Here is a 115,343-nt window from a genome sequence, read left to right as displayed (position 1 = left end):
GAATTGGAAAGAGAGGTGGATATCGCTTTTAAAGATTCAGATCAAATAGAAGAAGATCTTAAAGTACTCTACAAACATATACAGTATTATTTCCCTGAAACGTCAGTTCCTAAAGTCATCACGATCATTACAGAAGTGAGAGAAAAAGTGGTACTAACAGACACATTGTTGCTTATAGGTTTAGATAATTATTTAGGAAAAGATCATTATTTCTACCAAGACATTCAGCGGTATAAAGCAAAAAATTTCAGAAAAGAACAAATTGATGTTGATGTGGCGTCCGCTTTCGCGAAAGCAAAAGTAACCCGACCACAAACCAATACCTTTTTAGCTCAAATGATTTACGAGGGAAAACAATTGTATCTCATGGAAAAATTACTGAGTCAAAAGCCTATCCATGAAGTCTTTTCATACACCCCCGAAGAGTACAGATTTGCGCAAGAAAATGAAGTCAACATATGGGAGTATTTTGTATCCAATAAAAACGTGTATAGTACAGACAGAAAGTTACTCTCACGATTTATAGACCCAGCTCCTTTTTCTAAATTTCAGCTGTCTTTTGACAATGATACCCCTGGACGCATAGGAAGATATATTGGTTATAAGATTGTAGCTTCTTACATGAATGAAAATGATATCGCTCTTAAGACCATGCTACTTCAGGATGCAGAGACGATTTTTAATAACGCAAAATACAAACCTTAATTATGGCAACTACCCATAGAACAGATATTAAAATAGCCGTAGAGCTTGATGAAAATAGAGTGCCAGAAAAAATGGCATGGACCGCGAGAGATGGCGGCGTAGCAAATGAACCGGCAAAATCAATGTTGCTCTCCTTATGGGATCACCAAAATCAAGAAGCAGTCAGCATTGATTTATGGACAAAGGATATGCCCGTTGATGAGATGCAGGTGTTTTTTCATCAGACGCTTGTTGGAATGACCAATACGTTTAGAAGGGCAACGGGTAATGATAAAATGAGTGATACCATGAAAGATTTTTGTGATTACTTTGCAGAACATCTGAATCTTAAAAAGGAGTAAATTTCCCAGTAACAAAGGTGTATAGCCTTACTTTTCTAACTATGAGAAAACTCATCTTTGTATATAATGCAAAAGCAGGTGTTGTTAATAACTGGCTAGACATCGCTCATAAAATTGTAAGTCCTACAACCTATGAGTGTGATTTGTGTACCCTAACTCATGGAAATTTCTCAGAAAAACAGATTTGGAAAAAGTTTAGAAATACAGATCTTATTGACATGGAGTTTCATCACAAAGATGAGTTTTTAAAAAAATACAAATCAAAGTGGTTACCTAAATATACATTTCCTGTGGTTCTCATTTCTGACAAGCAAGGGTTGCAGCCTTTTATAATGTCTCAGGATTTTAAGGAAATAGATTCGGTGGAGGGGTTGATAGAAAGGATAGAGCATTTTGTCAAGCAACTAGATGCTAATGTTCAAGATTAGCATTGATGTTCTCTATATAATTGAGAATTTCTTCCTGCCCCATGTTATTAGAGGCGCTACTTATAAAGTAATTTGGGAATTCAAACCATATACCATCTAGCAATGTTTTTTTATAGGCTTCAATGTTTCGCTCTAGTGCTTTAGGTTTTAGCTTATCGGCTTTGGTAAATATAATTGAAAATGGAATCTCTCGCTCACCAAGGTATTCCATAAATTCAGTATCAATTGGTTGGGGTTCGTGACGGCAATCAACTAGCACAAATGCAGAAATTAATTGTCTGCGTCTTTCAAAATAATCGGTGATGAATTTCTGGAAGTATTTCTTTTCTTTCTTAGAAACACGGGCATATCCATACCCAGGTAAATCAACAAGATGCCAGTTTTTATTAATCAAAAAATGATTTATAAGCTGCGTTTTTCCGGGGCGTCCAGATGTTTTTGCAAGACTTTTTTTATTGGTAAGCATGTTGATCAACGAAGACTTTCCGACATTAGACCTCCCAATAAAAGCATATTCAGGGATCATGGTGTTAGGGCATTTGGAAGCATCAGAGTTGCTTACTACAAATTCTGCCGATTTAACTTGCATACGAATAAAGTATTAAAAATTGCGATCTTTTAGCCAGTCTAGAAGGATCTTATTAAATGCATCAGGCTGTTCCATCATGGCGGCATGGCCACATTTGTCTATCCAAAATAAATCAGAATCAGGCAATAATTTATTAAAATCAACCGCAACTTCGGGTGGCGTGACACTGTCTTGTTTTCCCCAAATAATACACGTCGGTGTGTGCATTTCAGGGAGATCCTGCGCCATATTATGTCTAATGGCACTTTTAGCAATGGCTAATGTTTTTAATAATTTATTTCGATCATTTACGGTGTCATACACATCATCTACAATCTCTTTGGTAGCAATCTCCGGATTGTAAAAAACACCTTGAGCTTTCTTTTTAATATACTCATAATCACCACGCTTAGGGTAGCTCTCGCCCATTGCACTTTCGTATAAGCCAGAACTTCCAGTAATCACAAGCGCTTTTACTTTTTCTGGATATACTTTTGTGTGGTATAAACCTACATGACCTCCCATGGAGTTACCTAATAAAACAACCTCTTTGTAGTCTTTATGGTCTATAAACTCTTTCAGGTATTTTGCAAAGCTTTTCACTCCTGTTTTTAAGAGTGGCATAGAATATACAGGTAGTTCAGGAATAACTACTTTATAACCATTTTTAGAAAAGAAGTCAGTAACATTATCAAAGTTGCTTAAGCCCCCCATCAGTCCGTGTAGGATAATGATCGGAGTCCCTTCGCCTTCCTCCAAATAAGTAAACTTGCCTTCAGTTTTTAGTTCGTGCTTCATAGTTGTAATTAAGCCTAAGCCCAATCGCAAATATAAGTATTTCCGTTGTATTGTAATCTTTATTTTATAAATGCTTTTAAAGAGTGAATTTACACTGTTTTTTATAGGAATATACCCTTTTCAAATGAACTGATTTTTGTTTTTGCTTCCGCGAAATATCATTTCGCAGGAGTTTATACTGAGCCCTGTTTAAGTACGAAAGCATCCTTGTTGAATATTCAAATTAGTTATAAACAGAGTGTTTATAAAGCCCCTTTAGTGGTAAAACTTATCAACAAAGTGCAATAAAGTGGTAAAATGTGCAGTTTTTTCTTATATATTTGATTGATAATTCTCATTCTCTAGAAAATACAGTGCTTAATTTAATTGGAACATACGAATGTAAAGTAGATGCTAAAGGCAGGCTCATGCTGCCACAGGCGTTTAAAAAGCAGCTGGCTACTGTCCTTCAGGACGGCTTTGTGCTCAAGCGTGCGGTGTTTCAAAAATGTCTGGAATTGTATCCGATGGCAGAATGGAATGCACTTTCACAAAAAGTAAATAAACTCAATCGATTCAATAAAAAGAATGATGAGTTTATCCGTCGTTTTAATGCGGGCGTCAAATTGGTGGAGATGGATAGTTCAGGACGGATTCTTATTTCAAAAGACCTGCATGCATTTGCGCAAACCAAAAAAGAGATTGTTGTCAATGCGGCGATTAATGTGTTAGAGATATGGGATAAGGAGTTGTATGAAAAAGCAATCGACGATGCTGCATTGGATTTTGCAGATTTAGCAGAAGAAGTAATGGGAGACCAAAATGAAGAGCCAGATGGAATATCATAATCCTGTATTACTTCACGAAACCGTAGACGGTCTCAATATCAAGTCAGATGGCGTGTATGTAGATGTGACTTTTGGAGGTGGAGGACATTCGAGAGAGATTTTAAATAGACTTGGAGATCAAGGGAAATTATATGGTTTTGATCAGGACCAAGACGCTCAGCAAAATAGTATAGAAGACGATAGGTTTACGCTTATTCCTGAAAATTTTAGATATATCAAACGGTTTTTACGCTTTCATGGGGTGAAAAAAGTAGACGGAATTTTAGGGGATTTTGGGGTTTCTTCTCATCAATTTGATGTCGCAGAAAGAGGGTTTTCTACGCGATTTGAAAGTGATCTCGATATGCGAATGAATCAGCATGATGCACTTTCTGCATATCACGTAGTGAATGAATATGATGAGGAATCGCTGCGACAGGTTTTTTGGCAGTACGGCGAATTGCGTAACGCACCTAGAATTGCAAGAACCATTATAGAGGCGCGTAAAGAAGCGCCAATTAAAACCAGTGAGCAGCTTAAAAGTGTATTGCAGCCTTTTTTGCCTAAACACAGAGAGCATAAAATACTCGCTCAAATCTATCAAGCGATACGTATAGAGGTGAATCAAGAGATAGAGGTGTTAAAGGAGTTTTTGTTGCAAACAGAGCAATTACTAGATGTAGGAGGTAGGTTGAGTTTGATTTCATATCACTCGCTAGAAGATAGATTGGTCAAGCGCTATATCCGAAATGGATTATTTGAAGGAGAACCAGAAAAAGATATGTACGGCAATTTTGAAGTCCCTTTTAAAAAAGTAGGGAAACTCATTGTTCCCGATCATAAAGAGATAAAGCAAAATAATAGAGCGCGAAGTGCAAAACTGCGTATCGCAGAACGCATATAAGATGAAAAGTAAAATAAATAACATACTCAAGGGGAAGTTTCTCGTCGATGAAGAGGCTTTTAAGAATTGGCGTATGATTATTTTTCTTTCGGTACTGGCCTTAATTATGATTGCGAGTTCGCATCGAGCCGATCAGAAAGTGCATGAGATTGCAAGACTCAAAGAAAAAGTGCAAGAGTTGCGTAGTGAATCAGTAGATGCGCGATTAAAGCTCTGGAAATTAAAAATAGAAAGTAATGTGGCGCGTAAAATGGAGCCGCGAGGGGTGCAACCATCAACCACACCGCCTCAAAAAATAAAAGTAAAAGCAAAGCAAGAGTAGGTATACAATGGCAATCAACGAGAAGAACATATTAAACCGTTTGTATTTTGTGGCAGGATGTATGTTCATCTTCGCACTTCTTGTAACGTATAAACTCATTGCTATCCAGTTTTTTCAGGGAGCTAAGTATAGAGAGATGGCAACCACTGCTACAGAAAAGATGGTGACCATTCCAGCTACACGAGGTAATTTGTACGCAGGTGATGGGAGTTTGCTCGCAACATCGGTTATAAAATATGATGTACGATGGGACGCAGTTTCTCCGTCAGATAATCATTTTAATGAACATGTCGTAGGGCTTAGTAAAGGCTTGTCAGATCTTTTAGGAAAATCTCCAAATTACTATCAAGAACGCCTTCGTAAAGCACGTGCTACCAAAAATAGATACTTATTTGTTGCGCGTGATCTTAGTTACAGTGAGTATATCCAAATAAAATCATTGCCACTCTTTAATAAAGGACAGTTTAAAGGCGGGATTATCATAGAGGAGCATACCGAAAGAGAGCATCCTTTAGATAAAATGGCAGAGCGTACCGTGGGTTATGAGCGTAAAGATGATAGTGGCTATTACACACGTGTAGGACTTGAAGGCGCTTATGGTCATTACCTAAGAGGAAAAGAAGGACGTCGTTTAAAACAAAAAATTGCCAAAGGCGAATGGAAACCTATCGGTGTTGGAAACATCATAGAGCCTCGTGATGGGTATGATGTAATTTCGACCATTGATGTCAATATACAAGATATCGCTCACAACGCATTGTTGGCAAGTCTAGAAAAGTTTAAAGCAGATCATGGGTGTGTGGTGGTGATGGAAACTTCCACAGGAGAAATCAAGGCAATTTCTAATTTGGGTCGTACCTCGGAGGGGAAATATTATGAGCGTCTTAATTATGCAGTAGGTGAGGCGCATGAGCCCGGAAGTACATTTAAGCTTATGGCGATGGTGGCGGCACTAGAAGACAAGGTGATTGACACCAGTCAAGTCATTGATACCGAAAACGGACGTGTTAAATTTTATGACCGTACAGCTATTGATTCTAAACGAGGGGGGTATGGGAAGATAAGCGTTGCCAAAGCGTTTGAGCTGAGTAGTAATACCGCTTTCGCGAAAATGATTAATGAACCCTATGCAAAAAATCCAAAGAAATTTGTCGACCGACTCTTTAATATGGGGCTTAACGAAAAGCTAGGTCTTGAAATAAAGGGCGAAGGGGTGCCAGATTTCCCCTATCCAGGAGATAAAGATTGGTATGGAACTACTTTGCCATGGATGGCTTTTGGCTATGGAGTCGAGCTTACCCCATTACAAACACTTACATTTTATAATGCCATTGCCAATGATGGAGAAATGGTCAAGCCGCGCTTTATCAAACAAGTAAAGGAATGGGATGTTACCGTAGAGACTTTTGAAAAAGAAGTGATTAATCCCCGAATTGCCTCGCAATCGACTATAAATGCTGTGAAAGCAATGATGGAGAATACTGTGCGTCGTGGGACGGCAAAAAATATTTATAGTCCAGATTTTTCTATGGCTGGAAAAACAGGAACCTGTCAAGTGGAATATTGGATAGAATCTGGTAGATATATCTCATCATTTGCTGGGTATTTTCCAGCAGACAAGCCTAAATACTCCTGTATTGTAGTCATACATAAACCAGAAAAATCAATAGGGTATTACGGAAATATTGTAGCGGCACCTGTGTTTCAGCAGATTGCTCAGAAGATTTATAAAGATACTCCAATTGTAGATGAGGTAATTCTCGCAAAAGAAAATTCTAAGACTATTGAGAATGATTATGAGGCGTATTACAAAAAGGTAAATAGTAACCCTAAAACCATTCCTAATGTGAAAGGAATGAGCGGAATGGATGCCATTGCACTGTTAGAAAATGTAGGGTTGAATGTTCGCTTTCGCGGAAGCGGAAAAGTGAGCGCGCAATCCATACAACCCGGAGAAAAATTAGTAAAAAACCAAACGATTACCCTAGAATTACTGTGATAGTACTCAAAGATATATTATATAAAGTTCCCATCGATAGTGTCGTGGGTAACACTAGTGTCGCTATTACAAATGTGCATTTCGATTCTCGGCAAGTCGCATTAAATGATGTGTTTGTTGCTGTAAGGGGAACGCAGAGTGATGGTCATAGATACATTATAAAAGCAGTAGAACAAGGTGCTATTGCAGTTATCTGTGAAGAATTACCTGCGCAAATCATACATGGGGTTACCTATGTAAAAGTGATCGATAGTGCTTCGGCGCTTGCCGTGATAGCAGCTAATTATTATGAAAATCCGTCTCGTAATCTAAAACTAGTAGGTGTTACAGGAACCAATGGGAAAACAACCATAGCCTCCTTGTTATATCAACTTTTTGAAAAGGCTGGGTATAAGGTAGGGTTACTTTCTACGGTGAAAATAATGGTTGCGGGAGAAGAATTTAAAGCTACGCATACCACGCCAGATTCATTAACGATTAATAAATACCTGGCGGCCATGAATGCTGCAGGTGTAGAGTACTGTTTTATGGAGGTGAGTTCTCACGGAATTCATCAAAAACGTACCGAAGGATTACATTTTGCAGGAGGGATATTTACCAATCTTAGCCACGATCATTTAGATTATCACAAGACTTTTGCTGAGTACAGAGATGTGAAGAAGAAGTTTTTTGATGAGTTACCAAAAGAGGCCTTTGCGCTTGTCAATATTGATGATAAGAATGGCTCTATCATGGTGCAAAACACCAAAGCTAAAATTGTCACTTATGCCTTAAAAACCGTTGCCGATTTTAAAGCTCAAATTTTAGAAAATCAGCTGTCAGGATTGCTACTTAAAATAAACAGTCAAGAGGTGTGGGTGCGATTAATAGGTTCTTTTAATGCATACAATGTATTAGCGATCTATGCCACAGGCGAATTACTCGGTTTAGAACCGATTGAAAACTTACAGTTATTGAGTCAGCTAGAGAGTGTCAGTGGGCGTTTTCAGTATTTGATTTCAAAAGGAAATATTACGGCAATTGTAGATTATGCCCATACGCCCGATGCCTTAAAAAATGTGTTGGAAACTATTAATGATATCAGGACTAAAAATGAGCAATTGATTACAGTTGTTGGCGCAGGTGGAGACAGGGATACTTCAAAGCGTCCTAAAATGGGACATATTGCTTCGGCATTAAGTACCAAAACTATTTTTACTAGTGATAATCCGCGGAGTGAAGATCCCAATGCGATCATCGCAGAAATCGAAGCTGGGGTTGAGCCTTTGCACTATAAAAAAACACTATCCATATCCGATAGAAAACAAGCGATAAAAACAGCCTGCCAACTCGCAAATCCTCATGATATCATTTTGATTGCGGGCAAAGGGCATGAGACGTATCAAGAAATCAAAGGTGAACGCTTTGATTTTGATGACTATAAAATTGTAGAAGAAACCCTAAAACAACTAGAAAAATAATGCTGTACTATCTATTTAAATACTTGGATGAAGCCTATAATTTACCTGGTGCAGGATTGTTTCAGTTTAGTACGTTTAGAGCAGCGATGGCTATTTTATTGTCATTGGCTATTTCTACCATTTATGGAAAACGCATTATTCGATTTTTACAACGAAAGCAAATGGGAGAAACTATACGGGATTTAGGTCTTGCTGGTCAATCTGAAAAGGCTGGTACGCCAACTATGGGTGGACTTATTATTATTCTAGCCACCATAGTTCCTGTACTTTTATTTGCAAAGTTGGACAATATCTACATTATTCTATTGATGATAACAACGCTTTGGATGGGAATCATCGGTTTTATAGATGATTACAAGAAGAAAATGGAGAAGAATAAAGATGGTCTTGCAGGGAGGTACAAAGTCATAGGGCAAGTAGGTTTAGGAATTATTGTGGGGGCAACCATGTTTTTTCATTCGGATATCACGATTAAGGAGGAGCGTAAAATTACACAAGGAACAGAACAAGTAGAGGTAACAGAAGGTCCTGAAATCACACAATTTGAAAAAGAAGAAAAAAGCCTTAAAACAACCATTCCTTTTGTAAAAGATAATGAGTTGGATTATGCAAAGCTACTTACTTGGATCAATCCAAACTGGACAAAATATGCCTGGATTATTTTTATTCCGATTGTCATTCTTATTGTCACAGCAGTATCGAATGCTGCCAACTTAACCGATGGTATCGACGGACTCGCGGCAGGAACATCTGCTATAGCTGTTCTTACATTGGGGCTGTTTGCTTTTGTTTCTGGTAATATCATTTTTAGTGATTACCTCAATGTGATGTATATCCCTCGTAGTGGTGAGATGGTGGTTTTTATCACTGCTTTTGTAGGAGCTCTTATTGGATTCCTATGGTATAATGCCTATCCCGCACAAGTGTTTATGGGAGATACAGGAAGCCTTACGATCGGTGGGATCATTGCCGTAATAGCCATTGCTACTCGTAAAGAATGGCTAATCCCTATACTCGGAGGTATTTTCGTAATGGAAAACCTATCGGTGATCATGCAAGTGAGCTATTTTAAGTATACAAAAAAGAAGTTTGGGGAAGGAAAACGCATTTTTTTGATGTCACCATTACATCATCATTATCAGAAAAAAGGAATTCATGAAAGTAAAATTGTTACTCGATTTTGGATTGTAGGCATCTTACTCGCGATTCTGACAATTGTAACATTAAAAATTAGATAAGTACGCTCCTGCCTGCCGGCATGCAGGAGCGCGAAAGCGTGTAAAGAAAGAATATAAATAGAGTTGAATATAACTAAAGTAAATAAAGAGCGTGAGATTTCCGCCTTCGCGAAAATGAAAAAGAAAATGGTCGTATTAGGAGGAGGAGAAAGTGGCGTGGGCACAGCAATTCTTGCGCAACAAAAAGGATATGAAGTCTTGGTTTCTGACTTCGGTAAAATAAAAGAAACCTATAAAAAAGTTCTGACAGATTTTGATATTATCTGGGAAGAAGGAGGGCACTCGGAAGCAAGCATATTGGAAGCTGAGGTAGTGATGAAAAGCCCTGGAATTCCTGATAAAGCGCCTATTGTAAAAAGTATTATGGCTCATGGTATTCCTGTGATTTCTGAGATAGAATTTGCAGCACGCTATACAGATGCCATGCTCATTGGGATTACTGGGAGTAACGGAAAAACAACCACGACCTCATTGCTAGGGTATTTATTACAGCAAGCCAATAGTAATGTGGGTATTGCAGGGAATATAGGAGACAGTTTTGCAAAAATGGTGGCACAACAGACTATGGATACCTATGTGTTAGAGATCAGTAGTTTTCAACTAGATGGGGTGGTCGATTTTGCACCGCATATTGCAATTATTACCAATATCACACCTGATCATTTAGATCGGTATGAGTATGAGTTTGAAAAGTATATCGCGGCCAAGTTTAAAATCGCGATCAATCAAACCCCCGATGATTATTTAATCTATGATGCCGATGATCCTGTGATCACAGACTGGTTAGAAAAACATCCAGTAAAATCAAAATTACTGCCATTTTCAATTCATCAAAAATTGGAAGTTGGCGCTTACTTAGAAGACAATATTATATATATAAATACAGATAATAACCAATTTACTATGACAGCCCAAAAATTAGCATTAAAAGGACAACACAATACAAAAAATGCCATGGCAGCAGCTACTGTAGCCAACCTTTTAAACATCAGAAAAGCAACGATACGTGAGAGCTTAGAAGGTTTTCAAGGGGTTGAACATAGACTAGAACAGGTCCTTAAAATAGGAAATGTAAAGTATATAAATGATAGTAAAGCAACCAATGTAAACGCTACATTTTATGCGCTAGATAGCATGAATTCGCCCACGGTATGGATTGTTGGAGGTATAGACAAAGGAAACGATTATCGTGATTTATATCCTTTGGTAAATGAGAAAGTAAAAGCGATTATTTGCCTTGGTGTTGATAATACAAAACTGATGAGTCATTTCGGGAATATGGTTGATATCATTATCGAAACACAATCCATGACAGAGGCAGTGAAGATTGCTTATAAGGTTGCAGAAAAAGGTGATAACGTATTATTATCTCCAGCATGTGCCAGCTTTGATTTATTTGAAAACTATGAAGATAGAGGGCGCCAGTTTAAAAATGCAGTACGTAATCTGTAATGGGTGTATAGGCTTTCGCGAAAGCAAAAATAAACAGTGTCAGACTAAGTTTATCAACGTGTTTTGACGTTTGTCAATACAATAGAAAATAATATAAAAAGTGATTAAGTAATAAATAATGAGATTTCTGCCGGAGTTTACACTGAGTGTAATCGAAGTGCGGAAATGAATATATGTCTAACGCAAAAAACATATTCGCAGGTTTAAAAGGAGATAAAGCCATTTGGGCTATTGTCGCCCTTTTGGCATTGTTTTCTTTTTTGCCTGTATACAGTGCCGCAAGTAACCTCGCTTACATACGGGGTGATGGAAATACGTTGCGTTTTTTGATCAAACATGGGATGCACCTTGTGTTAGGTTTTGCGATGCTTTACGGCGTTCATAAAATACCCTATCATTATTTTAAAGGGCTCTCTGTTATATTCTTGCCATTGGTTATTTTGTTACTCATCATTACACTCGCTCAAGGAACCACAGTCTCTGGGGCTAATGCAGCCCGTTGGATTAAGATTCCGTTTATGGGAGTTGGTTTTCAAACATCTACCCTTGCTGCAGTGGTACTAATGGTGTATGTGGCACGTTACCTCTCTAGAATCAAAGATAAAACGATCACCTTTAAAGAAACACTGGTTCCGTTGTGGCTTCCAGTGGGTGTTGTACTCGCATTGATTTTACCAGCCAACTTTTCGACGACAGCCATTATGTTTTTAATGATTATTACGCTGGTATTTTTAGGAGGATATCCTTTAAAGTATTTAGGAATCATAATCGCTACAGGTATTGTAGCATTGCTCTTTTTTGTGCTCATAGCCAAAGCATTTCCAGGAGTATTCCCAAACAGGGTAGATACATGGATTAGTAGGGTAGAGAATTTTGCAAGTGATGAAGTCGACGCTGATGCTGATTATCAAATTGAAAAAGCAAAAATAGCCATAGCTTCCGGTCAGATCATCGGACTTGGACCTGGAAAAAGTGTACAGAAAAACTTTTTGCCACAATCCTCTTCAGATTTTATTTATGCGATTATTGTAGAAGAATTTGGTCTTGTGGGGGCATTGTTTTTAATGTTATTGTATTTGTTGTTGTTATTCCGAATAACAGTTATTGCTCATAAAGCCGAAACCATATTTGCGAAATTATTAGTGATAGGGGTGGGAATGCCTATTGTATTTCAGGCGCTTATTAATATGGCAGTAGCCGTGGAGTTGTTTCCCGTGACAGGACAAACGCTTCCACTCGTGAGTAGTGGAGGAACCTCGATATGGATGACCTGCCTTGCGATAGGGATTGTATTAAGTGTAAGTGCAAAACGGGATCAGGCGGTGGATAAAAGCACAGAAAAAGAAGAAGATTTAAACCCATTAGATATACTCAGTGAGACCTTATAAAGTCATATTATCAGGCGGCGGAACCGGAGGGCATATTTACCCTGCGATTGCCATTGCGCGCGAAATTCAAAAAAGATATCCAGATACGGAGTTTCTTTTTGTGGGTGCCAATGATCGTATGGAAATGGAAAAGGTGCCACAAGCTGGCTTTAAAATCGAAGGACTTTGGATTTCAGGAATCCAGCGATCACTATCTCTTGAGAATCTAAAATTTCCTTTTAAATTATTAAGTAGTCTGAGGAAATCAAATCAAATTCTCAAACGTTTCCAACCAGATGTGGTTATTGGAACAGGAGGATTTGCAAGTGGACCATTATTAAAAAAAGCCACCAGTAAAAAAATTCCAGCGCTGATTCAAGAACAGAATTCATATGCAGGAATTACCAATAAATTATTATCAAAAAGCGTACAGAAAATATGTGTTGCTTATGATAGGATGGATCGTTTCTTTCCAGAAGATAAAATCATAAAAACAGGCAATCCCGTTCGTGATGACTTGTTGACCATTGCTAGTAAACGAGAAGAAGCACTATCAAAATATGGGTTGTCCTCAGACAAGAAAACAGTCTTGGTGATAGGTGGAAGTTTGGGGGCTAGAGCCATCAACGAATTAGTAGGTAAGCAACTTGATTTTTTTGCAAAACATGACGTTCAGCTGTTGTGGCAAACGGGTAAGTTTTATTACGAGCAATACAAACACCTTGCTTCTAACAGTGTGCAAGTCATGGCGTTTATCGATCAAATGGATTTGGCGTATGCAGCCGCAGATATTATCATCTCAAGAGCTGGAGCAGGATCGGTATCTGAATTGTGTATTGTGGGAAAAGCGACTGTTTTTATTCCGTCGCCGAATGTTGCTGAGGATCATCAAACTAAAAATGCACTTGCGATCACCGCAGAAAATGCAGCGGTATTGATTCGTGAAAATGAGTTAGATGAAAAATTTGAAACCGAATTGGAACTTTTGCTCCAAGATAAAGAGCAAAGAGAAGCATTAGGTACTGCAATAAAAGCATTAGCCTTACCAGATGCCACCAAACATATTGTAGATGAGGTAGAGAAGTTGTTGCCTAGTAGGGAATAAAGAATAACGTAAAAATTAGAATATAGCAAATAGAATGAGGTTATTACATTACATAGTAGTTTTTATAGGTCTTGGGATGCTAACAAGTTGTACGCCTAGCCTTGCTGATATGTATGGGAAGGAAATTTCAAACTTAAGAACACAAGAAGAAATTGATGCGTATTGGAAAGAGTTAGAAAGAATCGATCAGAAGGTATTATTGGATGAGAGAGATATAGCCACTTATGATTCTATTTCCATAAGTAATATGATACGTGTAGCACTCCTTTTTGAAGTACCAGGTAAAGAATCGTACTTACAGAAAGGTGCTGTGCCTGTAGTGGCCTTATCGCATAACTTTAATAAGGATGCACATCTTGCTTACTGGCCCGTAATTGTAAAATGTGCAGAGATGAAGGGAGTCATACATGATATAGGGTATCCTTCCTATCCATTGGAAAGTTTTGCATATGTGTTTTATGATTATTCCGTATTTGGGCAAGAAGAGAGATATCCCTATTTAGTAGAGAAGCTCAATAAATCAACAGGAGGGTTTGTGATTTCTCAGTTAGAGGTGGCCTTTAAGCAAGCGAAAAAGCTACGTCAACTTACAGAAGAAAATATCATAGGCAGTTGGTTTATAGAATCTATCAAAGGAGAAAAGGGTAAACGCACTTTTGAATTTATAAAAATGTCTGATGCTGCTGTGTATAAGAAATCAAGAGGTAGACTCCAAAAACTTATACAATCGGGGACAGATTCAAAAATATATACCATAGAGAAAGATCCTTTTGGTTGGTATTATGAGTTGAGTGATTCAGGAGACTTACGTCTTTTTGATCAAAATGATATGGAATTAATAACGTATACGAAGGTTATAAAATAGTATAACAGTAAAGTAGTATAAGATTTCCGTCTTCACGGAAATGTAAAACACATATATGAACGGATTAAAAGACATACAGCATTTTTATTTCATCGGGATCGGAGGGATCGGGATGAGTGCGTTGGCGTTTTATTTCCACGAACGTGGGAAAACCGTTTCAGGATATGATAAAACACCTAGTGATGTCACTCGCTCTTTAGAAAAAGTGGGGATCGCGGTTCATTTTAAAGATCAAGGAGATCGTGTAGATGCCCATTTTGAGCCTGCACATACGCTCGTGATATACACGCCTGCGGTGGCTAAAGATTTTGGTGAATTGGTACGCTTTCGCGAAAGCGGTTACACCATTAAAAAAAGAGCTGAAGTCCTTGGAATGATTGCAAATGCTCATTATAGTCTAGCTGTAGCGGGTACGCATGGGAAAACAACGACCTCTAGTATACTAGGGCATTTACTAGCCGAAACAGGTGCGCCAGTGACGGCGTTTGTGGGTGGGATTACCAACAATTATAACAGCAACTTGATCCAGAAGGGTAATGGGGTGATTGTGGTGGAGGCTGATGAATTTGATCGATCCTTTTTACAATTGAGACCCAATATTGCGTGTATTACTTCTATGGATGCAGATCATTTGGATATTTATGGGGATGCAAAGACCTTAGAAAACACCTTCAAAGAATTTGGAAATCTCGTGTCGAAAGAAAAGCTGTTTATCCAAAATGGATTACCGCTCGAAGGGCTGACAGTTGGCATAGAAGATGACGCATTGTATAGTGCACAAAATATAACCGTAAAAAATGGTGCCTACCATTTTGACTTTAAACACCCAGATGGGGTGATTTCTCAAATGCAATTTAACCTGCCTGGCAGACATAATCTGTCTAATGCAATAACAGCTTTGGGTATGGCAATGCTATATGGTTCCCCGACCGGCTTGCTTCCCAAGGCTTTATTTAGTTATTCTGGAGTTAATAGACGTTTTACGTATCGTATAAAAACTGAAGACCGCGTACTGATAGATGACTATGCACACCATCCTACAGAAATCGCCGCAGTACATCAAAGTGTTACAGAAATGTACCCAGATACGCCAGTGCTGGCTGTTTTTCAGCCGCATCTATTTAGTAGAACACAAGATTTTATGGATGATTTTGCCATGCAACTTTCAAAATTTGATGAAGTCTTTTTACTGGATATCTACCCTGCCAGAGAATTACCGATTCAGGGTGTCACAAGTGAGGTGTTGTTAGGGAAAATAAAAAAAACTAAAAAACGATTAATAACTAAAGAAGATTTAATAGAACAAATAGCAAAGGCACCACAAAAAGTAGTTGTGATGATGGGTGCTGGAGATATAGGAGTAGAAATCATAAAAGTAACGCAATTTTTTGAACATGCGCATTAACTGGAATTACATACGGTTTTCTGGATTACTTTTAGTGACAGTGCTATTATACGCATTTGCATCACAACGAAACAGTGCGCGATTGGTGGATAAAGTGGCTATAAAATTTGATGATGAAAGTACTCCTTTTGTTACTAGAGAAACCGTTGATAAATTGTTAATACAAAGTAAAGGCAAGGTTACGGGTATGCCTAAAGAAAAATTAGCTTTGAATGAGATGGAGAAGCGAGTGACTTCGCATCCAACCATCAAAAGTGCAGATGTTTATGTAACCATGGCAGGAACAGTGGGAGTCGCTATTGAGCAGCGAAAGCCCATCGCTCGTGTGTATGGTGCTACGTCATTTTATCTAGATCAAGATGGAGAAGAAATGCCGCTCTCTAAGAATTTTTCGGCGAGAGTACCCATTGTCAATGGAATTGAAAAAAAAGATATTCCTACAGTAACATCCTTAATCTTGTATATAAAAAATGATGCATTTTTAAATAAACATATAATTGGGGTTCGTAAACAAAAAGGCAATCAGTATACACTTATTCCTAGAAAATTGGACTATGAGATTTTACTAGGAGACGTAGCAAGCTTAGAACATAAGCTTACAAATTATAAAGCTTTCTACCAGAAAGCACAAAAAGATAAAACACTTGATATGTACCAACTTATTAATCTTAAGTATACAAATCAGGTAGTTTGTAAAAAGAGATAAGGGGGTCATGGGTTTACATTTAAAAACATGTAAATGAGAACTCAAAACGATAGCAATATGGAACAGCAAAATATCGCAGTAGGATTAGATATAGGGACCACGAAGATTGTGGCTATGATAGGTCGTTACAACGAGTACAATAAAGTTGAGATCTTAGGGATTGGAAAATCTAAAAGTTTAGGAGTACATCGTGGTGTTGTCAATAATATTACCCAAACGATACAATCTGTGCAACAAGCTGTTCAAGAGGCAGAGAATGTTTCAGGAATTAAAATTAAAGATGTAGTTGTTGGGATTGCAGGACAACACATACGTAGTTTACAACATAGTGATTACATCACACGATCTAATGCAGATGCTGTTATTGATAGTACAGATATCGATGCTTTATGTAATCAGGTGCATAAATTGGTAATGCTTCCAGGAGAAGAGATTATTCATGTTTTACCGCAGGAATATAAGGTAGATGGGCAGAGTGAGATCAAGGAGCCTATCGGGATGTATGGAGGAAGAGTAGAGGCTAATTTTCACGTAGTGGTGGGGCAAGTGGCGTCTATCAGGAACATAGGTCGTTGTGTGAAAAGCGCAGGATTAAATTTAGATAGAATCACCTTAGAGCCTTTAGCATCTGCAGATGCGGTGTTAAGTCAGGAAGAAAAAGAAGCTGGAGTTGCACTTATTGATATAGGAGGCGGAACTACGGATTTGGCTATTTTTAAAGATGGAATTATACGCCATACGGCCGTGATTCCTTTTGGAGGAAATGTGATTACAGAAGATATTAAAGAAGGATGCTCTATTATAGAAAAACAAGCAGAACTTCTTAAAATAAAGTTTGGATCTGCTTGGCCAGGAGAAAATAAAGACAATGAGATCGTCTCTATACCAGGTCTTAGAGGTCGTGATCCTAAGGAAATTACATTAAAAAACTTATCTAAAATTATACATGCAAGAGTCGTAGAGATTATTGAGCAGGTATATTTAGAAATAAAAAATTACGGGCACGAAGAGCAAAAGAAAAAACTGATTGCAGGAATTGTTTTAACAGGAGGAGGTTCTCAGTTAAAACACCTTAAACAATTGGTAGAGTACATTACAGGAATGGATACGCGTATTGGATATCCAAACGAGCATCTAGCAGGTGATAGTGATGCTGAGACCACAAGTCCGATGTTTGCAACAGCTGTCGGATTGGTTATGAATAGCCTTGAACAAGGGTTGTTTAATACCCACGTAGAAGAGGTAGAAGATACGCTGAAGGATACAGAAGGAGAAGAAGCTACAGAGCCTATTGTTAAAGAGATGAAGCAAACACCTAGTGCACCAAAGAAGAGCATTTTTGATCGTTGGGCAGAGAAGTTTAAAGATTTTTTAGATAATGCAGAGTAGAAAATAGCTAGACACGATACTAGTTGTATAAAATAAATTAAAGAGATATACGCTTTCGCGAAAGCGGACACAGAAATAAAAAGTAATAAAGGGGCTAAAATCAAAAATATGAGTACGACAGAATTTGATGGAATTACATTTGATCTACCAAAAAACCAAAGTAACGTGATTAAGGTTATTGGTGTAGGTGGGGGAGGTAGTAATGCAATTAATCACATGTTTCAGCAAGGAATAAAAGGAGTAGATTTTGTGATATGCAATACAGACGCACAAGCGTTAGAAAATAGTACAGTACCAATTAAAATCCAATTAGGTGTTGGCCTGACTGAAGGCCTAGGGGCAGGAGCAAATCCTGATGTAGGAGAGCAAGCAGCGATTGAAAGTGGGCAGGATATTAAAGAAATGCTCGGCACCAATACCAAAATGATTTTTATCACTGCAGGTATGGGTGGAGGAACAGGTACTGGAGCAGCACCTGTCATTGCAAAAATGGCAAGAGAAATGGACGTCCTGGTCGTAGGGATTGTGACCATTCCTTTTCAGTTTGAAGGTAAAATGCGTAATGAGCAAGCTCAAAAAGGAGTCGATCGTTTGCGAGCGCAAGTAGATTCCCTTATTGTTATCAATAATAACAAACTAAGAGAAGTGTATGGAAATCTTGGTTTTAAAGCAGGATTTAGTAAAGCCGATGAAGTACTCGCGACAGCCTCTCGTGGGATCGCTGAGGTAATAACACATCACTACACGCAGAATATTGACCTTAGAGATGCAAAAACAGTATTAAGTAATAGCGGAACTGCTATTATGGGAAGTTCAACGGCAAGTGGAACAAACCGTGCTTTTGAAGCCATTACAAAAGCATTAGATTCTCCGTTATTGAACGATAATAAAATTACGGGCGCAAAGAATGTATTACTTCTTATTGTTTCTGGAAGTGACGAGATTACGATTGATGAAATAGGAGAGATTAATGATCATATTCAAGCAGAGGCAGGAAATAGCGCAAACATTATTATGGGTGTTGGTGAAGATGAATCCTTGGGAGAGGCTATTTCTGTAACGATCATCGCTACGGGTTTTAATGTAGAGCAACAAGATGATATTGTAAATGTAGAGTCTAAGAAAATTATTCATACGTTAGAAGAAGAGCAAAAAGCACAACATGATTTGATGCCGAATGCGACAATTCAAGAAACGCCTTCTATTCCAGAAGTTGAAAAAGTAGTCGTGCCAGAAAAAATAGTGCATACCTTAGATTTAGATGATATTGATGATAAGCCTTCTATACCTGTTAGAAAAGAAGATACAGATCTCAAAATGATTCCGACTACAGATATTATAAGAGATATTGATGTTGTATATGAAGAGGTGCTTGCTATTTCTGAAGATGATTTTGAAATTATAGATACGACTATTCGTGATGAGGTGACTCCTACAGAAGTAGCTAAACCAGTTCAAGAAGAAACAACAGGAATGTTATCTTTTGACATGCCAATTAACGAAGAGGAAGCTGCTCCTGTTAAAGAAGAAGTTGTAGAGGCACCTGTCCTTTTTGAATTGAACGAAGAGCTTGCAGAAATAGAAGTTAAAGATCCTATAGAGATTATACCTGTAACAGAGCTTTCTACAGAAGGAGAAAAACGATATAGCTTAGAAGATTATATGGAAGTAGAAGAGAGTCTCTCTTCGGCAAAGGCAATTAGTGACGTTGATGGTTTACAGGTAGAAGAAGAAACGATTGTTTTTGAGAAAAAAACAGTAGCACCAGACGAGACAGTAACAGAAGATAAGAATGATGATGAAGTAGATCCTATGAATAGTCCTATTTCAAAAATTCTGGTAGATCGTGCTGCAGAGCGTAAGCGTAAGATGAAGGAATTCAATTATAAATTTCATCATAACCAATCGCGTATTGAGGATATAGAAAAACAACCTGCATACAAGCGTATGGGAATTGACCTTGATGAAAAAGCACCAGGAAAAGAAGGGAATCTATCTCGTACCACATTATCTACAGATGATAATGAAGACATACAATTACGTAGCAATAATTCTTTTTTACACGATAATGTAGACTAATAAAAAAATCAACTTAATCTTACAACCTGATAGTTATCTGATAGCTGTCAGGTTTTTTATGATCTGTCTTTTTTAGTTTATTGACGCTTTGTTATTTCTTTAAAGTTATAGAAAAAGCGATCTAGCAATTTCAGGTCCTCTGTAATAATACTGGCTTCTCCAGGCATTTCTTGTGTGAACGTTAGTTTTTTATCATAAGAAGTAATCAAGTCTTTATGTACGCTAGCATCGATAAGATAGTTTCCTTCTTGGTCAGGGACTTGGGATATTTTAAGAATAGTACCTTCTAATACGCCATATTCGACGTCTGGATAATTAAATAGTTTGATGTTTATTTTTTGACCAACCCTAATTTTACCCGCATTTTGAGGGGGTGTGCTTAATTTTGCTATGTATGGTATGTTTTCTGTGGGGATGATGGTAAAAACCAAATCATTCTGTGTGATATTTTGATTTGCTTTCCAATATTTCATAAGAGTCACTTTTCCCGAGATATCAGAGGTTAATGCATATTGTAATTCCCATGATCTGATGCTTTTTTGTAGGTAATTATAGGCTTGAACTACATTTTTATACATGAGCATCTCTTCTTTTTCTTTATTTATTTTTGTACCAATAGATGTTTTTCTACCGTTACTTATAGATGTTTTTATTTGGGAAATGGTATTGGTAAACGTTTGCATTTCTCTTTCTACGCTGTAGTATTCTAATTGATCATTGTCATATTCTTGAGAAGAAATAACGCCTTTTTCATATAGAACTTTCTTTCGCGAAAGCTCATTTTTCTTAAGAATAAGTTCTAGCTGTTTTAGTTTTTGCTGCTCTTGTAGGTTTTGTAATTGTGACCTTGATTCAGATAAGGAAGTTTCATTAGCGATGACTTCATAGGAGTAGGGATGTAATTTCTTGTTTAAATGATACAGGATGTATTGATTCTCAAAAGCCGTATATGCTTCTTCTACGTCACCTAAAAATAAAATAGGTAATTCGTCTATTGGGAAGTGTACGGTGTTATTTTCAAAACGGATGGTATCAAGTATGGTTTTGAGCGTATAGATATCTTGATAATTAGCGGTGTTTTCAATAACACCTAATAGTTGTCCTTCAAAAACAGTATCATTATCTTTAACTAATAACGCTTCTAGCTTACCACTTTTTTGTGCATAGATTTTTTGGGGAGGAATTTCTGTCGTAAGCATTACTTCGGCATTTACAATATCGGGATAGGATATAAACCAACTTAGTATTAAAAGGAGTATAATGATGCATACAAAAATACCGCTTCCCCAACGAATCATCCAATGAGGTACTTTGGTGAGAATCGCTTGAACCTCTTCACTTCTGAGTTTGATGTTTTTGATAGGGTCATTCATTACTTTCCGAGTTCTAATTGATTTTTTACGAGGTGGTAATAATCACCCTTTTTTTCTATAAGGGATTCGTGATCTCCTATTTCTGTAATGTGGCCTTTGTCTAAAACAATAATCTGATCGGCTCTTTTTACGGTGCTTAGTCTATGTGCTACAATAAGTACGGTTCTGTCCTTAAAAAAGGACTCTAGATTTTTGATAATAACTCTTTCATTGTTTGCATCTAGTGCACTAGTGGCTTCATCAAAAAAAATAAACTCTGGGTCTTTATACACAGCTCTAGCAATAAGCAGGCGTTGTTTCTGGCCTGTACTAATGCCTACTCCTTCGTTGCCTATTTTGGTGTTGTAGGATAAAGGTAGATTTTCTATAAAGTCTCTTATGCTAGCCACATCAACAGCTTTAATCAGTTTATCTTTATCAATAAAGTCTTCTCCCACTGCGATATTATTGGCGATCGTATCATTAAAAATATACCCTTCTTGCATGACAACTCCACAACGGCTTCTCCAAGTGCTAGGAGTAATGTTTTTAAGATCAACATTTCCTGTTTTTATAATCCCTTCTTGCTGCTCGTAAAATTTCAGGAGTAATTTAATGAGCGTAGTTTTTCCACTACCGCTTGTTCCAACAATGGCAGTTACTTTTTTTTCAGGGATATAAATATTTAAATTTTCCAATACATTTTCAGAAGTACCTACGTATCTAAAAGAAACATTTTTTAAGTTGAAGTTGGTGGGGTAAGTAATTGTATTAATTTGTTCTTTTGTGACAGTATCTTCCTCTTCCTTACTATGAATTTCTGAGAGACGATCTAAAGCAATCTTTGCATCCTGAATTTCTCTTACAAATGAGATAAGTTGACTAATAGGGGAATTGAGTTGCCCTACGATATAGGAAATAGCAAGCATGACTCCAATTGTAATCTCACCATCAATCACCAAAGTAGCAGATAAGACGGTAATCAAAATGTTTTTAAGTTCGTTGATAAAACCAGAACCTACATTTTGATATTGCTCTAATATCAAACCTTCAATGGATAATTTGAATAGACGTGCTTGCATAAATTCCCATCCCCAACGCTTTTGTTTTTCTGCATTGTGTAGCTTAATCTCCTGCATACCATTAATGAGTTCTATGACTTTACTTTGTTCTTGACTCACCTGTGAAAACTGTTTGTAATCTAGATCGGCGCGTCTTTTTAGAAATAATGTGATCCATACAAAATATAAGATACTTCCTGAGATAAAAACAGCAAATATTTTTAGGTTGTAGTATGCTAATACAATGCTAAATACAAAAAGGTTAAGCACAGAAAACAGTACGTTGAGTGAAGAAGTAGTTAAGATACGTTCTATCCGGCTATGATCACTGATACGCTGCATGATGTCTCCTGTCATTCTCACATCAAAAAAAGCAATGGGAAGGTTCATGAGCTTGATAAAGAAATCGGAAATTAAGGAGATGTTGATTCGTGTGCTTAGATGTAATAATATCCAACTTCGGACAACCTCAATAGCTGTTCTCCCAAGAAAGAGTGCCAATTGTGCAAATAGGATTAAATAAATGAAATGAATATCAGAATTTTTAATCCCTATATCTACGATGCTTTGTGTCAGAAAAGGAAAAATAAACTGTAGGATACTTGCTCCTACAAGCCCTAAGACAAGTTGCCAAAGAAAAGATTTGTAACGCGTTAAGTACTGTAAGATAAATGAAACACCTATTTTGTTTTGTTTTTCATCATATTCGTTTTCATGGAGCCTAGGTGTAAGCTCTATGAGTAATGCAATTCCTTCTTCTGCATCTTCAGGAACATTGGGTCCAAGCCAAGCTTTTAAAAAGTCCTGTTTGTTATATTTTAATAATCCATGAGCAGGATCTGAAATATAAAAGGTGTCTTTTTTAATTTTGTATAGTACAACATAATGATTTTTATTCCAGTGAAGAATACAAGGCAAGGGGGCATCTCTTAGGTCTTCTAATGTTATTTTTACCCCAAGAGTTCTAAAACCTATCTTTTCTGCAGCCTCACTTATTCCTATAAGGTGACTCCCAGCTCTGGTTGTTTCACTTAAGGTTCTTAACTTTTGGATAGGTATGACCTTATCATAATGCTTTGCTATGATTTTTAAACAGGTGGGACCGCAATCCTTAAAATCTGCTTGCTTGTAAAAAGGAAATTGCTTCAAGTTGTTTTTATGATTTTACGAGTTGGTGTAATCCATAGTGAGTAATCGCTTTTTGTTTAAGCGGATTAGTACTCCATTCTTCCCATTCGTTGGTTATAGGGTTGTATCCACATTTTAGAGGTTTTGAATACATATCAGACGGGTCTTCTGTGTACGCCCTACAATCTGTACATACATGCCTAAATTCGCACGTTTTACAGATGCTTATTTGATCTTTTGTGATGTTTCCTAGTGCTTTAAACTTTTCAGTGAGAACTACTTCTTGCAAGGTATGTTGCGAACAATGACCATAATGGCTTCTCATAGAAGGACAATTCTTTATAAACCCATCTTTATCTACAGAAATCTTACGATTTAGACAGGTATTATGAAATTGAGATTCCATAAACATATCCTTACTTGGGTTAAAATATTTTTTAGAAACAATGCCACAACATTGTTCACTAGCAAGCGTCTCTTCTGTAAAATGTATAGTGGATAATCCTTTGACGATTTCTATATCATTTGTGTAAGGAGCGCTATGTAAAATAATAGTGGCCATCTTTGTATGCTCATAAAACAAATTATTAAGTGTCTGTGGAGTTAAAGGCTCAGCATAGGGAGTGTACAATTCTATAGATTCAATACATGTGTCTGTTATAGATGTGACAAGGTGTGTTATTTGATCTATGGTTAATACCGTGTAAGACCTAATTTGTAGGGCTTGACAACGTAATGTATCCAGTTGTTTTATAACAGTGTCATAGTATGTTGCAGTGTCACTGTATGAAGAAATATCGATGATTGCATTTGATATGATATGCGGTGATTTCCACTGTTTTTTTAATGGAGTAAAGTGTTCTCGGGTTTCTTCATCAGTTAGAAAAATATATTCATCTCGTAGCAAAAAGTCTATATAAGATTCTAAAATGTCTTTATTACTCTCACCATACATTGTAAAAATATTTCCTATGCTATGGTGTTGTGTATGTTCAAGAAAGTTTACCATATCATTAGGAATAAGCTCAAAAGTTCCTCTTTGAGTATCAGAAAGCAATGCTCGGTTTTCTCCTTTGGTAAGTAAGCAAGAAGCAAAAAGGCATACGTATTTTGATTGGTTATGTTGGTTTATTTGAAACATCTCGAAATTGATTTTGGATATTTAGAATCTACAGGGAAATTTTCGGTATCATATTTTTTTAATGGGATCATTTTAAGATGCCCCATTTCTTCAAGAAGTGCCTTCTTAATGCTAAATTCTGATAAGAAGAATATGGCTTCAAAAAGTTCTGGATCTTCTTTCATTTTTGCTTTAAACGCATCTATAATTTTATCTTCCTCTTCCATCGTTATAAGTTTTTTGCTATTTCAAGGTCTAAATAATAATTACAAGGAACAGACACCATGTCGTATTGTCCTATAGGGTTAATCTCTAGAAAGATATACTCTCCCTCTTCCGAGTAAATAAGATCTAATGAGGCACTTTTCAAGGTGTACTCAGCTAGTAATTTTCTTAATTTACTCTCTACCTTCATAGGAAGATTATAGGGCACGACACGATTTGGTTTTTTGAAATTATAATTTCTAAAATCTACTTTTGTTTGATCGTCACTTTGAGAAAAAATAGCCATAGAGTAAAACCGATCTATTAAAAAGAAAGTGCGTATCTCAAATTGCTTTTTTACAAGTTTTTGGAAAACACTTATGTGAAATTTTTCAGGTAGTTGATCAACAGTGTCTAGGGTAATTAGTTTTGTGGTCACATCAACAAAACATTCCCCTTTTATATTAGGATCTATATTATTGACTGCTTTTGTGATCACATCTCCATGGGTTTGTATAAAGGCAGTCACCTCTGCTCTTGTATTTGTGACAATAGTTTCAGGTACAGCAATACCTAGTGCTCTACAACTCTTTAGAACTTTTGTTTTATTGATGTTTGATGAATTTAAGAACGTATTGAGAGCATTGCTTCCTAACTCACTTTCTATAAGCCCTACAATATCTTTTTCTGCTTCTTTTGTAAAGTACTTAAGATAGCGATACAGCCATCGTTCTTTTATACTCCCTAAAGCACCTGGCTGAGTAGAAGCCCACGCACCTCGCCTATACCAATAGCGTTTGATATCTTTTGTGTTAAATGAAGCCGTAGGCGTAGTGATAGAAATATCATCCCTATGAGTAGTGATGTTATTTATAGGCGTTGTATCATTAATACGTAGATAGGGTTTTTCTAAATACTGTAACCATTTTATGACTTGCGTTGTAGAGTAATCCTGTTCGTTTGATTTAATTAAGATCATCATTTAATGTTTTAAAAAGGAAGGAGCAACATATGTGTACTCCTTCCTGAAATGAATATTACATTTCTACTACATCGACACCTCATCATGAGGTACCTGATCATAATCATACCTCTTGTCTGTCCACTGGTCCGTCATTGGAGCATGAGGAGGACAATGAGTTAGAGTAGATCTGTAGGTAGTATAAGCAGATGTAGATCCATCAGCTTGACTAGTCGCTCCTACAAAATGTCCAGGATTCTTAAGCTCCTTAGACTTGAATTTGCTGTTTTCTAAACTTTCAAGTTTTTTCATAATTCTTGATTTTTAAAGTGATTGCATACTCTTTTAAAGGCTTTTCTGCAAACGCCTATCTGTGTGTTACATGTTAGTATGACGTCTTTTACCAACATATCGGTTTAATGCATCTAACCAATCCTTAGTATCTATTTTAAATTTTCATTACCCATATTATTTATCATAAAATGGTTACGCTTTCGCGAAAGCGTACTATGAATCCTTGCAAAAAGAGGTTAGAGATAATTTTGTTAAGGAAACCTGTTGTTTATATCGTAGCCTTTAGGTTTCTTTTTTTATCTTCGCAGTCCTAAATAAGAAGGCGTATGTATATGCTTTCGCGAAAGCAAAAAAAACATGAGTTTACAAACCGCTATAATGACAGCTTTGAAAGAAGCGATGAAGGCAAAAGATCAAAATGCGTTAACCTCTTTGCGCGCTGTAAAATCAGCTATATTATTAGCGCAAACGGAAAGTGGTGCCAAAGCAGCATTAACAGAAGATCAAGAACTCAAATTATTACAGAAGCTTGTGAAACAACGTAAAGACAGCGCTAGAATCTTTACAGAACAAAATCGTTTGGATCTTGCAGAGCCTGAACTCGCACAAGCAGAAGTCATTGCGCAATTTCTTCCAGAGCAAATGAGTGAAGATGCCATAGGAGCTATTGTAGATGCCGTAATTGCATCTACTGGAGCAGTAGGAATGAAAGATATGGGAAAAGTCATGGGGCAAGTAAACGGAAAAGTCGCTGGAAAAGCAGATGGAAGTACGGTTGCAAAGATTGTAAAAAGTAAATTAAGTTAGATTTAGATATTAGATGATAGATTCCCGTCCCTGGCTGCTGGCCAGGCAGGTTCGCGGGGATAAAATGGCCTCGTGGCGCAACTGGATAGCGCATCAGATTTCGGCTCTGAGGGTTGGGGGTTCGAATCCCTTCGAGGTCACTAAACGGGATTTTTCAAAATTATTTTGAAAAGTCCCGTTTTTATTTCCTTCTAAGTTATCTGAAATAGAGGCGATTGCGCTGAATATCGAGTTTACTCTAAAAGTTCGAAGTCGGTCGTTTTTGAAGTCATACCCTATTCCTTCTGGAAAGAGCATAAATTGCAAAGAACGCTTGACTTCGATATTACCAGATTGCCACAATGACGGGAGGTTCAAGGCTAAATTTAATGCTTTGTCTATCGATTTTTTAAGGTTCGAACTATTAAATCCTGAGTTTGAAACTAACTCGGTTATTTTGTTCTTTTCTGACTCTAGTTTGGACTTGAACTTATCGTATTGCACTTTTGTTATTTCTTCAAATACGTAACGCTCTTCTAATCTATCCAGTTTAACATCCAGTTCTGTAGCTTGCGTGTTTAGCACCTTTGCTTCGTCAATTTGTTCCTTGTTTAAATCGATAAAGGTTTGCTCGATGATCTCTTTGAGAGGTTCGATGTATTTTGGATCAGCCAGTGTGTAGTTTTCTAAGAGTGCCATAAACGAGCTGTGTAGCTTTTTCGCACTTCTGTTTTCTCTACTACCTGATCTTCTATTTTTATAATAGTACAGTCCTTTCTTCTTAACTACATATCCAGTATAGGGTGTTCCACATTCTGTTGATTTGATAAACATTTTTAGTGGTAGGTTTTCATCATCTAGGTTGTACTTTCTTCCTTCTTCGCGAGAGTTGAGAAGATTGTGGATTTTTAAGAACATCTCACGACTAATCATAGGTTCGTGATTGCCTTGTATCACTTCTCCAGGTATCAATTTATTTACCATCAATCCGCAGTAAAAGGGATTTCTAAAATAGTCGCTAAGCTTTTTGGCAGATAGCTCTAATCCTTTTCTTTTGAGTTTTTTAGATATCTCAACGTGTGAGGTGTTTGACATTGCTTTCCACTCAAAAGCTTTTTTGAGAAGTTTCCCTTTGTCGTTGATTACAAAATTGGGTTTTTTACCCTTGCCCGGATTGGTATTTGTGTAGCCGTATGGCCAAGCGCCTGTCCAATCTCCTCTACGTAATTTTTCTTGCATTCCAGAAACGGACTTATCCCTTCTCAACTCATTATCAAATTGAGAGAACATATAATAAAGGTTCTGCTGAAAAGATCCTGCACTCGTAGAAGTATCTACCTCTTGTGTCGCAGAAATTGTGACGATTCCCTGCCTCTTGAGTTGATCACTTATATACGCTCCATTGGCTCCAGTTCTCGAAAAGCGATCATAAGAATAGACGATGATATAGCCTATGTCTTTCCTGCGTTTAACAAAGTTGAGCATCTTCTGGAAGTGCTTGCGTTCATCACTTTTTGCCGACTCATACGTCCCACCAAAATACTCAACCACATCAAGTCCTTTCTTCTGAGCTAGTTGCTCGCAGTATTTTAATTGTGTGTCTAAACTAGCATTGTTATCTGCCTGTTCTTTTGTAGAAACTCTGGTGTATATGACGGCGTTTCCTGCTTGTCTTAGAGACTTGCTGTCGTCTGTTCTGGCAAATTGATTAAAGATGGATAGGTCTTTCATTAGGATACGTTTTGTTGAACTTGCTTGCACAATATTTCTGCAAATTGTTCAAGATTCTTAATTATTTTATCTGCCTCATCTTCGCTCACATTCTCAAAGCCTTTAAATGACTTGAGCCTTTCTACAGACATTTTACTTTTAGATACTTCCTTATTGTCTTCTTTTTTTACATTTATCGATTGCATTGTTCATTCCGTGAATGCTATTCTATCTTATAGTCATAGCATTGGTGGGATTTGAGATGGCTCTCTGAGCTCATTGCATTTAGTTCAATCGATGCTTATCACGTTTTCATATTAATTTGTTCAAACTAGCTTCCGTTATGGGATTACAAGTACATTTGAATGGCAAATAGGGTATCTATTTTGCTTTTTGTTTCACGGTACGGCTTATCAAAACCACTTTTCCGTTTGCTTGTTTTATTTCGATATTCTGGTACTCGTGCTGTTTCAAAATATCAATAATTCTGTCTTTCTCACTAATGCGCTCCGTACCTTCAATCATATCTATCTCGCCATTCTTTTTGGTCACTTGGACAGATTGGTACGACTCACTTCTCAAGATGAGCATCACTTGAATTTCGTCTTTATTAAGACCAGCAAAGGCATTAAAATTTGGTTCAGAAAAGAGTACAGATATATTTTCTTTGACGACTTGATTAAGGTTTAATACGATATGATTGGTTACTTTACCTTGTTGCAAAAGCTTAACATATTCATAATCATCTGCCAGATAAATGTTACCTGCTATATCGGTTATGAGATATAACGCTTTCGCGAAAGCGAGTACCTGAATAGTCGCATATTCCAGCTTACTGACTTTCAAATTATCAATCTTAGTTTCTTCAAACAGAAATTGCCTAACAGGTTTGATCTTTTCGTTGGGAAAGCCCAGATTGCGATACTCGATGATGATGCCCATCCAAAGGATATCGATGAGGCTAAACTTGTTCCATCCTGCCGAAGTATTGCGTTTGTCCTGAAAAAGTCCAATATCCTGCCAGTGTGTAATCATACGCCTCTCAGCATTTACGATGTACTTATTTGCATATTCCTTCTCATTGAGAAGTCGCAATAAATTTGAATAATCTGTGTGTTCTTTTTTCAAGATTTAATTTTTACAATACAAACATAAACTTATAAACGTTACGAAACAAGGACGTTTTATTTCTTTTCAAGAACTGATATGTATTTCTCCATAGTCGCTTTTTCATTTTCTTGTGCTTTAATCAACCTTTCATTGGTTTCTACAAGCTTCAGATTGACAGCCTTGAGTTCTTTGTGGTGGCGCTTGTTTAGCTTGTCAAGCCTTTTGGATTTCTTCTTCAGATGAAACTTTAGTTCTTCTATTGTACTTCCCGTTTCATCACGTATGGCATTGAGTATTCTATAAAAATCCGGAATGCAGGCTTCATCTATTTGCTGTATGAAGTTATTGATAACAGTTTCGGCCGATGGGTTTAAGCTCGTGTTGTTATTTGTTACAATTTCCTTTGCCACGTTTTTAATGTCGCCTATTGTGCCATTTCCAGCGTGCGCAACAAATGAGCCCTTACCAGTTTTCTTGATGGAATAATCTTGATTGTTGTTTACAGTAGTCACTCGTGGAATGTAACTCAAGGATCTATCAGAATAGAAATAGTTCATATCTACGTCAAAGAGCTTTGCAAAATTGATCAACGCAAGATGCGGAATATGTTTTGCCCTACTTCTTACTGAAGAGATGATGCTTCGGTTAGAAGGATAAATCAGTTTCCCGAGGCTACTATCATTGCTTGGTTTTAATCCGAGCTCATCATTCTTTTCCAATACCTCGTCTATGGCCTCGATAAATTTTAAATCTATAGTATCGTAATCTGGATTCTGCTTCATATTATGTCTTTCATTATCAATTACTTCTTGTCGTTTGCGCTCTTTTTTCTCATTCATTCAATTCAGGGGTGATAAAATTATTATCTCTTTTTGTAGTTTATTAAGCAACGTTTATACATATATTTGGCGATATAAATGTAAAAATGACGTTAAATTGTTGCCAAATTTACAAAACTTTTACACTGAATTGTCAAACGAATCACATAAACTTTATAAGAATGTATCAACCCGATGAAATTAAGGCCATTACGAAAAAAATGCACAAGTACTTTGATAACCCCATTGCGCTTGTAGCTCAAGAATCTGGAAAATCCAGACCTACGGTATCTAAATTTTTTAATAGGAAAGAGATCAGGCCGTCCAGCGAAGAGCTCATTTATGAAGCCTGTCTCACACTTTTAGAATCTAAGCACGAGAAAACATTGCGCAATAGTAAAAAGGGAAAAGTCCTCACAGAGAACCTGCCTTTAAAGTCGCAAACATCGATGAAGTTATAATGCAGATCTCATCTTATGAAATTTGCCGAAAATAGCCCAGATGAAGGTTTCCTGAACCTTATAAAAAAAATCAAGGAAGAAATAGAGATGCTAAAAAAGCACCACAATCCGACTAGTGAGATAGACAAAGCACACACTTTGCTGTTTCATAACAGTCCTAAAAATGAGCATAGTTAATTATTCCATCGCCTTTAAAGCATTGGATTATCACATTAAAGAACACAACCAGAATACAGATCAACTTTCTAACCGCATACGACAGGCAATAGCCTCAACTGCAAAGGACATCATTAAGATTTACGGACTTTCTTTACTGAAAGCGAGCAATGTCACAACACTTGATCTTAAAAATTTACCACCCTTAAAAACCAACAATCTACAGTTGGCTAAAATGGGCAACGCCAGTCCCAGAACCATCCAGCGTCACTTAAAACGACTCATAGATGCAGGCATCATTATCAATAAAAAATGGCACGGTACCAACTCAGGATATGACCTTTGGGTCGAGCCAAAAATCCTGTTAGCAACTGGTTTAAAACCTGTGGATAAGCCTAAAATCCAGCAGGATTCACAGAAATTACAATCTACACACAATCAATCGGTTAAAAATATTCCTACGACAACTTGTCGTCATACAGACTCTAGTAACAATGGTTACATAAATAATTTAATAATAGGCGTTGATAACTCAAGTCGAGCCAAGCTATTCGGGAATAAAAGGAATTCGCTACCGCTCACAAAAGAAACAACGTCACGCAACGCTTCTAGCAACACTTTTACAGGATACACAGGGAAAAAATGCCCCAAAAATTCCAATGATGCAGGGGAAAATGCGCGGATGCGAGCCACAAATCAAACTGGCGCCGAAAATTTGCCACGAGATTCGGCTCGTTCCGCTTCCCTTTCTGTGTATGTGAATGCGCTTTGGACGCTTTCGCGAAATGTGCTCTACCAAGACACCTATCTCACTGAATCCCAGGTCAAAATCGGAAAAGAACTGCTCTGGAAATGGTACGATCCAGTACCTGACAAACATCTGGCAAACGTTCATCAATGCTATGTAGATCGCATCGAACTCGTGCGGAAATATCTTGCCAAAGATCCTCAAAACAGATTTGTACAATTGCCACATCAATATTTTGATTCCAAAAACAAAACAGGGTTTGCTGGCACCAAAAAATGGTGGCAGGATCACAAGAAGAGACAGCTTGAAGTGCAGTTAAAACTCATTGTCGCTTCACAGATCCGCAGGTTTTTGAACAATGAGAAAAAGGATACTGCAAAGCAAAAACCTAGATTGGCACTTTTCAGGCAATGTGAGACGAGAATAGGCAAACTCGGTCAACCTGAACTCTTGCAACACTTTCACGCAAGTGTACTCAACCCATCTACACAACGATTTTTATACACCAATACTTAACGAATGAAACGTATTTTCAAAAAGAAAAACGTTGCCTTGACCAATAAACTCAAGGGAGCGATTGCCGAGATATCTATCGATGTCTTTGGTTATGAGAAGAAAATTTCTCTAAACATCATAAGCTACACCGAGCATATTGCAACCTGGCAACAGATCCCTGTCGAGCGCTTGTACCTGCGTATTTATCAAGAACAGCACAAAGTACTTTCTTATCTGTATGATCAAGATGTGCTGATGAAAGAAATACCAACAGACGAACTCGCTTATTTCTTCTTAGAAGACAGCATTGCAGCGTTGCCCAATGTGCGTAACAAAATTGCCTTCAGTATCAAAAAGTATCTCAAGGAATTTGCTACGGCAAATCATATCTGTGACCAAGATGTACAGATTTGGCTCAACGTCAAGCAAGGTGTCGTCACGGTCAAGGCTTTTCATAAAGAAAACTATATCAAGGAAATATCACTCTTATCACTCATTAAATATTTCAAATAATGCAACAAAAGAAAAAAGGCTGGAAACTAGGCCAGGACTCAGAAACCAAGATGATCGTCTGGTTTAAAGACGGTAACGTACGCACAATGTACTCTATAGATTGGAGACATAAACTGTCTAAAACGAAAAGCCGGGAAACAGGTTTAATTCGCTTTCGCAAAAAGATAAAAGAATACGGTCCCTTAGCCGGTACTATTGAGATTTACGATAAAGCGACAGGACAACGCATTGCCAAATTTTACGAAGGAAACGAGATGAATATTAATGCCGAAATCAACTGATATGAGAACCATTTTAGAACTTCAGAAACGATTAAAGACCGAAACTTCTTTCCGTCGGAAATATCCAAATTGTAAAGAAAATGATGATACCATTCATTTACTTTATGTTTCACCCTGCTTGGATGCCACAGGATATTATCGAGCAATAACACCAGCATTAGAGTTGAACAAAACTGCGTCACATACCGCCATAATCACTAAGATTGAGACTTTTGACTTTAATAAACGTTTTGAAGATTATGAAAACTTGATTGATGAACAACTTTTATATTGGGCAGATTACATCATCTTTCCAGTTATATTCTCAGATGTGGATTTTTTTATCAAAGCTATACGCGTCTTGCGTCCAGATGTGCAATTGGTAATGGATGTGGATAAGAATTACACCGCTATTCCACAAAGTCACACAATGTCACGCAAGATTGGTACTCGAGATAAAGAGCAGTTGTTATCTAATATGATTTCAATGGATATTGTAACAACTGCAACAAAACCACTATCCAACTTTTACAAAAAATTGTTGTTACAAAACTTTCCCAATCACACCACACACGTAGTGCAATTGCCATCTTTAGTGTCACGACTGGGTTATGAAGAGATACCACCGTTGAAAAGGAATGACTCTCAAATCATTCGGATTGGTGTTTTAGGTAGTAAAAGTCAGTTGTCAGATTTGCTAGTCCTTAAGGAACTAGTTGCAAAAACGAAAGAAGTCCTTAAGGAAGGAGTTCAATTTGTATGCTACGGTTGGAACGGACAAGACATTCAAGGCGAGCTGGTTCTTAAAGGATTAGCCGTAGAATATCATAAGCCCGTCGCTTTTGAAAATCACTTTAAAACATTGAATGATTTGGCACTAGATATAGTTCTATTACCAAGTGAAAAGAACCGCTTTTCTCAATGCGAACCTTACACTACGCTATTAGAGTGCGCAGTTTATGGTATTCCGGCAATAGCCTCTGTTTATCATCCGGCTAAGCAAGTTCTTAAGGAAGGAGAAACAGGACTGCTTGCCGAAACTTCTGACGATTGGGTAAAGTCCATCTTACGATTAGTAAAGGATAAAGCTCTTCGTGAGCAGATGGGCAAAAACGCGCTCAAGTCCATCTGGATGGAACAGCACTTTACCAGTAGGCAGTTACAGTTGTTTCAGGATTTGTTTATTTAGGCAAGTTTATTTTGGAAGAATTTAATCTCCTTTCTTATGCTTATGCGGTTTTAATGACGGTGTGTTCCCACCGGTCTTTTTATTATCTCGCTGACGTCTATCTGGTTTGCCAGTTGACTTTGCAATTCTTTTTGGACCTGTCTTGATTCCCATAATATTGTATTTAAAATGTTGTACTAATTTAATCATTTACAAGCTGTTTGAAGATTTAAGTTTTCAACATCATCTTGATTTTATTAAGATGATGTTGCGTACCGAACAAGCCAATATTAATTTATACAACCTATAAATTCAAAACCCTAGCTCTCGCTAGGGTTTAATGTCTATTGACCTATAAGCATCACGCTTCGACGTACCGCAATCCCTTTGCGTGACGCCACTTTCGCGAAAGCGAAATCTATATTTATCCCAAGTCACACCACAAACTAGTCCCTAAGCGACTAGCAAATTTTGGGATCGCAAATGCAGTTAACCAGTACACTCAACAAACAGAAAAAAGGCATTGAGCTTCATTTTAGCGAAGTGCTTCCTAAAGAACTAGCATTTCATTTGAAGGAGCTTGGTTTTAAGGAAACGCTGTCAGATCCTACCAAATGGTATGTGGACAATCATCCTGCCTACTGTCGCTATACGGAAGAGCTGGAAAAGGAATTTGGCAGAGATGGCGATTGGAAACAGGTGTTAATCCATCCATCTTTTGAGTCGTCCTTAGAAAACATCGACTCTGGTCAGTTTTCCTATGTAACGATCTTCCTTAAGGGACAGCAAAAAGCTGAGCAGGAACATTTCGTTGTATTTGATTCCTACAAGAAAGTAGCCTATGAGATTGCAAGTCGCTTTGCGATGCGTAAATATGGCGATGCACTCAAGCATATAGAAGTACATCCTCGCAACTATAAGAGAAAGTCGCGCGTCCTGTTTAGAGATGGGAACGTGATAGATGGTATGGTCGCTTTAGAAAGTGAACGTACAGAATTGGAAGTCGCTAAGGAAGTACCTTCAAAAGATGAGCTAGTTGCTAAGAAAGGAGAAATAGAAAATAAGGAAGTTCCTAAAGAAATAGCACCAAAAGAAGAAGATGATTCTGGTTATCAAACGGATGCAGAACGTAACCTTTCTACACGGTCGATTTTAAAAGAAGTTATTGAAAAACTCAACGAGCAGACCGAAGAAGTGAACGACGAACCAGAAACGATTATCTCTACAACTATAAGCGACCTCGAAGATGCCTCAGAGCAGTGGAGCGAGATTCATTTTAGAAACCATCTCTTAAAAGCCTTGCAAAACTTTAAGGATTGGGTGTACGACCTGGAAATTGGCGACCGAGCGATGGCGTTGATGCAAGTCAATCGGTTATATCAGTCACTGAAGTTGGAACTCATTCCCTTAAAAAAAATCAAGATCGAAGCGCTGGCGGTATCAAAAGATATTTTTAGTCGGGATCATATAGTTCCTAATGTGCTTGTGCCCGTGCACGCTGGTGAACCTTTTCAATCTGGAAGTTTGACCATAGGCGATGGCAATTTCTTAAAATTTAAGTTTCCCCAACTTTATAAAATCACAGACGAGAATCTCAATCAAGTTTCTGGTCTGGAGCTTTTTCAGCTTTCGCAAATGCCACATCCTAAAGATTATGGCGTAAAAGTGAATCGTTCAGCACTGTTACAGGAGTGGGAAAATCGTGGTCCGGAAGCTTTCTCAGCCATCGGTTACCCAACAGACTTGGATTATCCCTATGTAAATATCCATACGGGATATAGAAGTGTCTCGCCTTTGGGCGCAGAAATCGACATTGAAAACGACAGTCATAAATGGTGGTCTGTGGTGGAGCATTCTCGTCCCGTGGCAGATCCTCAAAAAGGCATTGAAATCATAAATGATATGCTTTTGCAGTTGGTAGAAGATCATTTGGACTACGTAAATCCCAAAACGGGCAAACCCAAAACGGACAAAAATTCGAAGGAAGCTTTCAGCGAAATGCAATGGCAGATGAACCGTTTAGAACGTTCAAAAGCTACTCTTCAGGCTTATTTAGATGATCAGAACAAACCTAATCCTGCGCCTAAATCACTTCCTAAAAAACAAAGTTCTACAAAATCGAAGTCCAAAAACGATTACATAGATCGTGTTGTGGCTGTGATGCATATCGCTTTCGCGAAAGCGGAACGTCTATCAAAAAAGAAAGTCGAAGCCTTAAAGGATGAAACAGGTGCGCCAAACATCGGTGCGCTCTGGGAAGCAGTAGAATTGAGTTGGCTCTTGTGGTACAAAATGCTCTATAAAGAACCGATTCCATTTGAAAGCCGATTGCGAAAAATGGACTTTTTTTGGAGTCAGATACAACCTACGTATGCGTATTCAGACAGTAGTAAGGAACTCTACAAGCAATACTCAACGCCTTGTCCCATAGGTGCAATCGTGGCAGAATACACACAGATGAAAGATGCCGAGTTCATTTTTGAACCAAGCGCAGGTAATGGCTTATTGCTGGTAGGTGCAAATCCGCGAATTACGCACGTCAACGAGATTGACAACAGCCGAAAGAAATCGCTGGAATATCAAGGTTTTGGGCGCATTACCAATAACAACGCCGCCGAGCCTTTTCCAGAAGTAATGACCAAGGTTCACGACGTGATTGTAACCAATCCACCTTTTGCAAAATGGGAAGCATCAAAGTTTGATAAAGAACGTATTGCCAATAAATACTTTAATAAACATCGTGGGATTGCCAACCATATTCGTCTGGAACATTTGATGGCAGGACTCGCTTTGCACACGATGAAAGATGATGGCAAAGCAGCTATTATCATAATGGGTCACGTCTATTTTGGCGAAGATGGGCTCTTTGCAAAGTACCGACCTTTCTTTAACTGGTTGTACCGTCATTATCAGGTGGATGATATCATCAATATGAACAGCTACAAGCTCTACAACAAGCAAGGCGCTGTGACCAAAACAATGCTCATACTCATAGGTGGTCGAAAGTCTAAACCATCTGGAGTAGCGCCAGACCGTACCAAAGCTCCAGAGCTGGACACGATGGTAGAAAGTTTCTTCGATCTCTGGAAACGTGTAAGCCAACACATCAAACCCAATCTAAATACTCTCATATCCCAACTCAAAAAAGCAAGAACCCAATGATGTTTTATAATAACCAATTGATGTCTGGTGATGTCAAGGCACGCCTATTTATGGTTTCCAATCCATCAAAATTTGAGCGTTTTGAAGATCACGAAGCTGGCATTTTTATTCAGTTGCACGAACTCATCGAGCAAGCACGAGGAATGGGCGAAAATCCCATTGCACTCATAGAAGAATATCTGGAAGTGGTTTACAATGAAGGCAACACCACCGATGAAATCGCCAGTTTTCTATTGGAAACCGATAAGATGCAGACCGCACTCTGGACGCTCAAAGAAAGTTGGGACAAGATGGATGACAGTCTGCCCACCAGTTCTATTATGTACGGTGGTATGGATAAGGAAGAAGCCGTGCAATTGTATTCAGAAACCACGCTTCGCAGCTATTTGGAAGCATTAGCCCTTTTCAAAAATGAATAACGAAGAACTCGATATCAAAGAAGCAGAATTCAGCCAGAACGCTGATGAAGTTGCAAAACTTGCTACGCAGGAAGCGGCATTAGTTCCCTACGTGTCTAAGTCACAGGCACCATATAAAATGAACACGCTCATACCACGCAATATGGCTTTTGAAGTTCAGAAGTCTTTAAATCGCATTGTTAAGGATAAAGGTAATATTGATAATTACGTGCGCAATCAGCTCAAGTATGAATCTACTAATGCTATGTGGAAAGGCTTGGGTGCAGAACAGGTAGATGCCGTAGGTCTTTATCTCAAGCAATTTGAGAATGAGCAAGGTATTATTATAGCAGATCAAACGGGAATTGGGAAAGGCAGGCAAGCTGCTGCGGTGATACGACACGCAGTTATGCAGGGCTTTCTTCCCGTTTTCTTTACAAAAAAGCCCGATCTGTTTACAGATATGTATCGGGATCTCAAAGCCATCGGTTTTGACAATATCCGACCTTTTATTGTCAACACAGATACCGATGCCAAAGTGAAGGATGCAGACGGAAAAGTGGTTTTTAGCCCAATGAACAGCAAGGCGCAATACGAACTTATCACTACCGAAAAAGAGTTTCCCACAGAAAGTCCAGAGTCTATTGAGTGGCACAAAAAGATAGGCAAGAATCTACCAGATCCAGATAAAGTACCGTTTATAACAATCACAGAAACACTCGACCATTTACCAGTAGGCTACGATATGATTTTCTGTACCTATTCACAGGTTCAGTCGGCGCATCCTTACAAACGATTGTGGCTTGAAAGTATGGTCAACAACGGTCTGGAAGGCAGCAAGAAATACAGGAAAGTCATTTTCATTCTTGACGAGTCGCATATGGCCGGTGGCTTTGATTCCATCATTGGTACCTGGATGCGCGAAGTACTTCCGCAGACAAAGGCGTGCTGTTTTTTGAGCGCCACCTTTGCCAAATATCCAGAAGTAATGCCGTTTTACGCAAAGAAAACTGCCATAACTGAGACTGGTCTTACCGATGCAAGTTTTGTACGCTCGATGACAAGTGGCGGTTTGGCGCTTCAGGAAATCGTAGCGTCTAATCTTTCAGAAAGTGGGCAACTCATCAGGAGACAGCGGTCTAATGAAGGCATCAACGTAGATTACATCACGCTGGATGCAGAGCCACAACGCAGTAAAAGCCGTGCGAGTGTGAACAGTATCATATCGTTGATGAATGAAGTGGTACAATTTGAACAGGAATTTGTGGCACCATTGCTGGCAGATATTCACGCTTCCGCGAAAGCGCAGGGCGAGCATATGTCATCTAAACCCAGAAGTCTTGGCGTAAAGCAATCGCCTTACTTCTCAAGAGTCTTCAATATCGTTGATCAGATGTTATTTGCCTTGAAAGTAAAGGATGTGGTAAATCACACCGTCAAATTACTGAAGGAAGACAAGAAAGTGGTCATCGCATTCAAATCCACGATGGGTGCTTTTTTAAAGGAAATGAATCTGGTTAGTGGTGATGTAATCCCTAACGAGCAAATGGATTTTGTACGTACGCTAGTACGTGGTCTCGACGGTATTTTCAACTACAATTATACCGCAATCGATGGCTCAAAAACCAGAGAACGTATAGAACTCGAAGAATTACCACAGAAAGGTATTGAGCGATATAAAGATATCAAGAGCCGAATGGTTCTTGAGAGTTCTGGATTATCCATTTCGCCCATTGATGAATTAATACACTTGATTGAAACCCAGAAAAAACCAAAACATTTAGGCGGTCACACCGATATGTACTTTAAAGTTGCCGAAGTTACAGGCCGTAATCAGCGTATTGCGATGGATGGTGATGAAGCGGTTGTACAGGCTTTTCGTAGTAATACCGAACGTTCTTTCAGAATGTTCAATAGTGGCGATTATGATGTGCTGCTCATTAACCAAAGTGGTAGTACAGGATCTTCTGCTCACGCCAGTAAAGATTTTAAGGATCAACGCCAGCGAGCGATGATTGTGCATCAGTTTGAATTGGATATCAATACCGAAGTTCAGAAACGTGGTCGTATCAATCGTACTGGTCAAGTGGTGTTGCCCGAATACTATTACATCACAAGTGACATTCCTACGGAAAAACGACTGATGACTATGCTCAAGGCAAAATTGAAATCGCTGGATGCTAATACCACAGGCTCACAGAAAACCAATGATGAAACTCTAAAGAGCGCAGATTTTCTAAATAAATATGGCGATATCGCAGCGTGGAATTGGGTAGATGAGAATCAGGAAATGATGGAGCAGCTCGGTTATCCTACTTATCAAAAGAAAACTGATAAAACCGGAAACATACGATATGAGCGCAATGGGTTTAAAGATGGTGCGGTGCGACAACTGACTGGACGTGCGGGCTTACTCAAGGTAGAAGAGCAAGATGCCTTGTATGATGATTTGTTAGAACGATATGACCATCAGATAAAACTGGAAAAACAGCAAGGTACCTATGATCTTGAAACCGAATTCTTGCCACTCGATGCAGAAACTAAAAAGCGTTTTTTGTTCCAGAAAGGTCAAGGTGGCGCTACACCTTTCGGGAAAGATACCGTGCGTGATATTACCATCGTCAATAATCTGAAACGACCATTTACCAAACAAGATATTGACAAGCGCATCACAGATGCACTGGATGGTCAAAAACCTGTTCAGGTGCGTATGAAAATGGTAGATGCCATCAATGAAAAATATCCATTGCTTATTGAAGAACGCAAAGCGAAAAAGCTGGATGTCATCAATAGACTGAAAGAAGATCGGGACAATTTACCGCAACGTGGTAGTGGCAAGACCGAAAAAGAAAACGAGCGCATACAGTCCGACTGGACGAAGCTAGAAGAGATCGTCCACGCAAAAACATCACAGCTTGCGACCTATGTTGCTGGTTTGGAAAATACTAAGCGCTCTATCATCAGATACATCACGATGTGGAATATAGGCGATGTGGTACGAGTTCCTTTTATCGGAACTACTATCACACCATCTTGGGGCATCTTTTTAGGTGTGAGCATCGGTAAATCTGGAAAGAACCCATACACCTTAAGTAACATCAGTCTCAAGTTTGGAGTGACAGATTCAAGAAAGATTTTGACCTACAGCTTACAACCAGCAGAACAGAGTTTTATCTCACAGATTTTTACAGAAAGTCGAGATATCTCTGAAGCTGATGTGCAAATGGTTAATCTGGAATGGAATGAACTCATCAAAAAAGCATCTTCAAAACGAGAACGTCGTCATATCCTTACGGAGAATATTGTAGGTGCTTCTAATCAGATAGGTACTCAAAACAAGCTCATTAAGTACAATACAAAAGAAGGAACCATCAAGAACGGCATCTTGTTGCATCGAGATTTTGGTAAGGATGGCGAAGCAAATTCGGCAGTATTACCTATTTCTGAAGCGTTCAACATTATTAGAAAACTGGACATAGATGACTTTTTTGCAGATCACAAGCTCAACTTTCGCGTAAAGCGTATTAGTGAAAACTATTTTCAATTGTACCTGGATAAAAGAGATCTCTATCCTGCGATTATTGATGAGAAACTACGGTCGTTCTTGAAACGAGCAGATGGTCAATCACAGGATGAGTTGCCAGATTTTGTGCAAAATGCTGGAGATATGACCGCAGCCCTGCATCTGGAAAAGCTGCAATTGTTTTTGAATCGGCTGGATGCATTTGGCGTGCAGTTTCTAGGTCACGCACGTGAACTGGAAGATTGGGAAATTGAAAATGAAGCCGAGTGGAAATCAAAGACCAAATCTACTTCTGGCAGTTATAAATATCGATTAGGACGTGCTTATGGCCAGGGCAGTAATCCTACGACTGGATTTGTGAGCTATGAAGAACCGAGTTCGCAATATGAATACGGACTGGTCATTTACAACCGCCCATTATCAGATAAAGAGAAATTCAATTACTCGCTTATTCCCGTGTTTAAGAATGTGGAAGAGCCGTACCAAATCTGGAAAACGGAAACGCTTGCCTCTGGATTAAAAGATGACTTCAACAACATTGTAAGCGATGCTCGCAGACTGCCATTGCACGATGCTATTGAAAGCTTGGGTTACTTTATTCTCAATCATCCACACGAAGATGGAAATGCCGAGTTTGTGTTTGGAGATTATACGTATCAAGACTTGGGACGTATGTTTTTTGAAGATACGATTGCCCAGATTTCAGCTATTGATGAAATGATTAACCAATTACAAATCGCACAGGCATAGATGAAAATAAATCCCAACAAGATGTACATCGTCTATAGCCCGTATTACAATTCCCGTAAAGGAATTTTTAGTGGAAAGCCCACGACGATGCAAGAGCTTAAGAACAAATTCAGGCGTGGCTTGGATGCGACAGTTATCATAGCGATTTATTCTACCAAAAAGGAAGCTAACGCCGCCGCAGATCAACTTTTTAAAAAGAGCAAAAACAAATGACCCAAAGAAAATTAGATATACCAGAAGTACAGCAGATCCCGCAGTTTATGAAAATTATGGACGATTTGAGTGTAGGCAATAATCCTTACTTGGTAGGTAGTGCAGGAACAGGAAAAACAACATTGGGCGAAAAAGTAGCTTATGCTATTAATGGCAGATCAGAAAATGATGGGAAGGAACTGCCTTTTACCATTGTGAATTGTAATCAATGGACTTCGCCAATTGACATTAAAGGTGGACAGACAATTTCTGGTTACAAAGAAGGAGCACTCATTGAAGCCTGGCGTGATGGAAAGATTTTGATTCTGGATGAAATGCCCAAGCTCGATGCCAATACCGCAGGATTGCTTAATGATGCGTTAGCCAAAAGTGCCCGTGAAGATGCCATTATTTTTAATGGACAGAATGAGCCCATCGTGAAGCATAGAGGTTTTGGTTGTATTGCCACAGGAAATGTTATAGGAAAAGGTGCAAGCGGAAACTATGTAGGGAATAACAAACAAGATGCGTCTTTGCTAGACCGTTTTAGTGGATCGATTTACCGCATCGGTTTTAACGAGACCTTAGAGCGACAACTGGTGTATGCGCCAGTCGTAAATATGTGTATCGATATTCGTAAAGCAATACTGCGCTATGAAGGAAAAGAAGCCGGCGATGATGATACTGAAGACATAATGACTTTGCGTACAATGCTCAATTTAGAACGTGCTTACGAACTCGAAATGAAGCGAGAAACAGGGATGAAGGACGAATTTGGCAAAACCTACCGCAAGATGCCAAATGGAAAAACTTTAAAAGATGCCCTAGAAAGCTACTTTATCGCAATGAACCGTGAGAAAGCTGAGCATATCAAAACTGAGGTCAATCTGGAAGGATTTCTGAATTCGTATAAAGGCAGCGTGATGAAGGCGGAGTTTATTAAGGAGTTTAAGAGGCGTATTGGGTAAGTTTAGCAACAACTTTTATTTTCCTGTATCGGTGGACAAGGTACAGACCCATAAGAGCAATAAACGCAACAATCCCCTTTATTTGGTTTTAGAACCTCTTTACAGTTCTCGCATTCGTAAAAGAATTGACAGGCGTTTGTTGGCATATCTTCTACTTTTTTATGTCCGCAGTTCGGGCAGGTAATTTCAGATTTTAATATAGTTTCCATTCAATTTTTGATTAAAGCATATGTGGTATGTCAGAAGCTAATGTTGGATATGAGAAAATCATTGTTCTAATCTCATTGACTTTCATCTTTGTTTTTATGGCCATTGCAAAAAGATTGATTGTTTCTTCTGTATGTGGTCCGATTAGATGCGCACCCAAAATTGTTTGAGTTTCTTCGTCAATGATAGTTTTGAATGCATATTCTTTTACATTCAACCTTTTGGCATTAAACCAACTGCCAACTTCCTTAAAATTTACGCGAATATTGTAATTTAGCTCTTTCGCTTTCGATTCAGTATAGCCAACAGATGCCATAGTAGGCAAAGTAAAAACTACCGTTGGCATAGGTGGATAACGTACTTCTTTAGAATTGCCTTTAATTATATTTGAAGCAACCGTATGACCTTCCAGGACTGCAACCGGCGTTAATGGCAAACCTTCCGAATCTGCCGCATCGCCCGATGCATAAATATGAGGGTTTGAAGTACTTTGAAGATATTCGTTAACGGTAACACCTTTTTTAGTATAAGTTATATTGGCTTTGTCCAAATCCAGATCAAATATTGCAGGTGGTCGTCCGGCTGAATTAAAAACAGCTTCAGCTTCATAATATTCTGTTTTCTCTGCGTATTTACCCTCTACGCGATACTGGTCATCAATTTTCTCAATAGCGGTAACATCTGTATTAAGAATAAGTTTTATGCCCAACTCTTCTGTGGCTGAAACAAGATATTTTACAATATCCTGTTCAAAATTTTCCAAGGGATTTTCTCCACGATGAACAATAGTAACTTCTGCTCCACATCGAGCTGCTATATGTGCGAACTCAAAAGCGATATAGCCACCACCGATAAACAATAAAGATTTTGGCAATTTTTCTAAATTCAAGAAATCGGTACTGGATTTGGCATAATGACCACCTTCAAAATCTAAAACTCGTGGCTTGGAACCCGATGCGATTACAATTTTGTTAGCCTTTACTTTGTAGCTTCCAACTTCTAATGTGTTTTCTGACAGAAACTTTGCTGAATTATGAAAGGTATCTATTCCGTTCTTTTTATATCCTTTTTCAATTTTTGGTGGCATTTCATCCACAAAGGTTTGTTTAAAGGCCATTATGTCCTTCCAATTTATTTTAGGTATGGTATCGATGCCATTACCTTTGAGTCTTTTGGCAAAATCTCGTACTTCCGTAGCGCCAATAATTACTTTTTTTGGGTCACAACCTCTCAAAGCACAAGTGCCACCATACGGTAGATCATCTGTGATTCCGACTTTCAGGCCTTTTAAGGCGCACTTATTGGCGATGGTCATTCCTGCCATTCCCGAACCAATGATGAATACATCGTATTCTTTCATACTAATTGATTTGTTTTTTGTCGGTTACCTTATAGCCTGTGGAGTTAATTGCCTTCTCAATTTCCGTATCATTTGTTTTGGTTTGGTCAAATTCAATGATGGCATTCCCATTTTCGTAGGATGCTTTTGAGTTTATAATTCCGTTGAGCTTGTTTACTTCGTGGTTGACGTGCTCTTCGCAACTTGCACAGGTCATCCCTTTTATATCAAAATTTACCGTATGGATATTGGATTGATTGACTACAACCACTTCTTTTTTATTATCCGGATAAAAGATGTGAGCGTAATATGGAAAACTTATTGATATAGCCGCAAAAAGCGTAATACCTATTAAAAAACCTTTAGTTTGAAACCACTTTGGCTTCGCATCCACTTCACAACAATCCTCTGCTTTTTTCGGTTTTAGATAATCATACCACGCATAACCAATTGCTACGACAGCGATACCAATTAAATAGGGTCTAAAGGGTTCCATCCAAGATAAAGCGGATGCACTTCCCCCAACGCCGGCAATTAATGCAATCACTGGTGGTATGCAACAAGATGATGCGGCTACAGCAGCAAACAAACCTGTATAAGCTGCATTTTTTGATGTTTTTACGGTACTCATTATTAAAAATTTATGCTGTTTTTCTTTTTAATTTAATTGACTTAAAAATACTATCCAGAATATCCGTCTCATCTTCGTTCAATGAATAGTACAAGGTTTGCCCTTCTCGCCTTGAGCTTATAATATCTGCATCTTTCATTTTTCGTATATGCTGTGAAACCGCGGGAACACTCATACCTAAAATGTCGGATAAATCACAAGGGCACAGTTCTTTTTCCATGTTTAAGAGGAATAGAATTTTCAAACGAACCTCATTACCGGAAATGGACAGTAGTTTTGTTATTTTATCAAAATCATTAGCCATACCATCAATAGTAGTTCTACAGTTTTGCAGCTGCTTGTGGTCAGCTTCAGCTCGTGTGCAAGATATTTTTAGTTTCATATTATTGCTTTAGACGGGCAAATATATAATTAATTACGTATTTAAGCAAATACTTAAATATATAGACAATTGTCCCAAACTACAATCCCATCCCCAAACAACTCACACCACTAATTCTATTTTTAAAAGAATTAAGTGAGTCGACCGCAGAAACATACCGCCCAGAGTAGCAGTGGCAAATACAATTATCTCTTGTTTGATAGTGTGTTTGCCTTTAATGCGTTTGTAGATCACGAGATACAGCAACTTAGCAAGACAAACGCCTCACGGTGGAATAATGTGGTGCAAAGCACTATCCAAAACTTAAATTCTGGTACCGACTGGTATGGCAATCCCACGCCCAAGAATATTGAAGAACTCAATGAGCACCGCACATTTTCAGGAATGGAACTCGTGCGAAAGATTCAGCCACAAATAAAAGATAAGCTTGCAAAGTATTTGGAATATTTAGAAGATGCTGTATTGCCCAAACCTAAAATGGCTTATAATGATCGAGGTCTGGGCGTGTTTTCATTTGAGCGTGCCGCAATGGCGATGTTTAAAAACTTTCCCGTAGATACCAGAACACCTGTGAATACCGCCGTGAGCCAGATGAATATTGAGCTCGACAACCACAGTATCAACACATCGGTAAAAACGGTCTATGCCTATTTTCAGGATAAACAGATGTCCTATCCTGCAATGCAACTTTATATTATGGCTGGCGCAAATGCAAATGTGCAGGGCGATCAGCTGCTTTATGTAGGCCTTGCCTGTGCAGAACTTGTGGAGTTTCTGGAACTGCGTGGCATTTCGGTAGAGGTTAACGTGATGTTGGGCACGTCATTTAGCAATCAGGTGGCGATGGCTTGCGTGCGCGTCAAGCGATTTCAGGATAAACTGGATAAGAATCAGCTATTATTGATCAGTAGTGATCCGCGTTATTTTCGGTTTCGTGGGTTCAAGAGTTTGGTGGCGTTGAGCAACTATTTTGGCTTGACCATTCCATCTGGTCTCGGCAGTATTACTGCGCAAATGGGTACCGCTTTCGCGAAAGCGATCAACTCAAAAGGCTTCGTTTTTGAACAAAGTTACGCGATGGAAACCGCCGTTAAAGAAGTGACCCAAATCATAGAAAATTATAAAACCCAATTCGCTGTCTAATGGATAAAAATGTACTCAAACAGACCGTGATTGATTCGATAATGGATAGAGCCATTGCCATTAATAAAGCCTGTGCTGAGCAATGTAGAGATTTTGAAATTATGCTTTCGCGAAAGCGTAAAAACGCATTAATACTGCGATGGACGAGTATTGATATTTCTAATGAAGATAATCCAATACAGCAGTACCGTTACGAATGTTTTCAGACCGATGGGACACCGCAACTATGTTCTGTGCATTATGCAGATCAAGAAGAAGCAAACGAATTTGTCTGGTCGCTAGAACCGCTTTACCATCAATTATATGCCATAGATCATAAATTATAGATATGTATAAAACCAAAGATATTTCCAAAGCCGAACTGAAGGCGCTGTCCATAAAGAATCAGGATGAAATCGTGGCACTCACGGGCAGCGAATTAGATCCCGTAAAAGCCTGGGAAGTCATAAAACAGGCGTCAGATAACTTTACAAAAAGTGATCTGAAAGCGCAGGAAGCAGACGAGCTTTTATTTGAAATGCTACATCCCGATGAAAAATCAAACACTGGAGAAATCTACACGATGAGTGATGGTTTTCAATGGAAATTGTTATCAAAAACTGAAGCAAAAAAACGCTTTAAAGCCGATAAAGAAGTGTACGGTATAGACCGAAACTCTGAAACCGAAGCGCTGATTGAGAGCAAAGAAGATTTGGGGCGTTTTGAAGAATTTGGCGTGGAGCATAAAAACAACGATGTAAAACGAAAGCCAAAGAAAGCCGCCAACAAAAAGACCGCATCTTCTAAAGAAACCATACGCATACAGGAAAAAGAACGTGCCAGAGCCTTATCGCTACTGGAACTCGAATTATTAATTGCCGCCTAAAACCACACTATGACCATAGAAAAATTACAAAAGCTCAAGCTGAGCGCCGTACAACCAGATGCCTTGCAAACCGCAGTTAAAGAGCTACTTGCCGATTATGAAGAGACTTCAGACAAAAAAGCCTTTGAAGAAATCGCCAAGGAGAATATAGAAAAGGTATTCTCAATGGTAGAGCGCCTTGCGCCAGATGCCATTGTAAAAGAACAAAAGCCTGCCAAAAAGAAAGCACCGTCTAAAACGGTCAAAAAGGAGCTGGATAAAATGACGAGTGACATTAAGCTGTGTCGGGCAAAAATCCGCAAGTTTAATGAGGAGAAACGCAAGAACGAGCCTAAGAAACCCAAACCGATGCGTCACACCAAAATCAAAGGTCATTTTATTTCTATAGCTAATTTGATTCCAGTAAAACTTAAAGAAAATGTTTCGGTACAAAAGGAAGCAGAACGTGTGTTACTGCGTGCACATCGTGGTATTATGAATGCCTACAAAATGAATACGGTCACTACCGAAAAAGGTCTCGACGCCATCAAAGAGAAGTTTGACAAGATGGAAGAAAATGCTAAAAACTAACTATGAATAAAAAAGTACTGATTATCACAGGCGCAGGTCTTGCCATAGGTTTTGCCGAGGCACTCATTTACTATAATCTGGGAAAGAACTCAGAAAATGAGAAGTTTAAGCTACAAGTTCCCAAAGGAGCAGAGTTGCTCAAAACTACCGGCATCATCATCGCCACATCGCTCGCCACCGCAGCGCTCTCTAATATCATAGAAGGTGCCCTAACCGAAAAACAAGAACTCATCTCAATACCTGCCTAATTATGAAAAAGATAGAACACCAAATTTTCCTAAAACGCAACGGACTTGCTACAAAGCTATTGCTACAGCCAATTCAAGAGAAAATAGAAATCTTTGACCGTATGCACGCCTTGCTTGACAAGGTATCTGTTTGTGATAAAGATGCGCTCATCGATGAGCTAGAAGCTCTGGATCTGGAAATCCTAGAAGACATCGATGAAGAATATGCAGATCAGCTGGAACACAATGAGATTACTGAAGAGCTCAAAGAAAAGCAAGTTGCATTTGAAAAAGTGATGGAAGACACGCCAGTACCAAAACTCAAGAAAAAACCCACCGATGAGGATATCATTAATGAACTGGTAAAAATGGGTCGCACGGAAAATATTGGAAGATCTACCTTTCGTGATCTGGGCGTGAAAGTGGCGCTCGGTTGGGAAACGATTATTGGTAAGTATCGTGTGACCAGGACGAGTGTGTTTAGGTATCGGTATGAGATTGAAAGGATATAGGTTTGCGAGGATCTTTTGGTATTGAGATGGACTGTTTGGTTTGTTTTAAAAACTGATGAACCATTAGTATTCCAAACATCCATATAAGACCAGTTTGAAGCTCTTGATAGCCGATAAGATCTTCAATCTGGTTTTCTTCAGTTAGGTCTATATGTTTTATGAGTTTCTTAATCTTTTTAGGACTAATCAAGTTGGGCTGATAACCTTCCTTTCCCAGAGCCATTTTAAATTCTTCACCGGTTCGTTCATAATTTTTGTTGTGAAGTACTTCAGCGAGCATTTCTTTTTTTGCCGCTTGCATTCGGCCCCATTTTCCTTCTCCTTGCCAATACTCTAAAATTTTATAGGTTTCTAATAGTGTGAAACTTCTACGGCCTACTAAATCGTTCTCATTGAAGTATATCGCAAAGCGTTCATTGAAGGTAGTGCGTGAGTGAAGTCCGGTAATCTGGTAGAGCATTTTTTTGGGAATACGCTCAGGAAATAATGGTTGGAAACCAGCAATAATTTGCTCGTTTTTAATTTTTTCGGAAGGAGTTTCCCATAAGTCAATAATAGAACTATAATGAGAAATGTAGATCATAAAACGCCTGAACGATTTAAAATTATAGCTGATTAAACAAGCTGCAATAAACCACCAAGGTACGCTACCGTTGTACCTTTCGTGAAATCTATCTATTTTAAAATCTTCTTCTGTCATAACTTAAGAATGGTCACAATGTTTAAGTCATTGCGACCATTTTATTTACATTACTTTTTCCCTTTAGAACCTGAATTCCCAGAGTTACCTGAACTTGTTCGAGGTGGATTGTTTCCTCTACCTTTTCCGGATGCGTTTCCTGTTTTACTTGGTCCATTTACTGGTGTGTTTGACTTTGCCATAATTTTGGGTTTTTATATTAATAATGGGTCAAATATATACGGGATGTTTTTAGTGGATTGTAAACTTTGGACGATAGGGTATTAAAATTATAAAACCTCGATTTCCGTTTCATTAAACCAGCCATTAGCTATGGCATTTCTTTTAATAAGACTTGGATTGTCGGTGTAAGCTATTACAGCTAGGCCTTCTTCTGCACGACTGCACGCTACATAAAATAGTCTTCTGGTTCTATCTATTCCAGTATCATTGCCTTCAGCTTCATTTTTTAAATCAGAGGCACTAGGCCCTTTAGTTCCAAATAATTTATCATAACTAAACATAAAACCTCTTGCTTCCTCATCGTCTATTATTACAACAACTCTTGGGAACTCTAAACCTTTAACTCCTTGATGTGTAGCAAACTTAGATTCTTCTTTGAGGTATTCATCATATTTAGACACTTCTGAGAATTTTGCATTTAACGCTACGTCCCAAGCATCAATAGCATCATCATTTAGTTCCTCTTCATCTTCAGAACTTTCAAAAGCGGATTCTTCCTTTTTAGTTCTTGAACTAATAACCTTGAAAATATTTGGTAATGGAAATAACTTAGTTTCAAAAATAACTTGAAGTATATCTTTTAAATATGGATCGCTGTTATCTGCCCATAATGCTAACAACTTGGATACGTTATCATTAATTTCGGATAAGTGTTTTAATTGGTCTTGGGAATTAACTATTACATTTTTATCGAATAAAAAGGAATTAGCTTTGACTATCCTCATCACGGAGAATTTGTCGCCACTTTTATGCGCTTCTATCAAAGGCAAGATTGTATTCTTAAAAAGATTTAAGGTAGATAACGATCCATCTATCAAACTGGTCTTTAATCTATCCACTTTATACAATGGCTCGAAAAGACCAATAAATCCCATCCTTATAGCAGCCATATGATGTTCAAGTATTAAAGTCTTGACTTCATCAGGTTCCGTCCAAGATTTATCTGTTGTAAGCGTAAACATTTTTTTTGCAACAATATTTTCTGTAACAATCTTATCACTAGCTCTGTCGGCAATAAATAATCGAACTATCCCTTCTGGTTTTTCTTTTCTAGGTTGTTGTTTTTGGTCATCAACTTCTTGTCGGATATCATTTATTAATTTAATGATCCGTTTGTTAGAGCGATGATTCATTTTTTTAGTAGGAAAAACCCAGTCTGATGGTAATGATTCTCCTAGGTTCGGTTTGCCGTCAGCATAAATTCGTTGCATTGTGTCTCCAAATAGACCGAGTGAAAAAACTCCTTTTTTGGCTTTTTGTAAAGTAAACAAGGCGTCAATTAGTTCCTTTTTTGTGTCCTGGCTCTCATCTACTAAAATTATCGGAAATCTAGCAGCAACAATGTCCTGCATCAAACTTTCATTTGCTATAAAGTCCGCTGTAATTCCAATGACTTCAGAGTGATTCAATGAGTCCTTTTTAAAATTATCCCCATTAGGGTTGTAAGTGAATCGAGTAACGTTGGGAAGATTTTCTAACCGCTTGGTTTTTGATTTTATTTTTCGTGCACGATCAATTGAGGACTTATTTTGTAAACTTCTAGCTTTTGATTGGGCTAATTCAAGGTCTTCTATATCCTTCAATAACCTAGCTTTTACATAAGATTTAATATCTGAGGTAAATAGTTGTATAAGTTCCCAAGCATAGCTATGAATTGTACTCACATAGAAAATTGGATCGAATTTTAATCGTTGTTTAATCTCATCAGCGGCTGCGTTCGTGTAGGTTATGATCGCAATTTTTTGATTATTAAGAATAAAATTATTACCGTGATTCTTTTTAAATTCAGTTAAAGCTTTCACTAATGATCTCGTTTTACCTGAACCAGCTCCCGCGAATAAGAAAAAACTCTTTGGATTATTTGGATTTAAACATTCTGATATTTGAATATCAACATTATCATCTATATTGTTCTCATCAGCTAAGATCATTTTTCTACAGTTTTAATTTGTAAACCTGTCTTTTCAATCTTCAATTTGTCTTCAATCCATAGGAGGCCTTCTTCAATATATTTGGGTGTTTTTAGTACATCTGGTTCTTTAAAGTAAAATAGTTCTAAAGCAAATTCAGCTTTTTTTGATGATGGGTCTGTAATTATTTTATACATCTCATCAGCTGATTTTTGAACTGAAGTTTCATTAGTAGCCTCCACCATTTTTTTAAGTAAGCCTTTGGCATCAGTCAAACTCTTAAAAATTGATGCGTTCTCTAGAACCAGCGAATCTTCAAATGTGTATGGGTAGACTATGGTTTCTTTTTTGTTTTCATCTATTTTGACAGGAGTTTGATATGCAATCCTTATAGGGTTCTTTTTATCCTCTTTGTCTTCAAAAGCTGTAGATAAAAGTTTATCTAAATCTTTTTCAGCAGGAATCCATCCTTTGAGAGTAGAATTTCCAGTTTCGTAATTTTTGCCCAACGCTGGCTGTGTTTTCTTATTTCTTGAATCTTTAATCACAGAATCTAAGTCAGTAATCACTAAGGTTATTAATCCTAAAGCTTCAATAAGCGGTCGAAGGGTATGTGCGTGGCTACCACCTATTTCTAAAATTGAAACATAACAACTGCTTAATTGCGTGTGATGAGTGATAAAATATGGTAGCAACATACGCTCTGCTGGTCCTTCAACCAGTATTGCCGCATCAGAAAAGAATAGGTTACTATGAGTTGTTTTTAAATAACGTTTTGCAAATCTTGTAGTTTCATCATCAGTTCCAAAAGTTTTTGACAAGTTGACTACTGAGGATGTATTGATTGAACCTTTCTCTGAAATATTTCTTCTGAAATAACGTAAGGCTGTAAAATCAATTTCGTGCGCGACGTGATTAGAATGGGTACTTATTATCAACTGTGTTGTAAAAGCCGTATCATCTCCAAGGTTATCGTGTTTTCGTAAAACACTATATGCTTTTCGTATAAAAACTTGCTGTACTTGTGCGTGTAAATGTGCTTCTGGTTCTTCAACTAAAACTAAATGAATGGGTTGAAAAATAATTTCTGGATCATTTAGGTCTAAACTTTTACCCTTCTTCATCCACTTATCTCTAAAACTTATGAGCTTGAAAATCATCGAAATTAGATTTTGATAACCCAAACCATTATATTTTTCTGGTAGAGACAATTCTGTCTTTCCGTCATTAAGAGCATATTGTACTGCTGAGTCGTGTTGTAAACTACTCGCTGTATTTATTTCACTGCTTAATTTTATTTGTGGGTTTCCAAAGCCTGGATAGTTGAGATCTTCGAGTTCATTTAAGGCATCTTTAAAGCTACTTTCTAAATTTGTATTAAAGGCTTCTTTAGCCTGATGCAATTGGACCAATGCATCAACGTCGGCTTCAGTTGGATTTATACTAGGATTAAGATGTTTTTCATAATAATTTCGTAGTTGTGATGATAGATTTTTAGTGTTACTACCTTCAACAGCATCTGTATTTACATCAGTAAAACCTCGTTGCGCGTTTATTATGTCTACATTGATCAATTTGTTCAAGACTTCGTTTTGAACCGCAATATCTTTTTCTGTTAATGATTGTGGTTTTTCATTTTGCGCAGGGTCTAATAAATAGGTTTGAACTTTGAAATAAGTGCCGAGTCTTTTGTCTAAAAAATCCCGTAGATTTTTAGGCCACAAATTGAACGTTGCAGATTTTCCCTTTTTAGCATCATAAATATTCTTAGAATTTTCAATGCTTTTTATAAACTCTGCATAAAGTGATTCTATGTCAGTCGGTTCGTAACGTAATCGCACACCAAGTAAGCCTCCTTTCCAATCAAGTGAAGGAATTATGTGACTCACGTGTTGTAATTCTGTGTTTTCAACTTGCAGCCACAAATCTAGTGTTGGTATTTCTGTTTCCCAAGGTTTACTACTTAGGTCTATTTTCTCAGGATCTTTCTCTTGAAGCCAAGTATCTCCAATTTTATTAATGGCAGCCCAATTAGATAAGGTGAAATCTTTGAGATCAAAGGATCGGTTTTTAGTGAGAAATAGAATTAAGGCGTCCATAGCAGATGTCTTTCCGCTATTATTCGCACCGACTAAAAGTGTTTCTCGCGAAGAGACATCAATGCGACAGTTCTTCAGTTTTCTGAAGTTTTGTATATGTAAAAAATCTATTCTCATATTTCTATTTCTTTAAATTGAAGTGATCATTATACATAGACCTTCCGGCATCTGAATTCCAAAATGCCTCGGGATCTTTAGCTATCTCTTCATAAATTTTATCTTGTTGATCCTCACTTGCTCGCTTGTGCTTGCTAATTCCGTGGATTCTATTAGTCAAGAATTCCGATAAAGCCCAATACTCAAATTGTTGTGGTATGTTATAGGTTCCCTGAATAGGATTGATTGCTAGGTCTGCCAATCCATCTTCGCCACCTGGAGACTTCAATACCGAAAAAAACATAAACCTGTTGAATTTTGCATAAATGGCTAAATATGTCTTTTCAGGATTGCTGATAATTGTAAGATCATTCATTCGCGTCAAATAGTAATCTACACCTTCAAGCTCAGTGGTATGAAACTCAACTCTGTCTGTAAACCATAAATAGCAGTTGGAAAATTTTCTAGGAAAAATAGAACTTGAAAGAAAGCCTTTCCATTCTATTTCACAGTCTAGCAAGAGTTGATAGAACCATTTTTCAGAAAGCTCTTCATCCATTTTCATTTCTAAATGAATTGTTCTCCATAGTAGGGAAATAGCGAAATAATATAGATTTTCGTTATACGGTAGATGGTATTGGGATTTTAAATAGGGATGAAAAATATTCTCTGCAAACCATTTCTCACGTTTACCAAACTCTTGTTCTGCTTTTGGACTCAGCAATGGTATTTTGATGCCGTCCTGCATTCTAACATTGGGCGCTATAACACGTCGTTGAAATTTTGAGCCTGTTTTTATAGAATGCTTAATAACAAACTTTGGGATGATGTGGCTTTCCCTTAATTTTCCTACAGTTTTATATAACGCGCAAGTTCCTTCCATCTTACCCATTCTCCACAATCCTTATCTCCTCATCACTCAATCCATACAGTTCATACACCATTGCATCTATTTGTTGTTCTAGGGTATTAATTTGTGATAGTAGGTCTTGTGCTTTTTTCTTGTTTTGCTCAAAGAGGTCTAACCATTCAAACTCGTCTGTTTTGGTAAGTACCGCAACTGGTGCTTGACCTTCCTTTTCTCGTAATTTGTTGGTGGCTTTAATTGCTTTATTAAGTTCTTTGATAAAATCGCCAAAATCTAAATCTTGCCAGTTTTCGAGTTTACGTGATGTTTTTTTAAGCGAATAATTTGATCTAAAATACTTTCTAAATGTTCCGTTTAATTTTTTGAAGTCAAGAATGGTATTTTTTAAGGTATCAGATTTCAGATGTAAAGTCTCTTGAAGATCCTGTGAAACATCGGGAATGGGGAATTCTTTTACATATATATTAAAATACCTGAAAGTTCCAACACCACTCGTGTTTGCTATTTGATGAAGATAAAACTTCATCGCTTTTGAATTCAAAATTGATAGTAAGTAGCCGGATAAGATCCCATCTGGTGGAAGTAAGAAATAGGCGCTATTCAATAAATAAATTTCTTCAGAACAAAGGCTAAACCTACCGCTGTCCGTAAGTTCTATCCATACAATTTTCTCTTCCTTGAAATCTTCAAAAAAAGAACAAGCTCTTAGGTTAGTCCAATGCTGACCTTTCGCTCCACGTGATTTGAATTTATCTCCAAAGCCTTCTAAATGGTCATAAATAGCTGGATAATCTTTTGGAATATCAATTCCGTTTTTACTGAGTATAATGTATTGATTTGGTAATTCATAATGGTACCTGTATATATCTCGACCTCTTAAAATTGGCTGTATAATCTCGGCACTTCTGTAATCTTTAGAGATTAATTCATTCTTCTTATCCTCGTCTATTAGAAATGCTTGATTAGAGCCAGTTGCAATACCAAGCCTTATTTTTGTTTGTAAATCCTCTAAAGTTGGATTGTTCCCTTTTAACTTTTGAGTGATTTTTAAATATTCTGGTCTTATAAGCGTCCAAGAAAGCGATTCTAAGTCTTTTTGAGAGTAAAAAAACTGATTTTCGGAAATGAATTGCAAAAAGTCAGTTTTAACCTCATATTTTGAATTGACTATAGTAGCTTTTTGTGACTTGTCAGATGATTTTTTAAAAACTAGTATCACGGAATTTACCACAGCATCAGAAAAAATTTGGGCATCCTCAATGTTAATTAGCTGATCAATATTTCCATTAATAATTAAGAAGTTTCTTAATGGATTCCCATAATCTGCTTTTAAAAATGAATTAGAAGTTATGTATGATAACATTCCATTTTTCTTGATGATTTTTATTCCTAATTCGTAGAAGTAACAAAATAAATCTGCAAATGACTGATAGCTAGAATAGTGCTTTTTTAAGTATTTTGGATGATCAACTCTATCGTGACTTACATAAGGCGGATTCCCAATCACAACATCAAAACCTCCGTTTGCAAATACTTTCGCGAAAGCGGTCTCCCAGTTAAAGGCTTTATCTCCTGCAATGGTTTTACTGTCTATTAAACTGTTACCACATTTTATATTACTGCTCAAATCGTTGAGCTTACGACGTGGTTGTGCGGTTCGTAGCCAGAGTGATAGCTTTGCAATCTCTACAGACTCCTCGTTAAGATCTACACCATAAATATTGTTCTCCAGTATGGTGTTTTCTATATCTGGAAACTGCAAGCCACCACCTAGAATTTTGGTCTTAAGCTCATCTATATACTGATGTTCTTTAATGAGAAAATCCAGCGCCTGGTTAAGAAATGCACCAGAGCCACAAGCAGGATCACAAATAGTAATCTGTAGCAACCAATCACGGTAGGTGTCTAGCGTTTCGACTAGCTTTTGTATGGTCTTGTCGTTTCGCTTCTTTCTTCCGGTACCACGACCTTTAAAATATTCTTCTTCTTTAAAACCGAGTTCGGCTTTTTTCTCATTACATAATTTTCCTACCGTATTTTCTACAATGTATTTTGTGATGTACTTAGGCGTGTAAAAAACGCCATCCTTCTTACGCTTGCTTTTCTGTTTGTCAAAGTTGCCACCTTCTATTTCGGCATTAATACTTTCAATCTCGTTGAGAGAGTTTTCAAAAATATGACCGAGGATGTTTACGTCAACTTGGCTTTCAAAATCATAAGTTGCCAGTTTTTTGGTGTGATTGTAGAGTAAATCATCATCTATAATCACACGATCCAGGATAGAATCTGGCTTAAAGAGGCCACCATTGTAGGCAAAAATCTCTTTATTTTCTGCATCGCCTTTACGACCTTTATCCAGATAGTTAAAGTGCTTTTTAAAGCGATCATACAGCGGCTCATCTACGTCCAGCTTGCGTATGGTGTCCCATTCTGCCAGACGTTTTATGGTATAATTAGGTTGTAAGAGTCCGCGATCTTCGGCAAAAAAGATGAAGAGAAAACGATCTATAAGTTTCTGCGACTTTTTAAAAAGCGTGAGTTTTACGTTTTTCTCCAGGCGTTCAAGATCTGACTGATGTTCTGCATTATCTGTAATACCAGTCTCTTCCAGAATCGCGACCTTTAAGACTTTACCGTTTTTCTTGACCAGATCGCGATACAGCTCACGTTTAAAAAGCGAATAATCTTTGTAAAACTCTTTGGTAATTTGTTCCTCTACGATGAGTGAATCCTGCTTTATCTGAAGCGGTAACTCCTTGAGCAAATTGTCTTTGTACAAACACAAATACAGCAATCCAAAGTCATCACGTGTAAGATTAAATAGGTCAAAATCCAGTAACTCTGTCGTATCGTCTATATAGAAACGTAGTTTTTCAAAATTAGAGGTAATGACAAACCTGCATCCTTTGTGATTTACTTTATAATCAAAAGCCTGACGTCGTATGCTTTCCAGATCCTTTGTATTTGTGCCCTTAAGTTCTACAACGGCTACTGTTTTTTCTTCTGTAATAATGGCACCGTCTGCCTTGCGGTTATTTTTCTCGTTTTTATATTCTGTAGTTAGGTTGTATTTGGGTTTTGGATTAATCGTATAATCGAGCACGTTTACAAAGAGTTCTGTAAGAAAAGTAGCCTGTATTTGCTCCTCGTTACTCTTGTCTATATTTTGCTGTATCTCAAGGTTGAGAAAGAATTTGGTGTACTTGCGATATGCCTTATCTACTGCGTTTGTGTCCTGTTGTGCGAGATATTTTTTGAGTACAGATGTCTGGAATAATGCCATTTAGTGCTTTACAAAGTTGTTCAGCTCCTAAAATTAACAAAGTTTACAAGCTATTCATCTTTATTTCTCATTTTGTTTTCAGTTCGCTTTCGCAAAAGCGAGCTTGCGAGATTCACGACCAAAGGAAGAGCGTAGCGTTAAAGCGGAATTATCCACAAACCACATCGAAACTTTTTGAATACCAATTAACAAACCCCTGAAAACTCTCTTTTAGTAGTTTGGCACGTGAGAATCAATTCACAGCCAAGATGAAAAAAGAACAACCAGATTATAGCGACTTACAGCATAGTGTAGATACGCTTATAGGAAAATTTGGACTTGTCAAAACCATAGAAGTCATTAATAATCTTTCTGGAAACGCCCAACTTAAATCCAGCGACACCCAAAAGGTAAAACTGCTCGTTGTGTATATCATCTCGCAGAGCATCCAAATTTTTGATCTTCAAGAGCCAGAATTTTATACGAGCACGATTCAAGAATACCGTGATGCCAGGATGGCGTGTTATTTTCTGCTCAAGAAATATACTGATACCAGTTATGCCAAGATAGGCGAGAGTTTTAAGCAGTCTAAGAGAGCTGTGATGTACAACTACCATAAATGCGATGAGATCCTTAGCATCCCAAGCTTTTACAAACCTTTTGTCGCCAAGTTTCAAGTTCTGGAAAACAACGTGGTCAACTTTATCGCAAAACTCAATTAGAATTTATGAAAGAAGAAATAGCTCAAGAAGTAAAGGACGTCCTTACCACAGCACCAGAAGAAATCACATTTGAAAGTATTCAGGGCGAAGATAGTAGTCCGCTCAACCAACCTGTGATTGAAAAAGACATCGGTGGCGAGCGACCAATAGAAAGTGATCCCGAAAAGCAAAAAAGTTGGAACGTGTGGAAACCAGACCGACCACACCAGATGCCAGAAGAACCTGTGATACCATCTAGCGAGCAACCAGAATTCCGCAAAACCGTAGAAGAAAATGTAGAACAGGAAAAACGTGAGCAACCACTAGATGCCCCAGAACAGGAAATAAATGGTGGTGGCTATGACGATGATGATGAGCCACAACCTACAGACGAAGACTTTGAACTGCCTCTAAGCCAAGCCAACCAAGCGGCTGATGCACTTTTGGGAATGTCTAACAATGTTCTGGAAGTAGGTGGCGGTTACTTTGTAAAAATCAGCAAGCACAAAGAATTCTATGAGTTTGATGAGATCATTACCGTTATCGATCAGCAGAACGATAAGAATGTTGCTCGCGTAAAGCTAGACAAGGAAGACAAAGCATTATTGCGTCCGTTACTTGCTCAAATCCTGCGTAAGAAAGCCAAAAAACTCACGCCAGAACAGCAATTAATGGGTGCAGTCCTGTCCATCTTAATGAAAAAAGCACAGGTCGTTATGGAAGTGAGAGCAGAAAATAATATTCTGGAAGAGCGCATTCTTGATATCATCCGTGATGAAAAAGCTTCAGTTCTCGAAGAAGAACAAGAAGAATTCACAGCGCAAGAAGAAGAATATGCTAATCAAGATTTTCAGGAAGAGTTAGATTTTGATGAGGAAGAAAATGTTAAGGATTATGATGAAGTTTTTGCGGAGCCACGTCAAAGTACGAAAGCAGAAAAAGAAACGCCTCAATCAACTGAAGAAGTCGATTTTGAAGATATAGATAACGATATTCCAGAAGCTACCATCCTTGAAGTAGCCGAAGACGAACCCAATACAAAATAGCTATGTCGGAACATTATAATCGCGGAAGAAAATCTATAAGCTATCTCAAAGAAGACCTAGAACGCCAACCAATGATTTTATTGGTCTGTGGCGAGACTGGTGTTGGGAAAACCTATAGAAACAAGCAAGAGATCAAACGTTATATGATGGATCATCTTGCGATTGGCAAGAAAGGTCGTAAAGTGCTGGCTTTTGATACTAACGATGATGATTATCCGCAATTCCGTACGGTAAGTCCAAATCATCTCAAGGCGTTGACCAAAGTAACTTCACGCAGAATAAGGCCTTTTAATCCTGACGGATCGCCTATGGATAATGACGAAAAGAAAGAAGTCATTACCAAAATTATGAAACATTTTAAAAATGGCTTGGTGGTTCTGGACGATATCGATCACTATATGACTGGTGCTAAGGGACAGTCGATGATCGGTGCACTCTGTACCGTGCGTCATAAGGGAATAGACATTGTGCTCACGCATCAGTCCGTAGCGAAAATCACTACATCAGAATGGCAAAACTGTACGTGGTTGCGTTTGCACCATCAGGTAGATGATGTAACTCGCTATCGAGAACGCATTCCAAAATATCAAATGGTTCGTATCGGTCAGCTCATTGTAGATGAACAATACGAGTTGTGTTCTAATGCTTTTGCAATGGGTAAGATCACAGAGCAAGAATACAAGATCCAGAAAAGTTTCTTTGTCTATATCAATATGCGAGAGCAACGCATACGTGGTTGTAGCCGTGCAGCCTTTATACGTGCCTGTAAAAAATTTATCGACCAGGAAGAAAGCCGTAAAGTGAAAATGTTACTGAATGAAGAAGATTTTGACGGCAACAACATCTACAAAACAAAGAATGATGCAATTGTGAAATTGATTTCAGATAAGTTACGGTATCACGAAGATGGGATGGTTGGGCCTATGTGATTTTAATCAATCTTTTCAAAGTATTTTTTGAAAACAAAACCGGATTTAGGCTCACCAGTTTCTTGATCAATATAATAGATTAATAAGTACTTATGTCGAGTCTCAATAACGCTTATCAACTGTCCCTTTTTAACGATACCCTTTATTGCAGCTCTTTTCTTATTGTTCACTCTCAGATTTACGTCAGTAGTTGCAAGCCTTTGTTTCGTGATTTGACTTAAAATGCTATCTAACTTTATATTAGTGTGCTCTTGATGCGATTTAAATTTATCGTCTATGATTTCAGAAAGCTCTTTGTTTGTCATTTTATGGGAATCGCTGTATAATGAAAAAATCATCACAACAAATGAAATGATTTGCATTATTTGAAAAATAAAGGCTTTAGCTTTTTCAGATTTAGACTTTGAACTTATCAGTTGCAATTCATCAAATAACTGTCTCTGAAATTTTTCAAAACTTTCCTGAGTCACATACTTATCTGAGAAAGTTTGTAGCGATTCTGCTTGAGTCACTATTGCTTCGGTAGCCTCCTCAACAAGATCATATTCCTCTTCAGCTTTATCAAGATCATCAAATGATATATTCTTCAAAAAATCTGTAGAAATACCTCTCAGTGCAACTTCTATAGCATTCAATGGCTTCACATAATTTTCAGCATACATTGATGATAAAGATGATAAAGATGACAAGCGCTGATTGAGCAAGGCGTGATTGGTTATAATGCCATCCATCTGATTTTTAAGTGGATTGTCTTTATACCAATCTAATAGCGGTACGATTCCAGATGTCACTTTAGAAATAGAATTCATCGATTCAATTCCAGGATGTTGGTGCATTGATTTAAGGATATCTAAAGCACCACCAAATGCTGCAATATTTGTAGGATACTGAATGCGTTTAGTCATTTCATTTACCCAATCTAATTTCGCAATACTACCCATCGCTGCTTCTATTGCTTTTTGGCTTGCATTTATATTTTTAAATTGATCTAATGGGTTCATATTGATATTAAGTTAATAGATAATAGATATTGAGTTTGTTGTTACTTATGACATCTCCCATTCAATTTCTCCCACACGATCCTTAATAGCTTTAAGAGATTTCAAGACTTCCTCATCGTCAGGTAACTCGCCAGTAAGTAATTCTTTGAAAGAGCTGTTGTAGGTTGATTTTATTTTGCTCCAAACGTCTTCAAGATCGTCAAATATGAGTGCTTTGCTTGGGTGTTGTGCGAGCCATTCCTTATCATTAGGAATCGCTTTGTCATCATCCTTATCTACTTGATTAAGCATTGCAGAAAAGTCTTCACTTGCAAGAAAATCTTGTATTCGCTCTAACTTTAATAGTTGGTGCAAATCATAGGTGTGCCTAACTTTATCTGCCAAGTCTTTCAAAGGATTATCAGTATAAGAAAATCGCACCAGACTTATCACTTTCTCACAAAAGGTACGCTCAATATCTAGCGCAACTACTTTAAAAGGTTCGAGCTCGTATTTGGTTATCAGATCCACATTTCCGGTACTGGCAATTAAATCGGTAATCATCGAGTGTATTTCAACCATACTGCTGGGATGCGGGCTGCCATAGCTTGAGACTTCAACCACAATCTCGTCACGCACGTGGCCAAAGGCTCCATCCATTCCGCTTTTATCATAACTGTACACCAGTTTTCTAATCTTCCCCTTTTTGTTCTCGATCAAATGTCCAGGAACATAAGTCAAAGGTTCTGCCACAGCTTCTGTGACAAGCTTAAGTTTCTTCTTGATGGCGTTACTTCCTTCTTCTTCGGTAGTGATGATGACGAGATCTATATCTTCCGAAAAGCGCTCAATGATCTTATGACATTTTGATAAAGACGTTCCACCTTTAAACACAGTAATATCCTTTGATGCAGGATTTGTAAATATTTGCTTGAGCGCAAAAGTGACCCAGTAATCTTTTTCAATAAATATTTCGGCAATGCCGAAATGATCTGCGGCAGCACGTATCGCATTTCTGAAGGGTTCTTGATATTCGTGTAATTTCATTAAGCGATGTTCCAGTTGTTTATGGTGGGTAATATATCCTTGGAAATCCCAAAGGTGTAGGTACTTAAGGCATTGATGTTCTCACGTAATGCGTTGCTCTGTTTTTCTAATCCCATAAACTCGTAGATGGCACCTATTAAGGCAGCAACTTTAGGTGGGTACGCTTTTGCGAAAGCGGTAAAACGTTCCAGATCTTTTGCAGAAAATTGAGCTATTCTATTTTTGAGAAATGAAAGAATCTGAGAGCTATCGCCATCAGGAATATTTTTAAAGTCTTTTGCAACATCGAGCACCTGTAGTAATGGAATGTTCTTTTTAGAAACGGTAACATAGCTCTTTGCAGGTCGTACCATTGTGTTTCCTACCTTACCACGTACTTGTTTTGAAGAACTAGCAATTCTCACTACGTTAGGAACCTGAGTGGTCAGCCTGAATTGATTGTACAATCGCACTCCAGTAATGTAGGCCACCTGTTTGTTATCTTCAAAAAGATAGATATTGAGCAGTTCTGTATCACTAGGTCTTAATTCGCCAAAGTCTGTTTGTTTAGGCTTATAATAAACACCTTTTCTATATCTCTTTATAGTACCAGCAGTAACTAGTCTACTTAAAGACTTAGAAGCAGCTGTAAACTCACCTTGAGGTATAGCCAGATCATCGTATGTAAATGCATCTCCTGCATCTATACGAGCTATCTTATCTTTTATGTATGCTGTTATATTCATAGTTTAAGCATTACAAAGATAGTTTAATTCTTTATAATGTCAAGTTTTTACATCTATTTACTTGACATATATAGCAATATCTATTCCTTTATCAGTTTCTTTATTTATAGCTCGTTCTATAGCTCCAGCATCTCTATCTCCGTCCCAAAGTCCCAAACCCTACCACGGTAAACCTTCTTCTTCCCTTCATCTTTGTGCTCACAAGGTTTAGAGACCTGCCCATTATTACAAACAGTTTTACAAAAACAACCCAAAATGGCACAGAAAAATGACATCGCCTGGCAACCTATAATGTATTGCGTAGGAGCAGGAATCGCCGGCATCGCAATAGGAACCTTACTGGTAGCACCTATGGTTCAAAAGATGAAGGCAAAAAAGCTCGCAGAAAAAAACAAGAAGACTGCGGCTATCCCTACAAAAAAGGCATAGCATTTAGAGATGCGCCATAAGGGACAACATATTCTTGAGATGAAAAACTCCATTGTTGCAATGGACAAATCCCAGACAAATGAAAGATTATAACGACGAGTTAATGCGCTACGAAGAAGACGCAGAAAACCAATACGACGATTACGACCACGAAGAAGACTATGATGATTATGACGATGAGGACGACTTCGATACAGGCTTTGAAGGCCTAGAAGATGGTTATGATGATGAGTTTGAAGACGAGTACGACGACTATGATGATTATGCAGATGAAGTCGAGTACGAAGATGATTATGACGACTACACCGCAGCCACAGTAGGCAAGATTGATCCTAATGACCGTACCCTAACGGTAGTGATCACAAACAAATCTGGCGCAGCGGCAGAGGCAAATGTTTTTGGCGGTAACCGTGAGGCGGCACAGCCTAATGGCGTGACCGTAGAGATAGAAGAATCCAGTCACAAGGAAGTACGAGAAGAGAGTAAGGCAAACCCATTTAAGATATCGGGAATGAAGTACTCTGTGAGCAATCCGCTACAGTTTGATAATGTACTGCGTGTGGAGCGTAGAACAGCTTCAGGTTCAAAAACGACCAGAGTGTATCAACCGCGTAATGCGACTTCGCCACAAAACTTTACCCAAACGCTCATTGACGATGACAACTTCGAGATGGACGTGACGGGACAGGATTCCCTTCAGATTATGGTAGAAGATGGTATTACAGCCGTATTCACATTTACCATCAAAGCAAGAGCAAATCTGGGCAACTTGCTTAAAGGTCAGAACGTTGCAGAACTTTCTCGTGCGCCACGTACGACAGGGCTTCCACAACTAGACCTGATACGCAGTCGTAGAAAACCCAGACCATTAGGGCGTCCTAGACGTAGAGTGAGACGTTCTCGCAGGAGACCTGTAAGCCGTCGTCGATATGTCAGAAAACCGGTGGCGAGACGGTCTAAGTCACGCCTTGTAAGACGTAAGAGACGATAGTTGGAGCTCCGACTTGAGTCTTGACTCTTTCCCTAATTGAGACAGCCAGAGTCACGGTTTCCCCCAAACCTAGCTCTGGCTGTTCTTTTTTAACGACACCTTATGAAACGCAACAATAACCCCAAAAATCTCGCACAGAACAGGATAGACTATATCGTCTTCCATAACACAGATGCCGCAAATGACATTTTGTTTGATTACGGTTTTGAAAAAATTGACAACCAGCAACATCTGTCCCAGGCGGTCAAGGAACTTGTAAAGAACAAGGGCAGAAAGGTCATCAAGGATCTTTTGGAAATTCATCCAGATAAAGCAGCGATACTTCAGGTAAATACTGTTGAAAATTCCAAATGTGCTGCCTGTGGTAAAAACGCTGTAGTTCATACTGAGCGTAGCCGAAGTACGAAAGCGGAAAATTATTGTAAATCCTGCGTTCATTCCAACTATGCAGGTTCTGGAGATGAAGATAGCTTTCTGGATCAGTTCAATTCCTACGATGATAAAGCCCTAGAGAAATATTATCAGGACATCGTAAAGCGATCCAATGAAGATCTGGAAGATAAAAACCTAGCTCAAGAAGTTCAAATGGTCTGGAACGAACTGCGCAAACGCAAGGAAAGCAAACCGGAATCCAAACCAGAAGTAACTGAAGACAAACCCAATGGCATCCATATCACAAAAGATGAGATGTTGCTTTTTGGCGTCGTATTTATCGCTGGTGTTCTGGTAGGTGCGAGCATAAAATTTGACTTAAAAAATGGCAAATAAAACCAAACAATTGAAATACAATCAGGCGATAGATGATATCTCATACCTGATCCTGCACTATCCCTTAGAACTGCAACAGCTCTTGCGTGTCTATGGTATCACTTTCCGTGACAGGCCATCACACAAGGCACTCATTAATGAGACCGTAGAACTGATGAAGGATGACAATTCCGCTTTCGCGAAAGCGCTTGCAGAACTCATATCCCGACTTGCAGGTCGTGAGGACGAGTTTTGGGGAGCCGTGGCCAAAGGTGCCGTGGGAATCCTGGGCGGTCTCTTCAAAAAGAAAAAACGCCGTAGTTCTGGTGGTAGCAGTAATGCAGCAGCAGCAGCCGCAGCACAAGCCGCAGCGGCCAAAAGAGATATGGAACGCCGTATGCAACAGATGCGTGAAGAACAACGCCGCCGTGATGAAGAGCGAAGACAAGCAGAAGAACGCCGTCGTGAAGAACAAAAACGCAAAGAAGCCGAAGCAAAAAAGAAAACCAATATGATGCTGATGATAGGCGGCGGTGTAGTGGTTCTAGGCATAGGCGCGGCAATTTTAATGAAGTCCAACCAGCCACCGATGCCTTATGGCGGTCAGCGCGCCCAAATGCCACAACAGCTATGACAAACACATTCGGATTAATAGACTATGACGTGTACGACGATGGAGATTACGACAGCTATAGACGTGGTCGCAGGAAAATACGTAGACAGCGCAGAAAGGCAAGAAGAATCGCAAGACGTACCCCAAAAAGGCGTATCAAAATCGCACCTAGACGGAAAATCTTGCGCCGACCACCTATTGTAAAAGGAAGACCGAGACCTATTAGGAAGAAGAAAGTAGTCCGTAAAAAGCTGCCATCTAAAGTCCCTGTGAGCATCTTGATTCCCAAAGGAACACCTATAAAAAACAAGCTGCCTAGCAAACCGATTTTCAAGCCCACTTTAGTAAAAAAGGGCAAGCCAATCAGCAAAGATCAGAAGGTTACCAAAGCGCAAATTGCCAGCCTTCAAGTTCCTGCCGCAGTTGAGAAAGCAGCAGCAGAAAAGGCAATGAAGTCAGATGGTAAAACAGCAAAGGTAGTCAAGATCATTGCTATCGTCGGAGTTACTGGCGCTATAGGCTTTGGGATCTATAAATACATTCAAATCAAAAAGAAAAGCAATGGACATATTGGCGCAAATAAAGGAAAGTGAAGTATCTGATAATGGAAGTTTTCAAGAGGGATTTCTGTATGGATCTGTCAAGAATATAGGAGAAAAAACGGCCCAAGTAAATGGCGTTTCCCTTCTTCCAGGCGAAGCCAAAAGCTATCCATTTGTTGGTAAAGGCTACCACAAAATCAACTACGAACCCAAAGGAAGCACCTTGCGTGTTCTGGAAGTACTATAACCTATGATTACAGGAGAAACAGAATACATTCTGGACGATAATTATGACGATTTCTTTGGCAACAAAAAGAAACGTCGTGCGCGTCGTGCCAAACGTAAAGCACGAAGAGCGGCAAGACGCAGCGCACCCAAACGCATTGCACGTCGCGCCAAAAGCAAAGCCTTCTTTTCTAAACTGGGTAGCGCTGTTCAAGATATGGGCGGCGCAACAGCTATTGGCGCCGCTATCGACACCATCACAAAGCCTAAATCGCCTACAGGATTTGGTGGAGCTACTGAACCTGCATCAGACTTTGATTTTTCAATTGGTGCGGCAGATGTTGCAGAAGAAGAAAAGAAAGGTATTCCTACCATAGTCTTTGTTCTAGGTGGCGTGGTTGTAGTTGGCGTTGTGGGATTAGTGGTTATCAAGAATAAAAAGAACAAGCAACTGTATAGCCAATGATCATCCCGATTCCATCAAATAAAGAGCGTTTCAAAATACGACTGGGTATCAATTCTAAAATGCCAGTACAGTTGGGTATACGTGTGTACGATCCGAGATATCCTAATACGTATTATTTCAGGAGAAAAGCACAATTCTATGAAGGCAATGAGAAACGTGAGTTTGTGATTTCACTTCCCGTAACCCCAGAAGTGCTGGAAATGGAGCTGTTCGACAAGGTTTCGGGAGAAGACTATCAGTTTGATATGAGCTACTTCAAGGTAGAAAAAATGAAACCTGCCGAAGTCTGGGCAACCACCGAGCAACATCGCTTTATGGATTTTGCCATAGACTTTGCCCAAAAAGCAGGTCATACACCTACTGGTTTTTACGATTCCAAAAATCACGAGTTTCTATTTCAATACTTACCTACGATAACAGATGCTTTTGGCAAGGAATTAATCACACCAGCGCGCACACATCGCAAGATGCCACGTGTACAGATTTCACAGCGCTTATTTATTGGCTATACCATTCCCATACGTGTGGCAATACTTGCCCACGAAGGTTGTCATTGGTTCCTGAATACCAGAAGTCAGAAAACAGCAGATCTCTGTGGTATTAAAAAATATCTGGACTACGGATTCCCGACGATTGAAGCCATTTATGCTGTGACCAAGGTTTTTGGCAATAACCCACATCACGTTGGCGCATCACAGGTACAACGCACTAAGGACGTGGTAGCCTTTATAGAAAATTACAGAGCAAATGCATAAACTATTTCTTATCACAATGGCACTATTTACAATGGGCGCAACCATAAAATTAACGCCCAAAAGCACAGAAACTTTCGCCTGTGAAAGTTGCGAAGATCCTGCGGTAATTAAGAGAACAATCCATTCTAAAGAAGATGCTTATATGAACGACAATTCTGCAAAATATAGAACCGATCTCAAAAAATGGGGTACACGATCTGGCGTGATGCACGTTGCTTTCCCAGAAACGAAAAAGAAGAATTGCGACCCTTCAACAGACGCTGTTTTCTATGCCACCGATGAAGGTGTTATGGAAATTTCTGATTGTAGTTCAAGTAAGAGACCGCTTTCGCGAAAGCGTAATCTTATCAAAGATCAAAAACAAAAGGAAGGTTTTAAAAAGTATCAAAAACACCTGCACGATGAGTTTGATGTGATGCAGATTACAGTCAAAAATCATACAACGGATATCAGAAATGTTTGTCTTTGGGGTGGCAATAGTGAAAAGCCGATCACAGATCCTTTATTTATTGAGAACGCCGAAAAAATAGATGTTTTAGTAGGCACGCATCCACAACAAGTGGTACTCAATCCTGCGAATGATTTGTTGTATGTGGCTAATCAGCTTTCAGATTCTGTATCGGTGGTTGCCCGTGATGGGACTGTAATTGCCACAATTCCATTAACGGAGAATGCGATGCCTGGAACCGTTTCGCCAGTTGCTCTAGCCGTGAATACCAATCCTGGCTATTTCTACGGAATAGTGTATGTAATAGGTTCGGTAAATAATACGATGTATCACATCGGTCTAAATCACAAAGTGGTAAATGCCAACAGGACTGGAAAACGACCTACGGAGATACGCTTTGATGACGAAACAAATGAGCTTGTAATCAAAAATATAGTCTCTAAAAATACTACACGTATCAATGCCGAAACACAGGCACAAACGGAAACACCGTGGGGAATACAAGACCAGTTTCGACTAGTGGATAATGATTCAACGTCTAAAATTGCTAAAGTCACTACACAGCTCAATCTTCTAACCATATTTAATGTATCCAAAAGTCCAACGGTAACCATCAATGATGAATATCACGAAGAACGGGAAGATTTTAAATTCAGTCCAGGAATGCTGAAGCATCTTAAAATCGTCGCATCTGGAGAACGACGTGTGAACGCAATGCAACTTCTACAAAAAAGCATCGCTGGTAAAGAAATCTGTAAAACGCTTTCGCTTGGTAATTATCAAAGTCCGCAGAGTTTTCAGAATGTGTCAGAAGTTTTTGGTGTAGATGGTGTGATGCTCGATGGCCAGAACAGCTGGTGCTTTAAGATTGGTGGTTTGCAGACCATCACATTCATTCTGTATTACAAAAAGCTGGAAATGTATAATCTACTTCCAGAAAAGGCGTCGCTTGCCTATGGCGTGCAAATGAGTAAAGGCGTTCCCAAACGAGTTCCTAAAAATCCATTCAAATCCATTTTATGAAGTCAATCATCAACACGGCTTTGAGCCAATATGGAGTCACGGAACTGGTGGGTCAAAAGCATAATCCTGTAATACTGGATTATTTTGAAAAGATAGGTCATACGTGGGTCACTACTGATGAAACCGCTTGGTGTTCTGCTTTTACCAACTGGGTGGCTCTAGAATGTGGAAAAGAAATGAGCAATCAACTCACAGCACGCTCTTGGCTAAAAGTAGGAACAGAAACGAAACAACCAGATATAGGAGACATCGTGGTTTTTTGGCGTAGTAAGAAGAACAGTTGGAAAGGTCACGTGGCATTTTTTATAGGTTATTCTGAAGATAAGAAATACATCTACTGTCTGGGCGGCAACCAGAACAATCAAGTAAACATAAAGGCATACCCAATTTACCGATTACTTGGTTTTAGAAAACTCAATAATTCCATCACTCAAAATTTAACAAAATGAAAGACGTAGATTTTTTAGTCATACACAGTACCGATACCAGCGAAGCCTTAGATCTTGATGCAAAAACAATTATCGAAAAACATACCAACGACAAGCGTAATGGTGGCTTTGGCTGGAACCGTCCTGGATTTGACTACCTCGTCTTGCAGGATGGCACTTTAGAAACCATTATCCCTGAAGACAGCCCGACCGAAGTAGATCTATGGGGCACCTCACAAGGCAGATTTGGTATTACTGGCAATGTGAAAAACCTTGCTTACGTAGGTGGCAGAACACTCAAAGAAGCGTGGTGGAAAGACACACGTACCGAAGAACAAACCGCTACGCTGGAAGCCGTGATCCGATTTTATACTATTAGGTTTCCAGAAATCATCATCGTGGGTTTTAATGAGATCGCCACAAAACAGGATAGTGACAAACCTGGATTTAGCGTTAAGGAATGGCTGGAAGAACTGGAGATTCCCAAGTGTAATATTTATCAAGGATTTTAAAATGAGAACCATCATCACATTAGGCATAGGGTTCTGGATGGGACGACAGCTCTACATCAATCACGATAAGCGAGTTGCACGAGCCAGAGAAGCAAAATTAAAACAACGCTTAATCGCTTTTCTCAAAGAAAAAGATCCCAAACAGAATCAAATTGAAAAACAAGCCAATCAACTATTAGGCAATTAAATGGCACAGCAAGTAACCATAAAAAACACATCCTTTCTCATTCCAGAAGCCGACGACCCTTGTGACTTCTGGACGAGCTATTATACCAAATTGAAGAAGGAAGTGGGACAGGATAATGCCAAAATGCTGTGGTTGGTCACTTGGAAAACCAATGGATCTGCGCTATGTACTACAAGTCCGTCATTCAATAAATGGTTGCTTAAGAACGAGCTGGATGTAAGCAATATGGCAACCAGATCCATTGCAGATATTTCTGAAATAGGCGGTAATATTTTTGGTTTGGGCAAGAGCCTTACGAAGATTTTAGCCATAGGTGTTCCGGTCATTCTTACCATCACACTCATTCTTATCGTGGTGGTTTTACGCAACTCTGCAAAAGATGCAGACATCACAGATCTAGCGATGCTCACGCCAGCTGGACGCGCTACTAAACTATTAGGGAAATGAACAGACAGCTTATCTATAAAGTAAGTGGCGGTGCTATGGGAATTCTCATTGTTGGAAGCTCATTTCTATCCATACGCCAGCGCAAACGCGATCTAAAAACAAGCAAACTATTGACTCACATAAAGAAACAACTGGCTACCACGGCAAATAATCTCGATGCAGAAAATGCTTTTGACATTTACTATCTCACAAAAGTTTTGCAGAATGTAAATGGTCAAGTGATTGCAATGAGTGAGAGCAGCGCCACCAGTTTTGCAAAACAGATTCATAAGTCCTGGGGCGCGTGGTACGAAGGTGGAGATGACGAAGATGCAGTATATGCCGTGTTTAGAAAATTAAAGGATAAAGTTCAGGTCTCGCAAGTGGCTAAGGCCTATCAAAGTACTTACAACAAGAACTTAATCGATACCATTAAGGATCGACTTTCAGAAGATGAAATCAAGATCATCCTGAACATCATTGGACAAATACCCAACTATAGAACAGCTTAAAAACGAGAGAATGAAAATTACAAAAACAGGATGGTGGATGATAGGTGGCGCTACAATGGCGGCAGTTACGGTATGTGTGTTTGTTACGCTTTCGCGAAAGCGTAAAAAGGAAAAACAACAAGCTCAGCAAATCATTGGTAAAGATCTAGGCTCTGGAATCCAAGTGTCCACAGGAAATCAAGGCACGATCAAACGAGAACCCAACTGGGACAAGCCTTTTGATATGAATTACCTGACCAACGTGCAACAATGGATTGCACCACGAAAGATTAAAAAACTAGACGACGCTACTGCCAGAAATTTGGCAAAAAAGCTCAAAAATGCCAAAGGAACTTTTAATGATGATGAAGATGCGGTCAAAGACGTTTTTGCCAAACGCCTGCGTGATAAAACCCAAGTAGCGAGCCTTTCAAAAGCATACTGGCAATTGTACAAACAGGATTTGTGGAAACACTTGTCCAGTTTTTTAAGCGCATCAGAGATGAAACAATATGTGCATAATCCTGTGCGCCAATTACCTAATTATCAAACCCAATAACTATGAAGAAAATCGTAACCAAACCTAAGAAAACCTTTTTTGAACAAAACAAAGATCTCATTGTTGTGGGTAGTGTGATCGTTGTACTCGCAGGTGGTGCAGTCGCCTATATGTACTACAAGAAAAAGAAGGATCAAAAAGAAGGCGACCTGGCTCAAAACCAAGAGAGCACACCACAGATAATTCCTATAAACACGACCATTCCTGTGTCAAGTAGTTCGGGATCATCTTCCAGCTCTTCATCTACACCACGCATAAAATACGTCAAGACTGGCTATCCACTTAAATACAGAACACGTCACCAAGATGTAAAAACCTTGCAGGCGTATCTCAAGATTTACAAAGAGAATTTAGGTAAGTCTGGATCAAAGCGTGATGGTGTGGATGGTGTTTTTGGACCGCTCACATTAAAGGCTGCCAAAAAGCGATTGGGCAAATCCGAATTTACAGAAAAGGATATCGCAGGAATGCGTAGAGCGCTAAAAATGGTAGGAAAATGAAACGGGAAAACATCGTAAAGATAGTTTGTATTACTGGCGGTTTGCTCGGTGTCGGCATCATTACCCATCAATTACTGAAAAGTAAACGAGAAGATGCTGAAGAGCAAAAGCAAGCTGTGGCGGCAGTCTTGAAAAAGGAGATTTTAAAACCGAAACAGACAGGTTTTAAACCTACAATGCAAGTGGTCAAGACAAAACCACCTGCACCTGAAAAAAAGTCCAACGCACCGAAACCCAAAACACTACCTAAAAAACCTGTTGCAGATGAGTTCCCTTTGCAATTGGGAAGCAAAGGAAAAAATGTGGAACGCTTGCAGGTGTATTTGCTAAGAAATTACGGTTGGGCTGGAATCGTGACTGGCGTTTATGATGAAAAAGTTCAAGAGCGTGTAGAAAAATATCTAAAAGTCGAGACGGTTACAGAATCGCTCTTCAATGCCTTAGATATGAATGAATCCATTAAAAACCAATCCAACTAATTATGGGTAAAAGCATTAAAGATATTGTATCCAGCCTTGTAGATGATGATGGCATTAAAACCGAAGTCACGCTCACGATGACCAATCAGACGCTTACCAAAATCATCATTGCGCTATTAGCATCTGGTGCAACGATTGTTCTGGTGGCTCATTTGACCAAAAATATGTTCCCAAATCATCAATTATCCCTGCTTACGGCAGACATAAAAACTATAAAAGAAACCCTTAAAAATCAATTGAAATGACAGACATCCTAAAACACTTAGTTCACTACTTATCCAGCTTAGACTGGGCGTACATTTTTACGTTCATCATTATTGCCTTTGGTCTAAATCAGAAACCAGTTACAGATTGGCTAGCAGATTTTACTGGTATTAAGATCAAGACACGTTACCGTGTACTTATTGTTGGATTGATTTATGGAATCATCGTCTATTTTATTAGAGATACGATGTTGCACAAGTTAGAAATGCTATTGCAGTCATTTGTATTTGCACTCGTGTTCCATAAGCTGATTTTAGAAAGTGTGTTGAATCGACTCTTTAAACCTGAAAAAGCAGATAAGCGTGAATAGGTGGAAAATCATTTTTGCCATTTTCTTCTTTGCGGTGGTCGTCCTTGTGCTTACGCAGATCATCATTCCGCAGGAAAATGGCTATGAGCTACGGACACCAAGCGACTGGAAAGAACAAAACCAGAACTTGCTTATTAAGAATCAATCGCTAGACCTGGAGATTGAAGATCTGGAAAAGCAGGTGGATAGCCTAACAGCTTTGGTAAGTAAGAACACCGTCACAATCGGCCAATTAAAAACGAGTCTCAATGAAAAAATTACTACTATTTCTAGTTATAGCGATGCAGAGCTATTGGTGTATTTCTCAAGATTTAAAACCGATAGTACAGCTCATAAAAAATGAGAAACACTTCTGTTTTAATCTGGAACAGTCTCGTGAGATTGCATTGAGATTAGAGCGTGGTAAGTATCAGGATTCCATCGTGAGACGATTGGATTTTTCGATTACTCTTAAGGACAGTTTACTCGTAAAGAAAGATTCTGTGGTGTCGAGATTGAGATTGCAAAATCTCAATTTGATGTCCGTTTCAGAGAATAGCAATGAGCAGATTCTCTTTTTAGAAAACCAACTAAAATTTAAAAATCAAAAACTGAAACAAGGCAAGTTCCATAAGATCCTTTTGGGCGGTGGCTTGTTGATTCTTTCAGGAATATTAATAGCCAACTAATTATGGGATATCAAAGTGATAGCGTTTCAAAAGAGACAAAAGCGATAGAAAATACACAAGAGATTTTAGAAGTTAAGCCGGAACATTTAGGGCCAAGTTTACTACACTCGCCAGTACGCAATCGGTACTCGGTCATTAATGCAAATCTAGTTGTTGGGAAGGATATTCGCCTACGTGCTAGAAACGCCAAACAACTTGAGATTGCCGGCTGGCAGGTAAGTTTACCAGCTCCATTGGTAACAGATCAATCTGATTATTATGGACTGTGCCAGACGGAAAAGGGAAATACCTTTAACTATGCGATAGATGCAGATGGTAGATTGTTTCTCTACGGGACTTTTGTCGATAGTGAAGATCACGTGATACTCAATGTGAACCCTTATTTGGCCGAGCTTCCATTGCGCTATGTCAACTTTAGAAATGGCGGTGGTGAGTTTGTAGTACCAAGAGATGAACCTAAACCAACTGATGAATTTTAAATGAATTACGCTTTCGCGAAAGCGTAAAAGACCACGTTATGAATGTTTATGAAATTGTTGCGATTGTTTTAGGCGCTACGGGCTTCTGGAAGCTCATAGAATTATTGATGCATTATAATATCCAGCGCAAACTGAAAAATGCAGAGATACGGCACATTAACGCTCAGGCTAATGACAGTATTGTGACCAACTGGGTGCAATGGTCTGAAAAAATGGAAAAACGCATCAGCCAGCTTGAGAATAAGAATACCGCAATGTCACGCACAATTACTAAACAGCGAGATCGTATTACAGAGCTTGAAAAATATATCGAACAGCTGGAATCCGAAATTCAGATTTACAATAAAAAGAAAAGAGAATGAATGTAGATAAAGGAAGTAATACACTCAATTACATTTTTGCAGCATTTACCTTGTTGAGTGCCATTAAAATAGGCTCTGATCTATACTTGAGATACAAGGAAAGTCAGCAGAAAAAGAAGCCTTGCAATTGTAAAGACAAGGCTTAATGGCGTTAAAAAATAACCGTCATATTTATATAGGATTAGGCACAATGGCGCTACTTATGGGTGGCGCTTTTTGGGCTTTTAGATTAAGCAAGTCAAGCTCTAAATTTAGGACTTATAAACATAAAGGTATCGCTGTAGATTTCTCGGTCTTTGACAGTCCAGACATTCCTGGTTCTGGAAACTGTATGGATAGACGGCTTATAGTGATGCTGCACAACCTATCTGTAAAAACCAATTACCCTATTTTCAGTTGGATAAACTCTGGAGCACGTAGTGACGCTCACAATCGTAAAGTAGGTGGTGCGCGCAATTCTTCCCATAAAATGCCCGCCTGTAAAGCTGTTGATATCCGAGCTTCCTCTAGAACAATCCGCAATAATCTTGTGATGGCAGCACGAGATGTAGGTTTTAAACGCATAGGTGTAGGCAATACATTTGTTCATCTTGATATAGATGAAGGTAAGTCACAATATGTGGCTTGGGGTTATCCTAGTGGAACTGTTGCGGCGGTTAATCCTTTTGTGTAATAGCCAGAAGAGCTTATTGATGACTTTGGTAAAGTGACATCATTCTAATCTTGAATCAAAGTAACCATTTCTTTAAGATGATTGTCCTCTTCAGTTATCCAGTGATTTTTCTTTATTAAATTAACTAGAATATCTTTGTGCCTATTATCTAAATTCTTCACACTAAGATTGGAGTATTTAGAAGGGTTATCCCTGTCCATCCAAAGACTTTTGTGTTCTGATTTCAGGATGCTTTTAGAACTAGCTGTTGGATAAAGAAGCTTAATTTGTGGAATAAGTTTACAAACCATATTGAAAATAAGTAGACCATCATAATCCCAATCGCCGGAATAGTAGATAGGCAAGTTCCTGTCATAGGAATATTTTAGTTTTTCAATGTTTTTCCCTCCAGCATACCAAAGTTCATAACCGTATTTTCTAGGTAATGAAGGTCTCTTTAAAAAGTCTAAATTTTCACAGAGAATAATTAACTTAGGATCTTCACATTCTAAACGATACATATATTGCTGATCTCTATCATCAGCAAGCTCATCAATTTGAAGCATCTGTTTAACGGCATCAATTAAAGCTTTCTTACCAATTAAATATTTTTCATTTTTGAAAAACATAGAAGACACATTCCTGACGGTTTCCTCATTTTGCATTATTTGATTTCTAATTGGCAAAAGTTCGCCGCTGTCCATACGACGTTTCATATCCATTAGCTCTATGATATCTGCTTCTTCAAATCTGGTTTGAGGTTTTAAAAGTTGATTGTTTTCTAAAAATGCGTAGTACTGATTAAACTTCTCTAGATACTCTTCTTCATACATCTCAAAAAAATCTTCATCATCAGAATAATAAACCTTATAGCCTTCTTTGATTTCTTGGGTATCATTCAGCAAGTGTTGAAACAAAGAATCCTTAATTAAAGTTTCCTTAATCTTGGTTTCTTTATTTCTGTAAAGTTCATTTAATGATTTTAATGCTACCCAATTCATTGGTCATTTACATTATTTAAGTAATCTGACAGATCTTGTCTGGCTTCATTAGTTTTAAAATAGCTACTTGGCGGTGCATAATTGATATTAACATCTTCGTAACCTTCAATTAAGTGATGTAAATACCAGCCTTCGTCTTCGTTAGAGCCATAAGGTTCTGGTGTCATTGTCAACATTTGATATCCAAACTCTTTTGCAATATTTGGAAAGGTGTTAAAATTACCCTTATCCATATTAGAGACTTCTTCAAGTATTAAAAATTTGACACCTTTTCTATCTTCTTTTTGCACAATTGAAAGTCTGCCAATACCTAATAATACAATCGCGGTATAGCTTTGTCCTGTACTTCCTGTCTGGTCAATGCCATCTTTATCTAATAATCTGGTACTTAAATCAAAATAAGTTTTTGGGTCTAATAGGTCTGAAAATTTTATCTTCTCATTGTAGGAGGTCGTTTCTGCAAATATCTTTTCTACAAAACTTTCTACTGAGTCTGAAAATTGTAATTCTCCTTCCGAGTAAGCGGCTTGAGTGGACGACTGTAAATTCTTCATCCAATCTATTTTGAATGTTTCATTTGGCGTAAAATCTATTTTGAAATGGTACTTGTCACTAATCAGTCGCTCGTTAAAAAAATCATTCAAATCTTCGACTGTCTTTTCAAAGTCTTGATACTTTGTTTTTGTCAATTTGAATATACGAAGCATCGCCTGCGTAATGGCCTGCATTACTTTAGTTCTGTTTTGATTAGATTTTTTAAGTGCTGGGGCAAGATTTTCAGTGTGTTTTATTTTTGGTCCTAATAACACTAATTCTAAAACCGCAAATGAATAATTCTGATCATCCATTTGGTTTTTTACTTCTAAATCATCTTTGGTCGTATCGAATCGGGATGATGCTTTACCATAAGCGTTTATGTAATTGTCCTTATTTGTGTTATATAATTTTTGAAGATTTTCTACATTCACTTGATTGATATTAGTAGGCACAAAATCCTGAATATGCAACTGACTAAAACGTGTTTTAAAGATAATAAGCGCACCCTCATACTTTTTCTTTAGCTCATCGCGTTCTTTCTCCTGTGAGTCAAGCAACGCTTTAAGTGTGACTAAATTTTCTTCCTTTTGGGTTATGGTTGATTTTGAAGTCTCAAGTTTGTTTTGCAAATCTGTATGGACAGACTTTTTAGCAGCTACTTTTTGAATATAAGATGTTAACTGGTCGTCTATTTTCTCATCTGTAATTTTAATTGGAATTTTCTTTTCAAGTGCTTCTAATTCTCGCAACGATAGCTCCAAGTCTTTCTGGTCTTGAGTAATTTTAGTAGAAAGACTTTCGGCAATACTCATTGCTATTTTTGACCTTTCGTATAAGGAAAAGTCTTTAAAATCTTTATTAAGATTTTTCAGCTCATCAACCGCTGACAAATCGTAAGGATCTCCTTTCTCAAATTTTAAAATTTCGCCAAGTTCATTATTGATAGACTTTACTTGCTCGTTAATTGCATTCTGCTTTTTTTTCTTAGCATCATTCATTTTAGCAGTATCAGCAAATATCTGTTTATCATTAGAGTAAGGTACAAAGGTTCGTAAAGCACCTATTGCAAACCAATAACCGGAATTCACCTTATCTTCTTCAATATTTTCAGATTTTAAGAGAGAACTATCTTTAGTGTATTGACTTCCTTTAGTAGGATTATCTGGTTTTCCCCAATCCACATTTTTAAGCAATCCGAACAGTACAGTTTCCTGTTCTTTAGTAAGATTGTTACCGTCTTTTAAAATCTGTGCGATTAAGGAACCATCTTCTCCAGCAGATAGAATACGATTGAGTGCTTCTAAGTCAGCAAGCTCTGAGCTCTTGACTGCTTTGTAGTCTGCAATAATTTTTAGCTGTGATGATGTCTTCTCATTTATTTTATCAATCGTACCGTATCTTTTTAAATCAGAATTAAGTTTATTTACCCTATCAATGATTGACTGGTGATTGTATTCATCAATATTTATCTTAACTAAATTTGCTTGATCTATTTCAGGTAGCTTCATTTTTTGAAGCTGATCAAGACTTGCTAATTTTTCTGCTCTTGCATTAAAGAGATTTTTATAGTTTGTAAAGGATTCTTGAGCTTTAAAATAGGTGTCATAATCTGACTTTGTAATTTCAATTTGTTTAGAAATTTTTGGTAGATCTGATTTTAGGTTACTAATGATATCTGTCTCTTTTTCAATTTTATTAGAAGTTCCTATGCATTTATTTGCAACAGTTTCGTATTGCGAATAATTACTATGGTATTCAGCTGTTAGATAATTTTGTTGCGCATCGTTTTTTAATTGCTCTAACTCTTTAAGATTACCTAATACTTCTTGTTTTAACTCAATAGTATGTATTTCTTCGTCCAGCTCATTGTATTCATTTATAAGTTTTTCAAGCTTCTCCTTGTTTGATTTGTATTTGGTCTCAAGCTTATCCAAACTATTCTCAAAAAGAAAATCCTTTAAAATTTTATCGCTCTCCGTATCTAATGAGTTTGCTTTTGAAAAGGATTGTATCACTTTCGCGAAAGCGTCCATATTTTCATCAATCGCAAGATTTATAGGCAAAAGCTCATTAGTATATAAAAACTCATAGTATTCTTTTTTATCTTCTAAATCTGTGAAGGATTTTAGAAAGCCTTTTTTATTCTTTTTAAGATGCCTTGCAAGCTGGTTAATGGGCAAAAATTGACCATCTTTTAAAAAATCTTTACTATATGCTAACTGATCTGCGTGAAGTGCTAAAGTTTCAAGGTCTTTTCTGTCATTATCATTATAGGCTTGATTTAATATCCAGAATGACTTTAACGGCCTGCTACGCTTATTACCTATATTAGTGCCAATAGTTATAAATTCATTTTTCTTAAATTCTATATGTATAAAAACATAAGCATCATCAGTATTATAAGGTATAGTATGTATATGTCTGTCTTTATTTTTGAAGCTCTCGGTGCCAAAACTTATTTTGCTCTTTTGACCAATAAATATGAGTTGAAATAAGTCTGCTATAAGCGATTTACCGATACCATTGTTGCCGGTAAAATCAGTCCTTACTTGATGTAATAAGTAGTCTTGATTATAGTGCTTTCTCACACCAACTGTGGATAGCGAAAAAATTCTTGGATATTCTATCATTATAATTGGCTAAGGTATTTTTCACTAAACTCTGTGAAGTTTGTAATTTCTTTTTCATACAATTTTTGAAATCTAATAATTGGTTCTCGTAATACAAAGTGTATATCTTCGCCATCTTCTACAGCTAAATTTGTAATCCATCCCAACTTATTAAATTCTCGTAGTACACTCTTAAATGGCTTAATAACCTTTAATGACCAGTCGCCTTCCAAGTAATCGTCTTGTACTTTGTTAAAAAATAATTTTTTGTACAAAATATTATTGTCACTTTCTTTAATCTCCTTTTTTATATCTGCAAAGCGTACTTCTTTTTTACTTTCAAAATATCGCTCATAATACATATTAAGTAGTATAATACCTATCAAGGTTTGTTTTTGCGTTAGCTTTTTGTGTCGGGATGGGTTAGCAAGTGCTCCTTTGGATGCATCAGGATAATCTACGTAATAGTATTTTGAGTCTTCTCTACTTTCCATTATTAGTTCTAAACCATATACCTTTTCATAATAATATGAAAGCTCGTTGAAATAGTCCTTAAGTAGTTTATAGAGATAAAATCTATCGTTTTGAATATGTCTACCAGATAGTAGTTCAATGTTTAAATCTGCAAAATATTCTTGAACATCTGCGTTTTTAAAAAACGAAAAATTTTGACTTACTTCTTTATTATTTTCATTTTCCATAATGCAATATTTTGAGACAGAGATGACTTGGGGATTTCTCTGTCTATTTTAATTTCGTAACCGTTATTATGTCTAGCAAACTCTACAAGTTCAAATCCTACTTTAAGTGCTATTAAGGCATCATTTTCTTTTAAAGCTATATCGTAAAAATGATTACTAAAATCAATTTCCCCATCGTCGTTTAACTGCTTTTTAAAATGATTTACCCATCTGGCGGTATTCTCTTGACGAGTTAGTTCGGTATCTAATTTTGAGATTTGTAACTCAAGGTGTGCTTCATTGACTTTAGGTTCAATAACATAGCTCTTCTGAATACCAAACTCTTCATAATAAACCAAACCGACGTGTTTAAAACGTTCAGAAACAATAGATTTTAAAGGGAATTTTTCAGACAATGTAATACCATCTTTTTTAGAAAAGGACGCTTGTTCTAATGTGAATTTTAAAAACCGTTTTATATTTATTCTAACTGCCGATTTATTTTTAAAATTATCTTGAACCGTAATTAATTGAGTACTTGCGTAAGCTGACCTATCTAATAATTGCCCTAATTTATATTCTACTTCAACAAAAAACTCATCTACCTTCTTTTTAATTTGAACGGCTCTACCGTATTCTTCTCTGAATATTTTGTGTGTCTCTTTCTGTTCAGGCGTTTTAGTGTTAGGAAGGCTGTTTTTTCTTTTTAAAAAATAGTCAACGACTTGCTCTATTTCTTCATCAAGGCTATTACTTATTAGTAAAGTGTCTTTAATCTCGTCGCTTTTTGCAGTAATTTTTTCAAATAATATGGAAACATTCTCAGCTGTTTTTAATGCCGAATCTTGGTCTTGATTGATATAAATATTGAGCTCGTCAATAGCTTTATTAACGTAATCCTTTAATGATTCTAAATGATCTATAATTACAGTGCCGCTATTACCTTCAAAATTAAATTCATACCATCTATTAAAATCATCTATACTTTTAATATCTGAAGCTGTAAAGTCTGCAAGTTTTTTGAAAGTGTCCCGTAGTGGAAACTTTGCATACGGGCTATATAGTTTATTATCTATTAGCTTAACGAACTTAAGTGCAAAGTCAGTAAGCGCATATTTAAAGCGTTCTTCTCTTGGATGTTCTAAATAGTACTTCAACAAACCATCTACAATAGGATCAGTATGAGGTATGCTACTGCTTTCCATTAATGCCACCTCTTTAATACACCTTTCGATATCTTTATAGGTAAAGTGCTTGTTAATCTGCTTATTAATGATTTTTTTATGAAGCATATAAACGGTTATACCATCAGTCTTTTTAGGGATAAGACTTGAGTATGATGCGTTTATGTCTGTTAAATTGAAGTCTATAGCGTTCTAATATTTAATTATTTGAAATTACTAAAGTAAAAGAATTTGACTGTGATTTATTCTTATTTATCGAAAATGTGATTTTTCACCATTACACAACATTTCGTTAAAACAAACATTTATGTTAAAATATTTGCTAATTTTGCAATAATGAAACAAATTATCCACAAATCAATGGCAATGGTAATGGCTATTGTGGTTCTACTGACCACAATGTCGTTTACTGTGGATATGCATTATTGTGGAGATGCATTAGTAGATTTTTCATTCATCCAAGATGTTAAGACTTGCGGAATGGAAAAAGCTGAACCTGCTAAGAGTTGTTCTAACTCAATGGTTTCTAAAAAATCTTGTTGCTCAGATGAACAATTAATTATTGAAGGTCAGGAGGATTTAAAACAGGATTTTTCACAACTTACTTTTGAGCAACAAATATTCGTTGCCTCTTTTGCTTACTCATATATCAGTCTCTTTGAAGGAACTGAATCACAAGAGATCTCTTTCTCAGATCACTCGCCCCCATTCATAAGGCGGGACTTGCAGGTATTGCACCAGACATTCTTAATTTGATTTATTAAACAGTACCAGTAGCAATGTAATTGTAACTGGAAAAGCCCGGCGATACATTCGTTTTGGGCACGTTTTGTTGTTTCTCATTTGTACTGAGAGCAAACCAAAGTATATTTCTATAACTGTTTAATAATCATATCGTATGCTAAATAGAAGCATAAAATTTCTCATAGAAAACAAACTTGTTGCTGTTATACTACTCGCCCTATTCGTAGGTTGGGGCATTGTCAACGCACCCTTCAATTGGGAAACTGGTATTTTACCAACAGATCCTGTGGCCGTGGATGCGATTCCAGACATCGGCGAAAACCAGCAAATTGTTTTCACAAAATGGCAAGGGCGTTCACCGCAGGATATCGAAGACCAGATTACCTATCCACTCACAACTTCATTGTTGGGAATCCCTGGTGTCAAGACCATCCGGAGCTCTTCAATGTTTGGTTTTTCAAGTATCTATATCATCTTTGAAGAGGATGTAGAATTTTATTGGTCGCGAAGCCGTATTCTCGAAAAGCTTAATTCACTTCCCGCTAACTTATTGCCCGATGGTGTAAACCCTGCATTGGGTCCGGATGCTACGGGATTAGGTCAAATTTTTTGGTACACGCTGGAAGGTCGTGATAAAGATGGCAACGTAACTGGCGGTTGGGATCTACAGGAATTACGAAGCATACAGGATTACTACGTAAAATATGGTCTGTCTTCGGCAAGCGGTGTTTCTGAAGTAGCATCAATCGGTGGTTACGTCCAGGAATACCAAGTGGATGTTGACCCTGAAAAAATGCGACAATACAACATCGGCTTGACCGATATTGTAAAAGCTGTCAAGGAAAGTAATCAAGACATCGGTGCGCAGACTTTGGAAATTAATCAAGCCGAATACCTTGTTCGTGGTTTAGGGTATGTAAAATCTGTTGCAGATATTGAAAATGCAGTAGTCGCTTCTGAAAATTTTACTTCTATACGAATCAAAGACATCGCTAATGTTCATTTGGGACCACAGACCCGCCGCGGTATTTTAGATAAAGAAGGTGCCGAAGTGGTTGGCGGAGTCGTGGTAGCTCGTTATGGTGCTAACCCATTGGAAGTCATCAATAATGTAAAAGACCAAATAGCTGAATTATCATCTGGACTACCCACAAAAACCTTGGCAGATGGTCGTACTTCACAAGTGACTATCGTTCCCTTTTACGACCGCACGCAACTTATTCAGGAAACACTTCACACGCTCAATGAAGCCCTTACACTTGAAATCCTGATAACCATTTTGGTCATCATTGTAATGGTGTTTAACCTACGTGCATCCATTCTAATCTCTGGTCTGTTGCCTGTTGCCGTTTTAATGGTTTTCATAACAATGAAGCTCTTTAATGTAGATGCTAACATTGTTGCCTTGTCAGGAATTGCCATTGCTATCGGTACAATGGTTGACGTGGGCGTCATACTCGCCGAGAATATGATTAGGCATCTGGAAGATAAAAAATTACGCTTTCGCGAAAGCGGAATAGAATACACCACAAACGAAATTATCTACAACGCAACTGCGGAAGTTTCTGGTGCAATTTTGACCGCAGTTCTCACAACGATTATCAGTTTTCTACCTGTGTTTACAATGATAGGTGCTGAGGGAAAACTATTCAGACCACTCGCCTTTACAAAAACAATGGCACTTGCTGCATCGCTTGTAATCGCGCTGTTTTTAATACCGCCTTTTGCCGCGTTTCTTTTTAAGAAAAGTAACCTAATGGAACGCTCAAAGTACATTATTAATGGTGTTCTCATTGTCCTTGGTATCACAGCCATCTTTTATGGCTATTGGCTTGGTCTCATTTTGATTGCCTACGGTGTTGTTGCGCTTTTGAGCGTAAGGGATAGAATTACAGAAAAACGAGCTAATCTCATCCATATTATTATTTCCTGTGTTGCTATTGTTTTCCTACTCGCCGAATACTGGCGACCACTTGGTTTTGACCGCAGCATTCTAATGAATTTGATTTTTGTAGCGATTATCTGCTTTGGACTGCTTGGTGTGTTTACAGTTTTCCGAAGATACTATGACAGCATTTTGCGTTGGGCACTTCAAAACCGATACCTGTTTTTAATCATTCCAACCACGGTGCTGGTTTTAGGCGTGGTCATAATGCGTAACACAGGGAAGGAATTTATGCCTGCACTTAATGAAGGCTCATTTCTTTTGATGCCTACATCCTTACCGCACGCTGGTGTCGAAGAGAACAAGCGTGTCTTGCAACAGCTGGATATGGCCGTGGCAAGCATCCCTGAAATTGAAACTGTAGTGGGAAAAGCAGGAAGGACAGAATCAGCTCTTGACCCTGCGCCACTCTCGATGTATGAAAATGTAATTCAGTACAAGTCAGAATATATGCGAAATGAAAATGGCGAGAGACAACGCTATCGTGTAAATGAGGATGGTCTATTTGTGCTGAAAAATGACAAGTTCATTATTAATCCCAATAATGAAATCGATGATGATGCAAACTATGCAGCATCAAAACTCAAAACAAGTGCAACACGCAATGAATTGATTGAAGATAACAATGGCGAATACTACCGAAACTGGCGACCGGAAATCAGTAGTCCTGATGACATTTGGAATGAAATCGTAAAAGTGACCAAATTCCCAGGCGTGACTTCTGCGCCCAAGTTGCAGCCCATCGAGACACGACTCGTGATGCTACAAACAGGAATGCGTGCACCTATGGGAATAAAAGTGAAAGGGCCAGATTTAAAAACCATAGAAAACTTTGGACTTCAACTGGAAGATATTTTAAAGCAAGCCGAAGGCGTTAAAGAACAAGCTGTTTTTGCAGACCGCATTGTGGGTAAACCTTATTTGCTGATTGATATTAAACGAGACCAGCTGGCACGCTATGGGATTTCCATTATGGATGTTCAGGAAGTGCTTCAAGTAGCTGTGGGCGGTATGCCACTTACCCAAACAGTAGAAGGACGTGAGCGCTATGGTGTGCGTGTACGCTATCCACGTGAGCTGCGTGCAAATCCAGAAGACTTAAAAAGTATCTATGTTCCTGTGTCAACTGGAAGTCCGGTTCCTTTGGGCGAACTGGTCGATATTCGTTACGAGCAAGGCCCACAGGTCATTAAAAGTGAAGACACCTTCTTGATTGGGTATGTGCTGTTTGATAAGCTCGATGGCTTTGCCGAAGTCGATGTGGTGGAAAATGCCCAAGCGCTCATTCAACAGAAAATCGATAATGGCGATTTGGTCGTGCCACAAGGAATCAGTTACCGATTTACAGGAACGTACGAAAATCAACTTAGAGCAGAAAAAACGCTATCGGTAGTTGTGCCACTTTGCTTGCTGGTCATTTTCTTGATTTTGTATTTCCAGTTCAGGTCGGTTTCTACGTCCCTTATGGTTTTTACTGCCATCGCTGTAGCCTTTGCAGGTGGTTTTATAATGATTTGGTTATACGGTCAGGATTGGTTTTTCAATTTCAGCTTTTTTGGCGAGAACCTACGCGATTTGTTCAATATGAAAACCATCAATTTAAGTGTGGCCGTTTGGGTCGGTTTTATAGCCTTGTTTGGAATCGCGACAGATGATGGTGTCGTAATGGCAACCTATTTAGACCAATCCTTCAAAAGCAACGAACCAGACAGTAAAAAGGACATACGTCTCGCCACTTTGGAAGCCGCAGGAAAACGCATACGTCCTTGTTTGATGACCACCGTGACCACAGTTTTAGCATTGTTGCCAGTACTCACATCTACAGGAAAAGGAAGCGACATTATGATTCCGATGGCCATTCCAATTTTTGGCGGAATGATAATCGACGTCACATCCTATTTCCTTTTACCAGTTTTATACAGCTGGAAAAAAGAATACCAACTTAAAAGAGCAAACAAATGAAAAATATAAAAATCATAATCTGTCTTTTGTTTGTTTCCGCTGAAGTTTATGCTGAGCGAAGACGAAGTGCGAAAGCCCATCTGAACGCACTACTAATAATGAGCATTGGACTGATTTCAATCAGCGGGCAGGCGCAACAACTACAAAGCTATATTGAAGAAGCCGTAAGTAACAATCCAGAAATTCAGGCTTTTGAACTACGCTACAATATTGCCGAAGAAAAGGTCAATGAAGCAAACTGGCTACCTAATACGGAAGTAAGCGCAGGCTATTTTGTAAGTGAGCCAGAAACAAGGGTGGGCGCACAAAGAGCACGGATAGGTGTAAAACAGATGTTGCCCTGGTTTGGTACCGTTACCGCACGTGAAAATTATGCGACTTCAATAGCCGAAGCTGAATATGTGGAAATCACAATCGCCAAACGAAAATTGGCGCTATCAGTAGCGCAATCCTATTACAGGTTGTATGAAACAAGAGCAAAGCAAAAGGTACTCGACGAGAACATCCAACTATTAAAAACTTATGAGCGTCTTGCACTGACTTCGGTAGAAGTGGGCAAGGCATCTGCGGTAGATGTATTGCGATTACAGATTCGTCAAAATGAATTACAGCAGCAAAGAGAGGTATTGGAAGAGGAATTTGGCGCAGAACAAACAACCTTCAATAATCTTCTCAATCGGGATGAAAATAGAACGGTTGATATAGTTGCAATAATGGATATCCCAGAGGATGACCCCATATACGGAAAAGACGCACTATCGCTAAATCCTGAACTGCTCAAATACGACAAACTTTACGAATCCGTAGCACAATCAGAACTGCTCAATCAACGTGAGAGCCTACCTATGATTGGCTTTGGTGTGGACTACCTGCCAGTTACAGAACGTAGCGATGTCAACTTTAGCGACAACGGTAAAGATGTGTTGATGCCTATAGTTTCGGTTTCCATTCCCATTTTTAATAATCGATATAAGTCTATTACAAGACAAAATGAGCTACGCCAACAGGAAATCGAAACCCAAAAAGAGCAACGAATGAATGTTTTGGAATCCGCTTTCGCGAAAGCGATATCCCAACGCAACCAAGCCCGAATTAAATTCAATACCCAAGCTAAGAATTTAAAGCAAGCCAAAGATGCCGAGCAAATTCTTATCAAGAATTATGAAACGGGAACCATAGATTTTAACGATGTGCTCGATATACAGGAACTGCAATTGAAATTTCAGATGAATCAGATAGAATCGGTTCAGATGTATTACGTGCAACAATCCATAATCAATTATTTAATTCAATAGCAATGGTAAAAGATTTTTATATAAAAAATATGGTGTGCGACCGTTGCATCAAGGTCTTAAAAGATGAACTGTTTAAGGCTAACATTAGTCTGTTGGATATTGAGTTGGGTAGGCTTCGATTAGATATGAATGAAAAAGAACAATTGAGCATACTTACCGAAATTTTAAAAAGAAATGGATTTGCACTCATCGCTTCTACTGAGGATAAATTGACCGAGCAAGTAAAAATTGAATTGATAAAGTTATTGAATGTAATGCCCCTTGAAATTGATGGTAAGCTATCCGATTTTCTTGCGGATAAATTACAAAAGGACTATTCAAAAATCAGCAAGGTGTTTTCCATTACCGAGGGCATCACTATTGAAAAATATTTTATCAAACTGAAGATAGAAAAGGTCAAGGAACTTATCCAAACACCCCATTATAATTTCACAGAAATAAGCCAATTGCTCGATTACAGCAACGTCAATCATCTAAGCAAACAATTTAAGAGTGAGACAGGGATGAGCCTAAGCGAATATAAGGATGGTCATAAAAATTTTAGAAATCCTTTAGACAAGATTATATAGATATGAACCAGAATTATAACACAACAAACTGAATATCAATAATATTTTTGTTAAACAATAACAATAAGAAAACTATGAAAATGCTAAGAATTATTACATTACTGCTATTTTCTTCAACAGTATTTGCCCAAGTGGGAACTAACGGACAAGACAGAAAAGAAGAAGGAAGACCTGTTAAAGAGTACAACCTTACCCTTGAAAAAAATGAAATGACACTCGCAGGTGTAACCGCTAAAGGAATGACTATCAATGGTAGTATTCCTGGACCGGTTTTGGAATTTAACGAAGGCGACCTTGCCATCATTAATGTAACTAATAAAATGGATGAAGAAACCTCAGTACACTGGCACGGGTTGATACTTCCCAACTTTTATGATGGCGTACCGTATTTAACAACACCGCCAATAAAGCCCGGTACAACATTTCAATATAGAATTCCTATTAATCAATCAGGAACCTATTGGTACCATTCCCATACGATGCTACAGGAGCAAAGCGGTGTTTATGGTTCAATAGTCATTCAACCTAAAGAAAAAACATTGGATTATGACAAAGATTTGGTAGTTGTTCTATCTGATTGGACCAACGAGGACCCAATGAATGTATTGCGAAACCTTAAAAGGGGGAATGAGTGGTATCAAGTTAAAAAAGGAACAGCAGTTCCATTAAGTAGAGTCATCAAAGAAGGTGCCTTGGGAGCACAATTTAAGTTCTGGCGCGATAGAATGGAAGGTGCTGATATAGCAGACATTTATTATCCCGCATTCTTGAGCAATGGTAAGTCACTTGCCGAATATCCAGAATTTAAACCAGGAGAAAAAGTACGTCTTCGCTTTATCAATGCCTCGGCTTCTACTTACTACTGGGTAGATTTCGGTGGTGGTAATCCATTGTTAGTTGCAAGTGACGGTGTTGATGTGCAGCCCGTTTCTAAAAGCAGATTTCTCTTTGGTATAGCTGAGACGTATGATGTTATCGTTACTATTCCCGAAGGTACTTTAGAGGTTACCGCTACGGCTCAAGATGGCTCTGGTCATACTTCTATACAATTAGGTAATGGCACTCTCTATCCAGCCAAAAGAATTGATAGACCTGATAAGGTAGCGATGATGAAGCAAATGGCCAAAATGGATATGAAAATGGGTGCACCTGCAATGGTAGGAAACAAAAAAAAGAATACACCTGAAGTTTTAATGCAGAAGTATGGAATGAAGATGAATATGAAAGACGGCGAGATGAAAATGGGGATGCAAGATAAGATGTCAATGAAAGACAGCAAAATGAACGATCAGATGAAGATGGATGATACGAAGGGAATGAAAAAAGACTCAATGGCAATGAATCACAGAGGAGATTCAGATAAAATGAAAGACCATATGCAGCACGATATGTCAAAGATGCAGAAGGATTCTTCCTCATTTGATTACGAAACTCGTAAAACCTATTTTAATTATGATTTTTTAAAAGCAAAAGAGAATACTACTTATAAAGATGATTTGCCAGTAAACGACATCCTGTTGAATCTAACCGGCAATATGCAACGCTATGTTTGGAGTATGAACGGCGTGCCATTATCAGAAACCGACAAGATAAATATAAAAGGTGGCGAGGTAACCAGAATTACATTGAATAACTTAACTATGATGCACCATCCAATGCACTTGCACGGACATTACTTTAGAGTCATCAATGAAAATGGCGAACGTTCCCCATTAAAACATACTGTCAATGTACCACCAATGCAGAAGGTGGTCATAGAATTCTATAACGAAGAATATGGCGATTGGTTCTTTCATTGCCACGTATTATATCATATGATGGGTGGTATGGCCCGTGTGTTTAGTTACGATACGCCAAGAGACGAAAGAATGAGAGATTATCCAATGCAGAAACTTATCAATGAGACAGACCATTATTATTCTTGGGGATTAGCTCGTTTAGGCTCAAATTTTAATGAACTCTTTTTGATGTCGAGCAATATCCGAAATGGCTTTGGTTTAAGGGCAGAGTTTGATTATGACAAAAATCTTGAAGCAGAAGTAAACTATAACAGATACCTGAATGATTGGGTGCGCCTGTATGTAGGGGTAAATACAGAAACTTCAACACCCGATTCTTATGATACCTTCAATACAGTAGGTTTGGTGGGTGTAAAATATTTTACACCGTACCGTTTTAATGTGGATGTCAGTATGGACCACCAACTAAGGCCAAGAATTCGTCTGGACAGGGAATTCTTGATTTTTCCGAGAATTTTTCTGGAAGGCGAATACGAATACCGAGCTGACTTTGGTTGGGTGAACGATATTGGAGACACATCCTATCAGGGGGAAACGCAATGGCTGGTGGGAGCCTCATATATCGTATCCCGAAACTTTTCGTTACAGGCAAATTACAATAACCGATATGGCTGGGGTGGCGGCCTTTTAGCCCGATTTTAAAAAGTAATAATTTAAAACAAAGAAAATGAAAACAGTAAAAAGAACAATGAGTACAATGGCACTGGCTGCCACAATGATTTTAACAGCTTCCTGTAAAGACGGAAACAAAGAAGAGGCTGCTGCGCCGATGAGCAATGAGATGCACCAAGAATCTATGGATGACAAGGACGATATGGCGATGAGTGACAACCAAGACGCAAAAGCAGAAGCAATCCTGAATGATTATTTCAACTTAAAAGATGCGCTTGTAAACGATGACAATGGCAAAGCAAAAGAGCTTGGTAACACATTAGCGAAATCACTGAAAGCTTTTGATGCATCCAACTATTCTGATAATGAACAAAGTGAATTGAAAGACATTATTGAAGATGCCACCGAGCACGCAGAGCATATTGGCGAAAGCGATATCAAGCATCAACGAGAGCATTTTAAGATTTTGAGTAAGGACGTTACCGATATGGTAGCCATTACCGGAACGGATAAAAAGCTCTACGAACAATTTTGCCCAATGTATGATGGTGGTACAGCTTGGTTGAGTACAAAAGAGGAAGTGCGTAATCCCTATTATGGTAGCCAGATGTTAAAATGCGGTAAAGTACAACGAGAAATAAACTAATTGAAAGTTTTAAAAATCATAGCGTGGATAGCATTAGGTGCTCTTGTTGTAATTCAGTTTTTTCCGACGGATAAAAATGAAAGCTATACGACACCTGAAACTGATTTTGTCTTGGTAAATAAAGTGCCGTCTGAAATTGAGAATCAATTAATGCAGTCCTGCTATGATTGCCATAGCAATAACACAGTTTATCCTTGGTACAGCAAAATTCAGCCAGCAGCTTGGTTTTTGGAAGACCATATTAAAGAAGGAAAAGCAGAATTAAATTTTAACGAATGGGACAACTATTCAGACAGAAGAAAGAAGAGTAAACTGCGCTCTATCATTAAGCAGATAGAAAGCGGCGAGATGCCCTTGGATAGCTACACGCTTATTCATAGAGATGCTATTTTTTCAGAGAAGGAAAAGGAAGCAGTATTGAATTATATGAAAACTTTAAAAGATGATTTAGAGTAAAGTCCTGATGCGGGAAGGGAATTTTTTCATTGATGGTTGGTTAGTTAGAACCCCTTCCCATTTCAGGCACAAAGATAATGAGGTATGAATGATTTTTTAAAACAATGGGGCGAAGCGGCCTATACGACTACCGGATTTTTCTGGATGGCACTATGGGCGTTTATATTGGGTTACATCATCAGTAGTATGATACAGATTTTTGTAACCGAAAAGCGGATGCAAAAAGCAATGGGAGAAAAGGAAGGCAAAAGTATGCTCTTGGGTACATTTTTTGGCTTTATAAGTAGCTCTTGCAGCTTTGCCGCGCTGGCAGGAACTAAATCCATCTTCAAGAAAGGAGCAAGTTTTTCATCTTCCATAGCGTATCTACTGGCATCTACTAATTTGGTTATAGAACTGGGAATCATCATTTCCATTTTTCTGGGATGGCAATTTGTTGTGGGCGAGTATGTAGGTGGCATATTGCTAATTATTATTTGTTGGATATTGATACGCATCATCAACCCTAAGAAGCTTATTGAGAAAGCACGAAAAAATCTTGAAAGTGAAGAGGATGATGCAATGGACGATTCCAAGGATTGGAAAAAACAGATTAAGAAGGAAGATAGCTGGGCACGTGTAGCTAAAAAATATAAGATGGAATGGCAGATGGTCTGGAAGGACGTAACCGTAGGCTTTACCATCGCTGGAATCGTAGCGGCATTCGTTCCCGATTCCTTTTTTCAGACCTTGTTTATCAATAGTGGTCAAGGCAATACAGATTTTACTTTTCTCGAAATTCTGGAACATATCGTGGTCGGACCTGTTGCTGCGTTTTTGACGTTTATCGGCTCAATGGGTAATATTCCTTTGGCAGCTTTACTCTTTGGTAAGGGCGTAAGTTTTGCAGGGGTTATGGCATTTATTTTTAGCGATTTGGTCGTTTTTCCCGTATTGCGAATCAATGCAAAATACTACGGATGGAAGATGTCATTGTTCATATTATTCCTGCTGTTTACAGCTTTGATTGGTACATCACTGGCACTACACTATAGTTTCGACTTGCTTAGTATACTGCCAGACCCATCGCAGGTAAAAATTCAGGATAAAGAACATTTTAAGATTGACTACACCTTCTTTTTGAACATTGCCTTTCTTGCTATTTCCGCCTACCTGATTTACTTGGGCTTTTACAAGAAAAAAGACGTTGAGCATTCTATGAGCGAGATGGCACCAAAAAGCCAATTGCTGGAAACCATCTTAAAATATGCAGCATTCATTTGTTATGTATGGCTTGCAGGAGGTTTGATTATAAAATTCATAATTCAATAAAAATGAAACACACCTATCACATACAAGGAATGACCTGCAACGGTTGCCGAAATCACGTTGAGCAGACACTTTCTAAAGTGGAAGGTGTGACCGATGCTTCAGTTAATTTAGAAAAAGAAGAGGCGACCATCGAAATGGAATCTCATATTTCTATCGAAACATTTCAAAAAGCTCTAAAGCAAGATGGTGGTTCGTATAGCATCCACAAATCAGGCGAACATTATCACGATGATGATTCCGCTTCAGCAAAACCGAAAAAAGCGAAACCAGAAGGCAAGGGAACGGGAACGTTTTATTGCCCAATGCACTGCGAGGGCGATAAAACCTATGACAAACCAGGCGATTGTCCCGTTTGTGGAATGGATTTGGTCGAAGAGCAAAATTTGTCAGCTACAACTACTACTGAACAGTGGACCTGCCCAATGCATCCTGAAATCGTAAAGGACGAGCCGGGAAGCTGTCCTATTTGCGGAATGGATTTAGTGCCGATGGAACCTGATTTATCTGCCGAAGAAAAATCATATAATAAGCTGATTAAGAAATTTTGGATAGCAGTAGCCTTTACGCTTCCTATTTTCCTAATCGCTATGAGCGAGATGATTCCCAACAATCCACTTTATGATGTAATGGAGCAGAAATGGTGGAACTGGATTCAATTTGGGCTATCAATTCCTGTGGTGTTTTATGCCACTTGGATGTTCTTTGAACGTGCTTATCGAAGTATTAAAACCTGGAATCTCAATATGTTCACACTAATCGGTATAGGTGCAGGCGTGGCTTGGCTCTTTAGTGTTTTCGGGATGTTGTTTCCAGACTTTTTTCCTGAACAATTTAAAACAGAATCTGGTGCGGTTCACGTGTATTTTGAAGCCGCTACTGTTATCCTCACGCTGGTATTGATGGGTCAGGTTTTAGAAGCACGTGCACATAGTAAAACTAACTCTGCCGTCAAAGAATTATTGAAACTTGCACCCAATAAAGCAGTACGCGTAGTCGATGGAAACGAAGAAGAAGTTTCCATAGACCAAATCGAAAAAGGCGATGTGCTACGAGTAAAGCCAGGAGATAAAATTCCTGTGGATGGCAAAATTACCGAAGGCGAAACTACCGTAGATGAATCAATGATTTCGGGAGAGCCTATCCCAGTCAATAAATCTGTAGATGATAAAGTAAGTAGCGGCACAATTAACGGGAATCAATCGTTCTTGATGGAAGCCGAAAAAGTAGGTAGCGAAACCTTGCTTTCCCAAATCATACATATGGTCAACGATGCCAGTCGCAGTCGCGCCCCTATCCAGAAATTGGCAGATACGGTTTCAGGCTATTTTGTTCCTGTGGTGGTTATCATTGCGGTTATCACTTTCATTGTGTGGGCAATTTGGGGTCCAGAGCCAGCTTATGTCTATGCGTTGGTAAATGCCATTGCCGTATTGATTATAGCCTGTCCGTGTGCATTGGGATTGGCAACGCCTATGTCCGTTATGGTAGGTGTTGGTAAAGGCGCCCAAAATGGTGTGTTGATTAAAAATGCCGAAGCTCTTGAGAAAATGGACAAAGTGGACACACTTATCGTGGATAAAACAGGAACCATTACCGAAGGCAAACCGACGGTTGAGAAAATTGGGTCGTTTGATGAATCTCGCTTTCGCGAAAGCGAAATTCTACATCTTATCGCATCCCTAAACAGTTCCAGCGAGCATCCACTTGCCGAAGCCACCGTGAAATATGGAAAGGAGCAGAAGGTCGAAATATCAAAAACCGAAAACTTTAGCGCAGTAACCGGAAAAGGCGTAGAAGGAACAGTTGATGGCAAGAAGCTCGATTTGGGAAATGCCAAAATGATGGAGTATGCAAATGCCAAGCTATCACCTGAAATGGAAACCGAAGCACAATCCTTTCAGAAACAGGGAAAAACGGTTTCCTACTTATCCATTGATGGCGAAGTTTCAGGCTACGTGGTCATAGGCGATAAAATAAAAGAAACGAGTGCCAAGGCAATCAAAGAATTACAGGATAAAGGCATCGAAGTGATAATGCTTACAGGCGATAATCACGACACCGCCCAAGCAGTAGCCAGCAAACTCAATCTCGCCGACTTCAAAGCGGGTATGCTACCTGAAAACAAACTGGACGAGGTTAAAAAACTACAAGAACAAGGTCACGTAGTTGCAATGGCAGGCGATGGTATCAATGACGCACCTGCTCTGGCAAAAAGTGATGTGGGTATCGCGATGGGAACAGGAACAGATGTCGCTATAGAAAGTGCAATGATAACCTTGGTAAAGGGCGATTTACACGGTATCGTAAAAGCAAGAAACCTTAGCCACAAAGTTATGCGTAATATAAAGCAAAATCTATTTTTTGCTATGATATATAACACGTTGGGTGTACCGATTGCGGCAGGTGTATTATTCCCATTTTTCGGAATTCTGTTATCGCCTATGATTGCGGCGCTGGCAATGAGTTTTAGTTCAGTTTCAGTAATAGCAAACGCACTTAGATTAAGAACAGAATCGATTAATTAAAAATAACTTAAAAACCAAAAATTATGAATTCAAACGAACACAACAACAAAGAAGGAATGAGCCAGTACACTAAGTTTTTCTTGATGCTGGGAGCATCATTTATAGCAATGTACATTACAATGTATTTAAATACTTATGAATTTGATCACGTAAGATTTAGTCTTACTCGATTTTATATGGTCTGTTTAGGTATTTCTACTATGGCTGTAATAATGCTATTATTTATGCTTAATATGTATAAAAATAAGAAGAAGAATATTGCTATTCTAGTAGGTAGTGTTGTGTTGTTTCTTGGAGCTTTAGGATTAGTGCGTGAGCAAAAATCTACCGTAGGCGATATACTCTGGATGAAAGCAATGATACCACACCATTCCATAGCAATTTTAACCAGTGAGCGTGCAGATATACAAGATCCAGAAGTAAAAAAACTTGCAGAGGAAATTATCAAAGCACAACGAAAAGAGATTGAAGAAATGAATGCGATGATCGAACGTTTACAAAACGAGAAATAATAGTATGAACAAGAACATTTTATATATAGCACTTGCACTAATCGTGGGACTACTAGGTGGATGGCTCATTTTTGGTAGTTCAGGTAGTGATGCCAAGGCAAACAAGGACGTTTCTGAAATGTCAGATACCCACGACCATTCTGGCGAGTCGCCAAACCAAATGTGGACCTGCTCAATGCACCCACAGATTATGCAGCCCGAACCAGGCGACTGCCCTATATGTGGAATGGACTTGATACCTGCTGAATCTGGTGCAGATGGTCTTGCAGTTAATGAGATTAAAATGACAGAAAATGCAATGGCACTGGCAAACATTCAAACTACTATTGTAGGTAATAGCAGTATGTCAGAAGATGATGGAATGATTACGCTTTCTGGCAAAATCGCCACCAACGAAGAAAACAATGCTGTACAAGCAAGCTATTTTGATGGGCGTATCGAGCGTTTGAATGTTAATTATGAAGGCCAAAAAGTAAATCGTGGTCAATTACTGGCCACCATTTATGCACCAAATTTGGTCGCTGCACAGCAAGAATTGCTCACAACAGCTTCATTAAAAGAATCGCAGCCTGAACTATACAAGGCAGTGCGAAACAAATTGAAGCTATGGAAACTTTCAGAAGCCCAAATTAATGCGATTGAAACTTCAGGAAAAGTGCGTGATAATTTCCCCATTTATGCCACCGTTTCAGGAACGGTTTCAGAAGTGATGTCACGAGAAGGCGACTATGTAAAACAAGGTCAGCCCATTTTGAAAGTAAGCAATTTGAATTCGGTCTGGGCAGAATTTGATGCCTATGAAAATCAGATTTCAGATTTAAGAGTGGGTCAGAAAATAAAAGTAGTAACTAATGCCTACGCTAATAAAGAATTTGACGCCACGGTTTCGTTTATTGACCCCATACTTAACAATGCAACGAGAACGGTTATCGTAAGAGCAACACTAAAAAATACAGATAACCTCTTTAAACCAGGAATGTTTGTAACAGGCAAACTCAAAGGGGAAATGAAGATGAATAACGAAGTTATTTCAGTTCCAGCAAGTGCTGTAATGTGGACGGGCGAACGCTCATTGGTATATATAAAAACCAATCCCAACGAACCCGTTTTTGAAATGCGTGAAGTAACCATCGGAAACCGAAATGGCGAAAATTATACAATCACTAAAGGTTTACAAAATGGCGATGAGATTGTGACCAACGGAACCTTTACGGTAGATGCAGCAGCACAGCTACAAGGGAAAAAATCTATGATGAATCAGGGAAAAAAACAGGCATCTGAGATGCCTATGTCTCAAATGAAAATGGAATTTACAGAGAATTTTCAAAAGCAATTTAAAAAGGCCCTCAAGCCTTATTTGCAGATGAAAGATGCATTGGTAGCGAGCGATGTCAGTCAAGTTTCCGCTTTCGCGAAAGCAACATCAACATCTTTAAAATCCGCTGATATTAAAAGTCTCGGTAGTATGGAACAATCACATATCAAGAAAAGTATCGAAATGCTCGATGCCATTGCAGCGAACGATATTCTGGAAAATCAACGTGACCATTTTGTGATATTAAATGAAAATATGGTGCCCATTGCGATAAATGTAAATGGAACCGATGAGATGCTATACGTTCAGAAATGCCCAATGGCAAATAATAATAAAGGCGCAGTTTGGCTAAGCGCTGAGAAGGATATACGCAATCCCTATTATGGCGATGCAATGCTTACTTGTGGTAGTGTGATTGAGGAAATCAAATAAAAACCTTTGCACACCAGTTGCATTGTAATTCTGTTATCTTTGTATTGTGAAAATCTTTACGCTCATATTCTCATTTTATCTGCTTGCGCTTAATTTTGCGCCTTGCAGTGATGCAAATGTTGACTCTTCTGAGGATAGCACGCAAATAGAATTTTCACAAAGTGATACAGGCGATCACGACCACAATCTACTTGATATGTGTTCCCCTTTTTGTTATTGTCACTGCTGTCACGTTCACACGTTGGATTTTGGGTTAAATGTCTTAGACCTTTACCATCCAGCAGACTATAAACTTTCTACGGTTTATTTTGACAGTATAGGCAAGGATATTTCCCTTTCCCTATTACAACCACCACGGGCATAATTCAGTTTTTATAGGATAGCTATATCCTGTTGTGATGTTTCCCTTTGGGAGATATTATTTGTTTTCGCTTTCGCGAAAGCGTACACCCATTTATTAACTGAATTAATACCACAATTAAATGATTAATAAAATCATTGATTTTTCAATCAATAATAAATTTATTATTGGCTTGTTTACCTTAACTCTTATAGGAGTCGGTATTTGGTCTATGGCAACAGTAAATCTTGGATCTGTGCCAGATATTACTAATAACCAGGTACAGGTCATCACACAATCGCCCAATCTGGGAACGGAAGATATCGAGCAGTTTGTAACCTATCCGGTAGAATTATCTATGGGTAATTTGCCAGGCGTTACCGAAATACGATCTATCTCACGTTTTGGACTCTCTGTAGTAACTATCGTTTTTGAAGACGATATGGGGACTTATCTTCCTCGACAGCTGGTAGGGGAAAAACTTAATGAATTGAGCGAATCCATTCCTGAAAAATTTGGAAGTCCGTCTATGGGTCCTATTTCCACTGGGTTAGGTCAAATTTATGAATACACCATAAAACCAGAAGAAGGTTTTGAAACTAAGTATTCGCCTATGGAACTGCGCACCGTGCAGGACTGGGTTATCAAAAGACAACTTACTTTGCTGGAAGGTGTGGTAGAAGTTAACTCTTATGGCGGTAGTATTAAACAGTACGAGGTTGCTGTAGATCCAGAGAAGTTAAACAGTATGGGCATCAGCATTTCACAAGTGTATGAATCTCTTGCTATGAACAATGTCAATACTGGTGGCGCCTATATAGAAAAAAATAAAATGTCAAATTTCATAAGAGGCGAAGGTCTAATTCGCTCTTTGGAGGACATTAAGAATATCTCGATTACTAATGAAGGTAATATTCCTATAACTATTGGAGATGTGGCAACGCGTGTCCATTTTGGGAATCAAGTGCGTTATGGTGCATTTACACAGGACGGTAAGGAAGCTGTTGGCGGTATTATAATGATGCTTAAGGGTTCTAATCCTAATGCAGTCATTCAAAATGTGAAGAATCGTATGGCAGAAATTGAAAAATCCCTGCCAAAAGGACTAAGCATCGCCCCAATAATTGATCGTAGCGAACTAATTGCGAGAACTACAGATACGGTTAAAACCAATTTACTAGAAGGTGCCTTGATTGTGATTTTTGCCCTTGTTTTATTGCTGGGTAGTTTAAGAGGCGGAATCATAACAGCTACGACCATACCACTGTCCTTACTTTTTGCCTTTATCCTGATGAAGCAGTTTAATGTATGGGCAAACTTAATGAGTTTGGGAGCTATTGATTTTGGAATCATCATAGATGGTGCAGTGATTATTATAGAAGGAACGGTGTATGAGATCCAAAAACGAATTAGGTCTGGCAAGTTAAAATTCAATCAAGACATAATGGATAAAGTAGCCTATGAAGCGGGAAGCACAATGATGGGTTCTGCTTTTTTTGGACAAATCATTATTCTCATAGTTTTTACACCCATACTTTTTCTTACAGGTGTAGAAGGTAAAATGTTCAAACCTATGGCATACACCTTTGGGTTTGCAATGATAGGTGCCATTATTCTTTGTCTTACTTATGTGCCTATGATGTCTGCGCTTTTTATGAAACCAGTACAAAATACCAAAAACTGGTTCGGTAGGTTTGAGCGCTGGCTCGAAAAAATAAGTGATAAAATAATAGGTGCTGTTCATAGTGCATATATGCCATTGTTAAAGGGAGCACTTAAGCTGAAACTAATCGTTTTATCAGCCGCGGCAGTTTTACTTGTCATCGCAGGTTTTATCTTTTCTAATATGGGTGGAGAATTTGTGCCGCAGCTCGATGAAGGAGATCTAGCAATGCAGGCCCTCATAAGACCAGGAAGTTCGCTGTCAGAATCCATTGAAGTTTCCAAAAAAATAGAAAACATTCTATTAGATAATTTCTCTGAAATTAAAACAGTCACAGCACGTATAGGTGTAGCAGATATTCCTACAGATCCTATGCCTATGGACATTGCAGATATGTACATCATCCTTAATAAGGATATGGATGACTGGACAACCGCCTCTACTAAAGAAGCTTTGATAGATGCCATTAGAGATAAATTGAATGAAGAACTCGTGGGTGTGAATTTAGTATTTACTCAACCTGTAGAGCTGCGGTTTAACGAGCTTTTAGAAGGTGTGAGAGAAGACATTGCGGTAAAGCTTTATGGCGAAGATTTAGAGGTATTGTCAAAAAAGGTTCAGGAAATGGCAGCTATTATACAGACTGTTCCTGGTGCTGGCGATGTGAGTGCAGAACGTACAGCTGGATTACCACAGATGACCGTAAAATTTAGGCGAGATAAAATGGCGCAATATGGACTGGATATTCAAAAAGTAAATGATTACATAAGTACTGCATTTGCAGGTGGTACGGCTGGTGTCATTTTTGAGGGCGAGAAACGATTTGACCTCGTGGTACGATTTGATGAAAGCCATAGAAAAAGTATTGATGACCTGCGCAATATGTATATCGATCTTAAGGATGGAAATCAAGTGCCCATTATCGAAATAGCCGAGATTGAATACGTGCCTGGACCTATGCAAATCTCACGTGACAATACGTATAGAAGAACCTATGTAGGTGTAAATGCTCGAGGAAGGGATGTGGAATCTGTAGTAAAAGACATTCAGAAAAGATTAGATGAAGAACTGGATCTGCCATCGGGCTATTATATTACCTATGGTGGCGAATTTGAGAATCTGCAAAGTGCAAAGGATCGTTTGATAATCGTTGTGCCTATCGCTCTGTTTTTAATATTCATACTGCTGTACTTTGCTCTAAAATCCTTTTCACAATCTTTAATGATTTACATCGCGATACCCTTGGCGGCCATCGGCGGTGTGTTTGCCTTATGGTTGAGAGATATGCCTTTTAGTATTTCGGCGGGTGTAGGATTTATTGTGCTATTCGGTGTCGCAGTTCTCAACGGGCTGGTACTTATTAACCGATTCAATTCTTTAAAAGAAGAAGGTGTCGTAAGTATAAAGGATAGAATATTTAAAGGGACTAAAGAACGTATTCGTCCCATTATGCTCACGGCTACTACAGATATCTTTGGCTTTTTACCTATGGCGTTTTCCACATCTGCTGGTGCAGAGGTGCAGCAACCACTAGCTACAGTGGTTATCGGTGGTATGCTTACAGCGACGCTACTCACGTTGGTCGTTCTTCCCGTGCTCTATACGTTTATAGAAAAGAGACGCGAGCGCAAAGACCAGAAAAAGATTGGTTCGTTTAATACGCAAGCGTTGACTACAATTTTGATACTTGGTTTTATGTTAGGTGGTACCTCTTGGGCATCTGCCCAGAGAGCAGTCGAAGAAAAAGCGAAACAATCACAAGCACCTTTGCAGGATAGTATTGTTCAGGACAGTATCATACCCATCACACTATCACGAGCGGTTGAAATTGCCAAAGAGAATTACCCTGTACTTAAAACGAGCCAACTCGAAATTGAAAGACAGAATGCACTCACAGGCAATGCTTATGATTTCGGAAATACACAGGTATTTACTGGTGGTGAGGAAGTAGCCAATGGTCAGGGCATTTATACCTTGATAGGCATCGGACAGCAGAATATTGATCTACTGGGAATAGGTGCCAAGGAACGTTTACAACAACAACGGATCGAGTTGGCACAAACGGCATTTGACCTTTCTAAAATCCTGGTAGAACGGGAAGTTAAAAAAGCCTGGTCAGAAGGTTTTCAGGCAAAAAAGAAGTTCCTCTTGTACCGAGAATTGGACAGTATTTACAATCAGTTTGCACAATCTGTAGAACTCAATTATGAAGTGGAAGCCATTTCAAGACTGGAATATGATGCTGCGCGCAATCAAGCTTTGCGGGTCAATAATAAATTTCAACAGGCAGAAACAGACTATTTCATCGCTCTTCAAAAACTCAACCTATGGTTGACACCAGATACGATGTACACCGTTACTGATGAATTGGAAGCTGATGAAATTTCGATTATAGAGACAGTTGAAATATTGAATGATCATCCCGAATTATCGCTTTCGCGAAAGCGTATAGACGAAGCACAGGCAAACTATGAGGCAACAAGGGCAAATCTATTGCCCAAATTCAATCTGCAAGGTGGTCTGCAACGAGTAAATGGCAATAGCGGTTTCTACACCTATCAAGCGGGTATTACCGTTCCGCTGTTTTCTGGCCCAGTCCGCAGCCGCGCAAAAGCTGCAAAACTGGATGCACAGATTGCAGAAACCGATGCAGCCTATAAACAGAGTGAGTTACAATCTCAATATACACAAGCGATGCAAAATTATGTGCGATGGCGGGACACTTGGTTTTTCTATAAAACCGAAGCGCTGCCGCTTGCCATAGACCAGCGAAAGGGTGCGTTGCTGGCATATAAAGAAGGAGCGCTGGACTATGCGGCATTCACACAAATCATCAGGGATGCCATCCAGACTGAAATGGATGCGCTAGACGCACTCGATAATTATTTAAAAGCCTTGTTTGAACTACAATATTTCCAAAACTAAAAAGATGAAAACGATAAAATATATACCTGTTACGACGATGCTACTAGCATTATTATTGACCAGTTGTGGCGACTCAAAAACTGAAGATGGCCACGATGAAGCCACCCATTCTGAAACAGAAAAAAACCATTCTGAAGGTGAAACTGATGAAGAAAACCATACCGAAGGCGAGGCTCAAGCAGTAATGCTTACGCAAGAACAGTTTGTAGCCTTACAAATGGAAATTGACACTCTTGCGCAGCGCAATATGAGCGGTTACGTAGAAGCAAACGGAACGCTTGAAGTGCCACCACAAAACGAAGCTAATATTACCACGCTTGCGGGAGCAAATGTGGCTTCAATAGAAGTAATTGAAGGCGACGAGGTTAAAAAAAATCAAGCGGTAGCATACCTCTCACATCCCAGTATTATACAGATACAGAGTGATTACCTAAATGCATACAGCAACAGTCTTTTTTTAAAACAAGAATACGAACGTCAAAAAAGACTTTATGAAGCTGGCGTGGCATCTGGTATGAATTATCAAAAGGCCACCGCAGACTATCAGGCATCTACGGCAATGGTAAAAGGCCTTGAAGCGCAATTGCGACAGTACAACATCAATGCAAGTGGCGTGCGCAATGGTACGATTTACCAGCGTGTGGCATTACGCAGTCCCATTGCAGGTGTTGTAGAAAAGGTATTTATAAAAACTGGGCAGTATGTAGAGCCACAGACCAATCTGATGGAAATAGTAGACACAGACCACGTACACGCAGATTTAATGGTTTTTGAAAAAGATGTAGATAAAGTAAAGAAAGGACAAAAAGTGCGCTTTAGTATTCAATCGCGTCCAGGAAAAGAACTGGAAGCCGAAATTTATTCAGTCAGCCAGACCTTCGAACAAGATCCCAAAGCAGTGCACGTTCACGCTGAAATTGAGAACAAAGAAGGCGGTCTTATACCTGGAATGTATATAAAAGGTAAAATTGAAGTTGACAACCAGCAGACTATAGCACTACCAGAAAGCGCCGTAGTTACAGAAGCTGGAAAGACGTATGTATTTACATCGCAAAAGGAAGGCGATGCGTGGAGTTTTACACCCATAGAAGTTATGACTGGCGAAAAAGATGGTGACTGGATAGCGATACGTTTTTTTGAAACCCCAAGTCCAAAAACACGTTTTGCATTTAATAATTCCTATTACCTTATGGCAGAAATGAACAAAGGCGATACAGAACACTCACATTAGGAGATATGAAAAAAACGAGGAAGAGAAATTTAAAAGAAGCCAGAACCCTACAGATATGGAACGTCATCTATGACATCATTGAAGTGGTCGTATCGCTTATCGCAGGATTTACATCAAACAGCTCTGCCTTAATTGGCTGGGGACTTGACAGCACCATCGAGGTAATAAGTGCTGGAACATTGGGCTGGCGGTTGCACGGCGAAATCAAAGGAATAGATGAGAAAAGTGTAGAAACGCGAAAAATGATAACGCTTTATGTCATTGCTATATCCTTTGCGCTTATCTGTGCCTTTATATCCTATGATTCCATATCTAAATTAATAAGTCAAGAAACGGCTTCTTGGTCAACTATTGGAGTTGTGATATTAGTAATATCCTTAATCGTAAATCCCATTTTGATTTATTACAAAAGGAAATATGGTAACAGATTGGACAGTCCAGCTCTAAAAGCTGATGCAAAGGATACATTTATTTGCCTTTATCAAACGGTAGTAGTTTTATTAGGATTACTACTTGTGAATTGGTTAGGCTGGTGGTGGGCAGACCCAATTGCTGCGCTGCTGATTGTTCCATACGCAGCAAAAGAAGGATGGGAAGCTTTATCGAAGGCAAAAAAAATAAAAAGTAATCTGAAATAACAATGACCGAAATAGAAAAAACATTAGAAAATCATCAAGTACGTCCTACAGCGATGCGCATTTTGATTTATAAATATTTGGCAGAAAAGGAAATTGCAGTAGCACTAACAGATATTGAGTCCGCTTTCGCGAAAGCGGAACGCACAACGCTTTACAGAACCATAAAAACTTTTGAAGAAAATGGAATCGTACATTACATAGAAGACGGCACAGGCATTACCAAGTATGCTTTATGTGAACCTGGATGTAATTGCGAATTAGAACAAGATTTACACTTGCATTTTCATTGCCATAATTGCGATGAGACCGTATGTCTGACAGAGCATAAAATACCACATATCAATTTGCCTGATGGGTACGTGGCCGAAGATGCCAACTTGGTACTTAAAGGAATATGCGAAAAATGTAGTGGACGATAATTGCACTTCCGTTGCACGGTTTAAACTTGTACTTTGAACACTTAAAAATAAGAAGTTATGATACAGTTTATAGATACGAACAAAGAGAACTTGATTGCAGCAAGGCTCTCAGGCAAATTGAACGAAGAAAATTTAAAGACCATTCACAAACAAATACATCGAATCATCGACAAAGGTCGCAAAGTGGACTTTTATTTTGAAATGGAAGATTTTGAAGGCTATACTATAAAAGGATTTTGGGAAGACATCAAGACTGATGTAGCCCATATCAAGGATTACGGGAAAATAGCATTCGTTGGAAATGAAAAATGGCAGGAATGGGCAGCAAAGGCAACCGATTTCTTCACTAGCTCGGAAGTAAAATACTTCGATTTAAAAGATAAAGAACAAGCAAAAATTTGGATATCAAAATAGATGAAAAAGAAAAAAGTAAATTTACGCGACATAGACCCTAACGAACATAAGGGCGAGCATAGTCACGGTGATGGACACAATCACAGCAGTCCAGACGAAGTTTCTAATTTGAAAACTTATCTACCGGCGATTTTCAGTTTTGTAATGCTTATAATAGGTATTGCAATTGATTATTTTGACGCGCTACCATTTTTCAAAGGATGGGTGAGAATCGTATGGTATACAGTGGCGTATATCCCTGTTGGCTTCCCTGTAATAAAAGAAGGTTGGAACAGTATTAAGAATGGAGATTTCTTTACGGAGTTCTTTTTAATGTCCATTGCAACTTTGGGCGCATTTGCCATAGGAGAATACCCAGAAGGTGTAGCTGTAATGTTGTTTTATGCCGTGGGCGAATTATTTCAACAAGCAGCGGTTAACCGAGCAAAAGGAAATATCAAGGCTTTATTAGATGTGCGACCTAATGAGGCGTTAGTATATCGCAATGACGACTTCATTTCGGTTAATCCTGAGACTGTTGAGATAGGCGAAAAAATTCAAGTGCGCGTGGGAGAAAAAGTGCCTCTTGATGGTATTTTGCTTTCAGATAAAGGCTCTTTTAATACCGCAGCCCTTACTGGAGAAAGCAAACCAGACACTATTCAAAAAGGAGCATCTGTCTTTGCAGGAAGCATCAATCTCGATGGAGTTATTGAGGTAGAAACTACCAAGGAATTTAAAGATAGTTCTATCGCACGTATTCTAGATATGGTGCAGAATGCCACCGCTCGTAAATCTAAAACCGAGTTGTTTATTAGAAAATTTGCTCGTGTTTACACGCCTATTGTAGTTTTCTTAGCCATAGGTCTGACCTTTTTACCGTATTTCGTTGTAGATGATTATGTGTTCAGAGACTGGCTATATCGAGCTTTAATCTTTCTAGTTATCTCTTGTCCTTGTGCTTTGGTAATATCCATTCCGCTGGGATATTTCGGTGGATTGGGTGCTGCATCTCGCAACGGAATCCTGTTTAAAGGCGCATCATTTTTGGATGCAATGACTAAGGTGAATACCGTGGTAATGGATAAAACCGGTACGGTTACAAAAGGAGTATTTAAAATTAAGGAAGTTGTAAATGATTCCGCTTTCGCGAAAGCGGACTTTATGAAATACCTAATGGCAATGGAAGAGCAATCTACACATCCCATCGCCAAAGCCATAATGGAATACAAAGCCGAAGGTGCCGACTATGATGCAACCGAAGTAACTGAAATCGCGGGAAAAGGATTGAAAGGAACCGTAAACGGAAAAACCGTGCTGGTAGGAAACATAGCTTTAATGACTTCAAATAGCATTGATGTCCCTTCAGAAACTGATACTATTGTGGAATCCATAGTAATGGTAGGAATAGATGGCAAATTTGCAGGTTACGTAACGATTGCAGATGAACTGAAGGAAGATGCCCATCAAGCGATTAAGCAAATTCGCGAGGCTGGTATTTCTAAAATCATAATGCTCTCTGGGGATAAAGATTCCATTACACAAAAAGTCGCCAAAGAATTAGGCATCGATTGGGCAAAAGGTGGTTTGTTGCCAGAAGATAAGCTCAACGAAGTAGAAAAACTCAAAGCACAACCAGATACAACAGTCGCTTTTATAGGCGATGGTATTAATGATGCACCTGTTCTGGCAGCAAGTGATGTTGGTATGGCAATGGGTGGTTTAGGAAGCGATGTTGCTATTGAGACTGCCGATGTGATTATTCAAAACGACCAACCTTCAAAGATTGCTCGCTCCATAAAAATAGGCCGTTCTACCAGAAGTATCGTTTGGCAAAATATTGTTTTAGCATTTGGCGTAAAAATTATAGTTCTCATTTTAGGAGCTGGTGGACTTGCCACAATGTGGGAAGCCGTTTTTGCAGACGTAGGTGTTGCCTTGCTTGCTATTTTAAATGCTGTCAGGTTGCAGAAAATGAAGTGGAACTAAATCGTTGCGAGGAAGCATTATTCATAATCATTGATTTTGAGAGAATTAAGCTAATATCTTCCTTCAAAAAGTTCGAACTCTGTCCCGTTGAGTTCACGAATAAATAGTTCCAAAAGAAAAAACGCCAAGCTTGCTTGAGCGTTTTTTTGTTGGAACTATTTTCAAAGCGGCGCTTTGAGGGATCACCGAGCGTAGCGAGGTACTCCCTAGATGATTAGAGCCAAGCTTGCTTGAGCGTTTTTTTGTTGAAACTATTTTCAAAGCGGCGCTTTGAGGGATCACTGAGCGCAGCGAGGTACTCCCTAGATGATTAGAGCCAAGCTTGCTTGAGCGTTTTTTTGTTGGAACTATTTTCAAAGCGGCGCTTTGAGGGATCACCGAGCGTAGCGAGGTACTCCCTAGATGATTAGAGCCAAGCTTGCTTGAGCGTTTTTTTGTTGGAACTATTTTCAAAGCGGCGCTTTGAGGGATCACCGAGCGTAGCGAGGTACTCCCTAGATGATTAGAGCCAAGCTTGCTTGAGTGTTTTTTTGTTGGAACTATTTTCAAAGCGGCGCTTTGAGGGATCACCGAGCGTAGCGAGGTACTCCCTAGATGATTAGAGCCAAGCTTGCTTGAGCGTTTTTTTGTTGGAACTATTTTCAAAGCGGCGCTTTGAGGAGTGAGAAAACAAATCCTTTCGAGCTCACTAGAATACTGTTAACTCTTTGAGAAAATAGTGTTTAAAAGGTTTTTAGTTCTACCCTCAAAATCGAAAAATTTACATAAATGCTTCTTCATTAAAAGGCTAAAGGTTTGAACTTTTGAGGTGCTTAAATGTGAAAGTTTTAAAAGAACAAAGTGAATTATAACATAATTTTTAAAAAAAAACGCGACACATTACATTTTTAAGATATTATCCTGATAACTTTTACATATAAAATTCTCATCCATTGGTTTTTTAAAATGAATGATTAATGTCTAGCGGCATGCTTTAAATTTCTTGCAAGTCCCTTAATATGTATGCAGGCTTACGATGTATAGAAAATGTATTTAGAAAGATTTTTAGGGTATTTTTTGAGCTCTTAAATTTTTATCTTTTTGTAATATAAATTTTAAATGCTTGATGACTAGCAGTACTTTGAGTCCCGTTATTTCTAAAAAAAATGTTTTCACTTGTACTTTCAATACCACCGTAGATGTAGCCTATTAATGTTTTTTCTTGCTTTACATTGGTAAGATTAACAATGTCATTTTCTAGATAAATATTCTCATCAGATACAGGGATAAATTCAGCGCCAGAACCTAGAAATGAAGGCATTTTCATGCCTAACTCTTTTTCTGTCATTGACCCGTCTGAGTGGCGTGTAACCATACTAATTGTTTTGACAAAAGGAACTTGGTCATCTTTAATCAATTTACCATTTTCATCATATCGATACTGACTTAATCCACCAAAGAATATCGTCATCATTTCGTTTTTCTCTGAATTATAAACGGGGACTTTGGCACTGTGATATTGACTTAAGTATTGATTAAAATCAGGATTTACTTTATAACCATTTGCCGTAACGTCTACAGAATTTAACCACGGGATATTGGCATCGTATTGAAATACGCCACTAAACATCGTAAAACCTTGTGTCGTATCAGGAAAAATCTGAGGCACCATATTGTAGTCTCTTCGGTGAAGATTTTGCGGATCTTTCTCGGAGGTATAATTGGTTATGGCTAAGGTAACGCCGTCGTCTTTTATTTTAAATTTTCTGATTTCATTGGTGTATTCTTGTGTAAAACCAGGGCCGTGATTAGGTCCCATTGGATTATATCTTCCTTCAAAATACTGTCCACCACATAAATAAAATGTGTCGTTTAATAATCCAAGTTGCCCACCTGTGACTGCCAAATTAGGATCTGTGATTTGTCTAAAATACGAGGATATATCTGTTTTGTTGATGATCGCTTTCGCCAATCCATCAAGATCTATGGCAGTTAGATTTGCATACGTTGTGTGATCGCCTTTGGTTTCACTATATCCATAACCTCCTATGATGTAAAGTGTATGATCTTTTTGCTGATGTTCTTGATTTGTAGATTGTAGTTGTTCAAAAATAGAAGTAGGCAAAACATTGAGATCTGCGCTCCAAGTCTTATTACCTAAAGGATCTATTAAAAATACAGACGTATTATTTTCTTTCTTTAAGAATGCTTCAAAAGGTCTCCGTTTGTGCAAGCCATCTATGCGACCTCCTAGTAAAAGCCATTTTCCATCACTCGTTTTTCCGATGGAGTAGGATTGGACACCTGGTGCTTCATTTATAGAAAAGGGCTCTATTTGTATACTAAAATCTTCCTGTGCTGTCGAATTACAGCTTACTAGCGTAAAAGTGATAAGAAAGGTAACGATGATAGGTAGTTTCATTTATTTTGTTTGTTAGATGTTTTATGACCAATTTTTTGAGATTACAAATTTCCGTTTTAAAATAAAATACTACAGCCACTTAGGTTACATAACAGAAAAGACCTTTACCTATTTTTGGATGTTACTAAGAAGTACGCTTTCGCGAAAGCGTAAACACATCAACACCCTATAAAAAGAATCATGATTTAATAGCTGGTATCATCCAATTTTACTTTACCGTGAAATGTCCTGTATAAAAACAAGAAATACCCAGCTAAAAGCGGTGATCCAATTAGAACAATAGTGAGCATTATACCCAAAGATTTCTGTGATGATGCCGCGTTATAAATAGTAACACTATACGCTGGGTCTACCGATGATGGTAATAAAACAGGATATAACTGCACTGCTACTAGCATCAATAGAAATGCCATGGTTAATGAAGAAAAAACTAAGGCAATTCCATATTTTTTCTTTGAAACCAACCTAGGTACGTTTGCAACCGCTAAAAATGCTAAGACGGGAACGATAAAGAATACAGGATTTTCCTTAAATCTATCTGTGACTCCGGGTAAAAATACTAAGGTATATAAGGATGTTACCGCAAAGCTTACAATGAAAAAAATCATTCCTTTTTTAAGTAAAAAAGTTAATCTAGCGTGTAAACGACCTTCTGTTTTTAATAATAAAAAGATAGCCCCTTGTGTCATAAATAATGAAACGGTGGTCAAACCAACCATAATAGCATAAGGGTTTAAAAATGAAAAGAACATCCCTCCTTTATAACTATAATTTTCTCCTATTTCAAGTCCTTGTAGGATATTAGCTAAGACAACTCCTAATAAAAATGATATCAACACATTAGATGTGAAATAAATGATATCCCACGTTTTACGCCACCACAACATTTGCTCTGCGCTTCTAAATTTAATGGCTGAAGAGCGTAGTACTAAAAGCATTAAAAAAAGCATAAATGGAACGTACATAGATGATAACATAGTTGCATACATTACTGGGAAACCAGCAAATAAAGCCCCTCCACCTATAACTAACCATACTTGATTGGCATCCCATAAAGGTCCAATAGCATTAATAGCAATTCGTCTGCTCAAATCTTTTTTGAAAAATAAATGCCAAGCTCCAGCACCATAATCAAAACCTTCTAAAATCGCATAGCCAGAGAATAATAAACCGACGACTAAAAACCAAAGTGTTGGATAATCTATACCTAAAAAATATTCCATAGTTATTTTGTTAAACGTATTTCAAAAATTCATCTGGATTTTTAGCCTCATCATACGGACCGTGTTTTATCTTTTTATTTAGAGAATAAATAAACAAAAGGAAAAGTAGGGTGTAAACAACTAAAAATAGTATTAAAGAGAATAGAATTTGATTAGAAGACACCTCTTGAGAGAAGCCTTCATTAGTTCTTAAATGGCCGTAAACTATCCAGGGTTGTCTTCCCATTTCTGCAGCAAACCATCCAACTTGATTTGCTATTTGAGGTAAAAGCACTGAAAAGGCGAAAATCTTTAATAACCATTTCTTATCGAACAATTTCCCGCGCCACCACAAGAAACTAGCATAGAGTGTAAGTCCTATGAGAAACATCCCAATAGAAATCATGATATGGTAAAATTGAAATACAGCATTTACTTGTCCTGGTCTGTCTTCCTTGGGGAAGGCATTTAAGCCTGTAATGGGTGCATCAAAATCTTGGTGTACTAGAAAAGATAAGCCGCCAGGTAATTTTATACCAGTTACCTCTTGAGTTTCATCATTTACCCAACCAAACAAATATAAGTCTGCAGGAGCTGATTTTTCATAATGACCTTCCATTGCAGCGAGTTTTGCAGGTTGATTTACCGCCACACCATCTGCCGAACTATGTCCTGAAAGTAATTGTGTTAATGAGACGATGGTTGCTAAGCCTAGGGCTATTTTAAATGCCTTTTTTGAAATCTCTATATAGCGACCTTTCAAAAGATAATAGGCGTGTACACTTAGTACTAAAAATGCTCCAGCTAAAAAGGCACCTTGCCACACGTGAATAATTCTATCTACACTTGAAGGATTAAAAACCATTGCCCAGAAATCTGTAACTTCGGCTCTTGCGTTAAAGCCTTCGCCAACTATATGATACCCCGCAGGTGTTTGCTGCCAACTATTAGCTACAACAATCCAAACTGCCGAAAACATCGATCCTAAAAATACTCCGATGGTAGAGATAAAATGTACTTTAGGAGAAACTCTATTCCACCCAAAGAGTAATACGCCTAAAAAGGCACTCTCTAAACCAAATGCGAATAAACCTTCGGCTGCTAAAGCACTTCCAAAAATATCACCTACATACCTTGAGTATACAGACCAATTTGTGCCAAATTCGAACTCCATGATAATCCCCGTAGCGACTCCAATACCAAAGGTGATGGCAAATATTTTTAACCAGAAGCGGGTTAATATCTCGTATTGTTTGTTCTTGGTTTTTAAATACATCCCTTCCATTATAACCATAATCAAACCTATACCGATACTAAGAGGTGGGTAGATGTAATGAAAAGCAATGGTGAAAGCAAACTGGATTCTAGCAAGAATTTCTGTATCCATAGGAGTCTAATTTTTCTTGGCAAAAGTAAAGATTCATGTCCATAAATAGGGTAACATAGGTTACACATAGCAATATTTATTTAATCTTTTTCTATGTGTAACCTAAGTAACTTTCAAGCATGCCATTTCTCTTTATTTTTGTGTTCTCAAACGTTTAGCTTGTGGTTTATACTGATAATATATTGCTTTCGCGAAAGCGGAAAACGTATGATAACAATTAAATGATATTTGTCAGTCCTTTACCTGAAAGCAACCTTTATTTTTGTATTGTGAAGCTATTTAATGTAGTTCTATTATCAGTTTTATTATTGACCAATAGCGTCAAGGTATCTCTTGTATATAGCTGGTATGCACTGGATGTTAAGAGCTTTATCGAACAATTGTGTGAGAATAAAGATACACCTGAATTACAATGTAATGGGAAATGCTTTTTAAGTAAAATCTCTGAAAACACCTCTACAGAAGAGAGACAAACAATCCCAGGTATAGAATGGGATCAACTAGTGTTTTGCTCCATAGAAATATCTCAAAATGAAACCCTATTTCAAAGCAAAAGGCAACCCCAAAAGTATCACTATTTGGTATCTGAAATAGAAGCTGATCAATTGTCTGTTTTTCATCCCCCTCAAGTTTAAAATACACATATAGTAAGTAAAATGGGTAGTTGTACATCAAGTGCCCTAGAATTCTATTGAAGTAATTTTGAAAAACAAAAAATGAAAATAAAAAGAATAGCGCTCTTATGCGCTTTAATCCCTGTGTCTTTACTAGGACAAGAAACAGAAAAGAAACAAGACACAACTCAGATAAAATCAATACAATTAAATACGGTAATAGTTACTGGAAAAGGGAATGCAGATCCAGTACTCACTACTGTAAAAACTGACTTATTAAAAAAGGTAGTGCAACCTAAGAATGTCGCAGATTTATTTAGTGACTTTAATGGTTTTTCACTTATTAAGCGAGGGAACTATGCGATAGACCCATCATTTAGAGCATCTCAATATGAACAATTAAATATCCAGTTTGATGGAGGTACAAAAGCGGTACATGCTTGCCCAAATAGGATGGACCCAATTACAACTCACGTCGTACCTGAAGAGATTGAAAGAATAGAAGTTATTAAAGGACCTTATACGGTACGTTATGGAGCTACATTTGGAGGAATTGTAAATCTAGTGACACAAAAACCTAGCGCCATGTATAATGGGTTACACGGTAGTGTAAATTCTGGTTATGAGTCTAATGGAAATTCGCTCGTTTCTTCTATAAAGCTAAATCAAGTAGCTGATACATATGATATTGTAGGAAATGTAGGGTATCGTGATTTTGGTAATTATGAAGATGGTGATGGGACTGAGATTCCGTCATCGTTTAGAAGTTTAGATTATGGTTTACGTATAGGTTATAACATTAGTGATAACCAAAGGATTCAAGCGCATTGGAGACAGTCTTTTGGGAGAGATGTATTACACGCAGGATTGCCTATGGATACCGAAGAAGATAATAGCTCTATTTTATCTTTAGATTATAAGCTCTCAGGTTTGAATGGTTTTGTAAAAGAAGTAAATGCAAAGGTGTATTACTCTTATGTAGATCATATTATGGCAAATACACGAAGACCATCGTTTATGATGACAGAAGCCTTGTCTACTATAGATGCTTCCACTGCGGGTGGAAAGGTAGAATTTAAAATGAAACCTACTGAGAAATGGGTTTTATATGGTGGAATAGACGCGATGCTTATTGCACGAGATGGTGGAAGGACGCGACTGGTGAAACGCAATATGATGGGTGATTTATTACCAGCGCCTTTAGTATTTCAAGATAAGATCTGGCAAGATTCTTATGTAAATGATTTTGGTTTGTTTGTAGAGAATAAATACCCAATTACAGATAAAACGATGCTCACTGCTGGAGTTCGTTATGATTTAGTCGTTTCAGATATTCAGGATCCGGAAGCAGATTTTCAAGAGTTGTATAGTAATCTTGGTCAGCGAGAGGAACACAATGTGTCTGCAACGGTTTCTATAAAACATAAACTATCAGATAATAACACGCTCGAAGTTGCTTATGGTCGCGGTGTGCGTTCTGCAAATATGATAGAGCGCTATATTAATCATTTTTCTGTAGGTCAAGACCCTTTTGAATATGTGGGTAACCCTAACCTTGATGCAGAGATAAATAACCAATTCGAAATAGGTTTTAAAGGAAGGAAGCATTTTGAAAAAGGAATTGAGGCCTTACGATATGGTATTTCTGGGTATTATGCTTTTTATGAAAACTATATTGTTGCTGTTGTAGATCCAACACTAGATAGAAAATTTAT

Annotated in this window: 115 protein-coding genes and 1 tRNA gene (2 of these 116 cut by a window edge); 82 read left to right on the top strand and 34 right to left on the bottom strand. The window is 38.3% G+C overall.

All coding sequences use genetic code 11. The annotated features are described in order from the left end of the window. The 3 genes in view from gldB to ACFO3O_RS03050 are tightly spaced (at most 41 nt apart) and all read left to right on the top strand, a layout consistent with a single transcriptional unit that may run on beyond the window. Window positions 1-705 carry the 3' portion of a gliding motility lipoprotein GldB gene (gene gldB / locus ACFO3O_RS03060; protein ID WP_379977029.1) on the top strand. Its footprint begins 243 nt before the window's first position, so the window shows 705 of its 948 coding nt (coding positions 244-948); the start codon falls outside the window, past its left edge; the stop codon is at window positions 703-705. Window positions 706-707: 2 nt separating this feature from the next. Beyond that, window positions 708-1,046, top strand: a complete 339-nt coding sequence (gene gldC, locus ACFO3O_RS03055) for a gliding motility protein GldC (RefSeq protein WP_379977028.1) — start codon at window positions 708-710, stop codon at window positions 1,044-1,046. 41 nt (window positions 1,047-1,087) lie between these two features. Continuing rightward, window positions 1,088-1,474: a GTPase gene (locus tag ACFO3O_RS03050; RefSeq protein WP_379977027.1), complete on the top strand. Its 387-nt coding sequence runs from the start codon at window positions 1,088-1,090 to the stop codon at window positions 1,472-1,474. Here ACFO3O_RS03050 and yihA read toward each other — a convergent pair. Both yihA and ACFO3O_RS03040 read right to left on the bottom strand, forming a co-directional pair. Continuing rightward, window positions 1,458-2,063, bottom strand: a complete 606-nt coding sequence (gene yihA / locus ACFO3O_RS03045) for a ribosome biogenesis GTP-binding protein YihA/YsxC (protein ID WP_379977026.1) — start codon at window positions 2,061-2,063, stop codon at window positions 1,458-1,460. The two genes, ACFO3O_RS03050 and yihA, sit on opposite strands and share 17 nt — an antisense overlap. 12 nt (window positions 2,064-2,075) lie before the next feature. Next, a complete protein-coding gene (locus tag ACFO3O_RS03040; RefSeq protein WP_379977025.1) occupies window positions 2,076-2,840 on the bottom strand; it encodes an alpha/beta fold hydrolase in 765 nt (254 codons plus the stop codon). 353 nt (window positions 2,841-3,193) lie between these two features. Here ACFO3O_RS03040 and mraZ point away from each other — a divergent pair, with 353 nt between their 5' ends. The 14 genes from mraZ to ftsZ all read left to right on the top strand — a co-directional run bounded on the left by mraZ (window position 3,194) and on the right by ftsZ (window position 19,937). Further along, window positions 3,194-3,667 (top strand): division/cell wall cluster transcriptional repressor MraZ, encoded by a 474-nt coding sequence (gene mraZ / locus ACFO3O_RS03035; protein WP_379977243.1) that lies wholly within the window; start codon window positions 3,194-3,196, stop codon window positions 3,665-3,667. Next, the gene (gene rsmH / locus ACFO3O_RS03030; protein ID WP_379977024.1) at window positions 3,654-4,550 is read left to right on the top strand and encodes a 16S rRNA (cytosine(1402)-N(4))-methyltransferase RsmH; all 897 of its coding nucleotides are present in this window, start codon (window positions 3,654-3,656) and stop codon (window positions 4,548-4,550) included. Before mraZ ends, rsmH begins: the two co-directional genes overlap by 14 nt. Before the next feature lies 1 nt (window position 4,551). Beyond that, window positions 4,552-4,872, top strand: coding sequence for an FtsL-like putative cell division protein (locus tag ACFO3O_RS03025; RefSeq protein ID WP_379977023.1), 321 nt, complete (start codon window positions 4,552-4,554; stop codon window positions 4,870-4,872). Window positions 4,873-4,879: 7 nt separating this feature from the next. Further along, window positions 4,880-6,871 carry a penicillin-binding protein gene (locus ACFO3O_RS03020; RefSeq protein WP_379977022.1) on the top strand — a complete coding sequence of 664 codons (1,992 nt, stop codon included), beginning with the start codon at window positions 4,880-4,882 and terminating at the stop codon, window positions 6,869-6,871. Next, a complete protein-coding gene (locus ACFO3O_RS03015) occupies window positions 6,868-8,331 on the top strand; it encodes a UDP-N-acetylmuramoyl-L-alanyl-D-glutamate--2,6-diaminopimelate ligase (RefSeq protein ID WP_379977021.1) in 1,464 nt (487 codons plus the stop codon). The genes ACFO3O_RS03020 and ACFO3O_RS03015 overlap by 4 nt, the downstream gene beginning before the upstream one ends. Next, window positions 8,331-9,569, top strand: a complete 1,239-nt coding sequence (gene mraY, locus ACFO3O_RS03010) for a phospho-N-acetylmuramoyl-pentapeptide-transferase (RefSeq protein ID WP_379977019.1) — start codon at window positions 8,331-8,333, stop codon at window positions 9,567-9,569. The genes ACFO3O_RS03015 and mraY overlap by 1 nt, the downstream gene beginning before the upstream one ends. 114 nt (window positions 9,570-9,683) lie before the next feature. Further along, complete coding sequence (gene murD, locus ACFO3O_RS03005) at window positions 9,684-11,021, top strand: UDP-N-acetylmuramoyl-L-alanine--D-glutamate ligase (protein ID WP_379977242.1); 1,338 nt, start codon at window positions 9,684-9,686, stop codon at window positions 11,019-11,021. A gap of 173 nt (window positions 11,022-11,194) precedes the next feature. Next, window positions 11,195-12,409: an FtsW/RodA/SpoVE family cell cycle protein gene (locus tag ACFO3O_RS03000; RefSeq protein WP_379977018.1), complete on the top strand. Its 1,215-nt coding sequence runs from the start codon at window positions 11,195-11,197 to the stop codon at window positions 12,407-12,409. After that, a complete protein-coding gene (gene murG / locus ACFO3O_RS02995; RefSeq protein ID WP_379977017.1) occupies window positions 12,396-13,493 on the top strand; it encodes an undecaprenyldiphospho-muramoylpentapeptide beta-N-acetylglucosaminyltransferase in 1,098 nt (365 codons plus the stop codon). Before ACFO3O_RS03000 ends, murG begins: the two co-directional genes overlap by 14 nt. A gap of 34 nt (window positions 13,494-13,527) precedes the next feature. Continuing rightward, window positions 13,528-14,358, top strand: a complete 831-nt coding sequence (locus ACFO3O_RS02990) for a hypothetical protein (RefSeq protein ID WP_379977016.1) — start codon at window positions 13,528-13,530, stop codon at window positions 14,356-14,358. 55 nt (window positions 14,359-14,413) lie between these two features. After that, window positions 14,414-15,763, top strand: coding sequence for a UDP-N-acetylmuramate--L-alanine ligase (murC, locus tag ACFO3O_RS02985; protein WP_379977015.1), 1,350 nt, complete (start codon window positions 14,414-14,416; stop codon window positions 15,761-15,763). Beyond that, window positions 15,753-16,469 carry a cell division protein FtsQ/DivIB gene (locus ACFO3O_RS02980; protein ID WP_379977014.1) on the top strand — a complete coding sequence of 239 codons (717 nt, stop codon included), beginning with the start codon at window positions 15,753-15,755 and terminating at the stop codon, window positions 16,467-16,469. Before murC ends, ACFO3O_RS02980 begins: the two co-directional genes overlap by 11 nt. A 57-nt stretch (window positions 16,470-16,526) precedes the next feature. After that, complete coding sequence (gene ftsA / locus ACFO3O_RS02975) at window positions 16,527-17,858, top strand: cell division protein FtsA (RefSeq protein ID WP_379977241.1); 1,332 nt, start codon at window positions 16,527-16,529, stop codon at window positions 17,856-17,858. A 108-nt stretch (window positions 17,859-17,966) separates the two neighbouring features. Next, on the top strand, window positions 17,967-19,937 hold the full coding sequence (ftsZ, locus tag ACFO3O_RS02970) for a cell division protein FtsZ (RefSeq protein WP_379977013.1): 1,971 nt from the start codon (window positions 17,967-17,969) through the stop codon (window positions 19,935-19,937). Between the two features lie 77 nt (window positions 19,938-20,014). On the opposite strand, the gene ACFO3O_RS02965 is transcribed toward ftsZ, so the two are convergent. From ACFO3O_RS02965 to ACFO3O_RS02940, 6 genes are all read right to left on the bottom strand, one after another. Continuing rightward, window positions 20,015-21,310, bottom strand: a complete 1,296-nt coding sequence (locus ACFO3O_RS02965; RefSeq protein ID WP_379977012.1) for an HlyD family secretion protein — start codon at window positions 21,308-21,310, stop codon at window positions 20,015-20,017. After that, window positions 21,310-23,499, bottom strand: a complete 2,190-nt coding sequence (locus ACFO3O_RS02960; RefSeq protein ID WP_379977011.1) for a peptidase domain-containing ABC transporter — start codon at window positions 23,497-23,499, stop codon at window positions 21,310-21,312. Before ACFO3O_RS02960 ends, ACFO3O_RS02965 begins: the two co-directional genes overlap by 1 nt. A 7-nt stretch (window positions 23,500-23,506) precedes the next feature. Next, window positions 23,507-24,619, bottom strand: coding sequence for a grasp-with-spasm system SPASM domain peptide maturase (gene gwsS / locus ACFO3O_RS02955; protein WP_379977010.1), 1,113 nt, complete (start codon window positions 24,617-24,619; stop codon window positions 23,507-23,509). Beyond that, window positions 24,607-24,825: a hypothetical protein gene (locus tag ACFO3O_RS02950; RefSeq protein ID WP_379977009.1), complete on the bottom strand. Its 219-nt coding sequence runs from the start codon at window positions 24,823-24,825 to the stop codon at window positions 24,607-24,609. The genes gwsS and ACFO3O_RS02950 overlap by 13 nt, the downstream gene beginning before the upstream one ends. Before the next feature lie 2 nt (window positions 24,826-24,827). Continuing rightward, complete coding sequence (gene gwsG, locus ACFO3O_RS02945) at window positions 24,828-25,784, bottom strand: grasp-with-spasm system ATP-grasp peptide maturase (RefSeq protein WP_379977008.1); 957 nt, start codon at window positions 25,782-25,784, stop codon at window positions 24,828-24,830. 66 nt (window positions 25,785-25,850) lie between these two features. Further along, entirely contained in the window at window positions 25,851-26,075 is a 225-nt protein-coding gene (locus ACFO3O_RS02940; RefSeq protein ID WP_379977007.1) for a hypothetical protein, read from the bottom strand. Between the two features lie 339 nt (window positions 26,076-26,414). On the opposite strand from ACFO3O_RS02940, the gene ACFO3O_RS02935 reads away from it, so the two are divergent. Further along, the gene (locus tag ACFO3O_RS02935) at window positions 26,415-26,864 is read left to right on the top strand and encodes a GatB/YqeY domain-containing protein (protein WP_379977006.1); all 450 of its coding nucleotides are present in this window, start codon (window positions 26,415-26,417) and stop codon (window positions 26,862-26,864) included. A gap of 66 nt (window positions 26,865-26,930) precedes the next feature. Continuing rightward, window positions 26,931-27,004, top strand: a tRNA-Arg gene (locus ACFO3O_RS02930). Here the strand turns inward: ACFO3O_RS02930 and ACFO3O_RS02925 are convergent. From ACFO3O_RS02925 to ACFO3O_RS02910, 4 genes are all read right to left on the bottom strand, one after another. After that, entirely contained in the window at window positions 26,958-28,574 is a 1,617-nt protein-coding gene (locus ACFO3O_RS02925) for a recombinase family protein (protein ID WP_379977240.1), read from the bottom strand. The genes ACFO3O_RS02930 and ACFO3O_RS02925 overlap by 47 nt on opposite strands. After that, entirely contained in the window at window positions 28,574-28,759 is a 186-nt protein-coding gene (locus ACFO3O_RS02920; protein ID WP_144665789.1) for a hypothetical protein, read from the bottom strand. Before ACFO3O_RS02920 ends, ACFO3O_RS02925 begins: the two co-directional genes overlap by 1 nt. A gap of 175 nt (window positions 28,760-28,934) precedes the next feature. Next, complete coding sequence (locus ACFO3O_RS02915) at window positions 28,935-29,681, bottom strand: MerR family transcriptional regulator (protein ID WP_261374445.1); 747 nt, start codon at window positions 29,679-29,681, stop codon at window positions 28,935-28,937. A gap of 56 nt (window positions 29,682-29,737) precedes the next feature. Then, entirely contained in the window at window positions 29,738-30,502 is a 765-nt protein-coding gene (locus ACFO3O_RS02910) for a hypothetical protein (RefSeq protein WP_144665787.1), read from the bottom strand. A gap of 200 nt (window positions 30,503-30,702) precedes the next feature. Here ACFO3O_RS02910 and ACFO3O_RS02905 point away from each other — a divergent pair, with 200 nt between their 5' ends. The 5 genes from ACFO3O_RS02905 (at window position 30,703) to ACFO3O_RS02885 (ending at window position 34,303) form a co-directional block, all read left to right on the top strand. Next, complete coding sequence (locus ACFO3O_RS02905; protein ID WP_144665785.1) at window positions 30,703-30,942, top strand: hypothetical protein; 240 nt, start codon at window positions 30,703-30,705, stop codon at window positions 30,940-30,942. Between the two features lie 163 nt (window positions 30,943-31,105). After that, window positions 31,106-32,362, top strand: coding sequence for a winged helix-turn-helix domain-containing protein (locus ACFO3O_RS02900; protein WP_327018792.1), 1,257 nt, complete (start codon window positions 31,106-31,108; stop codon window positions 32,360-32,362). A gap of 3 nt (window positions 32,363-32,365) precedes the next feature. Continuing rightward, window positions 32,366-32,854, top strand: coding sequence for a hypothetical protein (locus ACFO3O_RS02895; RefSeq protein ID WP_144665778.1), 489 nt, complete (start codon window positions 32,366-32,368; stop codon window positions 32,852-32,854). Next, entirely contained in the window at window positions 32,854-33,135 is a 282-nt protein-coding gene (locus ACFO3O_RS02890; RefSeq protein ID WP_261374444.1) for a hypothetical protein, read from the top strand. Before ACFO3O_RS02895 ends, ACFO3O_RS02890 begins: the two co-directional genes overlap by 1 nt. 1 nt (window position 33,136) lies before the next feature. After that, a complete protein-coding gene (locus ACFO3O_RS02885) occupies window positions 33,137-34,303 on the top strand; it encodes a glycosyltransferase (protein WP_379977005.1) in 1,167 nt (388 codons plus the stop codon). A 21-nt stretch (window positions 34,304-34,324) separates the two neighbouring features. Here the strand turns inward: ACFO3O_RS02885 and ACFO3O_RS02880 are convergent, their stop codons facing one another. Continuing rightward, the gene (locus ACFO3O_RS02880; RefSeq protein ID WP_262885444.1) at window positions 34,325-34,456 is read right to left on the bottom strand and encodes a hypothetical protein; all 132 of its coding nucleotides are present in this window, start codon (window positions 34,454-34,456) and stop codon (window positions 34,325-34,327) included. Between the two features lie 309 nt (window positions 34,457-34,765). Between ACFO3O_RS02880 and ACFO3O_RS02875 the strand changes: the two genes are divergently transcribed. The 5 genes from ACFO3O_RS02875 (at window position 34,766) to ACFO3O_RS02855 (ending at window position 43,275) form a co-directional block, all read left to right on the top strand. Beyond that, window positions 34,766-37,444, top strand: a complete 2,679-nt coding sequence (locus ACFO3O_RS02875; protein WP_379977004.1) for an N-6 DNA methylase — start codon at window positions 34,766-34,768, stop codon at window positions 37,442-37,444. Then, window positions 37,441-37,863 carry a hypothetical protein gene (locus ACFO3O_RS02870; protein WP_379977003.1) on the top strand — a complete coding sequence of 141 codons (423 nt, stop codon included), beginning with the start codon at window positions 37,441-37,443 and terminating at the stop codon, window positions 37,861-37,863. Before ACFO3O_RS02875 ends, ACFO3O_RS02870 begins: the two co-directional genes overlap by 4 nt. Before the next feature lie 91 nt (window positions 37,864-37,954). Further along, the gene (locus tag ACFO3O_RS02865; protein ID WP_379977002.1) at window positions 37,955-42,115 is read left to right on the top strand and encodes a strawberry notch C-terminal domain-containing protein; all 4,161 of its coding nucleotides are present in this window, start codon (window positions 37,955-37,957) and stop codon (window positions 42,113-42,115) included. Window positions 42,116-42,136: 21 nt separating this feature from the next. Beyond that, a complete protein-coding gene (locus tag ACFO3O_RS02860; protein ID WP_379977001.1) occupies window positions 42,137-42,328 on the top strand; it encodes a hypothetical protein in 192 nt (63 codons plus the stop codon). Further along, entirely contained in the window at window positions 42,325-43,275 is a 951-nt protein-coding gene (locus tag ACFO3O_RS02855; protein ID WP_144665763.1) for an AAA family ATPase, read from the top strand. Before ACFO3O_RS02860 ends, ACFO3O_RS02855 begins: the two co-directional genes overlap by 4 nt. 2 nt (window positions 43,276-43,277) lie before the next feature. Here the strand turns inward: ACFO3O_RS02855 and ACFO3O_RS02850 are convergent, their stop codons facing one another. The 4 genes from ACFO3O_RS02850 to ACFO3O_RS02835 are packed head-to-tail and all read right to left on the bottom strand — an operon-like array spanning window position 43,278 to window position 45,834. Further along, entirely contained in the window at window positions 43,278-43,484 is a 207-nt protein-coding gene (locus ACFO3O_RS02850) for a GDCCVxC domain-containing (seleno)protein (RefSeq protein ID WP_144665760.1), read from the bottom strand. Window positions 43,485-43,495: 11 nt separating this feature from the next. Next, window positions 43,496-44,842: a dihydrolipoyl dehydrogenase family protein gene (locus tag ACFO3O_RS02845; RefSeq protein WP_304015725.1), complete on the bottom strand. Its 1,347-nt coding sequence runs from the start codon at window positions 44,840-44,842 to the stop codon at window positions 43,496-43,498. A gap of 1 nt (window position 44,843) precedes the next feature. After that, the gene (gene merTP, locus ACFO3O_RS02840) at window positions 44,844-45,452 is read right to left on the bottom strand and encodes a mercuric transport protein MerTP (protein WP_144665754.1); all 609 of its coding nucleotides are present in this window, start codon (window positions 45,450-45,452) and stop codon (window positions 44,844-44,846) included. Window positions 45,453-45,462: 10 nt separating this feature from the next. Next, a complete protein-coding gene (locus tag ACFO3O_RS02835) occupies window positions 45,463-45,834 on the bottom strand; it encodes an ArsR/SmtB family transcription factor (protein ID WP_379977000.1) in 372 nt (123 codons plus the stop codon). A 192-nt stretch (window positions 45,835-46,026) separates the two neighbouring features. Between ACFO3O_RS02835 and ACFO3O_RS02830 the strand changes: the two genes are divergently transcribed. Genes ACFO3O_RS02830 through ACFO3O_RS02805 form a run of 6 tightly spaced genes read left to right on the top strand, consistent with a single transcriptional unit; the run spans window position 46,027 to window position 49,151 of the window. Then, window positions 46,027-46,977: a DUF7192 family protein gene (locus ACFO3O_RS02830; RefSeq protein ID WP_379976999.1), complete on the top strand. Its 951-nt coding sequence runs from the start codon at window positions 46,027-46,029 to the stop codon at window positions 46,975-46,977. Next, window positions 46,977-47,303 (top strand): hypothetical protein, encoded by a 327-nt coding sequence (locus ACFO3O_RS02825; RefSeq protein WP_379976998.1) that lies wholly within the window; start codon window positions 46,977-46,979, stop codon window positions 47,301-47,303. The genes ACFO3O_RS02830 and ACFO3O_RS02825 overlap by 1 nt, the downstream gene beginning before the upstream one ends. A 2-nt stretch (window positions 47,304-47,305) precedes the next feature. After that, complete coding sequence (locus ACFO3O_RS02820; RefSeq protein WP_379976997.1) at window positions 47,306-47,842, top strand: hypothetical protein; 537 nt, start codon at window positions 47,306-47,308, stop codon at window positions 47,840-47,842. Between the two features lie 9 nt (window positions 47,843-47,851). Continuing rightward, window positions 47,852-48,412, top strand: a complete 561-nt coding sequence (locus tag ACFO3O_RS02815; protein ID WP_379976996.1) for a hypothetical protein — start codon at window positions 47,852-47,854, stop codon at window positions 48,410-48,412. 2 nt (window positions 48,413-48,414) lie between these two features. After that, window positions 48,415-48,660 carry a hypothetical protein gene (locus tag ACFO3O_RS02810; protein WP_379976995.1) on the top strand — a complete coding sequence of 82 codons (246 nt, stop codon included), beginning with the start codon at window positions 48,415-48,417 and terminating at the stop codon, window positions 48,658-48,660. A gap of 59 nt (window positions 48,661-48,719) precedes the next feature. After that, entirely contained in the window at window positions 48,720-49,151 is a 432-nt protein-coding gene (locus ACFO3O_RS02805; protein WP_379976994.1) for a hypothetical protein, read from the top strand. Here ACFO3O_RS02805 and ACFO3O_RS02800 read toward each other — a convergent pair. The 6 genes from ACFO3O_RS02800 to ACFO3O_RS02775 form a co-directional block, all read right to left on the bottom strand. After that, window positions 49,120-49,851 carry a hypothetical protein gene (locus tag ACFO3O_RS02800; protein WP_379976993.1) on the bottom strand — a complete coding sequence of 244 codons (732 nt, stop codon included), beginning with the start codon at window positions 49,849-49,851 and terminating at the stop codon, window positions 49,120-49,122. The genes ACFO3O_RS02805 and ACFO3O_RS02800 overlap by 32 nt on opposite strands. A 50-nt stretch (window positions 49,852-49,901) precedes the next feature. Further along, the gene (locus ACFO3O_RS02795) at window positions 49,902-50,033 is read right to left on the bottom strand and encodes a hypothetical protein (protein WP_257895226.1); all 132 of its coding nucleotides are present in this window, start codon (window positions 50,031-50,033) and stop codon (window positions 49,902-49,904) included. Between the two features lie 87 nt (window positions 50,034-50,120). Continuing rightward, the gene (locus ACFO3O_RS02790; RefSeq protein ID WP_379976992.1) at window positions 50,121-52,004 is read right to left on the bottom strand and encodes a UvrD-helicase domain-containing protein; all 1,884 of its coding nucleotides are present in this window, start codon (window positions 52,002-52,004) and stop codon (window positions 50,121-50,123) included. After that, window positions 52,001-54,199: an ATP-dependent endonuclease gene (locus ACFO3O_RS02785; protein ID WP_379976990.1), complete on the bottom strand. Its 2,199-nt coding sequence runs from the start codon at window positions 54,197-54,199 to the stop codon at window positions 52,001-52,003. Before ACFO3O_RS02785 ends, ACFO3O_RS02790 begins: the two co-directional genes overlap by 4 nt. Window positions 54,200-54,203: 4 nt before the next feature. Further along, on the bottom strand, window positions 54,204-55,061 hold the full coding sequence (locus ACFO3O_RS02780) for a hypothetical protein (protein ID WP_379976989.1): 858 nt from the start codon (window positions 55,059-55,061) through the stop codon (window positions 54,204-54,206). Between the two features lies 1 nt (window position 55,062). Beyond that, window positions 55,063-58,329, bottom strand: coding sequence for an Eco57I restriction-modification methylase domain-containing protein (locus ACFO3O_RS02775; RefSeq protein ID WP_379976988.1), 3,267 nt, complete (start codon window positions 58,327-58,329; stop codon window positions 55,063-55,065). 248 nt (window positions 58,330-58,577) lie between these two features. Between ACFO3O_RS02775 and ACFO3O_RS02770 the strand changes: the two genes are divergently transcribed. From ACFO3O_RS02770 to ACFO3O_RS02760, 3 genes are read left to right on the top strand one after another with little or no spacing between them, the layout of a single operon-like run. Beyond that, window positions 58,578-59,030 (top strand): hypothetical protein, encoded by a 453-nt coding sequence (locus ACFO3O_RS02770; RefSeq protein WP_304017179.1) that lies wholly within the window; start codon window positions 58,578-58,580, stop codon window positions 59,028-59,030. 5 nt (window positions 59,031-59,035) lie between these two features. After that, complete coding sequence (locus ACFO3O_RS02765) at window positions 59,036-60,055, top strand: hypothetical protein (protein WP_303687426.1); 1,020 nt, start codon at window positions 59,036-59,038, stop codon at window positions 60,053-60,055. Window positions 60,056-60,057: 2 nt separating this feature from the next. Then, complete coding sequence (locus tag ACFO3O_RS02760) at window positions 60,058-60,984, top strand: zonular occludens toxin domain-containing protein (RefSeq protein WP_379976987.1); 927 nt, start codon at window positions 60,058-60,060, stop codon at window positions 60,982-60,984. A gap of 2 nt (window positions 60,985-60,986) precedes the next feature. On the opposite strand, the gene ACFO3O_RS02755 is transcribed toward ACFO3O_RS02760, so the two are convergent. Genes ACFO3O_RS02755 through ACFO3O_RS02745 form a run of 3 tightly spaced genes read right to left on the bottom strand, consistent with a single transcriptional unit; the run spans window position 60,987 to window position 63,736 of the window. Further along, a complete protein-coding gene (locus ACFO3O_RS02755) occupies window positions 60,987-61,985 on the bottom strand; it encodes a hypothetical protein (RefSeq protein WP_303687162.1) in 999 nt (332 codons plus the stop codon). Between the two features lie 45 nt (window positions 61,986-62,030). Beyond that, window positions 62,031-63,011 (bottom strand): nucleotidyl transferase AbiEii/AbiGii toxin family protein, encoded by a 981-nt coding sequence (locus ACFO3O_RS02750; RefSeq protein ID WP_379976986.1) that lies wholly within the window; start codon window positions 63,009-63,011, stop codon window positions 62,031-62,033. Then, the gene (locus tag ACFO3O_RS02745) at window positions 63,011-63,736 is read right to left on the bottom strand and encodes a DUF6088 family protein (protein ID WP_303687164.1); all 726 of its coding nucleotides are present in this window, start codon (window positions 63,734-63,736) and stop codon (window positions 63,011-63,013) included. The genes ACFO3O_RS02750 and ACFO3O_RS02745 overlap by 1 nt, the downstream gene beginning before the upstream one ends. Before the next feature lie 255 nt (window positions 63,737-63,991). On the opposite strand from ACFO3O_RS02745, the gene ACFO3O_RS02740 reads away from it, so the two are divergent. From ACFO3O_RS02740 to ACFO3O_RS02625, 24 genes are all read left to right on the top strand, one after another. Then, the gene (locus ACFO3O_RS02740; RefSeq protein ID WP_303687165.1) at window positions 63,992-64,165 is read left to right on the top strand and encodes a hypothetical protein; all 174 of its coding nucleotides are present in this window, start codon (window positions 63,992-63,994) and stop codon (window positions 64,163-64,165) included. Window positions 64,166-64,244: 79 nt separating this feature from the next. Next, window positions 64,245-65,156 (top strand): hypothetical protein, encoded by a 912-nt coding sequence (locus ACFO3O_RS02735; RefSeq protein ID WP_379976985.1) that lies wholly within the window; start codon window positions 64,245-64,247, stop codon window positions 65,154-65,156. A 102-nt stretch (window positions 65,157-65,258) separates the two neighbouring features. Next, on the top strand, window positions 65,259-65,924 hold the full coding sequence (locus tag ACFO3O_RS02730; protein ID WP_379976984.1) for a hypothetical protein: 666 nt from the start codon (window positions 65,259-65,261) through the stop codon (window positions 65,922-65,924). Beyond that, complete coding sequence (locus ACFO3O_RS02725; protein WP_379976983.1) at window positions 65,914-66,537, top strand: hypothetical protein; 624 nt, start codon at window positions 65,914-65,916, stop codon at window positions 66,535-66,537. The genes ACFO3O_RS02730 and ACFO3O_RS02725 overlap by 11 nt, the downstream gene beginning before the upstream one ends. Beyond that, window positions 66,534-67,109: a hypothetical protein gene (locus ACFO3O_RS02720; RefSeq protein ID WP_379976982.1), complete on the top strand. Its 576-nt coding sequence runs from the start codon at window positions 66,534-66,536 to the stop codon at window positions 67,107-67,109. The genes ACFO3O_RS02725 and ACFO3O_RS02720 overlap by 4 nt, the downstream gene beginning before the upstream one ends. Next, on the top strand, window positions 67,078-67,305 hold the full coding sequence (locus ACFO3O_RS02715; RefSeq protein ID WP_379976981.1) for a hypothetical protein: 228 nt from the start codon (window positions 67,078-67,080) through the stop codon (window positions 67,303-67,305). Before ACFO3O_RS02720 ends, ACFO3O_RS02715 begins: the two co-directional genes overlap by 32 nt. 3 nt (window positions 67,306-67,308) lie before the next feature. Continuing rightward, window positions 67,309-67,749, top strand: a complete 441-nt coding sequence (locus ACFO3O_RS02710) for a hypothetical protein (RefSeq protein ID WP_379976980.1) — start codon at window positions 67,309-67,311, stop codon at window positions 67,747-67,749. Then, the gene (locus ACFO3O_RS02705; protein WP_379976979.1) at window positions 67,746-68,504 is read left to right on the top strand and encodes a hypothetical protein; all 759 of its coding nucleotides are present in this window, start codon (window positions 67,746-67,748) and stop codon (window positions 68,502-68,504) included. The genes ACFO3O_RS02710 and ACFO3O_RS02705 overlap by 4 nt, the downstream gene beginning before the upstream one ends. A gap of 16 nt (window positions 68,505-68,520) precedes the next feature. Beyond that, complete coding sequence (locus ACFO3O_RS02700) at window positions 68,521-69,975, top strand: YncE family protein (RefSeq protein ID WP_379976978.1); 1,455 nt, start codon at window positions 68,521-68,523, stop codon at window positions 69,973-69,975. Further along, window positions 69,972-70,424 (top strand): TIGR02594 family protein, encoded by a 453-nt coding sequence (locus ACFO3O_RS02695; RefSeq protein ID WP_379976977.1) that lies wholly within the window; start codon window positions 69,972-69,974, stop codon window positions 70,422-70,424. The genes ACFO3O_RS02700 and ACFO3O_RS02695 overlap by 4 nt, the downstream gene beginning before the upstream one ends. Next, complete coding sequence (locus ACFO3O_RS02690) at window positions 70,421-70,915, top strand: peptidoglycan recognition protein family protein (protein WP_379976976.1); 495 nt, start codon at window positions 70,421-70,423, stop codon at window positions 70,913-70,915. The genes ACFO3O_RS02695 and ACFO3O_RS02690 overlap by 4 nt, the downstream gene beginning before the upstream one ends. Window position 70,916: 1 nt before the next feature. After that, the gene (locus ACFO3O_RS02685) at window positions 70,917-71,102 is read left to right on the top strand and encodes a hypothetical protein (protein ID WP_379976975.1); all 186 of its coding nucleotides are present in this window, start codon (window positions 70,917-70,919) and stop codon (window positions 71,100-71,102) included. Next, entirely contained in the window at window positions 71,103-71,549 is a 447-nt protein-coding gene (locus ACFO3O_RS02680) for a hypothetical protein (protein WP_303687172.1), read from the top strand. Next, window positions 71,546-72,040, top strand: coding sequence for a hypothetical protein (locus ACFO3O_RS02675; RefSeq protein ID WP_327018781.1), 495 nt, complete (start codon window positions 71,546-71,548; stop codon window positions 72,038-72,040). The genes ACFO3O_RS02680 and ACFO3O_RS02675 overlap by 4 nt, the downstream gene beginning before the upstream one ends. A gap of 10 nt (window positions 72,041-72,050) precedes the next feature. Then, entirely contained in the window at window positions 72,051-72,578 is a 528-nt protein-coding gene (locus ACFO3O_RS02670; RefSeq protein ID WP_379976974.1) for a hypothetical protein, read from the top strand. Window positions 72,579-72,580: 2 nt separating this feature from the next. Further along, on the top strand, window positions 72,581-73,078 hold the full coding sequence (locus ACFO3O_RS02665; protein ID WP_303687776.1) for a peptidoglycan-binding domain-containing protein: 498 nt from the start codon (window positions 72,581-72,583) through the stop codon (window positions 73,076-73,078). Beyond that, on the top strand, window positions 73,075-73,557 hold the full coding sequence (locus ACFO3O_RS02660) for a peptidoglycan-binding domain-containing protein (protein WP_327018778.1): 483 nt from the start codon (window positions 73,075-73,077) through the stop codon (window positions 73,555-73,557). The genes ACFO3O_RS02665 and ACFO3O_RS02660 overlap by 4 nt, the downstream gene beginning before the upstream one ends. Before the next feature lie 2 nt (window positions 73,558-73,559). Beyond that, entirely contained in the window at window positions 73,560-73,802 is a 243-nt protein-coding gene (locus tag ACFO3O_RS02655; RefSeq protein WP_327018777.1) for a hypothetical protein, read from the top strand. Further along, window positions 73,799-74,131 (top strand): hypothetical protein, encoded by a 333-nt coding sequence (locus ACFO3O_RS02650; RefSeq protein WP_327018776.1) that lies wholly within the window; start codon window positions 73,799-73,801, stop codon window positions 74,129-74,131. The genes ACFO3O_RS02655 and ACFO3O_RS02650 overlap by 4 nt, the downstream gene beginning before the upstream one ends. Further along, on the top strand, window positions 74,124-74,474 hold the full coding sequence (locus tag ACFO3O_RS02645; protein WP_327018775.1) for a hypothetical protein: 351 nt from the start codon (window positions 74,124-74,126) through the stop codon (window positions 74,472-74,474). Before ACFO3O_RS02650 ends, ACFO3O_RS02645 begins: the two co-directional genes overlap by 8 nt. Before the next feature lie 327 nt (window positions 74,475-74,801). Beyond that, window positions 74,802-75,278 (top strand): hypothetical protein, encoded by a 477-nt coding sequence (locus ACFO3O_RS02640; protein WP_327018774.1) that lies wholly within the window; start codon window positions 74,802-74,804, stop codon window positions 75,276-75,278. Between the two features lie 38 nt (window positions 75,279-75,316). Next, window positions 75,317-75,640: a hypothetical protein gene (locus tag ACFO3O_RS02635; protein ID WP_303687780.1), complete on the top strand. Its 324-nt coding sequence runs from the start codon at window positions 75,317-75,319 to the stop codon at window positions 75,638-75,640. Continuing rightward, window positions 75,637-75,786 (top strand): hypothetical protein, encoded by a 150-nt coding sequence (locus tag ACFO3O_RS02630; protein ID WP_303687781.1) that lies wholly within the window; start codon window positions 75,637-75,639, stop codon window positions 75,784-75,786. Before ACFO3O_RS02635 ends, ACFO3O_RS02630 begins: the two co-directional genes overlap by 4 nt. A 44-nt stretch (window positions 75,787-75,830) precedes the next feature. Beyond that, window positions 75,831-76,313, top strand: a complete 483-nt coding sequence (locus ACFO3O_RS02625) for a D-Ala-D-Ala carboxypeptidase family metallohydrolase (RefSeq protein WP_379976973.1) — start codon at window positions 75,831-75,833, stop codon at window positions 76,311-76,313. A 44-nt stretch (window positions 76,314-76,357) separates the two neighbouring features. On the opposite strand, the gene ACFO3O_RS02620 is transcribed toward ACFO3O_RS02625, so the two are convergent. The 4 genes from ACFO3O_RS02620 to ACFO3O_RS02605 are packed head-to-tail and all read right to left on the bottom strand — an operon-like array spanning window position 76,358 to window position 82,411. Further along, on the bottom strand, window positions 76,358-77,293 hold the full coding sequence (locus tag ACFO3O_RS02620; RefSeq protein ID WP_327018772.1) for a hypothetical protein: 936 nt from the start codon (window positions 77,291-77,293) through the stop codon (window positions 76,358-76,360). Further along, complete coding sequence (locus tag ACFO3O_RS02615; protein WP_327018771.1) at window positions 77,290-80,460, bottom strand: hypothetical protein; 3,171 nt, start codon at window positions 80,458-80,460, stop codon at window positions 77,290-77,292. Before ACFO3O_RS02615 ends, ACFO3O_RS02620 begins: the two co-directional genes overlap by 4 nt. Next, window positions 80,460-81,140 (bottom strand): condensin complex protein MksE, encoded by a 681-nt coding sequence (locus tag ACFO3O_RS02610; RefSeq protein ID WP_144665652.1) that lies wholly within the window; start codon window positions 81,138-81,140, stop codon window positions 80,460-80,462. The genes ACFO3O_RS02615 and ACFO3O_RS02610 overlap by 1 nt, the downstream gene beginning before the upstream one ends. Continuing rightward, window positions 81,113-82,411 (bottom strand): hypothetical protein, encoded by a 1,299-nt coding sequence (locus ACFO3O_RS02605; protein WP_327018770.1) that lies wholly within the window; start codon window positions 82,409-82,411, stop codon window positions 81,113-81,115. The genes ACFO3O_RS02610 and ACFO3O_RS02605 overlap by 28 nt, the downstream gene beginning before the upstream one ends. A 228-nt stretch (window positions 82,412-82,639) precedes the next feature. Between ACFO3O_RS02605 and ACFO3O_RS02600 the strand changes: the two genes are divergently transcribed. The 18 genes from ACFO3O_RS02600 (at window position 82,640) to ACFO3O_RS02515 (ending at window position 108,024) form a co-directional block, all read left to right on the top strand. Continuing rightward, window positions 82,640-83,059: an HYC_CC_PP family protein gene (locus ACFO3O_RS02600; RefSeq protein WP_327018769.1), complete on the top strand. Its 420-nt coding sequence runs from the start codon at window positions 82,640-82,642 to the stop codon at window positions 83,057-83,059. Window positions 83,060-83,201: 142 nt separating this feature from the next. Beyond that, the gene (locus tag ACFO3O_RS02595) at window positions 83,202-86,954 is read left to right on the top strand and encodes an efflux RND transporter permease subunit (RefSeq protein ID WP_327018768.1); all 3,753 of its coding nucleotides are present in this window, start codon (window positions 83,202-83,204) and stop codon (window positions 86,952-86,954) included. A 98-nt stretch (window positions 86,955-87,052) separates the two neighbouring features. Further along, the gene (locus ACFO3O_RS02590; RefSeq protein ID WP_379977239.1) at window positions 87,053-88,249 is read left to right on the top strand and encodes a TolC family protein; all 1,197 of its coding nucleotides are present in this window, start codon (window positions 87,053-87,055) and stop codon (window positions 88,247-88,249) included. Window positions 88,250-88,251: 2 nt separating this feature from the next. After that, window positions 88,252-88,818, top strand: coding sequence for a helix-turn-helix domain-containing protein (locus ACFO3O_RS02585; RefSeq protein WP_379976972.1), 567 nt, complete (start codon window positions 88,252-88,254; stop codon window positions 88,816-88,818). A 74-nt stretch (window positions 88,819-88,892) separates the two neighbouring features. Then, complete coding sequence (locus ACFO3O_RS02580) at window positions 88,893-91,259, top strand: multicopper oxidase domain-containing protein (RefSeq protein ID WP_379976971.1); 2,367 nt, start codon at window positions 88,893-88,895, stop codon at window positions 91,257-91,259. Between the two features lie 25 nt (window positions 91,260-91,284). Further along, a complete protein-coding gene (locus ACFO3O_RS02575) occupies window positions 91,285-91,875 on the top strand; it encodes a DUF3347 domain-containing protein (protein WP_327018766.1) in 591 nt (196 codons plus the stop codon). Next, window positions 91,876-92,331, top strand: a complete 456-nt coding sequence (locus ACFO3O_RS02570; protein WP_327018765.1) for a heme-binding domain-containing protein — start codon at window positions 91,876-91,878, stop codon at window positions 92,329-92,331. An 84-nt stretch (window positions 92,332-92,415) separates the two neighbouring features. Beyond that, the gene (locus tag ACFO3O_RS02565) at window positions 92,416-93,642 is read left to right on the top strand and encodes a permease (protein WP_327018764.1); all 1,227 of its coding nucleotides are present in this window, start codon (window positions 92,416-92,418) and stop codon (window positions 93,640-93,642) included. Window positions 93,643-93,644: 2 nt separating this feature from the next. Continuing rightward, entirely contained in the window at window positions 93,645-96,167 is a 2,523-nt protein-coding gene (locus tag ACFO3O_RS02560; RefSeq protein ID WP_379976970.1) for a heavy metal translocating P-type ATPase, read from the top strand. Window positions 96,168-96,190: 23 nt separating this feature from the next. Then, window positions 96,191-96,679 (top strand): DUF305 domain-containing protein, encoded by a 489-nt coding sequence (locus ACFO3O_RS02555; protein ID WP_327018762.1) that lies wholly within the window; start codon window positions 96,191-96,193, stop codon window positions 96,677-96,679. 4 nt (window positions 96,680-96,683) lie between these two features. Beyond that, window positions 96,684-98,426: an efflux RND transporter periplasmic adaptor subunit gene (locus ACFO3O_RS02550; protein WP_327018761.1), complete on the top strand. Its 1,743-nt coding sequence runs from the start codon at window positions 96,684-96,686 to the stop codon at window positions 98,424-98,426. 46 nt (window positions 98,427-98,472) lie between these two features. Then, a complete protein-coding gene (locus ACFO3O_RS02545; RefSeq protein ID WP_379976969.1) occupies window positions 98,473-98,790 on the top strand; it encodes a DUF6660 family protein in 318 nt (105 codons plus the stop codon). Between the two features lie 118 nt (window positions 98,791-98,908). Next, on the top strand, window positions 98,909-103,354 hold the full coding sequence (locus ACFO3O_RS02540; RefSeq protein WP_379976968.1) for a CusA/CzcA family heavy metal efflux RND transporter: 4,446 nt from the start codon (window positions 98,909-98,911) through the stop codon (window positions 103,352-103,354). A gap of 4 nt (window positions 103,355-103,358) precedes the next feature. After that, window positions 103,359-104,585, top strand: coding sequence for an efflux RND transporter periplasmic adaptor subunit (locus tag ACFO3O_RS02535; protein WP_379976967.1), 1,227 nt, complete (start codon window positions 103,359-103,361; stop codon window positions 104,583-104,585). A 5-nt stretch (window positions 104,586-104,590) separates the two neighbouring features. Beyond that, window positions 104,591-105,223, top strand: coding sequence for a cation diffusion facilitator family transporter (locus tag ACFO3O_RS02530; protein ID WP_379976966.1), 633 nt, complete (start codon window positions 104,591-104,593; stop codon window positions 105,221-105,223). Between the two features lie 2 nt (window positions 105,224-105,225). After that, window positions 105,226-105,642: a Fur family transcriptional regulator gene (locus ACFO3O_RS02525; RefSeq protein WP_379976964.1), complete on the top strand. Its 417-nt coding sequence runs from the start codon at window positions 105,226-105,228 to the stop codon at window positions 105,640-105,642. Window positions 105,643-105,699: 57 nt separating this feature from the next. Further along, window positions 105,700-106,056 (top strand): SpoIIAA family protein, encoded by a 357-nt coding sequence (locus tag ACFO3O_RS02520; RefSeq protein ID WP_186434692.1) that lies wholly within the window; start codon window positions 105,700-105,702, stop codon window positions 106,054-106,056. Continuing rightward, window positions 106,057-108,024 carry a heavy metal translocating P-type ATPase gene (locus tag ACFO3O_RS02515; RefSeq protein WP_186434691.1) on the top strand — a complete coding sequence of 656 codons (1,968 nt, stop codon included), beginning with the start codon at window positions 106,057-106,059 and terminating at the stop codon, window positions 108,022-108,024. A gap of 93 nt (window positions 108,025-108,117) precedes the next feature. On the opposite strand, the gene ACFO3O_RS02510 is transcribed toward ACFO3O_RS02515, so the two are convergent. The 4 genes from ACFO3O_RS02510 to ACFO3O_RS02495 all read right to left on the bottom strand — a co-directional run bounded on the left by ACFO3O_RS02510 (window position 108,118) and on the right by ACFO3O_RS02495 (window position 113,014). Beyond that, window positions 108,118-108,669, bottom strand: coding sequence for a hypothetical protein (locus ACFO3O_RS02510; RefSeq protein WP_379976962.1), 552 nt, complete (start codon window positions 108,667-108,669; stop codon window positions 108,118-108,120). Window positions 108,670-109,096: 427 nt separating this feature from the next. Beyond that, complete coding sequence (locus tag ACFO3O_RS02505; protein WP_379976961.1) at window positions 109,097-110,425, bottom strand: hypothetical protein; 1,329 nt, start codon at window positions 110,423-110,425, stop codon at window positions 109,097-109,099. Window positions 110,426-110,610: 185 nt separating this feature from the next. Next, window positions 110,611-111,648, bottom strand: a complete 1,038-nt coding sequence (gene cydB / locus ACFO3O_RS02500; RefSeq protein ID WP_379976960.1) for a cytochrome d ubiquinol oxidase subunit II — start codon at window positions 111,646-111,648, stop codon at window positions 110,611-110,613. A gap of 10 nt (window positions 111,649-111,658) precedes the next feature. After that, complete coding sequence (locus ACFO3O_RS02495; RefSeq protein ID WP_379976959.1) at window positions 111,659-113,014, bottom strand: cytochrome ubiquinol oxidase subunit I; 1,356 nt, start codon at window positions 113,012-113,014, stop codon at window positions 111,659-111,661. Window positions 113,015-113,235: 221 nt separating this feature from the next. Between ACFO3O_RS02495 and ACFO3O_RS02490 the strand changes: the two genes are divergently transcribed. After that, window positions 113,236-113,649, top strand: a complete 414-nt coding sequence (locus ACFO3O_RS02490; protein WP_379976958.1) for a hypothetical protein — start codon at window positions 113,236-113,238, stop codon at window positions 113,647-113,649. A gap of 81 nt (window positions 113,650-113,730) precedes the next feature. Beyond that, on the top strand, window positions 113,731-115,343 hold the 5' portion of the coding sequence (locus tag ACFO3O_RS02485) for a TonB-dependent receptor domain-containing protein (RefSeq protein WP_379976957.1). 493 nt of this gene lie beyond the right edge of the window; only the first 1,613 of its 2,106 coding nucleotides appear in the window; it begins with the start codon at window positions 113,731-113,733; its stop codon lies beyond the right edge, outside the window.

This window comes from Dokdonia ponticola, from assembly GCF_042653865.1.
In the GTDB taxonomy this organism is placed as follows: domain Bacteria; phylum Bacteroidota; class Bacteroidia; order Flavobacteriales; family Flavobacteriaceae; genus Dokdonia; species Dokdonia ponticola.
The sequence above is the reverse complement of the archived record's forward strand: the minus strand, read 5'-3'. Positions and strand labels throughout refer to the sequence as shown.

What these genes read in the sequence shown, in the direction of transcription:
- gldC (WP_379977028.1), top strand. Translation starts at nt 708, where the DNA reads ATGGCAACTACCCATAGAACAGATATTAAAATAGCCGTAGAGCTTGAT.
- ACFO3O_RS03050 (WP_379977027.1), top strand. Translation starts at nt 1,088, where the DNA reads ATGAGAAAACTCATCTTTGTATATAATGCAAAAGCAGGTGTTGTTAAT.
- yihA (WP_379977026.1), bottom strand. Translation starts at nt 2,063, where the DNA reads ATGCAAGTTAAATCGGCAGAATTTGTAGTAAGCAACTCTGATGCTTCC.
- ACFO3O_RS03040 (WP_379977025.1), bottom strand. Translation starts at nt 2,840, where the DNA reads ATGAAGCACGAACTAAAAACTGAAGGCAAGTTTACTTATTTGGAGGAA.
- rsmH (WP_379977024.1), top strand. Translation starts at nt 3,654, where the DNA reads ATGGAATATCATAATCCTGTATTACTTCACGAAACCGTAGACGGTCTC.
- ACFO3O_RS03025 (WP_379977023.1), top strand. Translation starts at nt 4,552, where the DNA reads ATGAAAAGTAAAATAAATAACATACTCAAGGGGAAGTTTCTCGTCGAT.
- ACFO3O_RS03020 (WP_379977022.1), top strand. Translation starts at nt 4,880, where the DNA reads ATGGCAATCAACGAGAAGAACATATTAAACCGTTTGTATTTTGTGGCA.
- mraY (WP_379977019.1), top strand. Translation starts at nt 8,331, where the DNA reads ATGCTGTACTATCTATTTAAATACTTGGATGAAGCCTATAATTTACCT.
- murD (WP_379977242.1), top strand. Translation starts at nt 9,684, where the DNA reads ATGAAAAAGAAAATGGTCGTATTAGGAGGAGGAGAAAGTGGCGTGGGC.
- ACFO3O_RS03000 (WP_379977018.1), top strand. Translation starts at nt 11,195, where the DNA reads ATGTCTAACGCAAAAAACATATTCGCAGGTTTAAAAGGAGATAAAGCC.
- ACFO3O_RS02990 (WP_379977016.1), top strand. Translation starts at nt 13,528, where the DNA reads ATGAGGTTATTACATTACATAGTAGTTTTTATAGGTCTTGGGATGCTA.
- murC (WP_379977015.1), top strand. Translation starts at nt 14,414, where the DNA reads ATGAACGGATTAAAAGACATACAGCATTTTTATTTCATCGGGATCGGA.
- ACFO3O_RS02980 (WP_379977014.1), top strand. Translation starts at nt 15,753, where the DNA reads ATGCGCATTAACTGGAATTACATACGGTTTTCTGGATTACTTTTAGTG.
- ftsA (WP_379977241.1), top strand. Translation starts at nt 16,527, where the DNA reads ATGGAACAGCAAAATATCGCAGTAGGATTAGATATAGGGACCACGAAG.
- ftsZ (WP_379977013.1), top strand. Translation starts at nt 17,967, where the DNA reads ATGAGTACGACAGAATTTGATGGAATTACATTTGATCTACCAAAAAAC.
- ACFO3O_RS02965 (WP_379977012.1), bottom strand. Translation starts at nt 21,310, where the DNA reads ATGAATGACCCTATCAAAAACATCAAACTCAGAAGTGAAGAGGTTCAA.
- gwsS (WP_379977010.1), bottom strand. Translation starts at nt 24,619, where the DNA reads ATGTTTCAAATAAACCAACATAACCAATCAAAATACGTATGCCTTTTT.
- ACFO3O_RS02950 (WP_379977009.1), bottom strand. Translation starts at nt 24,825, where the DNA reads ATGGAAGAGGAAGATAAAATTATAGATGCGTTTAAAGCAAAAATGAAA.
- gwsG (WP_379977008.1), bottom strand. Translation starts at nt 25,784, where the DNA reads ATGATGATCTTAATTAAATCAAACGAACAGGATTACTCTACAACGCAA.
- ACFO3O_RS02940 (WP_379977007.1), bottom strand. Translation starts at nt 26,075, where the DNA reads ATGAAAAAACTTGAAAGTTTAGAAAACAGCAAATTCAAGTCTAAGGAG.
- ACFO3O_RS02935 (WP_379977006.1), top strand. Translation starts at nt 26,415, where the DNA reads ATGAGTTTACAAACCGCTATAATGACAGCTTTGAAAGAAGCGATGAAG.
- ACFO3O_RS02925 (WP_379977240.1), bottom strand. Translation starts at nt 28,574, where the DNA reads ATGAAAGACCTATCCATCTTTAATCAATTTGCCAGAACAGACGACAGC.
- ACFO3O_RS02920 (WP_144665789.1), bottom strand. Translation starts at nt 28,759, where the DNA reads ATGCAATCGATAAATGTAAAAAAAGAAGACAATAAGGAAGTATCTAAA.
- ACFO3O_RS02910 (WP_144665787.1), bottom strand. Translation starts at nt 30,502, where the DNA reads ATGAATGAGAAAAAAGAGCGCAAACGACAAGAAGTAATTGATAATGAA.
- ACFO3O_RS02905 (WP_144665785.1), top strand. Translation starts at nt 30,703, where the DNA reads ATGCACAAGTACTTTGATAACCCCATTGCGCTTGTAGCTCAAGAATCT.
- ACFO3O_RS02900 (WP_327018792.1), top strand. Translation starts at nt 31,106, where the DNA reads ATGAGCATAGTTAATTATTCCATCGCCTTTAAAGCATTGGATTATCAC.
- ACFO3O_RS02895 (WP_144665778.1), top strand. Translation starts at nt 32,366, where the DNA reads ATGAAACGTATTTTCAAAAAGAAAAACGTTGCCTTGACCAATAAACTC.
- ACFO3O_RS02890 (WP_261374444.1), top strand. Translation starts at nt 32,854, where the DNA reads ATGCAACAAAAGAAAAAAGGCTGGAAACTAGGCCAGGACTCAGAAACC.
- ACFO3O_RS02885 (WP_379977005.1), top strand. Translation starts at nt 33,137, where the DNA reads ATGAGAACCATTTTAGAACTTCAGAAACGATTAAAGACCGAAACTTCT.
- ACFO3O_RS02880 (WP_262885444.1), bottom strand. Translation starts at nt 34,456, where the DNA reads ATGGGAATCAAGACAGGTCCAAAAAGAATTGCAAAGTCAACTGGCAAA.
- ACFO3O_RS02875 (WP_379977004.1), top strand. Translation starts at nt 34,766, where the DNA reads ATGCAGTTAACCAGTACACTCAACAAACAGAAAAAAGGCATTGAGCTT.
- ACFO3O_RS02870 (WP_379977003.1), top strand. Translation starts at nt 37,441, where the DNA reads ATGATGTTTTATAATAACCAATTGATGTCTGGTGATGTCAAGGCACGC.
- ACFO3O_RS02860 (WP_379977001.1), top strand. Translation starts at nt 42,137, where the DNA reads ATGTACATCGTCTATAGCCCGTATTACAATTCCCGTAAAGGAATTTTT.
- ACFO3O_RS02855 (WP_144665763.1), top strand. Translation starts at nt 42,325, where the DNA reads ATGACCCAAAGAAAATTAGATATACCAGAAGTACAGCAGATCCCGCAG.
- ACFO3O_RS02850 (WP_144665760.1), bottom strand. Translation starts at nt 43,484, where the DNA reads ATGGAAACTATATTAAAATCTGAAATTACCTGCCCGAACTGCGGACAT.
- ACFO3O_RS02845 (WP_304015725.1), bottom strand. Translation starts at nt 44,842, where the DNA reads ATGAAAGAATACGATGTATTCATCATTGGTTCGGGAATGGCAGGAATG.
- merTP (WP_144665754.1), bottom strand. Translation starts at nt 45,452, where the DNA reads ATGAGTACCGTAAAAACATCAAAAAATGCAGCTTATACAGGTTTGTTT.
- ACFO3O_RS02835 (WP_379977000.1), bottom strand. Translation starts at nt 45,834, where the DNA reads ATGAAACTAAAAATATCTTGCACACGAGCTGAAGCTGACCACAAGCAG.
- ACFO3O_RS02825 (WP_379976998.1), top strand. Translation starts at nt 46,977, where the DNA reads ATGGATAAAAATGTACTCAAACAGACCGTGATTGATTCGATAATGGAT.
- ACFO3O_RS02820 (WP_379976997.1), top strand. Translation starts at nt 47,306, where the DNA reads ATGTATAAAACCAAAGATATTTCCAAAGCCGAACTGAAGGCGCTGTCC.
- ACFO3O_RS02815 (WP_379976996.1), top strand. Translation starts at nt 47,852, where the DNA reads ATGACCATAGAAAAATTACAAAAGCTCAAGCTGAGCGCCGTACAACCA.
- ACFO3O_RS02810 (WP_379976995.1), top strand. Translation starts at nt 48,415, where the DNA reads ATGAATAAAAAAGTACTGATTATCACAGGCGCAGGTCTTGCCATAGGT.
- ACFO3O_RS02800 (WP_379976993.1), bottom strand. Translation starts at nt 49,851, where the DNA reads ATGACAGAAGAAGATTTTAAAATAGATAGATTTCACGAAAGGTACAAC.
- ACFO3O_RS02795 (WP_257895226.1), bottom strand. Translation starts at nt 50,033, where the DNA reads ATGGCAAAGTCAAACACACCAGTAAATGGACCAAGTAAAACAGGAAAC.
- ACFO3O_RS02790 (WP_379976992.1), bottom strand. Translation starts at nt 52,004, where the DNA reads ATGATCTTAGCTGATGAGAACAATATAGATGATAATGTTGATATTCAA.
- ACFO3O_RS02785 (WP_379976990.1), bottom strand. Translation starts at nt 54,199, where the DNA reads ATGAGAATAGATTTTTTACATATACAAAACTTCAGAAAACTGAAGAAC.
- ACFO3O_RS02780 (WP_379976989.1), bottom strand. Translation starts at nt 55,061, where the DNA reads ATGGAAGGAACTTGCGCGTTATATAAAACTGTAGGAAAATTAAGGGAA.
- ACFO3O_RS02775 (WP_379976988.1), bottom strand. Translation starts at nt 58,329, where the DNA reads ATGGCATTATTCCAGACATCTGTACTCAAAAAATATCTCGCACAACAG.
- ACFO3O_RS02770 (WP_304017179.1), top strand. Translation starts at nt 58,578, where the DNA reads ATGAAAAAAGAACAACCAGATTATAGCGACTTACAGCATAGTGTAGAT.
- ACFO3O_RS02765 (WP_303687426.1), top strand. Translation starts at nt 59,036, where the DNA reads ATGAAAGAAGAAATAGCTCAAGAAGTAAAGGACGTCCTTACCACAGCA.
- ACFO3O_RS02760 (WP_379976987.1), top strand. Translation starts at nt 60,058, where the DNA reads ATGTCGGAACATTATAATCGCGGAAGAAAATCTATAAGCTATCTCAAA.
- ACFO3O_RS02755 (WP_303687162.1), bottom strand. Translation starts at nt 61,985, where the DNA reads ATGAACCCATTAGATCAATTTAAAAATATAAATGCAAGCCAAAAAGCA.
- ACFO3O_RS02750 (WP_379976986.1), bottom strand. Translation starts at nt 63,011, where the DNA reads ATGAAATTACACGAATATCAAGAACCCTTCAGAAATGCGATACGTGCT.
- ACFO3O_RS02745 (WP_303687164.1), bottom strand. Translation starts at nt 63,736, where the DNA reads ATGAATATAACAGCATACATAAAAGATAAGATAGCTCGTATAGATGCA.
- ACFO3O_RS02740 (WP_303687165.1), top strand. Translation starts at nt 63,992, where the DNA reads ATGGCACAGAAAAATGACATCGCCTGGCAACCTATAATGTATTGCGTA.
- ACFO3O_RS02735 (WP_379976985.1), top strand. Translation starts at nt 64,245, where the DNA reads ATGAAAGATTATAACGACGAGTTAATGCGCTACGAAGAAGACGCAGAA.
- ACFO3O_RS02730 (WP_379976984.1), top strand. Translation starts at nt 65,259, where the DNA reads ATGAAACGCAACAATAACCCCAAAAATCTCGCACAGAACAGGATAGAC.
- ACFO3O_RS02725 (WP_379976983.1), top strand. Translation starts at nt 65,914, where the DNA reads ATGGCAAATAAAACCAAACAATTGAAATACAATCAGGCGATAGATGAT.
- ACFO3O_RS02720 (WP_379976982.1), top strand. Translation starts at nt 66,534, where the DNA reads ATGACAAACACATTCGGATTAATAGACTATGACGTGTACGACGATGGA.
- ACFO3O_RS02715 (WP_379976981.1), top strand. Translation starts at nt 67,078, where the DNA reads ATGGACATATTGGCGCAAATAAAGGAAAGTGAAGTATCTGATAATGGA.
- ACFO3O_RS02710 (WP_379976980.1), top strand. Translation starts at nt 67,309, where the DNA reads ATGATTACAGGAGAAACAGAATACATTCTGGACGATAATTATGACGAT.
- ACFO3O_RS02705 (WP_379976979.1), top strand. Translation starts at nt 67,746, where the DNA reads ATGATCATCCCGATTCCATCAAATAAAGAGCGTTTCAAAATACGACTG.
- ACFO3O_RS02700 (WP_379976978.1), top strand. Translation starts at nt 68,521, where the DNA reads ATGGCACTATTTACAATGGGCGCAACCATAAAATTAACGCCCAAAAGC.
- ACFO3O_RS02695 (WP_379976977.1), top strand. Translation starts at nt 69,972, where the DNA reads ATGAAGTCAATCATCAACACGGCTTTGAGCCAATATGGAGTCACGGAA.
- ACFO3O_RS02690 (WP_379976976.1), top strand. Translation starts at nt 70,421, where the DNA reads ATGAAAGACGTAGATTTTTTAGTCATACACAGTACCGATACCAGCGAA.
- ACFO3O_RS02685 (WP_379976975.1), top strand. Translation starts at nt 70,917, where the DNA reads ATGAGAACCATCATCACATTAGGCATAGGGTTCTGGATGGGACGACAG.
- ACFO3O_RS02680 (WP_303687172.1), top strand. Translation starts at nt 71,103, where the DNA reads ATGGCACAGCAAGTAACCATAAAAAACACATCCTTTCTCATTCCAGAA.
- ACFO3O_RS02675 (WP_327018781.1), top strand. Translation starts at nt 71,546, where the DNA reads ATGAACAGACAGCTTATCTATAAAGTAAGTGGCGGTGCTATGGGAATT.
- ACFO3O_RS02670 (WP_379976974.1), top strand. Translation starts at nt 72,051, where the DNA reads ATGAAAATTACAAAAACAGGATGGTGGATGATAGGTGGCGCTACAATG.
- ACFO3O_RS02665 (WP_303687776.1), top strand. Translation starts at nt 72,581, where the DNA reads ATGAAGAAAATCGTAACCAAACCTAAGAAAACCTTTTTTGAACAAAAC.
- ACFO3O_RS02660 (WP_327018778.1), top strand. Translation starts at nt 73,075, where the DNA reads ATGAAACGGGAAAACATCGTAAAGATAGTTTGTATTACTGGCGGTTTG.
- ACFO3O_RS02655 (WP_327018777.1), top strand. Translation starts at nt 73,560, where the DNA reads ATGGGTAAAAGCATTAAAGATATTGTATCCAGCCTTGTAGATGATGAT.
- ACFO3O_RS02650 (WP_327018776.1), top strand. Translation starts at nt 73,799, where the DNA reads ATGACAGACATCCTAAAACACTTAGTTCACTACTTATCCAGCTTAGAC.
- ACFO3O_RS02640 (WP_327018774.1), top strand. Translation starts at nt 74,802, where the DNA reads ATGGGATATCAAAGTGATAGCGTTTCAAAAGAGACAAAAGCGATAGAA.
- ACFO3O_RS02635 (WP_303687780.1), top strand. Translation starts at nt 75,317, where the DNA reads ATGAATGTTTATGAAATTGTTGCGATTGTTTTAGGCGCTACGGGCTTC.
- ACFO3O_RS02630 (WP_303687781.1), top strand. Translation starts at nt 75,637, where the DNA reads ATGAATGTAGATAAAGGAAGTAATACACTCAATTACATTTTTGCAGCA.
- ACFO3O_RS02625 (WP_379976973.1), top strand. Translation starts at nt 75,831, where the DNA reads ATGGCGCTACTTATGGGTGGCGCTTTTTGGGCTTTTAGATTAAGCAAG.
- ACFO3O_RS02620 (WP_327018772.1), bottom strand. Translation starts at nt 77,293, where the DNA reads ATGAATTGGGTAGCATTAAAATCATTAAATGAACTTTACAGAAATAAA.
- ACFO3O_RS02615 (WP_327018771.1), bottom strand. Translation starts at nt 80,460, where the DNA reads ATGATAGAATATCCAAGAATTTTTTCGCTATCCACAGTTGGTGTGAGA.
- ACFO3O_RS02610 (WP_144665652.1), bottom strand. Translation starts at nt 81,140, where the DNA reads ATGGAAAATGAAAATAATAAAGAAGTAAGTCAAAATTTTTCGTTTTTT.
- ACFO3O_RS02605 (WP_327018770.1), bottom strand. Translation starts at nt 82,411, where the DNA reads ATGCTTCATAAAAAAATCATTAATAAGCAGATTAACAAGCACTTTACC.
- ACFO3O_RS02600 (WP_327018769.1), top strand. Translation starts at nt 82,640, where the DNA reads ATGAAACAAATTATCCACAAATCAATGGCAATGGTAATGGCTATTGTG.
- ACFO3O_RS02595 (WP_327018768.1), top strand. Translation starts at nt 83,202, where the DNA reads ATGCTAAATAGAAGCATAAAATTTCTCATAGAAAACAAACTTGTTGCT.
- ACFO3O_RS02590 (WP_379977239.1), top strand. Translation starts at nt 87,053, where the DNA reads ATGAGCATTGGACTGATTTCAATCAGCGGGCAGGCGCAACAACTACAA.
- ACFO3O_RS02585 (WP_379976972.1), top strand. Translation starts at nt 88,252, where the DNA reads ATGGTAAAAGATTTTTATATAAAAAATATGGTGTGCGACCGTTGCATC.
- ACFO3O_RS02580 (WP_379976971.1), top strand. Translation starts at nt 88,893, where the DNA reads ATGAAAATGCTAAGAATTATTACATTACTGCTATTTTCTTCAACAGTA.
- ACFO3O_RS02575 (WP_327018766.1), top strand. Translation starts at nt 91,285, where the DNA reads ATGAAAACAGTAAAAAGAACAATGAGTACAATGGCACTGGCTGCCACA.
- ACFO3O_RS02565 (WP_327018764.1), top strand. Translation starts at nt 92,416, where the DNA reads ATGAATGATTTTTTAAAACAATGGGGCGAAGCGGCCTATACGACTACC.
- ACFO3O_RS02560 (WP_379976970.1), top strand. Translation starts at nt 93,645, where the DNA reads ATGAAACACACCTATCACATACAAGGAATGACCTGCAACGGTTGCCGA.
- ACFO3O_RS02555 (WP_327018762.1), top strand. Translation starts at nt 96,191, where the DNA reads ATGAATTCAAACGAACACAACAACAAAGAAGGAATGAGCCAGTACACT.
- ACFO3O_RS02550 (WP_327018761.1), top strand. Translation starts at nt 96,684, where the DNA reads ATGAACAAGAACATTTTATATATAGCACTTGCACTAATCGTGGGACTA.
- ACFO3O_RS02540 (WP_379976968.1), top strand. Translation starts at nt 98,909, where the DNA reads ATGATTAATAAAATCATTGATTTTTCAATCAATAATAAATTTATTATT.
- ACFO3O_RS02535 (WP_379976967.1), top strand. Translation starts at nt 103,359, where the DNA reads ATGAAAACGATAAAATATATACCTGTTACGACGATGCTACTAGCATTA.
- ACFO3O_RS02530 (WP_379976966.1), top strand. Translation starts at nt 104,591, where the DNA reads ATGAAAAAAACGAGGAAGAGAAATTTAAAAGAAGCCAGAACCCTACAG.
- ACFO3O_RS02525 (WP_379976964.1), top strand. Translation starts at nt 105,226, where the DNA reads ATGACCGAAATAGAAAAAACATTAGAAAATCATCAAGTACGTCCTACA.
- ACFO3O_RS02520 (WP_186434692.1), top strand. Translation starts at nt 105,700, where the DNA reads ATGATACAGTTTATAGATACGAACAAAGAGAACTTGATTGCAGCAAGG.
- ACFO3O_RS02515 (WP_186434691.1), top strand. Translation starts at nt 106,057, where the DNA reads ATGAAAAAGAAAAAAGTAAATTTACGCGACATAGACCCTAACGAACAT.
- ACFO3O_RS02505 (WP_379976961.1), bottom strand. Translation starts at nt 110,425, where the DNA reads ATGAAACTACCTATCATCGTTACCTTTCTTATCACTTTTACGCTAGTA.
- cydB (WP_379976960.1), bottom strand. Translation starts at nt 111,648, where the DNA reads ATGGAATATTTTTTAGGTATAGATTATCCAACACTTTGGTTTTTAGTC.
- ACFO3O_RS02495 (WP_379976959.1), bottom strand. Translation starts at nt 113,014, where the DNA reads ATGGATACAGAAATTCTTGCTAGAATCCAGTTTGCTTTCACCATTGCT.
- ACFO3O_RS02490 (WP_379976958.1), top strand. Translation starts at nt 113,236, where the DNA reads ATGATATTTGTCAGTCCTTTACCTGAAAGCAACCTTTATTTTTGTATT.